The organism is Methylobacterium sp. 1030 (assembly GCF_040544715.1).
Classification (GTDB): Bacteria; Pseudomonadota; Alphaproteobacteria; order Rhizobiales; family Beijerinckiaceae; genus Methylobacterium.
In genome coordinates this window covers 111,441-225,025 of the sequence record NZ_JBEPKM010000010.1, presented here as the reverse complement: position 1 = coordinate 225,025, position 113,585 = coordinate 111,441, and the positions used below count along the sequence as shown (strand labels likewise).

Annotated in this window: 99 protein-coding genes, 1 tRNA gene and 1 other annotated feature (2 of these 101 cut by a window edge); of the genes, 46 read left to right on the top strand and 54 right to left on the bottom strand. The window is 71.8% G+C overall.

Annotation, left to right across the window (positions count from 1 at the left end; genetic code table 11):
- The 7 genes from ABIC30_RS16640 to ABIC30_RS16610 form a co-directional block, all read right to left on the bottom strand.
- Positions 1-34 carry the beginning of an EamA family transporter gene (locus tag ABIC30_RS16640; protein ID WP_354455768.1) on the bottom strand. It extends 854 nt beyond the left edge of the window, so the window shows 34 of its 888 coding nt (coding positions 1-34); it begins with the start codon at positions 32-34; its stop codon lies beyond the left edge, outside the window.
- Between the two features lie 161 nt (positions 35-195).
- Positions 196-1,509 (bottom strand): ATP-dependent protease ATPase subunit HslU, encoded by a 1,314-nt coding sequence (gene hslU, locus ABIC30_RS16635; protein ID WP_020094602.1) that lies wholly within the window; start codon positions 1,507-1,509, stop codon positions 196-198.
- A 100-nt stretch (positions 1,510-1,609) separates the two neighbouring features.
- Entirely contained in the window at positions 1,610-3,106 is a 1,497-nt protein-coding gene (locus ABIC30_RS16630) for a SulP family inorganic anion transporter (RefSeq protein WP_020094601.1), read from the bottom strand.
- A gap of 60 nt (positions 3,107-3,166) precedes the next feature.
- Positions 3,167-3,222: a sequence feature (sul1 is cis-regulatory element that is thought to sense ions involved in sulfur or methionine metabolism; They are found in Alphaproteobacteria), on the bottom strand.
- A 129-nt stretch (positions 3,223-3,351) separates the two neighbouring features.
- A complete protein-coding gene (locus ABIC30_RS16625; protein WP_020094600.1) occupies positions 3,352-5,022 on the bottom strand; it encodes a methyl-accepting chemotaxis protein in 1,671 nt (556 codons plus the stop codon).
- 148 nt (positions 5,023-5,170) lie between these two features.
- Positions 5,171-6,859, bottom strand: a complete 1,689-nt coding sequence (locus ABIC30_RS16620) for a methyl-accepting chemotaxis protein (RefSeq protein WP_020094599.1) — start codon at positions 6,857-6,859, stop codon at positions 5,171-5,173.
- 470 nt (positions 6,860-7,329) lie between these two features.
- The gene (gene hslV, locus ABIC30_RS16615) at positions 7,330-7,857 is read right to left on the bottom strand and encodes an ATP-dependent protease subunit HslV (protein WP_020094598.1); all 528 of its coding nucleotides are present in this window, start codon (positions 7,855-7,857) and stop codon (positions 7,330-7,332) included.
- A gap of 124 nt (positions 7,858-7,981) precedes the next feature.
- On the bottom strand, positions 7,982-8,791 hold the full coding sequence (locus ABIC30_RS16610) for an SGNH/GDSL hydrolase family protein (RefSeq protein WP_020094597.1): 810 nt from the start codon (positions 8,789-8,791) through the stop codon (positions 7,982-7,984).
- Positions 8,792-9,124: 333 nt separating this feature from the next.
- Between ABIC30_RS16610 and ABIC30_RS16605 the strand changes: the two genes are divergently transcribed.
- From ABIC30_RS16605 to ABIC30_RS16595, 3 genes are all read left to right on the top strand, one after another.
- Positions 9,125-10,351 (top strand): MSMEG_0565 family glycosyltransferase, encoded by a 1,227-nt coding sequence (locus tag ABIC30_RS16605; RefSeq protein WP_020094596.1) that lies wholly within the window; start codon positions 9,125-9,127, stop codon positions 10,349-10,351.
- Complete coding sequence (locus ABIC30_RS16600; RefSeq protein ID WP_026605168.1) at positions 10,344-10,622, top strand: MSMEG_0570 family nitrogen starvation response protein; 279 nt, start codon at positions 10,344-10,346, stop codon at positions 10,620-10,622. Before ABIC30_RS16605 ends, ABIC30_RS16600 begins: the two co-directional genes overlap by 8 nt.
- Before the next feature lie 98 nt (positions 10,623-10,720).
- Positions 10,721-11,026 carry a hypothetical protein gene (locus tag ABIC30_RS16595; protein WP_026605167.1) on the top strand — a complete coding sequence of 102 codons (306 nt, stop codon included), beginning with the start codon at positions 10,721-10,723 and terminating at the stop codon, positions 11,024-11,026.
- 85 nt (positions 11,027-11,111) lie between these two features.
- Here the strand turns inward: ABIC30_RS16595 and selB are convergent, their stop codons facing one another.
- Positions 11,112-13,049, bottom strand: coding sequence for a selenocysteine-specific translation elongation factor (gene selB, locus ABIC30_RS16590; RefSeq protein WP_234082317.1), 1,938 nt, complete (start codon positions 13,047-13,049; stop codon positions 11,112-11,114).
- Between the two features lie 375 nt (positions 13,050-13,424).
- On the opposite strand from selB, the gene ABIC30_RS16585 reads away from it, so the two are divergent.
- The 10 genes from ABIC30_RS16585 to ABIC30_RS16540 all read left to right on the top strand — a co-directional run bounded on the left by ABIC30_RS16585 (position 13,425) and on the right by ABIC30_RS16540 (position 23,706).
- A complete protein-coding gene (locus tag ABIC30_RS16585; RefSeq protein WP_020094592.1) occupies positions 13,425-14,942 on the top strand; it encodes a CYTH and CHAD domain-containing protein in 1,518 nt (505 codons plus the stop codon).
- A 90-nt stretch (positions 14,943-15,032) separates the two neighbouring features.
- On the top strand, positions 15,033-16,199 hold the full coding sequence (locus ABIC30_RS16580) for a carboxylate-amine ligase (protein WP_020094591.1): 1,167 nt from the start codon (positions 15,033-15,035) through the stop codon (positions 16,197-16,199).
- 230 nt (positions 16,200-16,429) lie between these two features.
- Positions 16,430-16,891 carry a tellurite resistance TerB family protein gene (locus ABIC30_RS16575; protein ID WP_020094590.1) on the top strand — a complete coding sequence of 154 codons (462 nt, stop codon included), beginning with the start codon at positions 16,430-16,432 and terminating at the stop codon, positions 16,889-16,891.
- A 117-nt stretch (positions 16,892-17,008) separates the two neighbouring features.
- The gene (locus ABIC30_RS16570) at positions 17,009-18,274 is read left to right on the top strand and encodes a Zn-dependent hydrolase (protein ID WP_419511816.1); all 1,266 of its coding nucleotides are present in this window, start codon (positions 17,009-17,011) and stop codon (positions 18,272-18,274) included.
- A 99-nt stretch (positions 18,275-18,373) separates the two neighbouring features.
- Positions 18,374-19,657: a beta-ketoacyl-ACP synthase gene (locus tag ABIC30_RS16565; RefSeq protein WP_020094588.1), complete on the top strand. Its 1,284-nt coding sequence runs from the start codon at positions 18,374-18,376 to the stop codon at positions 19,655-19,657.
- Positions 19,654-20,421, top strand: coding sequence for an SDR family oxidoreductase (locus tag ABIC30_RS16560; RefSeq protein WP_020094587.1), 768 nt, complete (start codon positions 19,654-19,656; stop codon positions 20,419-20,421). The genes ABIC30_RS16565 and ABIC30_RS16560 overlap by 4 nt, the downstream gene beginning before the upstream one ends.
- Before the next feature lie 32 nt (positions 20,422-20,453).
- Positions 20,454-20,741 (top strand): SH3 domain-containing protein, encoded by a 288-nt coding sequence (locus tag ABIC30_RS16555; protein ID WP_026605165.1) that lies wholly within the window; start codon positions 20,454-20,456, stop codon positions 20,739-20,741.
- Positions 20,742-20,752: 11 nt separating this feature from the next.
- Entirely contained in the window at positions 20,753-21,775 is a 1,023-nt protein-coding gene (locus ABIC30_RS16550) for a zinc-binding dehydrogenase (RefSeq protein ID WP_020094585.1), read from the top strand.
- A gap of 139 nt (positions 21,776-21,914) precedes the next feature.
- Positions 21,915-22,931: a lipid A biosynthesis lauroyl acyltransferase gene (locus tag ABIC30_RS16545; protein ID WP_020094584.1), complete on the top strand. Its 1,017-nt coding sequence runs from the start codon at positions 21,915-21,917 to the stop codon at positions 22,929-22,931.
- A gap of 7 nt (positions 22,932-22,938) precedes the next feature.
- Positions 22,939-23,706, top strand: a complete 768-nt coding sequence (locus ABIC30_RS16540) for a DUF1223 domain-containing protein (protein ID WP_020094583.1) — start codon at positions 22,939-22,941, stop codon at positions 23,704-23,706.
- Positions 23,707-23,724: 18 nt separating this feature from the next.
- On the opposite strand, the gene ABIC30_RS16535 is transcribed toward ABIC30_RS16540, so the two are convergent.
- Positions 23,725-23,946 (bottom strand): hypothetical protein, encoded by a 222-nt coding sequence (locus ABIC30_RS16535; RefSeq protein ID WP_020094582.1) that lies wholly within the window; start codon positions 23,944-23,946, stop codon positions 23,725-23,727.
- Between the two features lie 222 nt (positions 23,947-24,168).
- Between ABIC30_RS16535 and ABIC30_RS16530 the strand changes: the two genes are divergently transcribed.
- The 5 genes from ABIC30_RS16530 to ABIC30_RS16510 all read left to right on the top strand — a co-directional run bounded on the left by ABIC30_RS16530 (position 24,169) and on the right by ABIC30_RS16510 (position 30,596).
- Positions 24,169-24,885: a DUF1194 domain-containing protein gene (locus ABIC30_RS16530; RefSeq protein WP_020094581.1), complete on the top strand. Its 717-nt coding sequence runs from the start codon at positions 24,169-24,171 to the stop codon at positions 24,883-24,885.
- 32 nt (positions 24,886-24,917) lie between these two features.
- Complete coding sequence (locus tag ABIC30_RS16525) at positions 24,918-26,417, top strand: M81 family metallopeptidase (RefSeq protein WP_020094580.1); 1,500 nt, start codon at positions 24,918-24,920, stop codon at positions 26,415-26,417.
- A 120-nt stretch (positions 26,418-26,537) separates the two neighbouring features.
- The gene (locus ABIC30_RS16520) at positions 26,538-27,608 is read left to right on the top strand and encodes a malate/lactate/ureidoglycolate dehydrogenase (RefSeq protein WP_020094579.1); all 1,071 of its coding nucleotides are present in this window, start codon (positions 26,538-26,540) and stop codon (positions 27,606-27,608) included.
- 107 nt (positions 27,609-27,715) lie between these two features.
- Positions 27,716-29,026, top strand: coding sequence for an MFS transporter (locus ABIC30_RS16515; RefSeq protein ID WP_026605164.1), 1,311 nt, complete (start codon positions 27,716-27,718; stop codon positions 29,024-29,026).
- 46 nt (positions 29,027-29,072) lie between these two features.
- Positions 29,073-30,596, top strand: a complete 1,524-nt coding sequence (locus ABIC30_RS16510) for a UxaA family hydrolase (protein ID WP_020094577.1) — start codon at positions 29,073-29,075, stop codon at positions 30,594-30,596.
- Positions 30,597-30,739: 143 nt separating this feature from the next.
- On the opposite strand, the gene ABIC30_RS16505 is transcribed toward ABIC30_RS16510, so the two are convergent.
- Complete coding sequence (locus ABIC30_RS16505) at positions 30,740-31,786, bottom strand: saccharopine dehydrogenase family protein (protein WP_354455759.1); 1,047 nt, start codon at positions 31,784-31,786, stop codon at positions 30,740-30,742.
- A 141-nt stretch (positions 31,787-31,927) separates the two neighbouring features.
- Between ABIC30_RS16505 and ABIC30_RS16500 the strand changes: the two genes are divergently transcribed.
- Complete coding sequence (locus ABIC30_RS16500) at positions 31,928-32,740, top strand: polysaccharide deacetylase family protein (RefSeq protein WP_020094575.1); 813 nt, start codon at positions 31,928-31,930, stop codon at positions 32,738-32,740.
- 102 nt (positions 32,741-32,842) lie between these two features.
- The gene (putA, locus tag ABIC30_RS16495; protein ID WP_020094574.1) at positions 32,843-36,529 is read left to right on the top strand and encodes a trifunctional transcriptional regulator/proline dehydrogenase/L-glutamate gamma-semialdehyde dehydrogenase; all 3,687 of its coding nucleotides are present in this window, start codon (positions 32,843-32,845) and stop codon (positions 36,527-36,529) included.
- 16 nt (positions 36,530-36,545) lie between these two features.
- On the opposite strand, the gene ABIC30_RS16490 is transcribed toward putA, so the two are convergent.
- From ABIC30_RS16490 to ABIC30_RS16480, 3 genes are all read right to left on the bottom strand, one after another.
- Entirely contained in the window at positions 36,546-38,138 is a 1,593-nt protein-coding gene (locus ABIC30_RS16490) for an ABC transporter substrate-binding protein (protein WP_354455756.1), read from the bottom strand.
- 149 nt (positions 38,139-38,287) lie between these two features.
- Entirely contained in the window at positions 38,288-38,581 is a 294-nt protein-coding gene (locus ABIC30_RS16485; protein WP_012320003.1) for a DUF2218 domain-containing protein, read from the bottom strand.
- A gap of 258 nt (positions 38,582-38,839) precedes the next feature.
- On the bottom strand, positions 38,840-40,285 hold the full coding sequence (locus ABIC30_RS16480) for an FAD-binding oxidoreductase (protein WP_020094572.1): 1,446 nt from the start codon (positions 40,283-40,285) through the stop codon (positions 38,840-38,842).
- A gap of 137 nt (positions 40,286-40,422) precedes the next feature.
- Here ABIC30_RS16480 and ABIC30_RS16475 point away from each other — a divergent pair, with 137 nt between their 5' ends.
- From ABIC30_RS16475 to ABIC30_RS16465, 3 genes are all read left to right on the top strand, one after another.
- Positions 40,423-41,118: a fumarylacetoacetate hydrolase family protein gene (locus ABIC30_RS16475; RefSeq protein ID WP_020094571.1), complete on the top strand. Its 696-nt coding sequence runs from the start codon at positions 40,423-40,425 to the stop codon at positions 41,116-41,118.
- A 13-nt stretch (positions 41,119-41,131) separates the two neighbouring features.
- The gene (locus ABIC30_RS16470) at positions 41,132-41,596 is read left to right on the top strand and encodes an NUDIX domain-containing protein (protein ID WP_020094570.1); all 465 of its coding nucleotides are present in this window, start codon (positions 41,132-41,134) and stop codon (positions 41,594-41,596) included.
- A 107-nt stretch (positions 41,597-41,703) separates the two neighbouring features.
- A tRNA-Gly gene (locus ABIC30_RS16465) sits at positions 41,704-41,778 on the top strand.
- Between the two features lie 142 nt (positions 41,779-41,920).
- On the opposite strand, the gene ABIC30_RS16460 is transcribed toward ABIC30_RS16465, so the two are convergent.
- The gene (locus ABIC30_RS16460; RefSeq protein ID WP_020094569.1) at positions 41,921-42,520 is read right to left on the bottom strand and encodes a TetR/AcrR family transcriptional regulator; all 600 of its coding nucleotides are present in this window, start codon (positions 42,518-42,520) and stop codon (positions 41,921-41,923) included.
- A gap of 88 nt (positions 42,521-42,608) precedes the next feature.
- Between ABIC30_RS16460 and ABIC30_RS16455 the strand changes: the two genes are divergently transcribed.
- Positions 42,609-43,868 carry an efflux RND transporter periplasmic adaptor subunit gene (locus ABIC30_RS16455; RefSeq protein ID WP_026605163.1) on the top strand — a complete coding sequence of 420 codons (1,260 nt, stop codon included), beginning with the start codon at positions 42,609-42,611 and terminating at the stop codon, positions 43,866-43,868.
- A gap of 108 nt (positions 43,869-43,976) precedes the next feature.
- Positions 43,977-47,216 (top strand): efflux RND transporter permease subunit, encoded by a 3,240-nt coding sequence (locus ABIC30_RS16450; RefSeq protein WP_020094567.1) that lies wholly within the window; start codon positions 43,977-43,979, stop codon positions 47,214-47,216.
- On the opposite strand, the gene ABIC30_RS16445 is transcribed toward ABIC30_RS16450, so the two are convergent.
- The 5 genes from ABIC30_RS16445 to ABIC30_RS16425 form a co-directional block, all read right to left on the bottom strand.
- Positions 47,190-48,182 (bottom strand): DUF808 domain-containing protein, encoded by a 993-nt coding sequence (locus ABIC30_RS16445; RefSeq protein WP_026605162.1) that lies wholly within the window; start codon positions 48,180-48,182, stop codon positions 47,190-47,192. The genes ABIC30_RS16450 and ABIC30_RS16445 overlap by 27 nt on opposite strands.
- A 121-nt stretch (positions 48,183-48,303) precedes the next feature.
- Positions 48,304-48,972 (bottom strand): response regulator, encoded by a 669-nt coding sequence (locus ABIC30_RS16440; protein WP_020094565.1) that lies wholly within the window; start codon positions 48,970-48,972, stop codon positions 48,304-48,306.
- Positions 48,973-48,982: 10 nt separating this feature from the next.
- Positions 48,983-51,061 carry an ATP-binding protein gene (locus tag ABIC30_RS16435; protein WP_051123768.1) on the bottom strand — a complete coding sequence of 693 codons (2,079 nt, stop codon included), beginning with the start codon at positions 51,059-51,061 and terminating at the stop codon, positions 48,983-48,985.
- A gap of 164 nt (positions 51,062-51,225) precedes the next feature.
- Positions 51,226-51,450 (bottom strand): ribosome modulation factor, encoded by a 225-nt coding sequence (locus tag ABIC30_RS16430; RefSeq protein ID WP_020094563.1) that lies wholly within the window; start codon positions 51,448-51,450, stop codon positions 51,226-51,228.
- A gap of 340 nt (positions 51,451-51,790) precedes the next feature.
- Positions 51,791-52,207 (bottom strand): hypothetical protein, encoded by a 417-nt coding sequence (locus tag ABIC30_RS16425; protein WP_354455751.1) that lies wholly within the window; start codon positions 52,205-52,207, stop codon positions 51,791-51,793.
- A 304-nt stretch (positions 52,208-52,511) separates the two neighbouring features.
- On the opposite strand from ABIC30_RS16425, the gene ABIC30_RS16420 reads away from it, so the two are divergent.
- Complete coding sequence (locus ABIC30_RS16420; RefSeq protein ID WP_091680694.1) at positions 52,512-52,760, top strand: hypothetical protein; 249 nt, start codon at positions 52,512-52,514, stop codon at positions 52,758-52,760.
- Here the strand turns inward: ABIC30_RS16420 and ABIC30_RS16415 are convergent.
- The 13 genes from ABIC30_RS16415 to ABIC30_RS16355 form a co-directional block, all read right to left on the bottom strand.
- Positions 52,744-54,159, bottom strand: a complete 1,416-nt coding sequence (locus ABIC30_RS16415; protein ID WP_020094560.1) for a hypothetical protein — start codon at positions 54,157-54,159, stop codon at positions 52,744-52,746. The two genes, ABIC30_RS16420 and ABIC30_RS16415, sit on opposite strands and share 17 nt — an antisense overlap.
- Positions 54,156-54,473, bottom strand: coding sequence for a hypothetical protein (locus ABIC30_RS16410; RefSeq protein ID WP_020094559.1), 318 nt, complete (start codon positions 54,471-54,473; stop codon positions 54,156-54,158). Before ABIC30_RS16410 ends, ABIC30_RS16415 begins: the two co-directional genes overlap by 4 nt.
- Positions 54,474-54,523: 50 nt before the next feature.
- A complete protein-coding gene (locus ABIC30_RS16405; protein WP_020094558.1) occupies positions 54,524-55,249 on the bottom strand; it encodes a hypothetical protein in 726 nt (241 codons plus the stop codon).
- 33 nt (positions 55,250-55,282) lie between these two features.
- Complete coding sequence (locus tag ABIC30_RS16400; protein WP_354455748.1) at positions 55,283-56,290, bottom strand: hypothetical protein; 1,008 nt, start codon at positions 56,288-56,290, stop codon at positions 55,283-55,285.
- Between the two features lie 53 nt (positions 56,291-56,343).
- On the bottom strand, positions 56,344-57,312 hold the full coding sequence (locus ABIC30_RS16395) for a hypothetical protein (RefSeq protein WP_020094556.1): 969 nt from the start codon (positions 57,310-57,312) through the stop codon (positions 56,344-56,346).
- 62 nt (positions 57,313-57,374) lie between these two features.
- Positions 57,375-58,190 carry an OmpA family protein gene (locus ABIC30_RS16390; RefSeq protein ID WP_020094555.1) on the bottom strand — a complete coding sequence of 272 codons (816 nt, stop codon included), beginning with the start codon at positions 58,188-58,190 and terminating at the stop codon, positions 57,375-57,377.
- 106 nt (positions 58,191-58,296) lie between these two features.
- A complete protein-coding gene (locus ABIC30_RS16385; RefSeq protein WP_020094554.1) occupies positions 58,297-59,277 on the bottom strand; it encodes a trypsin-like serine peptidase in 981 nt (326 codons plus the stop codon).
- A gap of 80 nt (positions 59,278-59,357) precedes the next feature.
- Complete coding sequence (locus ABIC30_RS16380; RefSeq protein ID WP_026605160.1) at positions 59,358-60,488, bottom strand: hypothetical protein; 1,131 nt, start codon at positions 60,486-60,488, stop codon at positions 59,358-59,360.
- Positions 60,489-60,546: 58 nt separating this feature from the next.
- On the bottom strand, positions 60,547-61,059 hold the full coding sequence (locus ABIC30_RS16375; protein WP_020094553.1) for a hypothetical protein: 513 nt from the start codon (positions 61,057-61,059) through the stop codon (positions 60,547-60,549).
- Positions 61,056-62,447, bottom strand: a complete 1,392-nt coding sequence (locus ABIC30_RS16370; protein ID WP_020094552.1) for a hypothetical protein — start codon at positions 62,445-62,447, stop codon at positions 61,056-61,058. Before ABIC30_RS16370 ends, ABIC30_RS16375 begins: the two co-directional genes overlap by 4 nt.
- A 161-nt stretch (positions 62,448-62,608) precedes the next feature.
- On the bottom strand, positions 62,609-63,943 hold the full coding sequence (locus ABIC30_RS16365) for a hypothetical protein (protein ID WP_354455744.1): 1,335 nt from the start codon (positions 63,941-63,943) through the stop codon (positions 62,609-62,611).
- Positions 63,940-66,033 carry a caspase family protein gene (locus tag ABIC30_RS16360; protein WP_354455742.1) on the bottom strand — a complete coding sequence of 698 codons (2,094 nt, stop codon included), beginning with the start codon at positions 66,031-66,033 and terminating at the stop codon, positions 63,940-63,942. The genes ABIC30_RS16365 and ABIC30_RS16360 overlap by 4 nt, the downstream gene beginning before the upstream one ends.
- A 279-nt stretch (positions 66,034-66,312) precedes the next feature.
- Positions 66,313-66,570, bottom strand: a complete 258-nt coding sequence (locus ABIC30_RS16355) for a hypothetical protein (protein WP_020094549.1) — start codon at positions 66,568-66,570, stop codon at positions 66,313-66,315.
- 767 nt (positions 66,571-67,337) lie between these two features.
- Here ABIC30_RS16355 and ABIC30_RS16350 point away from each other — a divergent pair.
- The 4 genes from ABIC30_RS16350 (at position 67,338) to ABIC30_RS16335 (ending at position 69,756) form a co-directional block, all read left to right on the top strand.
- Positions 67,338-68,390 (top strand): hypothetical protein, encoded by a 1,053-nt coding sequence (locus tag ABIC30_RS16350; RefSeq protein ID WP_020094548.1) that lies wholly within the window; start codon positions 67,338-67,340, stop codon positions 68,388-68,390.
- 50 nt (positions 68,391-68,440) lie between these two features.
- Positions 68,441-68,845: a lysozyme inhibitor LprI family protein gene (locus ABIC30_RS16345; protein ID WP_051123767.1), complete on the top strand. Its 405-nt coding sequence runs from the start codon at positions 68,441-68,443 to the stop codon at positions 68,843-68,845.
- Between the two features lie 42 nt (positions 68,846-68,887).
- Positions 68,888-69,208, top strand: coding sequence for a YbjQ family protein (locus tag ABIC30_RS16340; protein ID WP_020094546.1), 321 nt, complete (start codon positions 68,888-68,890; stop codon positions 69,206-69,208).
- A gap of 101 nt (positions 69,209-69,309) precedes the next feature.
- Entirely contained in the window at positions 69,310-69,756 is a 447-nt protein-coding gene (locus tag ABIC30_RS16335; protein WP_020094545.1) for a lysozyme inhibitor LprI family protein, read from the top strand.
- Between the two features lie 339 nt (positions 69,757-70,095).
- Here the strand turns inward: ABIC30_RS16335 and ABIC30_RS16330 are convergent, their stop codons facing one another.
- The 4 genes from ABIC30_RS16330 to ABIC30_RS16315 form a co-directional block, all read right to left on the bottom strand.
- Positions 70,096-72,537 (bottom strand): PAS domain S-box protein, encoded by a 2,442-nt coding sequence (locus tag ABIC30_RS16330; protein ID WP_020094544.1) that lies wholly within the window; start codon positions 72,535-72,537, stop codon positions 70,096-70,098.
- Between the two features lie 328 nt (positions 72,538-72,865).
- Positions 72,866-74,083 (bottom strand): flagellin N-terminal helical domain-containing protein, encoded by a 1,218-nt coding sequence (locus ABIC30_RS16325; protein WP_042672956.1) that lies wholly within the window; start codon positions 74,081-74,083, stop codon positions 72,866-72,868.
- Positions 74,084-74,359: 276 nt separating this feature from the next.
- A complete protein-coding gene (locus tag ABIC30_RS16320; protein ID WP_244435312.1) occupies positions 74,360-75,793 on the bottom strand; it encodes a hypothetical protein in 1,434 nt (477 codons plus the stop codon).
- Between the two features lie 146 nt (positions 75,794-75,939).
- Entirely contained in the window at positions 75,940-77,241 is a 1,302-nt protein-coding gene (locus ABIC30_RS16315) for a lipase family protein (protein ID WP_020096557.1), read from the bottom strand.
- A gap of 270 nt (positions 77,242-77,511) precedes the next feature.
- On the opposite strand from ABIC30_RS16315, the gene ABIC30_RS16310 reads away from it, so the two are divergent.
- Positions 77,512-78,429 carry an SGNH/GDSL hydrolase family protein gene (locus ABIC30_RS16310; protein WP_103985771.1) on the top strand — a complete coding sequence of 306 codons (918 nt, stop codon included), beginning with the start codon at positions 77,512-77,514 and terminating at the stop codon, positions 78,427-78,429.
- A gap of 85 nt (positions 78,430-78,514) precedes the next feature.
- Positions 78,515-78,787 carry a hypothetical protein gene (locus tag ABIC30_RS16305; protein ID WP_042672101.1) on the top strand — a complete coding sequence of 91 codons (273 nt, stop codon included), beginning with the start codon at positions 78,515-78,517 and terminating at the stop codon, positions 78,785-78,787.
- Between the two features lie 96 nt (positions 78,788-78,883).
- Here the strand turns inward: ABIC30_RS16305 and ABIC30_RS16300 are convergent, their stop codons facing one another.
- Positions 78,884-80,503 carry a methyl-accepting chemotaxis protein gene (locus tag ABIC30_RS16300; RefSeq protein WP_132366516.1) on the bottom strand — a complete coding sequence of 540 codons (1,620 nt, stop codon included), beginning with the start codon at positions 80,501-80,503 and terminating at the stop codon, positions 78,884-78,886.
- A gap of 247 nt (positions 80,504-80,750) precedes the next feature.
- On the opposite strand from ABIC30_RS16300, the gene ABIC30_RS16295 reads away from it, so the two are divergent.
- Entirely contained in the window at positions 80,751-83,084 is a 2,334-nt protein-coding gene (locus ABIC30_RS16295; protein ID WP_020093570.1) for a putative bifunctional diguanylate cyclase/phosphodiesterase, read from the top strand.
- Positions 83,085-83,091: 7 nt separating this feature from the next.
- Here the strand turns inward: ABIC30_RS16295 and ABIC30_RS16290 are convergent, their stop codons facing one another.
- Positions 83,092-84,906, bottom strand: coding sequence for an acyl-CoA thioesterase (locus ABIC30_RS16290; protein WP_026604997.1), 1,815 nt, complete (start codon positions 84,904-84,906; stop codon positions 83,092-83,094).
- A 197-nt stretch (positions 84,907-85,103) separates the two neighbouring features.
- Complete coding sequence (locus tag ABIC30_RS16285) at positions 85,104-85,988, bottom strand: LysR family transcriptional regulator (RefSeq protein ID WP_020093572.1); 885 nt, start codon at positions 85,986-85,988, stop codon at positions 85,104-85,106.
- A gap of 213 nt (positions 85,989-86,201) precedes the next feature.
- Here ABIC30_RS16285 and ABIC30_RS16280 point away from each other — a divergent pair, with 213 nt between their 5' ends.
- The 5 genes from ABIC30_RS16280 to ABIC30_RS16260 all read left to right on the top strand — a co-directional run bounded on the left by ABIC30_RS16280 (position 86,202) and on the right by ABIC30_RS16260 (position 91,815).
- On the top strand, positions 86,202-87,512 hold the full coding sequence (locus ABIC30_RS16280) for a dicarboxylate/amino acid:cation symporter (RefSeq protein WP_020093573.1): 1,311 nt from the start codon (positions 86,202-86,204) through the stop codon (positions 87,510-87,512).
- Between the two features lie 52 nt (positions 87,513-87,564).
- The gene (locus ABIC30_RS16275; protein WP_026604998.1) at positions 87,565-88,404 is read left to right on the top strand and encodes a bifunctional allantoicase/(S)-ureidoglycine aminohydrolase; all 840 of its coding nucleotides are present in this window, start codon (positions 87,565-87,567) and stop codon (positions 88,402-88,404) included.
- On the top strand, positions 88,401-88,913 hold the full coding sequence (locus ABIC30_RS16270; RefSeq protein ID WP_020093575.1) for an ureidoglycolate lyase: 513 nt from the start codon (positions 88,401-88,403) through the stop codon (positions 88,911-88,913). Before ABIC30_RS16275 ends, ABIC30_RS16270 begins: the two co-directional genes overlap by 4 nt.
- A 230-nt stretch (positions 88,914-89,143) precedes the next feature.
- Positions 89,144-90,178 carry a TRAP transporter substrate-binding protein gene (locus ABIC30_RS16265; protein ID WP_020093576.1) on the top strand — a complete coding sequence of 345 codons (1,035 nt, stop codon included), beginning with the start codon at positions 89,144-89,146 and terminating at the stop codon, positions 90,176-90,178.
- Positions 90,178-91,815: an acyl-CoA synthetase gene (locus ABIC30_RS16260; RefSeq protein WP_020093577.1), complete on the top strand. Its 1,638-nt coding sequence runs from the start codon at positions 90,178-90,180 to the stop codon at positions 91,813-91,815. The genes ABIC30_RS16265 and ABIC30_RS16260 overlap by 1 nt, the downstream gene beginning before the upstream one ends.
- A 523-nt stretch (positions 91,816-92,338) precedes the next feature.
- Here ABIC30_RS16260 and ABIC30_RS16255 read toward each other — a convergent pair.
- From ABIC30_RS16255 to ABIC30_RS16245, 3 genes are all read right to left on the bottom strand, one after another.
- On the bottom strand, positions 92,339-94,231 hold the full coding sequence (locus tag ABIC30_RS16255) for a TRAP transporter large permease (RefSeq protein ID WP_354455734.1): 1,893 nt from the start codon (positions 94,229-94,231) through the stop codon (positions 92,339-92,341).
- Positions 94,232-94,543: 312 nt separating this feature from the next.
- A complete protein-coding gene (locus tag ABIC30_RS31825; protein WP_020093580.1) occupies positions 94,544-94,759 on the bottom strand; it encodes a hypothetical protein in 216 nt (71 codons plus the stop codon).
- Between the two features lie 224 nt (positions 94,760-94,983).
- Positions 94,984-95,271: a hypothetical protein gene (locus tag ABIC30_RS16245; protein ID WP_020093581.1), complete on the bottom strand. Its 288-nt coding sequence runs from the start codon at positions 95,269-95,271 to the stop codon at positions 94,984-94,986.
- 463 nt (positions 95,272-95,734) lie between these two features.
- Here ABIC30_RS16245 and ABIC30_RS16240 point away from each other — a divergent pair, with 463 nt between their 5' ends.
- Positions 95,735-95,965: a hypothetical protein gene (locus ABIC30_RS16240; protein WP_020093582.1), complete on the top strand. Its 231-nt coding sequence runs from the start codon at positions 95,735-95,737 to the stop codon at positions 95,963-95,965.
- Between the two features lie 11 nt (positions 95,966-95,976).
- On the opposite strand, the gene ABIC30_RS16235 is transcribed toward ABIC30_RS16240, so the two are convergent.
- The 3 genes from ABIC30_RS16235 to ABIC30_RS16225 form a co-directional block, all read right to left on the bottom strand.
- Entirely contained in the window at positions 95,977-96,117 is a 141-nt protein-coding gene (locus ABIC30_RS16235) for a hypothetical protein (protein ID WP_012319948.1), read from the bottom strand.
- Entirely contained in the window at positions 96,117-96,362 is a 246-nt protein-coding gene (locus tag ABIC30_RS16230) for a membrane-bound lytic murein transglycosylase EmtA (protein WP_026604999.1), read from the bottom strand. Before ABIC30_RS16230 ends, ABIC30_RS16235 begins: the two co-directional genes overlap by 1 nt.
- 311 nt (positions 96,363-96,673) lie before the next feature.
- The gene (locus tag ABIC30_RS16225; RefSeq protein ID WP_354455731.1) at positions 96,674-97,891 is read right to left on the bottom strand and encodes a flagellin N-terminal helical domain-containing protein; all 1,218 of its coding nucleotides are present in this window, start codon (positions 97,889-97,891) and stop codon (positions 96,674-96,676) included.
- A 361-nt stretch (positions 97,892-98,252) separates the two neighbouring features.
- Here ABIC30_RS16225 and ABIC30_RS16220 point away from each other — a divergent pair, with 361 nt between their 5' ends.
- Positions 98,253-98,822, top strand: a complete 570-nt coding sequence (locus ABIC30_RS16220; protein WP_020093585.1) for a glycosyltransferase family 2 protein — start codon at positions 98,253-98,255, stop codon at positions 98,820-98,822.
- Positions 98,823-98,871: 49 nt separating this feature from the next.
- The gene (locus ABIC30_RS16215) at positions 98,872-99,669 is read left to right on the top strand and encodes a hypothetical protein (protein ID WP_020093586.1); all 798 of its coding nucleotides are present in this window, start codon (positions 98,872-98,874) and stop codon (positions 99,667-99,669) included.
- Between the two features lie 54 nt (positions 99,670-99,723).
- On the opposite strand, the gene ABIC30_RS16210 is transcribed toward ABIC30_RS16215, so the two are convergent.
- From ABIC30_RS16210 to ABIC30_RS16200, 3 genes are all read right to left on the bottom strand, one after another.
- Positions 99,724-100,935, bottom strand: coding sequence for an ATP-grasp domain-containing protein (locus ABIC30_RS16210; protein ID WP_020093587.1), 1,212 nt, complete (start codon positions 100,933-100,935; stop codon positions 99,724-99,726).
- A gap of 189 nt (positions 100,936-101,124) precedes the next feature.
- The gene (locus ABIC30_RS16205) at positions 101,125-103,437 is read right to left on the bottom strand and encodes a Tex family protein (RefSeq protein ID WP_020093588.1); all 2,313 of its coding nucleotides are present in this window, start codon (positions 103,435-103,437) and stop codon (positions 101,125-101,127) included.
- Positions 103,438-103,513: 76 nt separating this feature from the next.
- Positions 103,514-103,636: a hypothetical protein gene (locus ABIC30_RS16200; protein ID WP_280141587.1), complete on the bottom strand. Its 123-nt coding sequence runs from the start codon at positions 103,634-103,636 to the stop codon at positions 103,514-103,516.
- Between the two features lie 547 nt (positions 103,637-104,183).
- Here ABIC30_RS16200 and ABIC30_RS16195 point away from each other — a divergent pair.
- Positions 104,184-104,384 carry a hypothetical protein gene (locus ABIC30_RS16195; RefSeq protein WP_020093590.1) on the top strand — a complete coding sequence of 67 codons (201 nt, stop codon included), beginning with the start codon at positions 104,184-104,186 and terminating at the stop codon, positions 104,382-104,384.
- Between the two features lie 23 nt (positions 104,385-104,407).
- Here ABIC30_RS16195 and ABIC30_RS16190 read toward each other — a convergent pair whose 3' ends face one another.
- The 3 genes from ABIC30_RS16190 to ABIC30_RS16180 all read right to left on the bottom strand — a co-directional run bounded on the left by ABIC30_RS16190 (position 104,408) and on the right by ABIC30_RS16180 (position 108,541).
- Positions 104,408-104,575, bottom strand: coding sequence for a hypothetical protein (locus ABIC30_RS16190; protein WP_020093591.1), 168 nt, complete (start codon positions 104,573-104,575; stop codon positions 104,408-104,410).
- 185 nt (positions 104,576-104,760) lie between these two features.
- A complete protein-coding gene (gene mdoH, locus ABIC30_RS16185) occupies positions 104,761-106,920 on the bottom strand; it encodes a glucans biosynthesis glucosyltransferase MdoH (protein WP_199778769.1) in 2,160 nt (719 codons plus the stop codon).
- A 52-nt stretch (positions 106,921-106,972) separates the two neighbouring features.
- Positions 106,973-108,541 carry a glucan biosynthesis protein D gene (locus ABIC30_RS16180; protein WP_020093593.1) on the bottom strand — a complete coding sequence of 523 codons (1,569 nt, stop codon included), beginning with the start codon at positions 108,539-108,541 and terminating at the stop codon, positions 106,973-106,975.
- 167 nt (positions 108,542-108,708) lie between these two features.
- On the opposite strand from ABIC30_RS16180, the gene ABIC30_RS16175 reads away from it, so the two are divergent.
- From ABIC30_RS16175 to ABIC30_RS16165, 3 genes are all read left to right on the top strand, one after another.
- On the top strand, positions 108,709-109,302 hold the full coding sequence (locus tag ABIC30_RS16175) for a ribosome hibernation promotion factor (protein ID WP_026605000.1): 594 nt from the start codon (positions 108,709-108,711) through the stop codon (positions 109,300-109,302).
- 144 nt (positions 109,303-109,446) lie between these two features.
- On the top strand, positions 109,447-109,914 hold the full coding sequence (gene ptsN / locus ABIC30_RS16170) for a PTS IIA-like nitrogen regulatory protein PtsN (RefSeq protein ID WP_020093595.1): 468 nt from the start codon (positions 109,447-109,449) through the stop codon (positions 109,912-109,914).
- Positions 109,914-110,240 (top strand): hypothetical protein, encoded by a 327-nt coding sequence (locus ABIC30_RS16165; protein ID WP_020093596.1) that lies wholly within the window; start codon positions 109,914-109,916, stop codon positions 110,238-110,240. The genes ptsN and ABIC30_RS16165 overlap by 1 nt, the downstream gene beginning before the upstream one ends.
- A 26-nt stretch (positions 110,241-110,266) precedes the next feature.
- On the opposite strand, the gene ABIC30_RS16160 is transcribed toward ABIC30_RS16165, so the two are convergent.
- The 3 genes from ABIC30_RS16160 to ftsE all read right to left on the bottom strand — a co-directional run bounded on the left by ABIC30_RS16160 (position 110,267) and on the right by ftsE (position 112,852).
- Positions 110,267-111,043: a YdcF family protein gene (locus ABIC30_RS16160; RefSeq protein WP_020093597.1), complete on the bottom strand. Its 777-nt coding sequence runs from the start codon at positions 111,041-111,043 to the stop codon at positions 110,267-110,269.
- A 151-nt stretch (positions 111,044-111,194) separates the two neighbouring features.
- Complete coding sequence (locus ABIC30_RS16155) at positions 111,195-112,163, bottom strand: cell division protein FtsX (RefSeq protein WP_020093598.1); 969 nt, start codon at positions 112,161-112,163, stop codon at positions 111,195-111,197.
- On the bottom strand, positions 112,160-112,852 hold the full coding sequence (gene ftsE, locus ABIC30_RS16150; RefSeq protein WP_020093599.1) for a cell division ATP-binding protein FtsE: 693 nt from the start codon (positions 112,850-112,852) through the stop codon (positions 112,160-112,162). Before ftsE ends, ABIC30_RS16155 begins: the two co-directional genes overlap by 4 nt.
- 181 nt (positions 112,853-113,033) lie before the next feature.
- On the opposite strand from ftsE, the gene ABIC30_RS16145 reads away from it, so the two are divergent.
- On the top strand, positions 113,034-113,585 hold the 5' portion of the coding sequence (locus ABIC30_RS16145; protein ID WP_042670636.1) for a zinc-ribbon domain-containing protein. The gene runs 225 nt beyond the window's last position; 552 of the gene's 777 nt are visible here — the first part of the coding sequence; its start codon is at positions 113,034-113,036; the stop codon falls past the right edge of the window.

The following is a 113,585-nucleotide window of genomic DNA, read 5'->3' as shown; positions in this document are numbered from 1 at the left end:
CCGTATCGCCGAGGCCGAACCTGTTGCGTGACACGGGGGCGACATTCCTGAGGACCGGGATCCGGCGCGGGCATAGCAGATGCCGGGGCCGCCGCGGCCCACGCTCGGCCTCATGGCACACGCCATCCTCGCGCACGGCTCGCCGTCCCGGGCCAGCGGAGCGTCCGCCGGCCCGGCGTCGTCCGTGACCGGCCCTTACAGGATGAAGCGGCTCAGATCCGCGTTCGAGGCCAGATCCTGCACCCGGTCGCGCACGTAGGCCGCGTCGATCGGCACCGTCTCGCCGGACCGATCGGTGGCGGTGAAGGAGATCTCGTCGATCACCCGCTCCAGCACCGTCTGGAGCCGGCGCGCGCCGATATTCTCCACCGAGGAGTTCACCTCCACGGCGACCCGCGCGAGGGCGTCCACGGCGTCGTCGGAGAAGGTGAGGGTGACGCCCTCCGTCTCCATCAGCGCGACCGTCTGCTTGAGAAGGCTCGCCTCGGTGGCGGTCAGGATCTGCTTGAAATCGTCCACCGTCAGCGGCTGCAATTCCACCCGGATCGGCAGGCGGCCCTGCAGTTCGGGGAGGAGGTCCGCCGGCTTCGAGACGTGGAAGGCGCCAGAGGCGATGAACAGCACGTGGTCGGTCTTCACCGGCCCGTGCTTGGTCGCGACGGTCGTCCCCTCGATCAGCGGCAGCAGGTCGCGCTGCACGCCCTCGCGCGAGACGTCGCCGGACGAGCGGCCCTCGCGGGCGCAGATCTTGTCGATCTCGTCGAGGAAGACGATGCCGTTGTTCTCGACCTCGCGGATCGCCTCGCGGACGAGCACCTCGTCGTCGACGAGCTTGTCGGATTCCTCGGCCATCAGCGGCGCGTAGGCGTCCCGCACCAGCACACGGCGCGGCTTGCCACGCTGGCCGCCGAGCGCCTTGCCGAGCATGTCGCCGATGTTGATCGCGCCCATCGAGGCGCCCGGAACGCCGGGAATCTCGAACATCGGCATGCCCGCGGGGGCGCCGGAGGTCAGTTCCAGCTCCACTTCCTTGTCGTCAAGCTCGCTGTTGCGGAGCTTGCGCCGGAAGCTGTCGCGGGTGGCCTGGCTCGCCGTCGGCCCGACGAGCGCGTCGAGGATCCGGTTCTCGGCGGCCGCCTCGGCCTTGGCCTTGACGCCCTCGCGCTTCACCTGCCGCGTCAGGCCGATCGCCACCTCGACGAGGTCGCGGACGATCTGCTCGACGTCGCGGCCGACGTAGCCGACCTCGGTGAATTTGGTGGCCTCGACCTTCAGGAACGGCGCGTTGGCGAGCCGGGCGAGGCGGCGGGCGATCTCGGTCTTGCCGCAGCCGGTCGGCCCGATCATCAGGATGTTCTTGGGCGCGACCTCCTCGCGGAGCGGACCGGTCAGCTGCTGGCGGCGCCATCGGTTGCGCAGCGCGATCGCCACGGCGCGCTTGGCGTCGTGTTGCCCGACGATGAACCGATCGAGTTCGGACACGATCTCGCGGGGAGAGAACGTCGTCACCGCTTTGCCATCCCTGTTCCCGGCCCGAAAACGGCCCCGCGCCGGGAATGGGGTCGCGCGCGGCCCCGCGCAAGGGGCCACGCGTCGGCCGGTCGCCGCCTCAGTGCGCCGCCGGGACCGCCGCGGCGTCGCCCTTGTCGTGCCGGCCGAACCGCTCCACCAGGGTCGCGCTGGCCTCGTTGAGGCCGATGACCGTCACGTCGCGGCCCCGGGCGCGGGCCTTGAGCACCACCCGGTCGAGGGCCGCAATGGCCGAGATGTCCCAGAAATGCGCCGCGTGGACGTCGATCACGAGGCGCTCGACCGGCTCCAGCACGTCGATCGCCTCCGAGAAGGTGCTGGCCGAGGCGAAGAACACTTGCCCGGTGACGGTGTAGGTCCGGGTGCCGCCGTCGGCCGAGAGGGCGGACGTGATCCGGTTGAGCCGGGCGACCTTGCCGGCGAAGAACACGCCGGACAGCAGCACGCCGACCAGCACGCCGATCGCGAGATCCTTGGTGGCGACCACGACCAGGACGGTCGCCAGCATCACCGCTGAGGAGGGCAGCGGGTTGGTGCGCAGCCGCAGCAGCGAGCGCCACGAGAAGGTGTTGATCGAGACCATGATCATCACGGCCGTCAGCGCCGCCACCGGCACGACGGCCAGCAGGTCCTGCAGTGCCACGAGGAGCACCAGCAGGAATGCGCCGGCCACGAGCGTCGAGAGGCGCCCGCGGGCACCCGACGAGACGTTGATCACCGACTGGCCGATCATCGCGCAGCCGCCCATGCCGCCGAACAGGGCCGAGGCCATGTTGGCCACGCCCTGGCCCATGCACTCGCGATTCTTGTCGCTGGCCGTGTCGGTCATGTCGTCGACGATCTGCGCCGTGAGCAGGCTCTCCAGCAGGCCGACCGCGGCGAGCGTCGCCGCGTAGGGCAGGAGGATCCGCAGGGTCTCGAGGGTGAGGGGCACGTCCGGCAGGGCGAAGCTCGGCAGCGTCGAGGGCAGGGCGCCGAGATGGGCGACCGTGCGCACGTCGAGGTGGAAGATCGCGGTGATCGCCGTCAGGACGGCGATGGCCACGAGCGGCGACGGGATCGCGCGGGTGAGCCGCGGGAATCCGTAGATGATCGCCAGACCGAGGGCGATCAGCCCGTAGGTCGCCGGCGTGACCCCGGTGAGCTCGGGCAACTGCGCCAGGAAGATCAGGATCGCCAGCGCGTTGACGAAACCGGTCATCACCGATTGCGAGACGAACCGCATCAGCCGGCCCAGCCTGAGCAACCCGGCCAGGATCTGGATGACGCCCATCAGGATCGTGGCGGCGAAGAGGTACTGGACGCCGTGCTCGCGCACGAGGTCGACCATCACCACCGCGGTGGCGGCGGTGGCGGCCGAGACCATGGCCGGGCGACCGCCGGCGAAGGCGATGGTGCAGGCGATGACGACCGAGGCGTAGAGGCCGACCTTCGGGTCGACCCCAGCGATGACCGAGAAGCCGATGGCCTCTGGGATCAGCGCGAGGGCGACGACGATCCCCGACAGGGTGTCGCCGCGCAGGTTGGAGGTCCACGACCGGAGATATCCGGCGTTCCGGGCTGCGTGTGTTGACATCGATGAATCCGCACGAGCGGCGTGCCCGCGTCGCTGGCGGGTCAGAGCGCGTCTCGAATGCGTGGTCCGGCGGATCGGCGGCCGGAAGAGCCACCCGGGCTTTCACCGGGTCCTTGCGAATGCGCCGACCCTAGGGGCGCGCGCGCTGCAATGCAACAACGTGGCGGGAAACGCTCGGCGACGCCTCCGTCATCGCGGGTCCGGCTCCGCGGTTCTGAAATGACCGGCGCGTCGGTCCGGCCGCCTCAGGCCGCGCGGACCTGGGTCACGAAGCCCGCGACCTCGCCGCCGAGCCCGTTCGAGCGGCGCGCGATGTCGGCGGCGGCGTCGAGGACTTCCGCAGCGCTGGCGCCCGTCTCGCGGGCCGCGCCCAGGACCAGCGCCATCGTGTCCGTGACGGCGCGGGTGCCGCTGGCGGCCTCGGAGACGCTGCGGGCGATCTCCTGGGTCGCCAGCTGCTGCTCCTCGACGGCGGCGGCCACGCCGAGGGCGATCCCGTGGACCTGCTCGATCGTGCCGCCGATCTCCTCGATCGCCGCGACGGCGTCGTGGGTCGCGGTCCGCATCGCGGCGATCTGCCCGGCGATCTCCTCGGTGGCCTTGGCGGTCTGCGTCGCGAGATCCTTCACCTCGGTGGCGACGACCGCGAAGCCGCGCCCGGCCTCGCCGGCCCGCGCCGCCTCGATCGTGGCGTTGAGCGCCAGCAGGTTGGTCTGCCCGGCGATGGTGGAGATGAGGGAGACGACCTGCCCGATCCCGTCGGCGCTGCGGGCGAGGGCCTGGACGCTCGCCCGGGTCCGCCGCGTCGCCTCGACGGCGCTCTCGGCGGCCGTCGAGGTCTGGGTCACCTGGACGCCGATCTCGCTGGCGGTGGCGGCGAGCTCCTCGGTGGCGGCGGCGACGGCCTCGACGTTGTGGGCCGTCGTCTCGGCGGCGCGGGTGACCGCCTGCGACTGCGTGCCGGCGTGCTCAGCGTTGCCCGCCATGGTCGCGGCGGCACGCTCCAGCCCGGCGGCGGCCCCGGCGAGGTGCTCGACGAGTCCGCCGATGCTGCCCTGGAACCGCTCGGCGAGCCCGGCCATCTCGGCGCGCTTGCGCGTCGCCGTGTCGGCCTCCAGCCGCTGGTGCTCGTGCCGCAGGCCCTCGGCCTCCCGCATCGTGTCGCTGAAGACCTGCATGCTCGTCCAGATCGCGCCGATCTCGTCGCGTCCCGGCTTGACGGCGGGCAGGGTGTGGTCGCCGCGCGAGAGGCGTTGGATCGCGTCCGAGACCGCCCGCAGCGGCCGGGCGATCTGCCGCTGACCGATGAGCAGGCCGAGGGCGCAGCAGATCACGGTGCCGATCAGGGCGAGGCCGAGCAGGAGGAGGGTGCGCGTCTCGAACAGGGCCTGGGTGTCGGCCTTGATCGCCGCCATCTCGCCCCGGCCCTGCTTCACCAGGGCGTCGATGCTGGCCTGGAAGGCCTTGCGGTTTGCCCGGTTGGCGTCGTTGAACCCGAGCTCCGCGGCCGCCTTGGGGCCGGTCGTGTCGCCCGCGTCCGCGAGGGCGCTGCGGAGGGCGCGGAACGCGTCGGCGTTGCGCACCATCGTCTCGAAGAGCGGCCGCTCGGCCTCGGTCACCCGCGGTGCCCAGTCGGCCCGCAGCGCGTCCATCTCGGCGAGACCCTTGCGGATCCCGGCGGTGTACTTCGCGGCTTCCGCGCGGTCGGCGGAGGCGTAGACGCCGCGCGAGTCCATGGTGACTTCGGCGGCGAGGCGGTTGAAGTTCGCGGCGTCGAGCGCCCGGATCGACGCGCTCTCGACGCTCGTCAGCGAGCGCTCGAAGCTCTTCAGCGTCGCGACGCTGACCCCTGCTACGACCAGCGTCGTCAGGCTGCAGGCGCCGACGAAGCTCAGGAGTTTTCCGCCGATTTTCATTGCTATCCGACCGTCGAGACGCGATTGGCGTCAAAATGCCGGTTATTCGTCAAGACGTCGTAAACTGAGCTGATCCGGAATTATTTGTCACGCCTCTGAGCAGGGTCCTGATGAAAAAGGGGCGCGGCGGGCGCCGCGCCCGACCCGATCAGGCCGCCCGGACGGTGTCGAGGAAGCGGCTGACCTCCGCAGTCAGGTGCTCGGATTGCCGGGACAGCTCCGAGGCCGCGTCGAGGACCTGGCCGGCGGCGACGCCGGTCTCCTCGGCCGCGCCGGCCACGCCGGAGATGTTGCTCGTGACCTCGCCGGCGCCGACGGCCGCCTGCGCGACGTTGCGGACGATCTCCTGGGTCGCCGCACCCTGTTCCTCGACCGCGGCGGCGATCGAGGTGGCGACGCCGCTGATCTCGCGGATCCGGTCCGTGATGCCGGCGATCGACGTCACCGCCTGCCCGGTCGAGGCCTGGATCTGCGCGATCTGGCCGGAGATCTCGTGCGTCGCCTTGGCAGTCTGCTCGGCCAGGGCCTTCACCTCGGAGGCGACGACCGCGAAGCCCTTGCCGGCGGCCCCGGCGCGGGCCGCCTCGATGGTGGCGTTGAGGGCAAGCAGGTTGGTCTGGCCGGCGATGTTGGAGATCAACCCGACCACGTCGCCGATCCGCGACACGGAATTGCTCAGTTCCTGGACGAGCGCGCCGGTCTGATCGGCGTCGGAGACGGCCCGCTGCGCCAGATGCGCCGAGCCGTCCACCTGCCGGCCGATCTCCTGCACCGACGAGCCGAGTTCCTCGGCCGCGGCCGCGACGGTGTTGACGTTGGAGGCGGCCTCCTCGGCGGCCGCCGCGACCGTGTTCGACTGGCTCGAGGTCTGGGACGCCGTCGCCGACATGGTCCGGGCGGTCGCCTGCAGCTCGGTGGCCGAGGACGAGACCATGCCGACGATGCCGCCGACCGCGCGATCGAAGCTGTCGGCGAGTTCGATCATGGTCCGGCGCCGCTCGGCCGCGGCGGCCGCGTCGGCGATCCGCTTCATCTCGGCCTCCTCCGCGGCCTTCTTGGCGACCATCGCCTTGATCCCGTCCACGGCACGCCCGACCGCGCCGATCTCGTCGCCGCGGGCGGCCTCCTTGATCTCGGCCTCGATCTCGCCGCGGGCCATGCGCTGCAGCACGGCCACGAGGCGGCCGAGGGGGCGGGTCAGCATGGCGAAGACGAGGAAGGCCAGCAGCCCCGCGATGACGACGCTGGCGACGCTGCCGAGCAGGCTCGCGAGGTAGGCGGCGCCGAAGGAGCGCGCCTGCTCGTCGCTTCGGGCGGCGAGGAGGTCGCGCTCCGCTTTCTCGGCCTCGCCGATCTTGGCGCGCAGGGCGTCCATGGACGCCTTGCCGGCGCCGCTCGCCTCGATCTGCCGGGCCTTGTCGAGGTTCCCCGCCTCGACGAGGGCCATCTCCTTGGCGGCGATATCGTTCGACCATGTCTCCGCCGAGCCGCGCACGGCCTCCAGGCGCGCCTGCTGGGCGGCGTTGTCGGCGGTGAGCGACTTGGCGCTCTCCAGCGACACCTTGAAGGACTTCTGGCCGGCGCGGAGCGGCTCCAGAAATTTCGGATCGCCCGCGATCAGGTAGCCGCGCAGGCCCGTCTCCTGATTGACCATCGCCTGCGTGAGGCCGTCGAGGGCGGAGATGACCTGATAGGAGTGCTCCGTGAGATGATTGACGCGCTCGATCGAAGACAGGTGACTGTATCCGATGGCGCTGATCCCCACCGTGACCGCCGCCAGGCTGCCGAATGCGGCAGTCAGCTTCGTTACGATCCGGACATCGTTGATCGAGCGCATTTTCAGTCCCCAGGGCCCCATTCGGGAATTCGGATTTGGTTCCCTGGCGGTTGTGATAAATTATACGCTGTAAATTTTGTCTTACAGCGGGCTGTATCGCCCGGATGAACCCGGTTGAACGGCGGTTGAAAACCTGCTGTCAGCAATCGAGCGTCGGTGATCGTCCCGCGCACTGTTGTCGTCGGCGAGTACAACCTGAGATAAGAGGCGTCGGGCCGGATTTCGTTGCGGCGCTACGATTCGTGCGCGGCTTCGAGGAAGGTTTGCAGGATGCGAAGACCGGCGCCGTAGCGTATTCGCCCGCGGCGCGTTTCGCGCGGAAGCTGTGATGACCCGCGTTCAGCCGGGCAGACCCCGCGCCGATGCGCGTGCGCCCGCGACGGGATCCGGGCGACGCGGGCACACCGTGTGCGATCGAGCGCACGGCGACGGCGGCGGAGCCGGCGAACTCGGCTCCGCCCGGCCCGGTCTCAGGTATCCAGCGCCTCGATGACGAGGTTTCCGTTGGTGTAGACGCAGATCTCGGCGGCGATCGTCATGGCCCGCCGCACGATCGCCTCGGCGTCGAGGTCGCCGTCCTCCAGCGCGCGGGCGGCCGCCAAGGCGTAATTGCCGCCAGACCCGATGGCCATGACGCCGCTCTCGGGCTCCAGCACGTCGCCCGAGCCCGACAGGAGCAGGCTGACCTCGCGGTCGGCGACCAGCATCATCGCCTCGAGCCGGCGCAGGTAGCGGTCCGTCCGCCAATCCTTGGTGAGTTCCACGCAGGCCCGGGTCAGCTGACCGGGATACTGCTCCAGCTTGGCTTCGAGGCGCTCGAACAGCGTGAACGCGTCCGCGGTGGCGCCAGCGAAGCCGCCGATCACCGCGCCCTTGGCGAGGCGCCGGACCTTGCGGGCGTTCCCCTTCACGATGGTCTGGCCGAGGCTGACCTGACCGTCGCCGCCGATGACGACGCGGCCGCCCTTGCGGACCATCAGGATCGTGGTCGCGTGCATCTGGGGGACGGCGCCCCGGTCGTCGTACCTGAATGCGTCCTGGCTCAAGATTCGGCTCCGCTCTCGATCGCGCCGAGATGGGGAGCTTCGCCGGCCGAGTCCAGCCGGTGCCGGTATCGCGCGCCTACTCGGCGACTGCCTCGGGGCTGCGCACCGGGCCGGCATCCTGCAGGATCGACTGCGCGGCGGCCTCGGCCAGGAGCGCGTAGCCGCGGTCGGCCATGTGCAGGCCGTCGGCGGCGAAGAGCTGTTTGGTCGTCAGCTTACCCTCGCGCACCCAGCCGTGCATCAGGTCGGCCCGGCGGATCACCGGCACGTCGAGCTCGTCGCCGATGCTGCGCACCGCGTCGCGGAAGCGCGAGGCGCCCGGCGTGGATTCGAGCTTCGGGCACCATTGCGGCTCCATCAGCACCACGTCGATGCCGGCCTCCCGGATCCGGCGGATCGCCGACACGGTGGCCTCGCGGAAATGGTCGAGCGACACGCCGCGCAGCGGGTCGTTGCTGCCCGTCTGCCAGATAACGAGCTGGGGCTCGGCCGCGATTACGTCGCGGTCGAGGCGCGCCAGCATGTCGTCGACGTGCTCGCCGCCGATGCCGCGGTTGATGACCGCCACGTCCATCCCGTGCAGCTTCTTGCGCAGGTCGATCTGCAGGCGGGCCGGGTAGGCGTTGGCCGGGGTCGACGCGCCCACGCCCTCCGTCGAGGACGACCCGAAGGCGACGATCTTGAGCGGGGCGCCGATGGCGATCTGGCGAGCGACGTGGGGCAGGTCCGGGCTGTCGCCCAGGTCGAAGCCCAGCATGTCCAGGGATTCAGGCAGCAGGTCCGCGTAGGCGAGGACCGCCGTCGGAAGGACCAAGAGGGCGCCCAACAAGCCCAGGCGGCGCAGCATCCTGCGGGCGGGGAAGACAGTGTTCAGCGTCTTGGACACGGGACCGACGGCTCCGGCTCTCGTGAGCGGTAGATACAATCTGACACAGGGCCCTGAAAAGAGCGGTTCCGGGCAGAGTTTGAAAACGCACTGAATTCGTAACGCAAAATTAGGCATGAGTGGGGAGGCGCGCCCTTGCCCGAGGATTCCCGGCAACATCGGCGCGGCGGGTCGACCCCAGCGACGTTGGCGTCGCGGCACCCGCACGCCCGACGCCGAGTCGGCATGAACCATGCAGAACAAACCCCGACGCGTCTCCGAGAGGGCGGCGGAGCGCGCGGTCGGGGCCGCGGCGCGTCCCCCGACCGGCTGCGGGGCTCCGTGAGCCGTCCCATGGTCGACCGCTTGCGCATCGCGATCCTCACGCACTCGACCGACCCGCGCGGCGGCGTGGTCCATGCTCTGGCTCTCGGGGAGGCCCTGGGCAGGCTCGGCCACGAGGCGGTGGTCCACGCGCCCGACCCGACCGGCGGCGGCTTCTTCCGCGCGGCGCAGTGTCCGGTGATCTCGGTCGCGGCCAAGCCGGTCGCGGGACCGGCCGCCGCGCTGGTCGGCGCCCGGATCGCCGACTACCTGGCGCATTTCTCGACGCCCGCCGCCTGCGACTTCGACGTCTTCCACGCCCAGTGCCGGATCAGCGGCAACGCGCTCGCCACCCTGACCCGGCGCCGCCTGATCCCGGGCTTCGTGCGCACGGTCCACCGGATCGACACGTTCACGGATCCGCGGCTCGCGCAGTGGGAGGAGCGGGCGATCCTCGATGCCGGGCGCCTGCTCTGCGTCAGCCGGACCTGGGCGGCGACGCTGGCGGCCGAGTACGGCGCCCGGGCCGACGTGGTCGGCACGGGCGTCGACGGGGCGGCCTTCACGCCCGATCCCGGGCCGGAAGACGACGCGCTCCGCCGCCGCCTCGGCCTCGGCGGCGGCCCGGTCTTCCTCAGCGTCGGCGGCTTCGAGGCGCGCAGGAACACGCTGGCGATCATCGAGGCCTTCGCGGCCCTGCGCCAAACCTGCCCCGACGCGCAGCTGGTCGTGGCCGGCGCCGCGCCGCCTCTCGATCAGGCCGGCTACGAGGCCCGGTGCTGCGCCACGCTCGAGCGCGAGGGGCTCGAGGTCGGGCCCGGGCTGCCGGTGATCCGAACCGGCGCCGTGGCGCAGGCGGACATGCCGGGCCTCTACCGCCTCGCCGACACCCTGGTCTCTCCCTCACTCGCCGAGAGCTACGGTCTGTGCGTTCTCGAGGCGATGGCCTGCGGAACGCCGGTGATCGTGTCGGGCCGGCCGCCCTTCACCGAGTATATCGCCCCCGGCGAAGCCCTGTCGGTGAACCCGGACGACACCGACGCCATTGCGTCGGCCATGCGGGCGAGCCTGGAGCCGAGCCGGCGGGCGCGGCTGCGCAATGCCGGCCGAGAGGTCGCCCGGGCGCATGTCTGGGACGCCTGCGCGGCGCGCCACCTGCCGACCTACGCGGAACTCGCGCCCGGGGACGCGCCGTTGATGGCCGCGGCCACGGGGGCGGCGGCCTGGAACACGCTGCGGGTCCCGCGCGATGCCTGAGATGCGCTTCCATATCCGGTGGCCGGACGGGACCCGCGAGGCCTGCTACTCGCCGTCGCTGGTGATCAAGGACCACCTCGCGGTCGGGCAGGACTACCCGCTCGACGAGTTCGTCGCGCTGACCCGGCTGGCCCTGGGCATCGCCAGCGAGCGCGTCCGCGCCCGCTACGGGTTCCCGTGCGGCCGCGCGCAGGCGCAGCTCGCCCGGATCGAGGAGGGCGCCCGCCGCCAGGAGCCCGGGACCGTCCACGTCGAGGCCTTCGAGGACTGATGAGGGCCCGCGGCATCGCCGTGCGGCGAGGCGACGCGGCGCGGACCAGCGGCGCGCCGGGTTGTCCGCAGGACCCACGGCGCGCGGAGGCCTAGGCGATGATGACCCGGATTGCGGCAGTGCTGGTGCTGGTGCTGGCCGCGTCACCCGCGGCGGCGCAGACGCGGCCGTCTAGCACGGCGATGACCTGTCAGCAGACGATCCGCCTCATCCAGGCGCGCGGAGCGCTCGTCCTCGGGACCGGCGGCATGACCTACGACCGGTTCGTCCGCGACCGCTCGTTCTGCGAGCCCACCGAGATCGCGCGGCGCGCCTTTCGGCCGACCCGCGACAACCCGAGCTGCCTGATCGGGTACACCTGCTACGAGCCCGGACGCGGCGACTGGTTGGGTGTGGACGACTAGCACCGTTCCCGATCGCGCTGCCGCGTTTCTCGAGCGTGGAAGAGGGGGGTGAAGTGCGGGACGCCGGCGCAGCGAGCGCGCCGCGTCAGCCGGCGTCCGGGACCGCCCGACCGGGTTCGAGGGCGACGATCACCCGACGATCCCCGGCCCGGCGGGTGAAGCCCGTGGCGTCGAGGTGCTCCAGCAGCGGGATCGAGAACTTGCGTGAGATTCCCAGGGTCGCACCGGCCTCGCGGGCCAGGAATCCGGTCTCCGCCGTCCGCGCCGTCGGGAAGGCGTCGATCAGGCGGCTCTTGGCGGTGGCCACCGCTTCCCGGTGGAACAGCACGGCGCGGCGCTGCACCCGGTCGACGGCGCGGATCACCGTGCCGGCTCCCACGAGGTAGGTCAGCGCCTCGCGGCGGCGCACGTCCCGGCCGATGGCCTCGGCCTCGTCGGGCGGGCTGAGGCCGGCGCGGCGGAAGACCTGCTCCAGCCGGCGGGCGGCCTCGCTCTCGTTCCGCGCGGGGTCGAACTCGGCCCGCCGCCACAGGGCGCCCGCCTGGGCGACGCCGCCGGCGGCCGCGAGGTCGCGCAGGACCGCGCCGGTCACCGCCTCGGGCAGCGCCAGGGCGCGGGACAGGCGCTCCAGGGCGATGCCGTGCTCCATCGGGTAGTCGCGGTGATGGTGTGCCAGGGCGGCCAGCGTGCCGGTGCGCAGCGCCTCGAAGGCCGCGGCCCCGACGAAGCGGTCGCCGATCGCGCGGGCACCGTCTTCGGAGAGCGCCTGCCGAGCGCGGTCCGGCGCGATACCGGCGATCCGGGCGAGCTCGTTGAGCGGTGCCCCGGCCGCGCCGAGCTGCCCGAGGCGGACCGTGATCGCCTCGGCGGGACCGCCCGCCGCCAGGGCGGCGAGGTCGGCCATGACCCGGGGATCGTGGCGCCGGCGGCGGCGGCTCGCCGGGTCGAGGATCCGGCCGCCCGCCACCGTGACGGAGGGCGAATCGAGCCGCAGCACGAAGGGCTCCCGCGCCGGCACCGCCACCGGTTCGCCGAGGTGGAGCTGCGCCTGGGTACTGGCGCCCGGCTCCAGGGCGTCGCAGTCGAGCAGCCGCAGCCGCGCCTCGACCTCGGTGGTGCCGAAGAGCAGGCGGCAGGCCGTGCCGCCTGCCAGGGCGTCCGGCAGGCTCGCGGCCGCGGTGATCGCCACGTCGAGCCACGGGCTCTGCGCGAGCAGGCCCGGCAGCGACAGCGCCTGCCCACGGGCGATCTGGTCGAGGTCGATGCCGCGCAGGGCGACCGCCGTGCGGCGCCCCGGCTCGGCGCGCTCGACCGCGCGCCCGTGGATCTGCAGGCCGCGCACCGTGGCGGTGCGGCCGCCGGGGGCGATCTCGACGGTGTCGCCGACCGCGAGCGGCCCGCGTCGCAGCGTCCCGGTCACGACGGTGCCGAAGCCCGGCCGGGAGAAGACCCGGTCGACCGGAAGGTAGGGGAAGCCGTCGTCGCGGACCGGTTCCGTCTCCGCCACCAGCGCCGAGAGGGCGGCGGCGAGCTCCGGCAGGCCGTCGCCCGTCACGGTCGAGGTGGCGATGACCGGGCCGGCCTCGATCCCGGCCCGGGCGGCCGCTGCGGCGATCTCGGCGGCGCGCGCGGCCACGGTCTCGCGCGTCGCGAGGTCCGCCTTGGTCAGCGCCAGGACACCGCGGCGGACGCCGATGAGGGCGGCGATCTCGAGATGCTCCACCGTCTGCGGCTTGATGCCCTCGTGGGCGTCGACCGCCAGCAGAACGGCCCGCATGCCGGTGGCGCCGGAGATCATGGCGCGGACGAACCGTTCGTGGCCCGGCAGGTCGACGAGGTCGATCTCGCCCTGCGCGGCGGTCAGCAGCGCGAAGCCCGGCACGATGGACACGCCGCGGGCGCGCTCTTCCTTGAGCCGGTCGGTCTCGACGCCGGTGAGCGCGCGGACGAGCGCCGTCTTGCCGTGATCGACGTGCCCGATCACGCCGACGAGGAGTGTCTTCAAAGCAGCCACCGACCGCATCTTCTCCGCGGTGCCGCCGTCCACAAGGGGCGCACCGCTCGCTCGAAGGGGAATCCGCCGCGCCGGCGCGTCGCGGCGCCGTGTGCGCCTCCGGGCGGTCGGGGCCGGGGCTGCGAGGCAGATGGATTGTGGACAATTTGTCTTGCCACGCCGTGCCGTTTTGGGAAAGCGCGATTTTAACGCAGCGCAGCATCCATCCGCCGCGGGCGACCGGTCCCGTCCCAGCTTGACGACGGCGGCGCCGCCGCCTTTGCTGCCGCGGGTGCGTCGGACGGTCACGCCCCGATGCCGGCTCCGCGAGATGCGACGCAGGATGCGATGCAACCGGAGCCCATCCCTGGCTCGTTAGCCGGGGCAGGCGACGAAGAGGAGCGTATGAGCGACACCGATAGCCACGCCGCGGCGGAGCCCCGCGAGGTCGAGCTGAAGCTCGACTGCGCCGGGCCGGATCTGACGGCGCTCGCGTCCCATCCCCGGTTGAAGGACGCGTCGGCGACCGAGCCCGAATCCCTGGTGACGACCTACTACGACACGCCCGATCGCGCGCTCCGGAAGAACGGCCTGACCCTGCGCGTCCGCGCCAAGGGCGACCGCCATATCCAGACCGTGAAGGCCGGGAGCGGCGGCGTTGGCCTGTTCGACCGGGCCGAGTGGGAGAGCGAGATCGCCGGGCAGGCGCCGGAGCCCGCGGCCTGGGCCGACACGGCCGCCGGGCCGATCCTGCGCGAGGCCGACGCGCCGCTGGAGCGGCTGTTCGCCACCGTGGTGCAGCGCCGAGAGATCCCGGTCGCGCAGGGCGAGTCGCGCGTGCTCGTCACCCTCGACGAGGGCCATGTCGAGACCGACTCGGGCGTCGCGCCGCTCTGCGAGGTCGAGCTGGAACTCCAGTCCGGCGATCCGGCCGACCTGTTCGCGCTGGCGCGGGAGCTGGCCGAGACCGTGCCGCTGCGCCTCGGCGTGAAAGCCAAGAGCGCGGTCGGCTACGCGCTCCTCGACGGGATCGAGCCCGGCGTCGTGAAGGCCGAGGCGGTGGAACTGCCCGAGGGCGCGAGCGCCGGGGAGGTCTTCCGCCGGGTGGCGCGCGCCTGCCTGCGCCACATGCGCCTCAACGAGACCGCCTTCCTGGAAGGCGGCCGCCCGCCCGAGGCGCTCCACCAGATCCGCGTCTCCCTGCGCCGCCTGCGCTCGGCGCTGTCGCTGTTCGGGCCCATGCTGGAGAGCGATCCCCGGGCGGCCGGCTTCAACGACGAGATCAAGCGCGTCACCGAGCCCTTCGGCCACGCCCGCAACCTCGACGTATTCCTGAGCGACACGCTGCCGGATCTCGCGGAACAGCGCCCCGACGAGCCCGGCCTGGACGCCCTGCGCGCGCGCGCCGAGGCGGAGCGCGCCACCGCGTACGACGCGGTCTCGGAGACCCTCGAGAGCCCGCAATGGCGCGCGCTCGTCATCGACTTCGCCGGCTGGGTCGAGGCGGGCTCCTGGGCCGCCGGCCCCGACGCGGCCGTCGACGGGCGCCACTTCGCCGCGCAGGTGCTCGACAAGGCGCGCGCGCGCCTCAAGAAGCGCGGGCGCGGCCTCCGGCACCTCGATCCGCACACGCGGCACCGGGCGCGGATCGCCGCCAAGAAGCTCCGCTACGGCGCGGAGTTCTTCGCCGGTCTCTACCGGAAGAAGAAGGCGGTCCGCCGGCAGGAGAAGTTCGGCGCCGCGCTCTCCGACCTGCAGGACCATCTCGGCGCGCTCAACGATCTGGAGACGGCCCGGGCGATGACCGAGAGCCTGTCGGGACCGCCGATGCCGGGTTCCGACGATCCGGGGGCACAGAAATTGCTCGACGAGGCCGCGGACGCACGGTCCGAGCTCCTCGACGTCAAGCCCTTCTGGCGCTGAGGCTTCTCGCGCCGCCGGCCCGGTCGGAACCCGGCCGGTGCGGCGGCGTTCGCCGGACGCGGATCGGCCCGTCCGGGGCAGGGAGCGCGGATGGCCCACGCCTACAGGTTCGGCATCGAGGAGGAGTTCTTCCTGGCCGATGCGCGCACGCGCGGCACGCCGCGGGCCGGCCTCCGGGCCTTCCATGCCGCCGTGCGGGCCCGCCTCGACGACGCCGAGCGCGAGCAGCTCCAGTGCCAGGTTGAGGTGGCCTCGCCGCCGACCGCCGATCTCGCCGAGGCACGGGGGCATCTCGCGGATCTGCGCGGCAGCCTCGCGGAGATCGGCGCCGAGCGCGGGATCCTGACCTTCGCCGCGGGCACGCATCCGATCGCCCGGTGGCGTGACCAGCGCCCCACCGACAAGGCCCGATACCACGGGATCATGGCCGACCTCCGGATGCTCGGCCGGCGCAACCTCGTCTGCGGCCTTCACGTCCACGTGGAGGTCCCGGACCCCGAGGCGCGGGTCGGGCTGATCAACCGGCTGCTGCCCTACCTGCCGGTGCTGCTCGCGCTCTCCACCGGCTCGCCGTTCTGGCAGGGGCAACTGACCGGCCTCGCCGGCTACCGGATGCGCGCCTACGCCGAGCTGCCGCGCACGGGCGTGCCCGAGCTGTTCGCCGATGCCGACGACTACGCCCGCTACGTCGACGTGATGACCCGCTCGGGCGCCATCGCGGATGCCAGCTATCTCTGGTGGCACGTGCGCGCGTCGCTGAAATATCCGACCCTCGAACTGCGGGTCGCCGACAGCTGCACGCGCCTCGACGACGCGCTGTGCATCGCCGCGCTGTTCCGCTGCCTCGTGCGCCGGGTGGTCCGGGACAAGCGGCTCAATGCCGGCCTGACCGCCGCCTCCCGCGGCTTCGTCATGGAGAATCTCTGGCGGGCCGAGTGCGACGGCGTGCGCGCGACGCTCATCGACGAGGCGCAGGTCCGGACGGTGCCGGTCTCCGCGCTGGTCGAGACCCTTCTCGCCGACATCGCCGAGGATGCCGAGGCGCTGGGCTGCGCCGCCGCCTGCGGGCACGCGGCGCGGATCGTGGCGGAGGGGACCAGCGCCGACAGGCAGATGGGCGTGTTCGCGGCCGCGCGCCGGTCGGGCGCGCGGGAGCGCGCGGCTCTGTCGGCGGTGGTCGATCATCTCGCGGCGGAGACCGCCGCCGGCTCGAGGTCCGGGCCTGGGGGGCACCCGAACATCGCTCCGGCGGCGTGACGACGGGCGCGGAACCGGCTGAGGGGGGATCGTCGAGGCCGCGTTCCGTCGGCCGCGCTCGAGGACGCGGTCGGCCGTATGAGTCGCATGGCCATGTTGCCGAAGGATGTCTGGCCGCCGGTACCGCGCGCCTTTATGGCCGGTCGCGCGGCGACGGGTTCCCTCCGTGCCGTCCTCTGCTATCCCTCGCGTCCCAGCAGCCACCCCGACTCCGCGGCCGACCCTCCGGAATGAGCCTCCTGCGCGACCTCTTCGGCCATGTCGGCCGTACCGTGACGGCCTATGCCGGCGACAAGGCGTTGATGCTCGCGGCGGTCTCGGCCGCCGCCAACGTCATCGTGGCCGACGGCGAGGTCGCGGGCCCCGAATTCGACGCCGCCCTGCATGGCCTGAAGGCCGACCCGGTCCTGATGAAGGGCTACGACGCGCTCATGCTGGAGACGGAGCTCTACGAGGGCATCGCCCGGGCTCGCACCCGCCTCGGCCGGGCCGAGAACCTGCGCCACGTCGCGGCGGTCGCCGAGCGGCCCGCGGCCCAGCGCGAGAACGTCTTCCTGATCGCCGCGGACGTCGCCGACCAGGACGGGATCAGCAACATCGAGGCGGGCGCTCTCGGCGAGATCGCCGTCGCCCTCCGGGTCGACGCGATCGCGCTCCTGCGCGCCAACCCGGTGCGGCGCCCGCTGGCCTGACCGGCCCGGTTGGCACCGCGGTTGCTCTCGGGTGCGCGTGGTGGGAGCGCTGCGAAGTCGGCCGCGCCCGCCTATAACGTCAGCGTCGCACGGCGATCCGCCGTGAAAGGAACCGGCATGGCCGAGATGAGCCTCAGCAAGACCCACAACCTGCGCGCCGACGGAGCGCGCCTCTGGGCGACGATCCTGGAGACCGCGCAATTCGGCGGCACGCCGGCCGGCGGCATCAACCGCCTGACGCTCTCGGCCGAGGACGGCCAGGTCCGCGACTGGTTCCGGGAGGCCTGCGAGGCGGCCGGGCTCACCGTGTCGGTCGACGCGCTCGGCACGCAGTACGCCCTGCGGCCGGGCCGCGACATGGGCCGCAAGCCGATCGCCTTCGGCTCGCACCTCGACACCCAGCCGACCGGCGGCAAGTTCGACGGGGTCCTCGGCGTGCTGGCGGGGCTCGAGGTGATGCGCAGCCTGAACGATGCCGGCATCGAGACCGAGGCGCCGCTCCTCGTGGTCAACTGGACCAACGAGGAGGGCTCGCGCTTCGCCCCCGCCATGATGGCCTCGGCGGCCTACGCGGGCGACTTCACCACGGACGAGATCCTGGCCAAGCGCGACGCCGCCGGCACCACGGTGGCGGAGGCCCTCGACGCCATCGGCTACCGCGGGGTGGAGGCCGTCGGCACGCGGGAGATCGGCGCCTTCGTCGAACTGCACATCGAGCAGGGGCCCATCCTGGAGGCCGAGGGCAAGACCATCGGCGTGGTCGAGGGCGGCCAGGGCATCATGTGGTTCGACGGCGTGATCACCGGCTTCGAGAGCCACGCCGGGACGACGCCGATGCCGCGCCGCCGCGACGCGCTGCTCGCGCTCTCGGAATTCGCCCTGGCCGCCGAGCGGATCGCGCTGGGCCACGCGCCCACCGCGGTGGCGACGATCGGCGAGGCCGCGATCCTGGCGCCCTCCCGCAACGTCGTGCCGGGCCGGGTCGCCTTCACGGTGGACGTGCGCGATCCGCGCTCCGAGACCCTCGACGCGATGGAGGCGGCGCTCGGCGAGGCGGCCGCCGAGATCGCGGCGCGGCGCCATCTGGAGATCGCGCTGACCCGGATCTGGCGGAAGGAGCCGGTGCCGTTCGACCCCGCGATCGTGGCGGCGATCGACGCGTCCGCCGAGAGCCTGGGGCATCCGCGCCGCCGGATCATCTCGGGCGCCGGCCACGACGCCTGCAACCTCGCCGCGAAGGTCCCGGCGGCGATGATCTTCGTGCCGTGCAAGGACGGCGTCAGCCACAACGAGTCGGAATCGGCCACGCAGGCCGACTGCGCCGCCGGCGCCGACGTCCTGCTGCAGACGGTGCTCCGCCTCGCCAACGCGCCGCGCGCCTGAGGCTTCCCGCCGGGACGGCGCCCGTCGTCCCGGCGCCGGGCGCGCCGCACCGCCCGCGCGGAGGTGTACCGCGGCGGAAAATCCCGTAAGGACCGCTCCATGAGCGCGCGATCCTACCGCGACGCCAGGGGCCGGCCGCTCGTCGCGGTCACCGGCATCGGCGTCGTCTCCTCCCTCGGTCAGGGACAGGCCGACACGTGGGCGGCCATGACCGAGGGCCGGTCGGGCATCCACGCGATCGCGCGGTTCCCGACCGACACGCTGCGCACCCGCATCGCCGGGACGGTGGACTTCCTCGACACCGATCCGCTCGTCGCGCCGCTCCTGTCCGAGCGGTTCGCCGCCGTCGCCGCCGAGGAGGCGGTGGCGCAGGCCGGGATCGGCGCCAGGGGCGATTTCCCGGGCGCCCTGTTCATCGCGGTCCCGCCGGTCGAGATGGAGTGGCCGCAGCGGCAGGCCCTGGCCGAGGCCGCGGGCGGCGACGGCCCGGTCGACTACGCCGGCCTCCTGCGGGCGGCGGCGACGCGCCGCTTCGATCCCTGGCACGACCTGTTCATCTTCGGCACGGTCGCCGATCGCATCGCTGACCGCTTCGGCACGAAGGGCTCGCCGATCTCGCTCTCGACCGCCTGCTCGTCGGGGGCCACGGCGATCCAGCTCGGCGTCGAGGCGATCCGGCGCGGCGAGACCGCGGCGGCGCTCTGCATCGGCACGGACGGCTCGGTGAACCCGGAATCGCTGATCCGCTTCTCGCTGCTCTCGGCGCTCTCGACCCGCAACGACGAGCCCGCGACCGCCTCGAAGCCGTTCTCGAAGGACCGGGACGGGTTCGTCATGGGCGAGGGCGCGGCCGCCCTGGTGCTGGAGGACGCCGAGGTCGCCGTCGCGCGCGGCGCCGCGATCCTCGGCTACGTCCTCGGCTGCGGCGAGAAGGGCGACGGCTTCCACCGCACCCGGTCCAGCCCCGACGGCGCGCCGATCATCGCGGCGATCCGGGCGAGCCTGGACGATGCCGGTGTGGCGGCCGAGGCGATCGACACGGTGAACGCGCACGGCACCTCGACGCCGGAGAACGACAAGATGGAGGCCCTGGGCCTCGCGGCCGTGTTCGGCGACCGCGCGGCCGCCCTGCCGGTCACCTCCAACAAGTCGATGATCGGCCACACCCTCACGGCGGCCGGCGCCATCGAGGCGGCGGTCTCGCTGCTGACCATCCGCCACGGCCGCATCCCGCCGACCATCAACCACCGCGTGCCGGACCCGACCATCGCCCTCGACATCGTGGAGACCGCCCGCGATCTGCCGGTGCGGACCGTGCTGTCGAACTCGTTCGGCTTCGGCGGCCAGAACACCTGCCTGGTCCTCGGCGCGGAGCCCGCGTGAGCGCCGCCGACACCCCGCGCCGGGTCCTCGTGACCGGCGGCGCGTCCGGCATCGGCGCCGCGATCGTCCGCGCGCTGGCGGGATCCGGCCTCGGCGTCGACTTCACCTACCGCGCCTCGGCCGAGGCCGCGCAGGCGCTGCTGGCCGAGCTGCGGACGACCTACCCGGACCGGTCCTTCGCGGCCCATCCCGTCGACCTCGCCGACCGGGCCGCGCTGGACACCTTCTGCGAGACCGCCGAGGCCGCGGGCTATTACGGCCTCGTCCACAATGCCGGCCAGTCCTGCGACGCCCTCGCGGCGATGCTCGATCAGGAGCGGGCCGAGGCCGCCATGCAGGTCAACTTCTTCTCGCTGACGCGCCTCGCCAAGGCGCTGGTGCGGGAGATGACCCGGGCGCGCGCGGGCCGCATCGTGGCGGTCGGCTCCGTGGCCGCCCTGCGGGCCAATGCCGGCAACGCCGCCTACGCGGCGACCAAGGGCGCGCTCATCGCCTATTGCCGCACCCTGGCGATCGAGACCGCCAAGCGCGGCGTGACCGTCAACGTCATCGCCCCGGGCTTCGTCGACACCGCCATGATGGAGCGCTACGCCGCCTACCGCGACGGGATGGAGCGCCAGATTCCCGCCGGCCGCTTCGGGCGGCCCGAGGATGTCGCGGCGCTGGCGGCCTTCCTGATGGGCGAGGGGGCATCCTACATCACCGGGACCGTGCTGCCCGTCGATGGCGGCCTGACCGCCATGATGGGTGTCCACCGGACCTGACGGTGGCGCCGCCGAACCGGACGATTCTGCCGATGCGCGCCAGCCTCGCCCTCACCGCCGCCCTCTGCGGCGCGGCTCTCCTGGCCCCGGGCGACGCCCGGGCGGAGCCGCAGGTCTACCGAATTTCCGGCCTGCCGCCGGGCGAGCCGCTCAGCATCCGCGCCGAGCCGGACCCGTCCGCCGAGCAGATCGGTGAGATCCGCAGCCGCGCCCTGGTCTTCGGCTGCACCAACGACACGCCGAGCCGCACCACGTGGTGCCGGGTGAAGGCCGGACGCGCCCTCGGATGGGCGCGGCGGCGCTACCTGGCGCCGGAGTGACGAGAGACACGATGCGAGCCCTCCAACTGTTCGGCGACCGCGACCTGCGCCTCACCGAGATCGAGCCGCCGCCCGCGCCCGGCGCCGGCGAGGTCCGGATCCGCATCCGCGCGGTCGGCCTCAACTTCATCGACGTCTGGGGCTTCCGCGGCATGGCCTTCGCCAAGCGGAAGATGCCGCTGATCGTCGGCGCGGAGGCGGCCGGGATCGTCGAGTCGGTCGGGGCGGGCGTCACCGGCCTCGTCGCGGGCGACCGGGTCGTGCCGTACGGCGCCATGACCTGCGGCAAGTGCAAGGCCTGCCGCGAGGGGCGCGACAACCTCTGCGAGGACGTGTCCGGCGTGATGGGCTTCCATCTCGACGGCTTCGCCCGGGAGTTGGTGACCATGCCGGCCCGCCTCGTCGTGAAGGTGCCGGACGGCGTCAGCGACACCGACGCCGCCTGTGCGGGCATCGCCTTCGGCACGGTCCAGCACATGCTGTTCGACAACGCGCGCCTTGAGCCCGGCGAGAGCGTGTTGGTCCATGCCGGCGGCTCCGGGATCGGGACCGCGGCGATCCGCATGGCCAAGGCGATCGGCTGCACCGTCTACACGACGGTCGGCGACGACGAGAAGGGTCGCAAGGCCGCCGAGCTCGGCGCCGACCACGTCATCAACTACCGCACCGAGCGCTTCGAGGGCGAGGTCCGCCGGCTCACGAAGCGCAAGGGCGTCGACGTGGTGTTCGAGCATGTCGGCGCCGATACCTGGAACGGCTCCCTGCTCTGCCTGAAGCGCGGCGGCCGACTCGTGACCTGCGGATCGACCTCGGGCGTCTCGGCGACCATGAACCTGATGCAGCTGTTCCAGCAGCAGTACCGCATCACCGGCTCGTTCGGCTGCTCGCTCGCGAATATCGGGCAGGCCCTCGCCAAGATGGAAGCGGGCATTCGACCGGTGGTGGATACCGTGTACCCGCTGGCGGATTTCGCGCAGGGTCTGGAGCGCCTCGAATCGCGCCGGGTGTTCGGCAAGATCCTCGTCAGCCTGTAGCGCCGGCAGCGGCGCACCCGCCCGGCGCCGCACCGTCACCGGGTGCGGCGATCCGCATTTCGCGCTGCGGGAGACTTGTCGTAAACGTCGCTGTACGGGTGCGCTGGGGGGCCGCCCGTACCGTTCTCTGGAATCGACTGTGCTGCGTCTCGCCCTCCTGCTCAAACGGTCGTACCCGCGCCTCGCGGGCTTCGCGATGATCCCGGTGATCCGCGCCCTGGTGCTGCTGGCCCGGATCCTCGGGCCGGTCCGGTCCACGGCACTCGGCGCCGCGCTCCTGCGAACCCTCGGACCGCTCCTGCCGGCGCACCGCACGGCGATGGCGAACCTCCGGGCGGCCTTCCCCGACATGTCGGAGGCGGAGCGGAAGCGGATCGCCCTGGAGGCCTGGGACAATCTCGGCCGGACGGGGGCCGAGTACGCCCATCTCGACAGCCTGTTCGATTACGATCCCGCCGCCACCGGCGACTTGCGGACGGAGGTCGCCGGGATCGAGCACTTCTACGCCCTGCGCGACGATGGCCGGCCCGGTCTGATCTTCTCGGCGCATCTGGCGAACTGGGAATTGCCGGCGATCTGCGCGGCCCGTTTCGGCCTGGACGCCACCGCGGTGTTCCGGCCGCCGAACAACCCCGCCGCCGCGCGCCTCGTCCAGGAGGTCCGCCGCCGGACGATGGGCGGGCTCGCCGCCTCCACGCCGGGCGCCGTCTTCGCCATGCGCGACGTGGTCGAGACCGGCGGCCACCTGGGTCAACTGATCGACCAGCACTTCACCCGCGGCGTCGTGGTGGAGTTCCTCGGCCGGCCATGCCTCGCCAACCCCCTCTTGGCCAAGCTCGCCCGCCACTACGACTGCCCGGTGCACGGCGTGCGCGTCGTGCGCCTGCCGGAGGGCCGCTTCCGCCTCGAGCTGACGCCGCCCCTGGACCTGCCCAGGGCGGCCGACGGGACCATCGACGTCGCCGGCGCCATGCAGGCGATGACGGCCGTGGTCGAGGGCTGGGTGCGGGAGAACCCCGGCCAGTGGCTGTGGATGCATCGCCGCTGGCGGCCCGACATGCTGCCCAAGCCGAGAGTGGCGCCGGCGCCACTTCAACCGACAGTAGAGATCTCTCAAGCCAACGTGATTTCACCTTCGGCCTCGCAGACGGTCTGATGGATCGATGACGCCCCGGCACCGCGCCCCGACCCGCGACCGCCGCGCGCTGCGCGCCGCGCTGCTTGCCTGCGCGACGCTGGCCGCGATGCCGGCGCGGGCCGAGCCCGTCCGCGCCGTGGTCGAGCTCTTCACCAGCCAGGGCTGCGGCGCCTGCCGCTCCGCCGACCCGGTCCTGCGCGACCTCGCCCACAAGCCCGGCGTCATCGCCCTGACCCTGCCGGTGACCTACTGGGACTATCTCGGCTGGAAGGACACGCTCGCGCTGCGGCCGCTGACCGAGCGCCAGCGCGCCTACGCGCGGGGCCGCGGGGCCCGACAGGTGTTCACGCCCCAGGTCGTGGTCGACGGCAACGGCTTCGCCGTCGGGTCCGACCGGCCGGCCCTGGAGCGCCTGATCCGCGATGCCTGCCAGCACGGCGGGCTGCCGGTGCCGGTGCGCGGGGAGACCAACGGCGACCGGATCCTAGTGGAGGTCGGGGCGGCCCCGGAGGCCAAGACCGAGATCCGCGGCGACGTCTGGCTGGTGCCCGTGCTCCGCAGCCGCGCCATCGCGATCCAGTCCGGGGAGAACGGCGGCCGGACGGCGACCTACGTCAACGTCGTCCGAGGCATGCAGCGGCTCGGTCCCTGGACGGGCCAGCCGACCCGCTTCGAGGTGCCCGACACCCAGGCCCGCGTCGCCGACGCGGACAGCTGGGTCGTCCTGCTCCAGGGCGCGGCCGACGGCAAGCCGGGCCGCATCTTCGGGGCCGCCAAGGGACCGGGGCTCTAGGCGCGGGGTCGCGCGCTGCTACTCCAGCGAGATCGGGTCGATCTGCCGGCGGCCCTCGCGCCGGTGGCGCGCCCGGGACGCGTCGGCGAGCGACGACAGGCGAGCGTCGAGGCGCTCGGACAGGCGGCCCACCAGCCCGATCAGCCCGTCGATCATCCGGCTGACGCCTGCGACCGTCCCGGTCACGGCTCCGACGATCCCGTTCTCGATGGCACGACCGATTCGGCGAACACGCTGCATGACGACTGTCTCTGGGTGGGCGGCGCCGGCGGCGCCCCGATCCGCGGCAGGTAGGGCGGCCGCTCCGGCCCGTGATGCGGCCGAAAGCGGCGCGGGTCCGCGCCGCGGGAGCGGAACCTTCGCGCGTCGCGGCCGGAGCGCTCGAACCGGCGGGTCGGCAGGCTCGTTGCATGGGTGAGCGGCCCGCCGTCCCGCGCGGGCGCCCGAGATCGAGGGTCGGCCATGCGGCGACGCCCGTTCCTGTCCGGGATGTTCGCCGCCCTGTCGCTGGCCGGCCGCCCCGCCCGCGCCGCGGATACGGGCGTCGACCTCCTCCTCGTCCTCGCGGTGGACGTGTCGCTCAGCATCAGCGAGGCCCGGTTCGACCTCGAGCGCCGCGGCTACGCCGAGGCCTTCGGCGACCCGCGCGTGCTGCGCGCCATCGGCGACGGCTTGACCGGGCGCATCGGCGTCGCCCTGTTCGACTGGGCCGGACCCGGCGAGCAGCAGGTCGCGGTCGACTGGATGGTGATCGCCTCGGCGCAGGACGCGGCCGCCTTCGCGGCGCGCCTCCGCGCGGTGCCGCGGCCGTTCTACGGACGCACCGCCATCGGGTCCGCGATCGGTTTCGCCGCCGACCTTCTGGCCCGCGCGCCGTTCCGCGCCGAGCGCCGGGTGATCGACATCTCCGGTGACGGCACCGGCAATGCCGGGCGGCCCATCGCCGAGGCCCGGGACGCCGCCGTGGCGGCCGGCATCACGGTGAACGGCATCGTCATCCTCACCGAACCCGAGGGGATGCCGGCCTTCCTGAAAGAGCATACCAATCCGGCGGGCGGCCTGGCCGCGTATTACCGGAGCGTCGTGATCGGCGGGGAGGGCGCCTTCGTGATGACCGCCGAGAGCTTCGCGGCCTTCGGACGCTCGCTCATCGCGAAGCTCGTGCGCGAGATCTCCTGACCGTCACCCGGATCCCAGAGGACCGACCATCGATGCGCCTTGCCGTCCTCCAGTTCACGCACGAGACCGTCACGTTCCTGCCGAACGACACGACCCGGGACGACTTCATCTATCCCGGCTCACCGGCCGCCGGGGCCGCGCTGCTCGCCACCGATCCCAAGGGCTACATGGGCGGCTTCGTGCAGGTGGCGCGGGAGTACGACGGCGTCGAGCTCGTGGGGATCACCTCGCCGCTCTGGCCGCGCACCGGCACCGCCTCGGGCTGGATCACCGCCGACGCCTACGCGCATTTCCTCGGGCAGATGGTGGCGGAGCTGCGGGCGCAGGGCCCGTTCGACGGGGTCTATCTCGCCCTGCACGGCGCGATGGCGGTGCGCGGCGTCCCCAGGCCGGAGGCCGACATCGCCCGCCAGGTGCGCGCCGCGGTGGGCGAGGGGTCGATCCTGGTCGGGACCTTCGACCTGCACGGCAACGAGGACGCCGCCTTCCTCGACCACGCCGACATGGCTTTCGCGGTGAAGTACTTCCCGCATTACGACGGCCACCTGCAGGGGCAGCGGGCCGCCCGGATGCTGGTGCGCGCCGTGCGCGGCGACTTCCGGCCGGCGCACCGGACCCTCAAGGTGCCGATCCTCTCGCCGACCGTCGTGCAGTGGACCGGCGCCGCACCGTGGTCCGACCTCGTGCAGCGGGCCCTCGTCTGGGAGGCGCGCGAGCCGGACGTGTACGTGAACGTCTTCTTCGGCTTCCCGTGGGGCGACGCCCCGGACGGCGGGATGACCGTGCAGGCGATCACCGACGACGACCCGGCCCTCGCCGAGCGGGTGGCGCGGGATGTCGCGGATTTCGCGTGGCGGCAGCGGCGCGCGCTGCTCGAGGCGACGCGGATCCACACGATCGCCGACGGCGTGCGCCTCGCCCGGGCGGCGGTGGCGGAGGGCGCCGCCCCGGTGGTCCTCGCTGACCACAGCGACCGGTCGGGCCGGGCGACCTGGCTGCTGCGCGAGATCCTCCGGCAGTGCCTCGCCCGCACCCTGGTCGCCACGGTGGCGTCCCCCGACATCGCGGCGGGGTCCCTCGCGGCCGGCGACCCGTTCGACGCGCCGGTCGGCGGTGGCGGCGACCCGTCCGCGGGCGACCCGGTGCGCATCACCGGGACCGTGCTGCGCGTCGTCGCCGCGCCGGAGCCCGGCGTCGCCGGCAGCGGCGGCGGAGGCACCTGGATCTGCGTCGCGTTCGGGGCCGGCAACGTCCTCGTGCTGAGCCCGCAGCTCGCGCAGATCGTCGAGCCCGACGAGCTGTGGCGGCTCGGCCTGGACCCGGCGGATTTCGACGTCGTGGCGATCAAGTCGCGGGTGCATTTCCGGCGCGGCTTCGACGACAGCGGCTACGCCCGCACGATCCTGCTGGTGGAGCCGCCGGAGCCGTTCCTCGGCACGGTGCGCCTCGATCACCTCGCCTACGCGCAGATGCGGGCCGCCGACTTCTTCCCCTACGGCGACCCGCCCGGGCCCGTCCCGTCCGACCCGTGACCGGTCCGGCGGGGACGACAGGTGGCGGCCGCCGTCACCCGCCGGTGCTCGCCCCGCACGTGCGAGGGCGCTAGGTTCATCCCGTACGCGCTCGGTGAGGCGCGGCGAGGGAGAGACGGGATGCGGATTCCGGCCGACAGGCTGACCGCCTACGTGCGGGACATCTTCGTGCGCGAGGGCTGCGCCGAGCCGGAGGCCGAGCGCATCGGCCGCTTCCTCGTGGCGGCGAACCTCACCGGCCACGACAGCCACGGCGTCGTCCGCGTCACCCGCTACATCGAGTGGCTGCGCGCCGGCGAGGTCGAGGCCGGCCGCACGCCCGAGATCGTGACCGACGCGCCGAACTTCGCACTCGTCGACGCCCATTACGGGTTCGGGCAGACGGCCGGCCCCGTCGCCGTCGATCTCGGGATCGCCAAGGCGCGGGCGAACGGCGTCGCGATCATCGCCCTGCGGCATGCCGGGCATATCGGCCGGATCGGCGAGTGGGCCGAGCGGGCGGCGGCGGCGGGGCTCGTCTCGGTCCATTTCGTCAACGTGGCGGGGAGCCTCCTCGTGGCGCCGTTCGGCTCCGTGGAGCGCCGCTTCTCGACGGCGCCCTTCGCGGCCGGCTTCCCGGTTCCAGGAGGCGACCCGATCATCCTCGACTTCGCCACGTCGCTGGTCGCCGAGGGCAAGGTGCTCGTCGCCTCGAGGGGCGGCAAGCCGCTGCCCGAGGGCGCGCTGATCGAGCCCGACGGCCGCCTCAGCGCCGACCCGGCGACCCTGTTCGGCCCGCTGGAGGGCGTCGAGCGCGACAACCAGCGCGGGGCGGGTGCGATCCGGGCCTTCGGCGAGCACAAGGGCTCCGGCCTCGCGCTGATGTGCGAGCTATTGGCCGGCGCGCTCACCGGCTCGGGCACGGCCGGTCCCGGGCAGCGGCGGATCTGCAACGGCATGCTGTCGATCTACGTCACGCCGTCGGCCCTCGGCACCGAGGACGCCCTCGCCGCCGAGACGCGGGCCTATCTCGAGTTCTTCAAGAGCGCCAAGCCGATGCCGGGTGCCGAGGTCCTGCTGCCCGGCGAGCCGGAGCGGCGGATGCGCGCCGAGCGCCTCGCCGAGGGCGTGCCGCTGCCCGAACCCGTCTGGGAGACCCTTCTCGCCGCCGGCCGGCCGCACGGCCTCGACGGCAACGCCTATCGCACCTGAGCCGGGAACGACCCGGCACGACACCACGCTCGGCGGCGACCCCCGGCCTCAACGGGGGCGCCGCACGGACCGGGGACGCCATACCCGGAAGACGGGAGGAGCCCACGATGCCTCGCTTGCGCTGGCTCATGATCGGCCTCTGCATGGCCGCCAACGCCATCAACTACATCGACCGCGCCAACCTCGCGGTCGCCGCGCCATCCATGACCAAGGAACTCGGGCTCGACGCCACCGACATGGGCCTGATCCTGTCGGGCTTCTTCTGGACCTACGCGATCATGCAGCTGCCCTTCGGCTACGTGGCCGACCGGGTCGGCGCGCGGCTCTCCCTCGTCGTCGCGGTGGTCTGGTGGTCGGCCTGCACGGCGCTGACCGCGGTCGGACGGGGGTTCCTGTCCCTGCTCGGCCTGCGCATGCTGCTCGGTATCGGTGAGGCCGGGGCCTACCCGTCCTTCGCCAAGGTCGCGGCCTCGTGGTTCCCGCGCAGCGAGCGCAGCTTCGCCAGCAGCATCTTCGACAGCGGCTCCCGGGTGGGCTCCGCCCTGGCGATCCCGCTGGTCTCCTGGGTCATCGCGACGCTGGGCTGGCGGGAATCCTTCGTCGTCACCGGCGTGCTGGGCTTCGTCTGGGCGGTGTTCTGGATGTGGCTCTACCGCGAGCCCGAGAACCACCCGAAGGTGTCGCCGGAGGAGCTCGCCCGGCTCCGGGCCGCGCAGGAGCGGCCGAAGACCATCGACGCGGCGGACGCCCAGAACCAGGTGCCGTGGCTGTCGCTGTTCCGCTACCGCACGGTCTGGGGGATGATGGCCGGCTTCTTCTGCCTCAACTTCGTGATCTACTTCTTCATCACGTGGTTCCCGACCTATCTGGTCAAGGCGCGGGGCTTCTCCCTGGCGGAGCTCGGCACGCTCGGCAGCCTGCCCGCCCTGGCGTCGATCCCCGCGGGCTGGCTCGGCGGCTTCGCGTCGGACGCGCTCTACCGCCGTGGCTGGAGCCTCACCGCCGCCCGCAAGACCTGCCTCGTCGGCGGCATGCTAATGTCGTCGGTGATCACCCTGTCGATCATCGCGCCCAACATCTACGTGGCGCTGCTGTGCTTCGCGGTCGCCTACGGCAGCCTCGCCTTCACGGCGGCCTCGATTTGGGCGCTACCCGGCGACGTGGCGCCGACCCCGGCCCACGTGGCCTCGATCGGCGGCATCCAGAACTTCGCGTCGAACGTCGCCGGGATCGTGACGACGACCTTCACCGGCGTCATGCTGACGGTCACCCAGGGCTCGTTCGTGATCCCCCTGATCGTGGCCGGCGGGTTCTGCCTGCTGGGCGCCTTCATCTACCTGTTCGTGGTCGGCGAGATCGCGCCGCTGCCGGTCCGCGACGCTCGCGCCCCGGCCCTGCGCCCCGAAGCGGCGCGGTGACGGCGCGGTGACGGCGACCGGCGCGACGGCATCCGAGGAGAGACCGATGTCCACGTATCCCGTGATCACCCTCCGCCCCGCCGACGGCGTGGCCGTGGCCCGCGGCGCCATCGAGCCGGGAACGCCGGTCGCCGACGGCGTCGCGGCGGCGGAGCGGATCCCGGCCGGCCACAAGGTCGCGGTCCGGGCCCACCGGAGCGGCGAGCCGGTGACCAAGTACGGGCAGATCATCGGCTTCGCCAAGGCGGACATCGCGGCCGGCCGCCACGTCCACGTCCACAATCTCGGGATGGGCGAGTTCGCCCGGGACTACGCGTTCGGGGTCGATGCGAGGCCGACCCAGCTGGTGACGCCGCCCGCGACCTTCCAGGGCATCCGCCGCCCCGACGGGCGCGTGGCGACGCGCAACTACGTCGGCATCCTCACCTCGGTGAATTGCAGCGCGCACGTCGCCGACCTGATCGCCGACGCGTTCCGGCGGCACCCGATCCTCGGCCTCGAGCCGCTCGCCCCCTATCCCAACGTCGACGGTGTCGTGGCGCTGACCCACAAGACCGGCTGCGGCATGGCGATGGGCGAGCCGCTCCGGCTCCTGCGGCGGACGCTCGCGGGCTACGCGCGGCACGTCAACTTCTCCCACATCGTCATGATCGGGCTCGGCTGCGAGGTGAACCAGATCGGCGCCTTCCTGGAGGAGCAGGGGCTCGGCGGCCGGATCCGCAGCATGAACATCCAGAGCCTCGGCGGCACCCGGAAGACCGTCGAGGCCGGGATCGAGTTCGTGACCGGCATCCTGGCCGAAGCGAACGTGGTCCACCGCGAGCCGGTGCCGGCGAGCGAGCTGATCGTCGCCCTGCAGTGCGGCGGCTCGGACGGGTATTCCGGCGTGTCGGCCAACCCGGCGCTGGGGATCGCCAGCGACCTCGTGGTGCGGAACGGCGGCACGGTGATCCTGTCGGAGACCACCGAGACCTACGGCGCCGAGCACCTGTTCACCCGCCGCGCTATCAGCCCGGAGGTCGGCCAGAAGCTCGTCGACCTGATGCACTGGTGGGAGGAGTACACCCGCAAGGAGGGCTCGGAGATCGACGCGAACCCGTCGCCGGGCAACAAGGCCGGCGGCCTGACCACGATCCTGGAGAAGTCCCTCGGCGCCATGGCGAAGGCCGGCAGCACCAACTTGGTCGACGTGCTGCGCTACGCCGATCCCGTCACCGCCAAGGGCTTCGTCTTCATGGACACGCCCGGCTACGACCCGGTCTCGGCGACCGGGCAGGTCGCGGGCGGCGCGAACCTCGTCTGCTTCACCACCGGCCGCGGTAGCGTGTTCGGCTGCAAGCCGTCGCCTTCGATCAAGATCGCCACCAACTCGGCCATGTACCGTCGACTCGAGGAGGATATGGACGTCAATTGCGGCACGATCCTCGACGGCGCGGAGAGCGTGGAGCAGGCCGGCCACCGGATTTTCGACCTCATCCTGCGGGTCGCCGGCGGCGAGCGGACGAAGAGCGAGCAGTTCGATTTCGGCGCGTCGGAATTCGCCCCCTGGCAGATCGGCGCGACCGTGTGAGGGAGCGGGGCGCGCGCTCCGCCGTCATCGCGAGCGCAGCGCGGCGATCCGGGGAGGCGAAACTTCGGTGAGTGTGGCGCAGCCCTGGATTGCTTCGCTGCGCACGCAGAGACGGCCATTCCGACCGCCGTGCAGGCCTGGTCTCAGAGGTCGGTCCGGACCACGTGCGGGAAGCTCAGGATGAAGTCGGGGCCGAAGGCCGTGACCGGCGTGTGGAAGCCGGGCGCGACGGTGCCGGCAGCGACGCGGCGGGCCGCCTCCAAGGCGGTCCAGACGGTGAGCGTGTAGCCCTCGGGCGTCTCCATCCGGCTCGCCGCGCGGCGGCCGGCGCCGTCCCAGGCCTCCGCCAGGAAGGTGCTGCGGGCCTTCTCGCGCGCGGCGGCCGAAGGGCCCTCCGGCAGCCGGTCGATGCCGCGATTGATCAGGCGCTGCGCGGTGCCGCTCGCGATGATGCGGCGGATGCCGGCGGGCAGGCCGGCCGCCGCCGCCATGGCGGGGAAGGCCTCGAAGTAAACGTCTATGTTCGGGACGCCGGTCGAGTACCACGCGCTCGACACGTCGCCCCAGCCGAGCCCGACGGTCCGGCGCGGTCCCGTTCCGAAATCCGCGGTGGCGCGCGGCGGGCTCGGCAACTCTACGATGCGCCCGTCCCGGCGCACCCGCGTGCCCCAGGCGATGCCCTCCACCATGGTGCGGGCCGTGCCGCGGCTGAAGCCGCCGAACCCGCCGATGGAGATGCGCAGATGCGTCGCGCCGGGAACGCGGCCGGCCACGTGCGCGGCGAGGCAGTCGCTCGGCACCACGTCGAAGCCCGCCGCCGGCAGGAGGACGATGCCGACCGCCTTCGCGGCCGCATCCTTGGCCGCGAGGGCCTCCAGCACCGCGATCTCGCCGGTGATGTCGACGTAGTGCGCGCCGGCGGCGAGGCAGGCCTCGGCCATCGGCCGCGCCGTCCGCGAGAACGGGCCGGCCGCGTGGATCACCGCCGCCACGCCCGCGAGGGCGGATTGCAGGCCCGCGGCATCGTCGAGCCGCGCGGCCCGCATCTCGAGGTTCAGCCGGGCCGCCAGCGGCCGCAGCTTCTCGGGATCGCGCCCTGCCAGGATCGGGCGCAATCCCTGCCCGACGGCGTGCGCGGCCAGGAGCTGCCCGGTATAGCCGGTGGCGCCATAGATCAGGATCGCGGTCATCCCGGGGTTCTGACACCGCTTCCGCCGGTGTCAAAGCGCGCGCCGCGTCGCCGCCCCGGATGCTAGGGCTGCGCCGATCCGATCGTCCCGCGGCGGGGATCTGAAACCCTCCGTCCCCGCCCGAACAGGAGCCGAGGCACGATGTACGAGCGTAACCTCCCGCCGCGCGCGCGCCGCGCCAGCCGCAGGATCGCCTGCCTTGGCGCTGTCCTCCTGGGTCTGGCCGCGCCCGCCCGGGCCGGTGACGGGTCGGTGGTCCTGAAGGCGCCGTCCGACGCGAGCCCCGGCATCGCCGCCATGCCGCAGATCGCCGCGCCGGCCGACGAGGCCGAGCGTCGGATCAACGCGGCGCTGAAGCGCCTCGACGCGCGGGCCCTGCAGGCCGAGCAGGCGTGCAAGGATCAGGGCGGGAAGAACAGCTCCTGGGAGCGCACCGTCCAGGCCCCGATGCGCGGCCCGCGCTTCCTGAGCTTCGTCATCTTCGACAGCGGGTTCTGCGGCGGCGCGCACCCGAACAGCGGCACGATGTCGATCGTCTACGATCTCACCACCGGCGCCCCGGTCGATTGGACGACCCTGCTGCCCAACTCCCTGACCGGCAAGCTCGCCCTGGCGGAGGGCCCGGGCGGGACCAAGATGGTGACGCTCGCGTCGAAGAGGCTGCACGCCCTCTACCTCGCGGGCTATCGCCCGAAGACGGGCGATCCGAAGGCGGACGACGCCGACAAGGAGTGCCGCGAGGCCGTCGCCGAGACCTATGACGGGCAGCCGCCGGCCATGATGGCGTGGCTCGACGCCAAGGCCGGTGGCCTCGCGGTGCAATTCGACCTCGCGCACGTCGTCCAGGCCTGTGCCGACCCGGTGGTGATTCCCGTGGCGACGCTGCGCCGGGAGGGCGCGCAGCCGCTCCTGGCCGTCGCGCTGGAATCCGCGCACGCGCAGGCCTCGAAGTGACGCGATCGGCCACAGCGTGTTCGGCCTCGACGCGGGCCCCCGACGGTGTAGCGTGAGTCCGCGACGGCGCGATGCCAGCGCGCCGTGTCCGAGGGGCGGCCCATGTCTGGATCCGGCGTTGTCGACGAGGCGGCCGTCGCGGCGAGCGGGCCTTTCGGCGCGTTCGCCGGCGGCCTGCCGGACCTGTCGCCCCTGCGGCGGGCGGTGATCGCGGCCTGCCGGCGGCCCGAGCGGGACTGCGTGCTCCCGCTCCTCGAAGAAGCGCGCCTGCCGCCCGAAGCGGCTCGGCGCGTCGCCGAGGACGCGCGTCGCCTCGTCGAGACCCTGCGGCGCCAGGGCACCCGCGGCGGCGTCGAGGGGCTGATCCAAGAGTACGCGCTGTCCAGCCAGGAAGGCGTGGCGCTGATGTGCCTCGCCGAGGCGCTGCTGCGCATCCCCGACGCGGCGACGCGGGACGCGCTGATCCGCGACAAGATCGCCGGCGGCGACTGGGCCGCCCATCTCGGGCACAGCCCGTCGCCCTTCGTCAACGCGGCGACCTGGGGCCTGCTCGTGACCGGCAAGCTGGCGGCGACCCGGGACGAGGCCGGCCTGTCGGCCGCGCTCACCCGGCTGATCGCCCGCGGCGGCGAGCCCGTGATCCGGACCGGCGTCGATCTCGCCATGCGGATGATGGGCGAGCAGTTCGTGGCGGGGCGAACCATCGCCGAGGCCCTGCGGCACGCGGCGCGGCTCGAGGCGAAGGGCTTCACCTACTCGTACGACATGCTCGGCGAGGCCGCCGTGACCGCCGAGGACGCCGAGCGCTACCGGCGCGCCTACGCGGACGCGATCGCGGCGATCGGCGCGGCCTCTGCCGGGCGCGGCGTGCTCCGCGGCCCTGGAATCTCGATCAAGCTGTCGGCGCTCCATCCCCGCTACGCCCGCGCGCAGCGCGACCGGGTCCTGGCCGAACTCTATCCCCGCGTGCGGGACCTCGCCCGCCTCGCCGAGGGGCACGGCATCGGTCTCAACATCGACGCCGAGGAGGCCGACCGCCTCGACCTGTCGCTCGACATCCTGGAGCGTCTCGCCGCCGAGCCCGATCTCGCCGGCTGGGACGGGCTCGGCTTCGTGGTCCAGGCCTACGGCAAGCGCTGCCCGTTCGTTATCGACGTGCTGATCGACCTCGCGCGGCGGTGCCGCCGGCGGCTGATGGTGCGCCTCGTGAAGGGCGCCTACTGGGACAGCGAGATCAAGCGGGCGCAGGTCGACGGTCTGGCGGATTTCCCGGTCTTCACCCGGAAGGTCCACACCGACGTCTCGTACCTCGCCTGCGCGCGCCGGCTGCTCGCGGCGCCCGACGCGGTCTTCCCGCAATTCGCCACCCACAACGCCCAGACCCTCGCGAGCATCGTCGAGATGGCCGGCCCGGATTTCCGGCTCGGCCAGTACGAGTTCCAGTGCCTGCACGGCATGGGCGAGCCGCTCTACGAGGCGGTCGTCGCCGGCGAGATCCTGCAGCGGCCCTGCCGCATCTACGCGCCCGTGGGCACCCACGAGACCCTGCTCGCCTACCTGGTGCGGCGCCTCCTGGAGAACGGGGCCAACACGTCCTTCGTCAACCGGGTCGCCGACAAGGCCGTGCCGGTGGCGGATCTGATCGCCGACCCCGTCGTCGCCGTCGAGGCCGCGCCGGATCCCGGCGCGCCGCATCCGCGGATCGCGGCCCCCCGGGCGCTCTACGGCCCGGCCCGCGCCAACGCGGCCGGGCTCGACCTCGCCGACGAGGCGGCCCTCGCCCAGCTGTCGGACGGGTTGGCGGCGAGCGGCCGCACCGCGTGGCGGGCGGCACCCTCGGGCGCGGACGACGCGGCGGCCGACGAACCCGTCCACAATCCCGCCGACCGCCGGGACATCGTCGGCTTATACCGGGCGGCGACGGCCGAGACCGTGGCGGTCGCCGTGGCGCGCGCGCAGGCGGGCGCGGCCGGCTGGGCGGCGACGCCGGCGACCGCGCGCGCCGCCTGCCTGCGGCGGGCCGCCGACGCCCTCGAGGCGCAGATGCCGCCGCTGATCGGGCTCGTCGTGCGGGAGGCGGGCAAGACCTGCGCGAGCGCCGTCGCGGAGATCCGCGAGGCGGTCGACTTCCTCCGCTACGCCGCCGCCGAGGCCGAGCGGACCCTCGGGGACGCGCACGCGCCGCTCGGTCCGGTCACCTGCATCGCGCCGTGGAATTTTCCGCTGGCGATCTTCGTCGGTCAGGTCGCGGCCGCCCTGGCGGCGGGCAACACGGTCCTGGCGAAACCCGCCGAGGAGACCCCGCTGATCGCGGCCGCTGCCGTCCGCGCGCTGCACGCGGCCGGGATTCCCGTCGAGGCGCTGCACCTCCTGCCGGGCGACGGCCGTGTCGGCGCCGCCCTGGTCGAGGATCCGCGCGTGCAGGGCGTGATGTTCACCGGATCGACGGCGGTGGCCAAGGGCATCCAGCGGGCTCTGGCGGAGCGGCTGAACCGTTTCGGCGAGCCGGTGCCGTTCGTGGCCGAGACCGGCGGCCAGAACGCCCTCGTGGTCGATTCCTCCGCGCTCGCCGAGCAGGTGGTGGCGGATGTCATCGCCTCGGCCTTCGATTCCGCCGGGCAGCGCTGCTCGGCGCTCCGCATCCTGTGCCTGCAGGAGGAGATCGCCGACCGGTTGCTGCACATGCTGAAGGGCGCCCTGCGCGAGCTGCGGGTGGGCGACCCGCGGGCCCTGCCCGTCGATGTCGGGCCGGTCATCACCGCCGAGGCCGCCGACCGGGTCGTCGGACACGTGGCGCGGATGCGCGCGCGGGGCTTCCCGGTGGAGCAGTTTCCCCTGCCGCCCGAGGCCGGCGCCGGGACCTTCGTGCCGCCGACCCTGATCGAGATCGGGGCCGTCGCCGATGTCGAGCAGGAGGTGTTCGGGCCGGTGCTGCACGTGCTGCGCTACCGCCGCGACGGCCTCGACGCGCTCCTCGCGGCGATCGACGCGACCGGCTACGGGCTCACCTTCGGGCTGCACAGCCGCATCGACGAGACCATCGACCGCGTCCTCGACCGCGTGCGGGCCGGCAACCGCTACGTCAATCGCAACATCATCGGCGCGGTTGTCGGCGTGCAGCCCTTCGGCGGCTCCGGGCTGTCGGGGACGGGCCCGAAGGCCGGCGGCCCGCTGGCCCTCGGCCGCCTGCTGCGACGCGCACCCGCCGCCGCCCGCGACGGGCTGGCCGCCGACGATTCGGCACTGCGTCCCTACACGGCGTGGCTGCGCTCGCGGCACCGGCACGACCTCGCGGACAGGCTCGAATCCGTCCGCTATCCCAGCCGCGCCGCGATCGCGCTGGCCGGTCCCGTCGGAGAGCGCAACCTCTACGCGCTGCGTCCCCGCGGGCGCGTCGCGGCTGTGGCGGCGACCGAGACGGCGCTCCTGCTCCAGCTCGGCGCGATCCTCGGCACGGGCAACGCGGCCGTCGTCATCGGGCCGGACGGGCGCGATCCGGTCCTGGACGGTCTGCCGGAAGCGTGCGCGGCGCGGGTTGCCCGGGCGCCGGACCTCGACCGCGCGGGCGCGATCGCCGGGGTCCTGTTCGCGGGCGACGCCGACGACCTGCTGGCCCTGAACAGGGCCGTCGCGGCCCGCGAGGGCGCGATCCTGCCGATCCAGGCCCGCTGCCCGGAGGCGCTGGCGGCCGGCGACCTCTACGATCCGGCCGGCCTGGTGGAGGAGGTCACCACCACGATCAACACCGCGGCGGCCGGCGGCAATGCCAGCCTGATGAGCGTCGGGTGAGCCCGGAACTGCCCGGTCAGGCCGACCGGCGCAGGTTCCAGAACAGCGGCAGCCCGGTCAGCATGCCCTCCAAGTCCCGCCGGTAGGCGGTCGGCTGGAAATACTGGCCGCAGGGCAGGTAGGCGCCGACCTCCAGTGCCCGCGCCTGGATCCGCGCCGCCAGCGCCTTCTGGGCGTCGAGGTCCGGCGCGTCGAACCACGCGCCGCGCAGCTCCTCCAGGGGCGCGTCGGTCAGCCAGCTCGGCACGCCGGCCCGGCCGTTCCCGCGGGCGGCCAGATGGTAGGCCGGCGAGAGGTGGTCGAGCCCGCCGGAGAAGATGCCGAACATCGACCAGCCACCCTGGTCCAGGGGCTTGGCGTTCAGGATCCGCTGGTTGACCGTCCCCCAGTCGGTGGCGACGACGTCGAGGTTCATCCCGATCTTGCGGCAGGCATCGGCCATCACCTCGCAGATCGCGTTGATCCGCGGCACGTCGGTCCCGGAGAGCAGCACGACGCGCTCGCCCTTGTAGCCCGTCGCCGCCAGCGCCCGCTTCGCGGCGGCGAGGTCGCGGGGGGCGGTCAGCGCTTCCATGCCGGCCGAGGACGCCATCGGCCCGCCGGCCGTGAAGATGCCGACGGGCCCGCGCCGGATCGCCGGGTCGCTGCCGGCGACGGCGTCCATCATCTCGGTCTGGTCGACGGCCGCGAGCAGCGCCCGGCTGATCGCGGGATTGTCGAAGGGCGGCAGGGTGTGGTTGAGGCGGATCTGGCCGATCAGCCCGGCGGTCTCCACCAGATCCACCCGCACGGCGGGCTGGCGGTTCAGGTCCGGCACGAGATCGACGAGGGGCTGCTCCCACCAGTCGATCTCGCCCGAGCGCAGGGCGCCGGCCGCGGTCGCGCCGTCGGGGATCGTGCGCCACTCGACGCGGTCGAAATGCGCGATCCGCGGCCCCGCCGTGAAGCTCGGCGTGACGTCGGGGCGCGGTCGATAGGCCTCGAACCGGCGGTAGACGTTGAGCGAGCCCGGGACCCGCTCCTCGGGGACGAAGCGGAACGGGCCGCTGCCGACGATCTCCGGCACCGGCTGCGTCGCGGGCGTCGCGCTCAGGCGCTCCGGCATGATCACCGGGACGTAGGACGTCGGCTTGGCCAGGGCGTCCGGCAGGAGCGGGAAGGGCCGCTTCAGGCGGAACTGCACCATTGTGTCGGAGGGCGCCGAGAGTTCGTCCACCGTCGCGAACAGGGCCCCGCCGTAGGCATCGCGCTGCGCCCAGCGCTTCAGGCTCGCCACCACGTCGCGGCCGAGGACGGGCGTCCCGTCGTGGAAGCGCAGGCCGTCCCGCAGGGTCAGGCGCCACGTGAGGCCGTCGGACGCGACCTCGTGGCCCGCCACCATCTGCGGCTGAGCGCGGTAGGCGGTGTCGAGGCTGTAGAGCGTGTCGAACACCATCAGCGCGTGGGTGCGCGTGACGTAATTGGTGGTGATGATCGGGTCGAGGAGCGCGAGGTCCGCGTAGGGGACGAACCGCAGGGTCGTCGCGGAGGCCGCCCGGACCAGGGCCGGCCGGGCGAGAGCCCCGGCCATCAGGGCTCCGGCGCCGGTCAGCAGGGTGCGTCGCTTCATGAATCGATCCCGGTCACGGCGGCGTTCGATCTGGCCGCAAGCCGGGTTCGCGTGCAAGTGGTGCGCCACTGCCGCGCTTCGATCGGGATCTCAGAACCCGCCCGGGCCGGTAGCCGGACGGGTCGCCCGTGATCGCGCTGCGCGGGCCCTCAGGCGGCGCGCGACCAGCGGATGTCGCCGAGGCTCTCGCGGAAGGCGAAGCGGGCGAGATGGTCGGCCACGACGTTCTCCAGCCGGGTCAGGTTGACCGGGTCGGAGCTGTCGATGCGCATGACCAGGGCGTCGGGCTCGGCATCGAAGGTGCAGACGCGGTCCTCGCCGAAGGGCACGGTGCCGTGAACGGGGGTCGCCTCGACCTTGAACTTGTGGCTCCAGTGCCGGCAGAGCTGCTGCAGGTAGCGGCTCGCCTCGGTGGTCTGCACGCGGGCCTGGGAGGTGGGCATTCCGTCGGTCTCCAGATGGATGTGAAAACAGCCTGTCGGTGACGGTTCGTCGTTCGATCTCGCACGTGCGAGATAGGGAGGCCTCAGAGCAATTGCCATGCCTGGCGCCGACGGATCCGTCTCCGCCGTCTGTGTTGAGCGTGTGTCCGAAGCGTTAGCAGCGGCTTAACGCGACGGGCCGCACCGGCGGTTCGCGGCGCGGCGTGGCTGTCCTGCACCCGTCTCCGCGCCGAATTATGGCGCGATGCACAAATTCGCTCAGGCCGGCGGCGCACCGCGATCGGTCGGGACGAGCACCTTGCCGGGGTTGAGCAGGTCGTCCGGATCGAGCGCGGCCTTCAGGCGCCGCATGAGGTCGAGCCCGACCGGGTCGCCGTAGCGCGCGAGTTCCTCGCGCTTGATGAGGCCGACGCCGTGCTCGGCCGCGATGGAGCCGCCCAGGGCGTGCACGAGGTCGTGAACGATCCGGTTGAACCGGCCCCAGGCGGACAGGAACGCCGCGGGCTCCATGCCGGGCGGCTGTGACAGGTTGAAATGGATGTTGCCGTCGCCGAAATGGCCGAAGCCGCAGGGCCTCAGGCCCGGCATCTCGGCGAGGCAGGCCGCCCCCGCTCGCTCCAGGAACTCGGGCAGGCGGGAGAGCGGCACCGACACGTCGTGCTTGATCGAGGCGCCCTCGCGGGTCTGCGCTTCGGGAACGCCCTCGCGCAGGCGCCAGAGCGCGGCGTTCTGGGCCCCGCTGGTCGCGATGGTGGCGTCGGCGATCAGCCCGTCCTCCAGGGCCTGCCCGAGGGCCGATTCCAGTTCGGCCCCCGTGTCGGCGTCCGGGCGCGCGGACGCGACCTCGATCAGCGCGTAGGCGCCGTGCGCGCCGTCCAGCGGCCGCACCGTCCCCGGGACGTGGCGCAGCACGATCTCCAGGGCGAAGGGCGGCAGGTACTCGAACGCCGTGAGGTCGCGGTCCATCCGCGTCCGCAGGAAGACGAACAGGTCCAGAGCCGCCTTCGCCGAGTCGAGGCCGACGAAGGCGACGCTCGTCGAGCGCGGCCGCGGGAACAGCTTCAGCACCGCCGCCGTGACGATGCCCAGCGTGCCCTCCGAGCCGATGAAGAGCTGCTTCAGGTCGTAGCCGGCATTGTCCTTGCGCAGGGCCCTCAGCCCGTTCCAGACGCGCCCGTCGGCGAGCACGACCTCCAGCCCGAGGACGAGGTCGCGGGCGTTGCCGTAGGCGAGGACCGCGATCCCCCCGGCATTGGTGCTGACGCCGCCGCCGATCCGGGCGGAGCCGCGCGACGCGTAGGAGAGCGGGAACAGCATGCCGGCGGCCTCGGCCGCCTCCTGCACCTCCTGCAGGATCATCCCGGCCTCGACCGTGATGGTGGCGTCCACCGGGTTGACCGCGCGCAGGCGGTTCATGCGTTCCAGGGACAGGACGACGCCGCCCTGCGGCACGCCGGCGCCGGTGAGGCCGGTATTGCCCCCGAGCGGCACGACGGCGATCCCGGCCTGCGTGCAGGCGCGGACCGCGAAGGCGACCTCCTCGGTGCTACCCGGCCGAAGTACGGCCAGGGCCGACCCGGTGAACAGGCGGCGGCTCTCCGTCAGGTAGGGCGCGAGGGCGTCGGGATCCGTCAGCACGTGCCGCGCGCCGAGCCCGTCCCGGAGCGCGGTCAGCAGGGTGTCGAGGGCGGCTGTCGGCGTCATCGCGCGGATTCTGTAGGCCGGAGCAGGCCGGAGGCAAGCGCCGGTATGGCGCGCGCCGATGCGGACCTTACAACGGTGATGTAGGGCCCGGGCGTCGTCGCGCCGGTCCACCCGGACGATCCACCGCAGAGGCAGAGATGCTCTCCGTCATCCAGAACCCGCCCCGCATCGCGCTCCCCATCGTCGGCAGCAGCGACTTCTATCCCGTCCGCCGCGTCTACTGCGTCGGGCGCAACTACGCCGCCCACGCCCGCGAGATGGGCGCGGACCCGGACCGCGAGCCGCCGTTCTTCTTCATGAAGCCCGCCGACGCCCTGCAGATCGTCGGGCCGGAGCCGACGGCCCACGCCTACCCGCCGAAGACCGCCAACTACCATTTCGAGGTGGAGATGGTCGCGGCCCTCGCGAGCGGCGGCAGCGACATCCCGGCCGAGACCGCCCTGGAGCACGTCTACGGCTACGCCATCGGCCTCGACATGACCCGGCGCGACGTCCAGGACGAGGCCAAGAAGATGTCGCGGCCCTGGGACACCGCCAAGGCGGCCGACGGGTCGGGGCCGATCGGCGCGCTCCACCCGGTCTCCGCCATCGGCCACCCGGTCAAGGGCGCCATCACCCTGTCGGTCGACGGCGAGATCCGCCAGAAGGGCGACCTCGGCGACATGATCTGGTCCGTCGCCGAGCAGATCGCCTACCTGTCGGGCTACTTCGCCCTGCAGCCCGGCGACCTGATCTTCACCGGCACGCCCTCCGGCGTCGGCCCGGTCCAGCGCGGCCAGCGCATGGTCGCGGCGATCGACGGTCTCGGCGCCATCACCCTCGACGTCGTCTGAGTCGCGCGGTCGCATGCTCCTCGATCGACCGCTGCTGCGGCGCCTGTTCCACCTCGGGGCGCTCGCGTCCCGGGGCATGACCCTCGGCGTGCGCGGCGTCGCCCTCGACGGGGCCGGGTGCGTCGCCCTGGTGCGCCACACCTACGTGAGTGGCTGGCACCTCCCCGGCGGCGGCGTCGAGCGCGGCGAGACCGCGCGCGACGCGATCGTGCGGGAGTTCCGCGAGGAGGCGGAGATCGTCGCCGAGGGAGAGCCGCGCCTGCACGGCCTCTATCGGAACGTGGTCGCCGCGCCCCGCGACCACGTGGCCCTGTTCGTCCTGCCGGCCTTCACGGTCCTGCGCCCGAAGGCGCCGGACCGGGAGGTCGCCGAGTGCGCCTTCTTCCCGATGGACGCGCTCCCCAAGGGGACCACGCGCGGGACCCGCGCCCGGCTCCGGGAGATCCGCGACGGCCTCCCGCCGGAGCCGAACTGGTAAATCGTGACGGTTCGCGAAAAGGGCGCTTGCGTCGCCCGGCGGAATGGTGTTTAGAGAGCCGCGCCGGGGGCCGCCGGCACGAAAGTCCGGGCGGCGCGGCACAGTGAGCGGGTGTAGCTCAGGGGTAGAGCACAACCTTGCCAAGGTTGGGGTCGAGGGTTCGAATCCCTTCGCCCGCTCCAGTTTTCCCAACCATACGAACGACGTACAAGGCCGCAGCTCTGCGGCCTTTGTCGTTTCTGGACCTCGGCGAACCGCCGGTCGCGGAGAAGCGAACGGCGTCCGGGTGGACCGAGGCGCGGGATCGCGCCCGGTCAGCCCGGCTCAGGCGTCGTGTTCCCTCGCGAAGGCCCGCAGCGAGACCCGGGCGACCTCCCGCAGCGCCTCCCGGTCGGCGCCCGAGGAGGCCAGCACGCCCATGCCGGAGGCGACGGTGGACAGGAATCGCGCCAGCGCGACCGGGTCGGAATCCGCCGGCAGGTCACCGTCCTGTCGGGCCTGAATGAAGCGCTCGCGGAGCTCCATCTCGCCCTGCGCCCGCCGGGACGCCAGCTCGAACGGGATGTTCTCCGAGCCCGCGCCGCAGGCGAGACCGCCCTGAACGAGGAGGCAGCCGGGCGGGTTCGCCGGATCCGTGTGGCTCTCGGCGATGCTGCTCAGGAAGCGCTCGGCCACGTCGCGCGCGGTCTCGCCCGCCAGGACGAAGCGCATGTGCTCGGAGCGCCGCTGCGCGTACCGGTCGAGGGCGGCCTTGAGCAGCCCCTCCTTGCTGCCGAAGGCCGCGTAGAGACTCGGCGGCTTGATGCCCATCGCCTTCGTGAGCATCGCGAGGCTCGCGCCGTCGTAGCCGTGGCGCCAGAACACCTCCATCGCCTCGTCGAGGGCCTTGTCCGTGTCGAAGGACCGGGGGCGCCCCATCACCATTGCCTGCGGACTCCAACTTTTATATCGAGTGGTAGATAAGTCACTTGACGCCCCGCGTCCATGCCGACATGTGTAGCGACCTATACAGATGTTGGAGTCGCTCGTGGAACCTCAGCGTCATCCCTCGCGCAATCCTCTCCGTGCCCGGCGCCTCGCGGCCGGAAGCCTCGCGGTCGCCCTTCTCGCAGGCGTCTCCTACACCTTCATACCCGGCGCCCTGGTCCGGGGAACCGTGGCCGTCGCCGCGACGCCGCCGACCGAGGTGGCGATGCCGGCCTCGGTCGCGACCGTCGAGCCGCGCGACGTCATCCTCTGGGACGAGTTCTCGGGCCGTCTGGAGGCCGTCGAGCGCATCGACGTCCGTGCCCGGGTGGGCGGCGCGATCCTGGCCACGCACTTCGCGGAAGGCGAGGTGGTCAAGGCCGGCGACCTGCTGGTGACCATCGATCCCGCGCCCTACGCGGCCGAGGTCCAGCGTTTGGAAGCCCAGGTCGCGGGCGCCGAGGCGCGGGTCGGCATGACGGCGAGCGACCTCGAGCGCGGGCAGAAGCTGTCGGACCAGCACATCGTCACGGCGCGCGACCTCGACGTCCGCGCCAACGCGTTCAAGGAGGCCAAGGCGAGCCTCGACGCGGCGAAGGCGGCCCTGGAGGCGGCGCGCCTGAACCTCGGCTACACGCAGGTCCGGGCGGCCGTCGGCGGCCGCGTCGGCCGCCGCGAGATCACGCCGGGCAACCTCGTGGCCACGGGCGCCGGGGCCGCCGTGCTGACCACGCTCGTCTCGGTCGATCCGGTCTACGCCAGCTTCGATGCCGACGAGGGCGTGGTCCTGAAGGCGCTGGCCTCGGTCGCCGAGCCGGGCGGCCGGCGCGGCAAGCTCGACCGCATCCCCGTGGAGATGGTGACCGCCGACGGCGCCCGCGCGGCCGGGCATCTCCAGTTCATCGACAACAAGGTCGACGCGCGCAGCGGCACGGTCCGGGTGCGCGCGACTTTCTCCAACGGCGACGGCCGCCTGATCCCGGGCCAGTTCGCCCGGATGCGCCTCGGCCAGGCCGCGCCGGAACGCCTCGTCCTCGTCGACGAGCGGGCCGTCGGCACCGATCAGGACAAGAAGTTCGTGCTCCTCGTGGGGTCGGACAACCGGGCCGAGTTCCGCGCCGTCACCCTCGGCCGGGCGGTCGACGGTCTGCGCGTCGTGACTTCCGGCCTGTCGGGCGGCGAGCGCATCGTGGTCAACGGCCTGCAGCGCGTCCGTCCCGGGACCCTCCTGCGCCCCGAACCGGTCGCGATGGGCGCGCGCCCGCAGGACGCCGCCTCCGGGCCGCGCAAGCTGGCGCAGCGCTGACGGCCGGCGCGCCGCGCCCGTCCGCCCGATCCAGATCCCCGACGCCTTCGAGACGGCGGCCGCACGCGGCCGCCCGGACGCCCCTGCCTCACGCCCTCGGAGGGCGGCATGAATCTCTCCAAGTTCTTCATCGACCGCCCGATCTTCGCGGGCGTGCTCTCGATGCTCATCTTCATCGGCGGTCTGCTGTCGCTCTTCGCGATGCCGATCTCCGAGTACCCTGACGTGGTGCCCCCCTCCGTCGTCGTCCGCGCGACCTTCCCGGGCGCCAACCCCAAGGTCATCGTCGAGACCGTGGCGACGCCGATCGAGGAGCAGATCAACGGCGTCGAGGGCATGCTCTACATGTCGAGCCAAGCCACGACGGACGGCATCATGACGCTGACCGTCACCTTCCGGCTGGGCACCGACCCCGACAAGGCGCAGCAGCTCGTCCAGAATCGGGTCTCGCAGGCCGAGCCGCGGCTACCGGCGGTGGTGCGCCAGCTCGGCATCGTCACGGTGAAGAGCTCCCCCGACCTGACGATGGTCGTGCATCTCGTCTCGCCCAACGGGCGCTACGACATGACCTACCTGCGCAACTACGCGGTGCTGAACATCAAGGACCGCCTGGCGCGGCTCGACGGCGTCGGCCAGGTCCAGCTCTTCGGCTCCGGCGACTACGCGATGCGGATCTGGCTCGACCCGCAGAAGGTGGCCGAGCACGGCCTGTCCGCTGGCGACGTCGTGCGGGAGATCCAGGCTCAGAACGTCGAGGCCGCGGCCGGCGTGATCGGTGCGTCGCCGGCCGTTCCGGGCCTCGACCTGCAGCTCTCGCTCAACGCCGAGGGGCGCCTGAGCAGCGAGGAGCAGTTCGGCGACATCGTGGTCAAGACCGGCGCCGACGGCGCGATCACGCGCCTGCGCGACGTCGCGCGCATCGAGCTCGGCGCTTCCGACTACGCCCTGCGCTCGCTCCTCGACAACAAGTCGGCGGTGGCGATCCCGATCTCGCAGTCGCCGGGCTCGAACGCGATCCAGATCTCCGACGAGGTCCGCCGCACCATGGCGGAGATCAAGCGGACCATGCCGGAGGGCGTCGACTACCAGATCGTCTACGACCCGACGCAGTTCGTGCGCGCCTCCATCGAGGCCGTGATCCACACGCTGCTGGAGGCGATCGCCCTCGTCGTGCTCGTGGTGATCCTGTTCCTGCAGACGTGGCGGGCCTCGATCATCCCGCTGCTCGCCGTGCCGGTCTCCATCGTCGGCACCTTCGCGGTGATGCACGTCTTCGGATTCTCGATCAACGCGCTGAGCCTGTTCGGCCTCGTGCTGGCCATCGGCATCGTCGTCGACGACGCGATCGTCGTCGTCGAGAACGTCGAGCGCAACATCGAGAGCGGCCTGTCCCCGCGGGACGCCAGCTACCAGGCCATGCGCGAGGTCTCGGGCCCGATCATCGCCATCGCCCTGGTGCTGGTCGCGGTCTTCGTGCCCCTGGCCTTCATCAGCGGCCTGACGGGCCAGTTCTACAAGCAGTTCGCCCTCACCATCGCGATCTCGACGGTGATCTCGGCGATCAACTCGCTGACCCTCTCGCCGGCCCTCTCGGCGCTGCTGCTGAAGGATCACCACGCGCCGAAGGATCGTCTCACCCGCATCCTCGACCGGCTGCTCGGCTGGTTCTTCCGCCGCTTCAACCGCGCCTTCGGGCGGGCCTCGAACGGCTACGGCCGCGGTGTCGGCTTCGCGGTGTCGCGCAAGGCCGCGATGATGACCCTCTACGTCCTGCTCGTCGGGCTGACCGTCGGCCTGTTCCGCCAGATCCCGGGCGGCTTCGTGCCGGGCCAAGACAAGCAGTACCTCGTGGGCTTCGCGCAGCTGCCCGACGGCGCGACCCTCGACCGGACGGAGGAGGTCATCCGCCGCATGAGCGAGATCGCCCTCAAGGAGCCCGGCGTCGAGAGCGCCGTCGCCTTCCCGGGCCTCTCGATCAACGGCTTCACCAACAGCTCCAACTCGGGGATCGTGTTCTCGACGCTCAAGCCGTTCGACGAGCGCAGGGACCCGTCCCTCAACGGAGCGGCGATCGCGCAGTCGCTGAACAAGAAGTACGCCGCGATCCCCGAGGCCTTCATCGCGATGTTCCCGCCGCCGCCGGTGAACGGGCTGGGGACGATCGGCGGCTTCAAGCTGCAGATCGAGGATCGCGCCGGCCTCGGCTACGAGGCGCTGAACGACGTCACGAAGGCGTTCATGTCGAAGGCCGCCCAGGCGCCGGAACTCGTCGGGCTGTTCTCGAGCTTCCAGATGAACGTGCCGCAGCTCTTCGCGGACATCGACCGGACGAAGGCCCGTCAGCTCAACATCCCGGTGACGGACGTCTTCGACACGCTGCAGATCTATCTCGGCTCGCTCTACGTCAACGACTTCAACAAGTTCGGCCGCACCTACTCGGTGCGCGTCCAGGCCGACGCCCCGTTCCGGGCGCGATCGGACGATGTCGGTCTGCTGAAGGTCCGGGCCGGTTCCGGCGAGATGGTGCCGCTCTCCGCTCTGCTGCGCGTCCGCCAGACCGCCGGACCGGAGCGGGCCATGCGCTACAACGGCTTCCTGTCGGCCGACATCAACGCCGGTGCGGCGCCCGGCTACTCGTCGGGTCAGGCCCAGGCGGCGGCGACGCGGATCGCGGCGGAGACGCTGCCGCGGGGCTTCGCCTTCGAGTGGACGGACCTGACGTACCAGGAATTCATCGCGGGCAATTCCGGGGTCTGGGTCTTTCCCCTCGCGCTGCTCCTGGTCTTCCTCGTCCTCGCCGCACAGTACGAGAGCCTCGCCCTGCCGCTGGCGATCCTGCTGATCGTGCCGATGGGGCTGCTCGCCGCGATGTTCGGCGTCTGGCTGTCGGCCGGCGACAACAACGTCTTCACGCAGATCGGCCTGATCGTGCTCGTCGGGCTCTCGGCCAAGAACGCCATCCTGATCGTCGAATTCGCCCGTGAGCTCGAATTCGCCGGTCGGACGCCGCTCCAGGCGGCGATCGAGGCGAGCCGCCTCCGGCTGCGGCCGATCCTGATGACGTCGATGGCCTTCATCATGGGCGTGCTGCCGCTGGTGACAGCGACTGGCGCCGGATCGGAGATGCGCCGCGCGATGGGCGTCGCGGTGTTCTCGGGCATGATCGGCGTGACCGCCTTCGGCCTGTTCCTGACCCCGGTCTTTTACGTGCTGCTGCGTCGCCTGAGCGGCAACAGGCCCCTGAAGCATCACGGCGCCGCCGCGCCGGTCCCGGCGCCAGCAGCTGTGCCGAGCTCCGCGCCGGCCGATCACGGGATCCCGTCAGCCGCGCCGCTGCCACAGGCCTGACAGGGCGCGCCACGCCGGCGCCAGCACGACGTTCGTCAGCGGGATCAGCGCCCCGCCGACGACCAGCCCGATGAGGCCCGACACGGTCGCGGTGACGAGCCACTCGACGAGGCCCGCGGCGAACGGCACGCGCGCCGCCGCGGCCTCCGCCATCGCGTGGGCGGCGTGCGCCGGTGCCGAGAACCCGTAGGTCTCCAGACCGTGCATGAGGATCCCGCCGCCGACCCAGATCATCGCCGCCGTCCCGATGACGGCCAGGATCTTGAGCAGGATCGGCATGCCCTTCACGACGCCGCGGCCGAGCCCGCGGATCAGGCTTCCGAGCGGTGGGCCCGCGGTGCTGCGGGCGAGGGCCAGACCGGCATCGTCGGCCTTCACGATCAGCGCGACCACGCCGTAGACGCCCGCGGTGATGCCGACCGCGACGATGGCCAGCACCGCCGCCCGCATCCAGAAGCTGCCCTCCGGCAGCGCCGCCAGCGTGATGGCCATGATCTCGGCCGACAGGATGAAGTCCGTCTTGATGGCGCTCGCCACGCGCCGGTCTTCCCGGGCCTGATCGCCGCCGGCTCCACCCTCTTGGTCCGCCTCGTCGCCGTGGCCGTGATGGGCGAACACGGCTTCGTAGACCTTCTCGGCGCCCTCGAAGCACAGGTACGCGCCGCCCAGCATGAGGAGCGGCGTGATCGCCCAGGGGGCGAAGGCGCTCAGCGCCAGGGCACCCGGCAGCAGGAAAAGGATCTTGTTGCGCAGCGATCCGAGGGCGATCCTGCCGACGATCGGCAATTCGCGCTCCGCGGCGAAGCCGACGACGTAGCGCGGCGTCACGGCCGCGTCGTCGATGACGACGCCGGCGGCCTTGGTGCCGGCGCGCGCCGCCTGGCCGGCCACGTCGTCGAGCGAGGCCGCCGCGGCCCTCACCATGAAGGCGACATCGTCCAACAGGGCGATCAATCCGACGCTCACCCGTCCCCCCTCGTCCCTGACCGGTCCGCCAGACAGACGATCCGCGGCAGGATTTGATCCCTGACCGGCGAAAAATCGGCGGATCCGGCCGTCGCCCGGGACTGGCTGCCCCTGCTCGCGCCTAGCGCAGCGCCAGGGCGTCGAGCCATCCGTGCGCGGCGGCGTAGCGGATGATCTCCGCGCGCGTGCGCAGGCCCAGCTTCTCGGCGGCCCGCGCCTTGTAGGTCTCGATGGACTTCACGCTGAGATCGAAGCGCCGCGCGATCTCCTTGTTGCTGAAGCCCTGCGCGATCAGCCGGAGCACGTCGGTCTCGCGCGGGCTCAGCGCTTCGGCCGACGGCTCGGACTCGCCGCCCTGCGCCGGGGCCCCGGGATGCGCCAAGGCGTGGCTCGCCACCGAGGGGTCGAGGTAGATCCCGCCAGCCGCGACGGCGCGGACCGCGCGGAGCAGGTCCTCCGCGGCCGAGCGCTTGAGGAGGTAGCCCCGGGCGCCTGCCTTGAGCAGCGGCTGAACGTAGGCCGCGTCCTCGTGAACCGTCAGCACCAGCACGCGCGTCCGCGGGCAAGACCCGGCGACGCGCTCGGTCAGCTCCAGGCCGTTGAGGCCCGGCATCGAGACGTCGACGACGGCGACGTCCGGGTCGGCGGCGTGGATCATCGGCAGCGCCTCGCTGCCGCTGGTGGCCTCGCCGACCAGCTCGATCTCCGGGTCGGCGTTCAGGAGCGTCCGGATCCCCGCGAGGACGATGGGATGGTCGTCGGCCAGGGCGACGCGGATGCGGTCCGTCATGCGCTTCTCCTCAGGTCTCGGGATGTTCCGGAATCGGGATGGTGACGAACAGCGTCGTACCGATGCCCGGGGACGATTCCAGCGTGAGAGTCCCGCTCAGGAGCGACAGCCGCTCGCGGATGCCCGACAGGCCGAGCCGCAGCTTGGCCGGCGCCTCGCCGCCGGCGCGCTCACGCTGCTCGTCGGCGTTGAAGCCGGTGCCGTCATCCTCGATCACGACCCGCATCTCGCCCGCGCGCTTCTCCACCGAGACGCTGACGCTCGCGGCCCGGGCGTGCTTGAGGACGTTGGTCAGGGCCTCCTGCACGATCCGGTAGACGGCCGTCTCGATCGCGGCCGGCAGCCGGGTCGCCTCGCTCAGGAATTCCAGGTCGGCGCGGATCCCGTGCCGCTGGCTCCAGTCGCGCAGCAGGGTGGCCAGGGCCTCGCGCAGGCCGAGATCGTCGAGGGCGGTCGGCCGGAGGTCGACGGCGGCCCGGTGGATGTCGCGGCCGATCTCGCTCGCGAGGGATTGCAGCCACTCCACCTGCCGGCCGGCCTCGGCCGTCGCGCCGCGTGCCAGGAGCCGCTCCATGCTCTTGAGGCCCAGCGACAGACCGGTCACCGTCTGGCCGACCTGGTCGTGGAGTTCGCGGGCGATCCGGCGCTGCTCGTTCTCCTGGGCCTCGCCGAGGCGGCGCAGCAGCGCGAAGCGCTCGGCCTCCGCGCGCTTGCGCGGCTCGATGTCCGACACCACGCCGTAGATCAGCCCGGCCGGGGTATGCTCGTGGAGCTGCGGCACGCGGCCGGCGACCCGGACCCATCGCGGCTCCCGACCCTCCTGGATCACGCGGAACTCGACGTCGAGCGGCGTGCCCTCGGCGAGGCTCCGGCGCAGGGCCTCGCTCAGGCGCCCGCGATCCTCGGGATCGACCGCCTGCAGGACCGTGTCGGCGTCCACGGCGCTGTCGCGCCCTTCGGCGGCGGCCGTCCAACCGAGGAGATCGGCCGCGCGGGGCGAGCCGGTGACCCGGTGCGCGACGGTGTCCCAGCGCAGCGTGCCAAGCTCCGCGGCCTCGGCGGCGACGGCGCCCTGTTCTTCGCTGGAGCGGAGCGCGAGGGAGAACCGGGCCTGCTCGCCCGCCCGGCGCTGCGCCATATCGCGGCCGACGAGACCGACCAGCGCCAGGGCGAGCCCGATGCTGACGAAGCTGCCGCCACCCAGGACGGCGTAGGACCGCGAGACCGGCGCGTTGAGCGTCGCGACCGGCATCCCGAAATGCACCGACCAGCCGCCGGTATGCTGCAGGGTCCGGTAGACCACCTCGACATCGGCGCCTTCCAGCGTCGGTCCGGTGTAGAAGCCGTTCGGGGCGTTCCGGATCGCCGCCTGGAGCGCCGGGTTCGCCGGGTGGCCGAGCTCCTCCACCTCGGCCCGGGTCCGGGCGATCGTGTTGCCCTCCGCGTCCACGATGGTGCCGACCCAGCCCTCGGGGGCGCCGGCGTCGCGCAGGATCGAGCTCACCGCGTTCGTGGCGAGCCGGATCGAGAGGACGTAGCGCAGCGTGCCGTCCCGGATGACCGGCACGCGCAGCGCGACGAGGCGCTTGCCCGAGATCGAGCCGGCCGGGCCGATGCCGCCGATCACCGGCTGCCGCGTGCGCACCACCGCGTCGAAGCTCGTCCGGTCCGAGGTCGGTCCGAGTTCCTCCTCGAGGGACCGGAGAAGATTCACGATCTGGGCGCCGTCCGGTCGCGCGAGTTCCACCGTCTCCCAGAGCGGGTGCGCCTGCCGGAGGCGCACGGCCTCGGCGTAGAAGGCCGCGAGGTCGGGCCTGTCGAGGGTCGCGGAGGCGGCCTCGGCCTCGAGGACCGCGATCTGGGCGGCGATGTCCGAGGCGACGCGCTCGGCCACCCGGGTCGCGCTGGCGACGGCGGCGCTCCGGGCGAGGTCGCGCTGCTGCTGCGCCATCAGCGTCGCGACCCAGCCGCTGAGCAGCAGGACCGGGATCGCGGCCGCGAGGGCGAGGGCGACGAAGGTGCGGCGGCTGCCGCGGCTCAGCTGGAGCTCGGGCCTCCGGATCCCGGTGTCGCGGGCGCGAACATTCATGCGGCCGTGCGCGGACACGCTGCGCGTCGGTCCGGATCCGGCGCCCATCGCTCGGACGGCCCGACGCCCCTGTCTCGCCGTCCCGCGCGCACCGTCGCCCGCCTCCCGTATCCCCGCATCGGCCCGTAAGCTCACAGCTCTCCTACGGGAAAGTCGGGCCGCCGTCAGGCCGGGGAGGCGGGGTCGGACGCGGCACCGGCGTCGGAAAGGGCCGATCCGGGCAGCATCCGGGCGGGGTGCGGCATCCGCGTCGCGACCGCCCACGAGGAGCCGTCGTAGCCCTCGTACCAGGCCCGGCGCTCGCGCGACTCGCCGGGATAGGGGCAGGCGTCGCGGGGCCGACCGACGGCGCGCGCGCGGGCGCCCTGTTTGACGATGTCCATGAGCATGGGCGCTGATCTCTCCGGCCGCTCGGGAGCCTGTCCCGCCGGGTCAGAAGCGCCGAGTTCGAACGGCCAAGCAAGCTGTTTCGAGCCGGGATACCGCTCACACCGACGCCTGTCGGGAATATCCCGACAGGCCGTGCGTGCGATGATCGATTGACCATTGCACGAAAGCGGCACCGGGTCTTTCGGGGATCGCCCCGATCCGTCCGAATGATGCGCGGAGAGACACGAGATCCTCGCGTCGTCGGACGCGAGGATCACGAGTGCCCCGCCGACGTGGGCGTGGCGTGGGACGCCGATCGGGAGACCGTGACGGCCCGGCCTCCCGGTCCGGATGCGCCGCCTAGTAGGCGCAGCCGTAGCCGACCGGTGCATAGCCGTACCCGTAGGGCCGCCCGTAGGCCGCGCCGTAGAGACCGGGCCGTGCAGCGGCCGCGAGGCCAAGGCCTGCGCCGGTCGCGAAGCCGACCCCGCGATAGCCGCCCCAGCCACCCGAGCGATACGCGTGGGGCCGGAAGCCGTAGCCGGCGGGGCGGAAGTGGACGCCGCGATATCCGCGGTAGCCCCGGTGCCGCCGGTAGTGCCGGTGCAGACGGTGATGGCGGTACCGGTGGAGGCCGTGGCGCCGCCCCCTCCAGACGCCGTGGCCCAGTTGGTGGGGCCCATTATGGAAGCCGCGGCCGTGGGGTCGCGCCTCGCTCGACGGGGCGAACAGGACGAGGCTCGACAGCGCCGTGAGGGCGATCGCGAGACGTTTCATGGGCTGAGCTCCAGAGACGGTGAAGGACGTCCGCACGGATCGGACCCGATGCCGGATCCGACCGCGCGGCGCGGTCTGTCGGGACGGCGATGCCGGCCGCCATCGCGGGCCACCGCGCATTCCCCGGTACGCGCGGACGGCGGGAGACCGCCCGTCGCTGTCCCGCAGGCTCATCTGTGTTGCCCGGCGCCGATCCGCAGTCGGAGAGATCGGCAATCGTGTCAGGGTCGGCCCGACATGCCCGGGCGACCGGCCTGGATTAGCTTGGCCGTGGACATTCGCGCGCGCTGCACAGGGGGACGGCATGCGGAAGGCGTTGGGACGGCCGGTGCAGAGGGCGCGATCCTGGTACCGGCGCTACGGGCGCCTCGGCGCGCCGCGGACGCCGCGACCGGTCAAGCAGGGCCCGCAGGCCGCCCCCGGACGCTCGCTGGAGGACTGGGCGCGGTTCGGCGGCGGTCTGCTCGGCCCGGAATCCGCCGATGCCCCGCGTCCTGAGATCCGCGCCGATCGAGGGGCCGCCCTCGGCATCCCGATCAGTCCGCCGGGCTGAAGACGTCGTCGCCCACGAAGATCATCTCGCGGTCGATCTCGGGGGGATCCTTCTGCGAGCCGTAGGCGAAGAACAGGCGCCGGGTCCGGCCATCCGCCGCGGTCAGCGTGAGCGTGTGGCGATCGAGGGCGTAGCGCCCGCCCTCCGGCGCGCGCCGACGGGCGATCGCCGTGCCGACGCCGGTGCTCGCCCCCGAATTCGTCGCGCCGACCGAGCCGCCGCGGCCGTAACTCCCGTCCGCGTGGAAGTCGTAGCGGCTCTCGACGGCGATCGCGACGTCGCCGCCCAGGGCTGTGTTGCCGCCGCCCGACAGCCTTCGGTACGCCCGCGCCACCCGCTCGCCAGAGCCGGCCGGGAAGGCCCGGAAGAAGCTGCCGTCGCCGAGGGCGTAGTCGTTCGCGCGGCCGCGCGCGTCGGTCAGGACGAAGCCGGCGCCCTTGGCGCTCCACCGCCCGAATCGCTTGGGCCGTGCGGCCCGCTCGGCGGCGAGGTCCACGTCTTCGAGCGCGGTGTCGGCGACCTCGTAGTAGGTTCCGTCGCGCAGGAAGATCAGCGGCTCGAAATCGATCGTCATGAGACCGCCGACGCCGAACCCGGTGGTCGAACGGAAGTACACGCCCTCGACCTGATCCCAGTTGGCGGCGTGGCGCGGGGGACCGGCCGCGTCCGGGGCGGACGGAGCCGGGGAGGGAGCCGGCCGCGCGTCCGGCACGGACGGGCTCTCCGCGACCGGTGGCGGCTTCGGGGCCGCGCGTCCGGCCCGGTCCTTCGGCACCAGCCCGTCCTCGGTCAGCGCCAGATTCCGCAGCGTGGCGACCGGGATGAACTCGTTGGACAGGCCCGCCAGGAAACGCGGCAGCACGCCGAGCCGCTTGGCCGCCTGCCAGCCGGCATGGTGGAGAACGGCGCGCAGCTTGACCTGCTCGGCGAAGGCTGCCCGCGTGACCGGCTGGGACAGGGGCGGCCGTTCCGCCATCGGCGCCACGAACCGGGTCCGGATCGCCCGCAGGGCCGCCGCGCTCGGCTCGACCGTCGCGTCGTTGGCGACCATCCATTGCAGGGCGATGAAGGCGGTGAGCACGTCGCCCGCATCGTCCGGCCGCAGCGGCGTCCCGTCGAGGAAGCCGCGGAAGATGGTGTCGTAATCGTGCTGGGCCATCTCTCGCGCCGTCTCGGCCGCGGCGATCGGGTTCGTGGCGCGCTGGTCGCGCACCGCCCGCGCGACCGTGGCGGCCCGCAGGTCGGGCGTCGAGGCGTAGGGGAGGGCCGGTCCCTCCACCTTGGTCGCCTGCGCCCGTGCCGGGGTCGCCGACACCGGGATCGCCAGGCTCGACAGCGGGACGGCTGCCACGCCGAGGCCGAGCAGTGCGGCCGCGCGCCGGAAGGTGAACCGCATCATCGCCGCAACCACGCTCGAAGGATCATCAGCAGGCCCTGCACGACGGTGAGCAGCAGTGTCAGGGCCATGAAGGGCAGGAACGGGATCAGCAGCCAGCCCGTCATCGTCAGCGTGTAGAGCAGGCCGCCGATATCGTGTCCGGCCACCGGGCAGGGGTGCGTCCCCGCCTCGTTGACGGTGCAGCCGGTCAGGTTCGTCAGCGCGAGGCCGAGCGCGAAGGGTACGACCGGCAGCCACGTGATGAGCAGCAGGATGAGGATCACGCGCAGGCGTCGCCGGGACGGGCTCGGCCGCGCCATCGTGCGGATGGCCATCGGTCACAAGCCCCGCGCGGAGCCGGGGCGGCCGCGCCGCGCCGCGCCGCTCATGGCTGGCGGCGATAGAGGCCGCGGAAGGTGACGTTGACGCCTCCGCAGCCGAGGTTGTCGTCGACGACCAGCCAGGGGCCGACCCGCCGCAGCCAGACCTTGCAATCGGACGCGTCACCGGCCTCGACTGGCAGCGCCCCGTTCTCGCCGACGGCGAAGCTCGCCGCGGCGCCCTGCGGGGCGACCGTGCCGGCGAATTCGCCGATATGGACGCCGCCGCGGCGCGCCCGCTCCGGATCCCCGGCGCCCCAGGTGGCGTCGCCCCCGAAGGTGAGCAGCCCCGGCTTGTCGGCCTGGGTGATGCGGATGCGCGCCTCCGCACGGGTCCAGGTGCCGAGCCAGTCCGCAGGCGCGACGGCACCGGGCGGCTCGACGGCGACGGCCTCGCCCGGGAGCCAGCCTGTCCGGCCCATATCGTCGCCCGCGCCCCGATAGTGGGCGCAGACATAGGCGCCGCGTCGCTCGCCGAGGATGACGGGATCGGCGCTCACCAGGTAGGCGCGCTCGCGGCAGGCGGCGCTCGGGTCCGGGCAGCCGGCGCGGGCGAGCCCGTCCTTGACGAAGGCCGTGCGCCCCGGCGCGCTGATGCGCCCGAAGGTTGGGGGCGCGCCGGACGCGAGCGAGGGGGACCGCCGGCACTCGTTCTCCTCCGCGCGCGCCGGGCCAGCGAGCAGGGCGAGGGCGGAGACCAGGAGCAGCGGGGCGAGGAGCGGCGGGCGCATCGGGAAGGCTCTCGTTGTGGGTGCAGAGGTCGGTCAGCGCATCGCCACCGAGGCGGCGACACGGTCGGCCCTGTCCAGGGCGTCGGGGCGACCGGCATCGGCGAAGCCCAGCACCCGCAGGTAGCGCTGGCCGTCGAAGACCATCGTCTGCGTCACGCCGAGGGCACGGCCGCTCTTGGTGTCGGTCCCGGTGCCGCGCAGCCGCACGACGACCGCCTCGCCGCGACTGGACCGCGCCTCGTCCGTGACGTTCACGTCGGCGAAGTCCTTCTGCGCCGCGAACAGCCGGCGGGCGACCGCGACTTCCGCGCCCGCCGGGACCGGCGCCTGGCCGAGCGAGGGCGCGACGACGATCACCGGCTGCTCGCGCTCGGGATCGACGTCCTTGGGTCCCTCGGTGAGGAGGAGGCTGTTGCCCGCGAAGACCGCGGTCGGCCGGTAGCCCGCCATGTCGCCGACCGTGTAGGGCAGCGCCGCGACCTGATCGGTCAGGCTCGCCTTCGGGCGGAACGCGATCGTGCGGAGGGCGGCCTCGACGGAAGCGGCGGGCACCTGCCGGGCCGCCTTCTCGGGCACCTGCACGGTGACGAGCCCGGTCCCGGGGGCGCCGCGCACGATGGCGACCCATTTCGCGTAGGTCAGGCCGTTGGCCGGCTGGGTGCCGCGCAGGACGAAGCCCTCACCGCCCGCGACCGGCAGGGGCTCGGCCCCGCCCTTCACCCGGAAGCCCGTGGCGGCCAGCGCCTCGGGGGTGAACCGGCCATTGATCTGGTCCCAGGCCTCCGGCGGCATCTCCACCAGGATGATCGACGCGCCGGCCGGATGTTCGAAACCGGCGAAGCGCCGGCTCACGCTCATCCCGGCCGGCGGCGTCAGGCCGAGGGCGCCGGCGCCCGGAAAGACCGGGTCGGCCCGGGCATCGCGGGCCATACCCGCGATAGCCAGGGGCGCGAAGACCAGTCCGGCCAGGATGACGCGCCGCGCCGGGCGTGGCGGGACAAGATGGGAGAGGGCGCCGCGCAGGCGCTCGCGAACCGACATGGTCAACCTTCAGGGAACGGTGGGACGACGAGGCGGGGAAGGCGAAGGTTCGGCTACCGCGTCGCCACGCGGCTGATGACGAAGGTGTTGCCCGAGAACTGGACCTGACCCGGCGCGCTCATGTGCTCCAGCATCAGGCGGAGGTTCCGGCCGAGCCGGGCGGAATCCGAGCGGGTCTCGTACCAGTACTCGGTGCTGGCCCCGCTCGCGCGCACCGGACGGTGGTGCTCGTAGCAGCGGAAGGCCGCCATGTACTCCTCGGCCGCCTGGACCTCCTGGGCCGAGAAGCCGCTCAGACGGACGACGTAGGCGCTGGGCAAGCCCCCGCAGCCCTCGCCGCCGGGCGCCGCCGCCACGGCGCCGCCGACCGGAGCGGCGTCAGGGGGCGCAGCGCCGGCATCGGCACCGCGGCGGGGCGCTATGACGCCGTCGAGCTTCGCGGTGAGGGCGGCCGCGAGGTCGGCGGCCACCGTCTTCGCCTCGGCGCCGACCCGCTCGAGCAGGCACTCGCGGTCGCACCCCTGAGGCAGGGGCGGCAGCTGGAGCCCGGCCACCTCGAACGAGCCGAGCGACTGACCGGTGCGGACGTTGAGGAGGCGTCCGGGAATACGGATCTCAGGCCGCACGATATCCGAGTAGGCGGATTTCGACGCCGACGCGTAGATCTGGAACACCGCCACCACGTCGAGCGGCGGATTCTGGACCGCGCGGGCGACCTCGATCAGCTCGGCATCCCGCCGGCGCACCCGGTTGGCCTGGGTGAACCCCATCGCGACGGCGGTCTCGTCGTAGACGTTGTAGCCGCGCAGATTCATGGTCTCGGACAGCTCGTGGATCACGCGCTGGAAGATGCGGTTGCCGCGGGGCACCGCGTCCTCGTCGGCGTCCTCGCCCATCACGACGACGTTGGGCTTGGTCTGCGCCCGTGCCGGTGCCGCGTAGGCGGACCCGAGGGCCAGGACGGCGAGGCAGGCGGCGCGGAACGCGGTGGTGCGGAACGCGGTGGTACGGACGTGGGGCATCGGGATCCTCCAGGACATCGCGGGTCTCTCCGTCTTCGGACCGTCGGTGAGGCGAGTTGGCGTCATTCGGTGCAGGGACGCGGGGTCGGCGCCGCGCGGAAATCGTCGAGGTCGAGATCCGTCCGCAGGCGCGGGTCGGCCAAGTCGGTGCAAGTGCGATCCGCGACCGGCAGGACGAAGCGCAGGGCACCGCTGCGGGCCGGCGCGATCAGGCTGACCTCCACCCTGCGGTTCACCCGTGACAGGGGTGCGTCGGGATCCTTCGGCCGCGCGGGTCCCCAGCCGTGGACGCGCAGGCGCTCCGGCGCGATGCCGTAGGTCTCGACGAGATGCGCCTTCACGGCCCGGGCCCGGGCCAGGGAGAGGCGGCGGTTGTAGGCGCGGCCGCCGGCGGCGTCGGTGTGGCCGGCGATCAGGAATCCGTGGCCCGCGAGCGGCTCGGCGCGCAGGGCCTCGCCGAGCGGTTCGAGCTGGATGCGCGCTTCGGGGGTCAGGCGCGCGCTGTCGTAGGCGAAGAACACGGTGAGATCGATCGACCGGGCGGGAACGACGCGGACCGCCGGGCCGCCGTCGTCGGGGCTGACCGCCAGCGGCCGCGCGGGCGCTCCCGGATTGCCGTCGGCGAACGGCGCGAGCGACCGGATGATCGCGGTCGCCCCTGGGTTCGCGGCCCGCGCCTCCTCGGCCTCCGCCCGCTCCGCGGCCGGGTCCCGCGGCGGAGGCGCTTCGTCCGGCTGCGCTGCCCGGGCACCCGGCACCTCGGTGAGCGGGTTCGCCCGCGCGGGCGCGGCCAGCGCGAGGGCGAGGCCGACGGCGAGCAACAGTCCGGAGCGGCCGAGGCGCGCCCGCGCGGCGCGCGGCAGATCGTGGGTCCGCATCGCTTCCCCTTCCAGTGTCCCGGGCCTTGCTTCGGCCCCTCTCACCCCACCATGGGCGGCCCAGAGCGATTTTCGTCGCCCGGCCTCGCGATCTTCGCGACGGCGCTCAGCGTCCCCGCAGGATGGCGTTCATCCCGGCCGGGTCGAGGGGTCCGTCGGTCGCCGGCCTGGGTTGGGGTGCCGGGCCGGGCCCGACCGGCCCGGTCCCCGGATCCGCGGCGGCGACCGGGCGCCCCTGGGCCGCCGCGATCCGCGCCAGGGTCGGGCTCCGGCCCAGGATCGCCGAGAGGCGGGTCGCGCTGTTGAAGCTCGTCGGATCCTTCGGATCGAGGCCGCCCTCCTTGTGGAGCGCGATGCCGGCCACGGAGGCGTCGAACATGAGCGACCCGGACGAGCCGCCGAGCGTGTCGCAGCGGTGGCGCAGGTCAGGGCCTTCGGCCTGGTCCTTCATGGCGAAGCAGCGGAAGCGGCTCATCACCTTCGGACGTCCGAGGGGATGGTGGATGACCAGCATCGATCGGTTGGCCGTCACCGGCTCGCCCGAGAGCCGCGCGGCGCCGTAGGTCGCGGTCGGATTGCCCGCCACGCGGGCGAGGGCGAAGTCGAGGCGGGCGTCGACCTCGACGGGCTTCGGGTCGATCTCGAACCGGCGGGAGCCTTTCCCGTCGAGGGTCAGGTAATCCATCAGGATCGACGCCTTGACCGGGCGCAGGTCGCCCGATTGCGGCAGGCAATGGTGGTTGGTCAGCACGTAGTCGCCGGTCAGGAGCGTCCCCGTGCAGGAGGCACCGACCTGCTGCCCGGTGCGGCCGTTCTGGAGCACGATGTCGACGCGGCCGATCGGTCGGGCGAGGGCCGCGAGGCCGTCCTTCGGGTCGAGCTCGCTCACGGGCTCGAAGGCGCCCTTGTTCTGGTCGACATAGGCGGCCGCGTCGCCGGTCGTCTGGCGCAGGGGCAGCTGCGCCCGGCCGTAATCGGCGGGATCGAAGCCGACGCTCTGCGCCCGCGCGGCGTCGCCGCGGCCGAGCACGATCAGCGCGCAGGCCGTTCCCAGAAGGAGTGGGCCTCTCCGGCGCATCGCGATCATCCTCTCCCTCCTCTCGGTCCGCGAATCCGGCCCGCGCTCGCGGGGTCGGTCGACAGCATTCGCAACACGCCGGATTCTCATCAGCGCGCCAGGGTGTGGACCAGGCGGCCGGCAACCGCGCCGGTTCCGGCCTCCGGAACGGCCTGGACCGTGTAGACGAGGTTCTGCCGCGCGCCCTCGCGCAGGAAATAGCCGAGCGCGCCGTCCGCCAGCCGGACGGCCGGGAGGGCGGCGTCGCGCAGTTCCGGCCCGACCTGCACGCGCAGGCCCGGCTCCGCTCCGATGGCGAGCCCGCACAAGTCCGGCGTGAGGCGGCTCGCGGCCAGGTGATCGCCCGACTCCGCCGGTACCGGGCGCCGCTCGGGCGGGTCGGCTCCGAAGGCGACGCGGCGGCAGGAGGAGCCCGCCGGGGCGCGCAGCTCGGAGACGTGGATCGGCGACGCGATCCGGACTTCGACGCTGGGGGGAGGGCTGGCGGGACCGGGCGGCGCGTCGGGGCGCGGCTCACTGACGGGATCGGGCCGCGTGGCCCCGAGAGCGAGCACACCGGCGAGGCCGGCCGCCGCGACGGCGCCGGCCGGCAATGCGAGACGCCACCATCGCCGCGCCGGCGGCGTCTCGGCCCTCTCCGGAGGTCGCGGCGCGGTCAATGCGGCCAAGGCTGCGGGCACGCTGTGCGACGGCAGGATCCGTACGTTCCGGCCCATGCCGCGGAAGGCGGCCTCGGCTTGCGCGCGCTCCGGCCCGTCCGGCAGGAGGACCGCCAGCGCGGCGTCCGGAGCCTCGGCGATCGTCGCGGCCGAGCGCTCGATCTTGTCGAGCAGCGCGTAGTCGCCGGGCAGCACCGCGAGGTCGAGATCGACCGCGCCGGTCGCCCAGAGGATGAGGTCGGCCTCCTCCGGTGCCGCGGCGAGCGGGTGGCCGCCCTCGGCGAGGCCGTGCGCCAGGCAGACCGGAACCTCCCAGGAGCGTCCGGCATCGAAGGAGCCCGACAGCCGCAGCTCGTGGGGCTCCGGCGTCCGGCCCGTCCACCGGGCGAGCGGGCCGGCGGCCCCGCAGAGCCGGGCGTAATCGGCCGACCACGGCAGCGGGCGATAATCGCCGTCCGCGAAGGCGGCCGGGGCCGGAAGGCCGGGGCGCGGCCTGAGCCCGCGCAGCACCAGCGGTCCGCGGGTCGTGGGCACCACGACGAGGATGGCCGGACGCGTCATGCGCGGGCCGGTCTCCCGGACGGGCCGAGACCGGCCTGCCAGCTCGTCCGACGGCTCGTCAAAGCAGGAACACCGCGCAGGCCGGGTCGCGGAGCATCCGGCCCATGAGGGCCGCGTCCGGCACGGCCGGGTCGAGGGCGAGCACCGCCGCGCCTTCGATCGCCGGACCGAGGTCGAGCCGGACCGTCTCGTCGCCGAGCCACGCCTCGATCACCCGCGGCATCTGCCCCGACTCGCCGCGCAGGACGAGGAGCGGAGGCGCGCCGTCCGCGGCCTCGAGGATCTCCAGCGCGAAGGCGCCGACCCGGCGCCGGAGAATCGCGCCGTCCGAGGCGGCCGCGGCGAGCGGCGCGTGGGCGAGCGCCAGGGCGCCGAGCATCGTCCGGTAGCGCCGGGCCGTCGCGGGGTCGCCGCGGATCGCCCGCACCGTCGCGAGGTCGACCGGGCCGTCGGGCGCACGGGTCGCGTGGGCCCAGAGCCCCGCGTGGTCCGGCCGGGCGGTCGTCGCCGCATCGCGCACGAGGGCGCGGGCCGCGTGGATCTCGGCGAGGAGCCGTGCCGCGTCGCTCACGCCGCGGCCTCCCCGGCATAGGCCGCCGCGAACGCGACCGCGAAGACGTCCCGATCCGCCGGGAACAGCGCGTCCAGTGGCCGGTGCCGGGCGAGTCCGTCGAGCGACCGCTCCAGGTCGGCCGCCGCCTCGGCGAGGCGCAGCAGCGCCGGTTCGGCGGCCGCGAACCCGGCCGTGAGCCCCTCCCGATCGTCGAATCCGGCGCGGCGGACGCGGCGCAGGTCGGCCTCGGCGGCCTCCAGCGCGCCCCGCACCGCCTCGGGCAGCGCGTCGCGATCGGCGATCCGGAGGGCCGCCGCGATGCGCAGCATCCGGTCGAGATGGGCCGCGAGCAGTCCCGCGCGCGTCCGGAGTTCGGCGTAGCTCTCGGCCTCCAGGCAGGTCGCCCGCTCGGCGATGGCGGCGCCGCCGCCGCCGCGGCGCAGGCGGTTGGCGATGCCCGACTGGACCCGGCCGAAGCTCACGGCGCGGAGCGTCGTCAGCGGGCGGGTCCGGTGGTAGGGCTCGAGGCGCAGGAAGTCGGCCAGGTCCTCGCGCTCGGCGCCGGTGAGGATCTTCGGGCCCTCCGGCCAGTCCGCCAGGACGGTCGCCAGCGCCGCGGCGGGTTCGGCGGCCGCGAGATCGCCCAGGGCCGCGTCCAGCCGCTCCTCCCAGCCCGCGTGGGCGTCGAGGGCGGCGGGGGCCGCGAGGGCGTCGAGGCCTTCGAGGAGGCGGCCGGCCGCCTCGAAGGTCACGAAATGCTCCGCGACGATGCGGAAGCCCGGTCGCTCGCCCGTCGCCATCTCGGCGCGCCAGAAATCGAGGATGTCGTCGTCCGCGACCGACCGGCGGCCGCCCAGGAAGGTCAGGAGCGCCCGGAAGCGCCGCTCCAGCGGCGCCAGCGGCAGATGGGCGTTCCGGTAGGCGGCGAGATGCCGGGCCAGCCGCTTGGCCAGGATCGCCGCGCTTTCCGCGTCGGGCGCGGCGGCGAGTTCGTCGAGCCAGCCCGCGACGGTCGCGAACTGGGCCAGGTCCTCCGCGGTGAGCACGAACTCGGCCAGCGCGAGCAGCCGGGCGAGCCCGGCCCAGCCGGTGGACCAGGCGGTGCCGAGCACGGGGCCGCGGTCGTCGACGGCCGGGCCGCCGCCGAAGCGCGCCGAGAGGGCGGCCGGTCGCGCGAGGCCCGGGTCCAGGGCGAGGGTGATGAGATCGCGCCCGTCGCGGGCCCCGGCCGCCTCGGCCAGCGCGGCGAGGGCGTGGGCGAGGTCCCACAGGGGCTTGTCGCGGTTCGGGCGCACGGCACCCGTGACCACGCGGGCGAGCCAGGCACGGTCGGCGCGGGAGAGATCGCGGCCGTCGCCGACGTTGGCGAGGTCGGCCGCGCAGCGCTCATCGTATCCGCCCGTCATGCGCCTCCCGGTCGCGGGCTGCCACGCAACCCCTTGTGATCGTTCGATTCGCCTTATGGTTACCTCGCGACCGGCCATCCGTCGACCTCCGGCGGCCATCCGGGCGCCACCCGTCTGCTCTGGGCGGCCCAGACGCGCTTCTGATCCCGTCGCGCTCCGGCTCAGCGCACCACGACGCGCGCGGCGGCCTCCGTGACCCCGGGCGTGGCCCGGATCCGGTCGAGCAGGTCCAGCACGTCCGGGGGCTGCAGGAGACGCGCCTCGCCGTCGGCGCCCGGCGCCGCCGCCAGCCACCGCGCGGCGAGCTCCGGCGGCAGGCCGCCCGGCACGCCGAAGCAGGCGAACAGGTTCTCGAAGGGCTCCCCCGCGACGATCTCGTCGAGGCCGTAGCCCCGCGGATAGCGCCGCGAGTCTCCCGGCTTGAGGGCCAGCTGCGAGGCCGGGTTGTCGCGCACCGGCAGGGCGACGAAGGCGGTCTCGTCGGCCGCGACCACCCAGCAGTACAGGTTCTGCGCGACGCGGGACTCGATGCGCATCTCCAGGCGCTGACCGGCCGCGAACGGGGTGGCGGCGGCCGCCACCGAGAGGCGGCCGGCATCCGTGCGCGCGGTGGCGGCGAGGTGATCCAGGAACGGCCGCGGGACGGGATCGCAGCCGAGCCCCTCCGTCGCGATCCGGCGTCGCCCCGTCGGGGCCAGGACGGCGCCGTCGCGCTGGAACTCGACCTCCATCCAGGATTGCCGGTCGTGGTCCGTGCGGAAGCGGCCGCGCGCGGTGACGGTGCCGGCGCAGGCGGTGCCGGGCGGCCGGCGGCGCACGTCGAGGCGCGCGCCGCGGAGCACCCGGTTGGCCGAGCGGGCCTCCGCGTCGAGGGCGATGACGAGGCGGTCCGTGAGGGCGCCGGCACAGGTGGAATGGCCGCCCTCCGCCACGAACGGGCAGACCTCGACGGCGCCGGCATTCGGTGCGGCCTGCGCGAACGCCTTCACCGCACCGTCCATGACCGCGTCGACGTCGGCGACGCCGGCGCCGACATGGATCGGCACGACCAGAGGGTCGCTCGTCGCCTTGCAGGCGGCGCTCTGCGTCACGGCCTGGAGCCGGAGGGAGGCGGTCTCGCCGGCCTGGCTGGGCTCGACCAGGAACACGGCCGCGTCCCCCGCGAAGGCGGACCGGATCTGCGCCTCGGCCTCCGCACCCGAGAGGCCCGTCGTGCCCTCGCGCAGGGCCTTGATCCGCACGACGTCGGCCGCCGCCGCCAGCCTGACCCGGCCGGTCGCCTGGAGCCGCGCCTCGACGGCGAGGCGCACTTCCTCGGACTGCTCGCGCGACAGGGCCGTCTGGCCGGGCTCGACGCCGACGACCGCGAGCGTCAGGTCCGGCCGGCCGGCACAGGCCGCCACCGCGTCGAGGAACGGTGCCAGCGTCTGCGTCGCGGGGTCGGCGCGCGCCGCCGCCGGGGCGAGCAGCAGCGCGGCGAGGAGAAGGCGCCTCATTCGGTCTCGTTCGCCCGGGCGTACTGATCGAGGGCGCGGACGAAGACCGGATTGAACCGCCCGTCCAGGGCACCGGTGTAGTAATCCGCGTCCTTGATGGCGCGCTGCACCGAGCGGATCGTCTCGGGCTTGAGCTTCTGGGCGGCGGTGTCGGTCGCCGAGACGGAGGCGGCGCCGAGTTCCCCGTGCTTCAGCGCGCGCAGGACCAAGTCGGCCGAGCGCACGCCGGGGAAATACCGCCCGAAGCCGTTGTCGATCAGCGTCGCCATCGTGGCCATGGCCACCGGGTCGCCCCGGTCCGCCGCTTGCCGGAAGAGGTCGAAGCCCTGGCGCAGGTCCTTCGGGAAGCCGTAGGCGCCCGTCGCGTAGTGCGGCACGAGCTTGCTGATCGACGCGACGTCGCCCCCGGCCACGGCGCGGCGATACAGGGCGACCGCCTGCGCCTCGTCCTTCGGGATGCCGTTGCCGTACTCCAGCATCCGGGCGGCGTTGGCCAGCGCCACCACGTTCCCGCCTTCGCCCGCCTGCCGGTAGAGGCGGAACGCCTCGGCCTGCTGGCGCTTCACGCCCTGGCCGTTCTCGTAGAGGGCGGCGAGGTTGTTCAGCGCCGAGATGCTCCCGGCCTTGGCGGCGCGGTCGTAGGCGGCGAAGGCCTCCTTGTAGCGGTCGGCCCGGTCGTAGGCGCGGCCGAGCTGGTAGGAGAGCCGGCGCAGGTCCGGATAGGCGGCCGCGGCCCCGCGGCAGGCGTCGATCGCGGCGGCGGGCTCGATCCGGCCGAGCTTCACGCCCGCGACCCCGCTCGGACGGTCGGGATCGTCCGTGCCGGCGGCGAGCTCGTCGCAGCGCTTGACGCGCGGATCGGCGCTCGGGTCCTTGCCGCCGAGATAGCCCTCGGCGAGGCTGCGATAGGCGCAGACCTCGCCGCAGGAATCGAGATAGGCCTGATATTGCCGCTGGGTCCCGAACTTGGCCCAGTTCTGCTGGTCGATCGCCGCCGCGTCCCGGCGCCGCCCGGCCAGGAGCCTGTCCATGGCCTGAGGCCGGTACAGGCAGGTCTCGCCGCAGGCGCCGATATAGGCCTCGAAGCCCTCCCGGGTGCCGAGCGCTTCGGCCCGCCGCCAGGCCGCCTCGTCCCGGATAGCCTCGACCCCCTTCGCGACGGCCGCCACCGGCAGGGAAGCCTTGAGGACGATCGGGGCCTCGTCGATCTCGGGTACCTGCTCGCGGCCCGACGCGCGGCGGGCCGCGTCCTCCACCTCGCGGCGGAGGTAGCGCTTCAGCTCCGTCCACTGCACGAGCCCGTCGCCGTCGCCCTGATGGTCGCGCGCGTCGGCGAGGCCCGACACACCCATCAGGAACCGGCTGGTCAGCAGGCCGAGCTTGTTCGCCTCGTCCCAGTTGGCCGGTGTCGCGCCCGATGTCGCCACCAGCCGGACGATGCCGCCCTCCGTCTTCGGCCGGGCGGGCGCGAAGCCGGGCGCGGACACAGCCAGCAGGCTCTCGCCCTTGCGGCCGGTCTCGCCGGTGAAGCAGGCATCGACCATCACGACGAGCTGGTGGTCGGCGCCGATCTTGCGCTTCACGAGCTCGAGGTTGCGGTACAGGGTCTCCAGCGCGTACCCGCTCTCGCCCTGGTTCGGGTTGCCGTCCTCGGGCAGCAGGAACGGCTGCTTGGTGGCGAGATCCGGGACGCCGTGGCCGGAATAGTACACGAAGACGTTCGAGCGGCCCTCGCGCACGCTGCGCCAGAGGCGGCCGGATTGCGGATTCCGCTCGGTGCCGAAGACCTGGTTGAACTCGTTGAGGGTCGCGTCCTTCAGGAGGAAGACGTTGCTCTCGCGGTAGCCCAGGCGCTCGATCAGGTAGGCGCGGATCGCCTCGGCATCGTTGTGCGCGTAGTCGACAGGCACGGTCTGCTTGTAGCTGCGGTTCCCGATCACCACCGCCACGGCATCGGCATTGTCGGCGAAGGCTGCCGGATCCGGGGCGGCCCTGGCCGGCGCGAGCGGGGCGAGGCAGGTCATCCCGATCACGATGAGCGCGGTGCGGGCGGCCCGCCGCAGCGCGGATACCGGGTTGGCTCTCGGCAAGCGCGTCCTCCTGTCCGGGTCGCGGCCCGGTTTCATCGTCCTCGGAGCGGGGCGCACCCGGTCGGCACGCGCGACAGGGTTATCCGCTGGAGGATCGGGAAACAATCTCACGGTGTGAGCGCGGCCGGTCGAGGCGGGCTCCGCGACGATGCGGATGACATCGGGGGCACAGGTGCCGGCGCGGGGAGCGGGCATCTCAGCCCCAGCCGAGATACGCGACGATCAGGCTGAGGGCGGCGAGGTGGAGCGGCGAGAGGGCGGTCAGCATGGTCTCGCTCCTCACGGCAGGTAGAGACCGCGGCCGCAGCGGCGGGCGCGCCGCGCCTCGAAGTAGCCGGTGTAGCGATTGTAGACCTCGACCGTGCGGTAGACGCAGTAACGGCCGGAGTTGCGGCCGTTGTAGTAGACGCCGCCGTTGTCGAGATCGACGCCGAGGAACTCCTGGTTCCCGTGCTGCGGCGCGGCTTCCTGGGCGAGGGCGGGACCCGCGGCGCAGAGTAGGCTGGCGGCGAGGACGAGGATCTTGGTCTTGGTCATCTCGGGTCTCCCTGGTCGGGCGGTGGATCGTCCGCCTCGACAGGGGCATGGGTCGGCCAGACGCGGTTTCGTGCGGCCGGCGCGGTGTGACGCGAAAAATTTCTTCCGACAGGCGCGGCCGAGATGGCGTCGGTCGTCCGGTAACCGCCCGACGGCGGCGGTGCCCGTCGCCATCGACGGCAGGGTCACCCCGATCAGCCTTGACCCACAGGACCGTCGGCGCGCTCCGATCGAGAGCGACGCGGGCACTGCGTTCTGTCCAGAACACGCGACGCGACGGCGTCGAATGCTCATCATCCGCCGCAAGCCATCCCGGCTTACTGAACCGGTAACACTATTTCTCACGATTGGTTGACCCGGGATCGGAGAGGGGTCAATACAGCGTCCACTGATCGTTGAGGGTCTATGCGATGGACGGCGAATACTGTTAAACGCTTCTATTCATTTGAGAGATATTCATGAAATCTCTCGTGGTGGCATTGGCTGCGCGCGTGGCGGACCGGATCGTGCTCCCGACCGCCTGAGGGTGGACAGGCTCTCGCCGCCGACCGCCCGGATCCGGTCCGCCACGCCTGCGCAACCGTGCGCGGACTGCAGAGCTGTTCTCGACGCCGGTGCGGATCGCGCGCGGTGTCGACTCGGAAACGACATCTCCCGGGGCCGACATGTGCCAGGTGTTTCAGCATCCTCCGCGCTCAGCTTGCCTGACCGTCCGTCCTGGGGACCCTCACACCCGATCGGTCTCGGCTCTCCTCGGCGTCGGGATCGTGAGCGCGGCCTTGCTCGGCCCGGCGATTCCGGCGCGGGCCGACGATGGGCCGAGCTACGGCGATGACCGACGCGGCATCTTCCTGCCCTTCCTCAACGCGCCGCGGCCCGGCGACGCCATCACGAAGTCCCCGCGCCTCGGCCTGTCGTTCGGCGGCGAGCCTCGTCCGGTGCTCGTTGATACCGGTTCGACCGGCATCGTGGTCTCAGCCGCTCGGATTCCCGACAACGAGAGCCTGCCGAGCGAGCCCGGACGGCTGACCTACTCGAGTTCCGGCCGGATCATGGTCGGACGCTGGGTGCGCGTCCCGGTTTCCATCGTCGGCCGCGATGGAGCGAGCGTGGTCACGCAGCCCATCCGGGTCCTCGCCGTCGACCGGATCGACTGCACCGCGCGCGCCCGCAGCTGCACGCCCGAGGCGGCGCCGGCCCACGTGGCGATGATGGGGATCGGTTTCGGCCGCGAGGACGACAGCCAGACGCAGAGCACGCCGGACACCAATCCGCTCCTCAACGCGGAGCCGCCGGGACCCGGTTCGGTGCGCCGCGGCTACGTGCTGACCCGACGCGGCGTGCATGTCGGCCTGACGCGCGCCAACACGCGCGGCCGCTACCGCTTCGTGAAGCTCGACCCGCACCCGCACGTGCCGGGCGACTGGCTCGGCGTTCCCGTCTGCATCACCGTCGACGGCCGTGAGCCCGCCGCCTGCGGCCGGGGGCTCCTCGATACCGGTGTCACCGGCATGTTCCTGACGCTGCCGCCGTCCCAGGTCGCCGACAGCCTCCGGGCCGATGCGGGCGATCACGCCATGCTCCGCCCGGGAACGCGTCTAGGCTTCCAGTTCGGCGACGCGGCCGGCTACGCGATCGATGTCGGCGACCGAGCCGCGCCGCTCGCTCCCGAACGCATCGTCCTCAACACGGTGCGCCCGCAGCCTTTCGTCAACACGGGGCTGCATGTCCTGAACGGCTTCGACGTCCTCTACGACGCCGACCGCGGCTATTACGGCTTCCGGGCCCGCGACGCACAGTCGGCGTCCGACGACCCGTGATCTGCGCATCGGCCGCCGTGTCGTCCGCCCTCTCCCGCACCGAGTCCGCCATGCTGCGCAACGCAATTCTCACTGCCGTGATCCTCGTCCCGACCGCCGGATACGCGGCGGAGGTCGATTGCGGCGCCTCCGCGAACCAGATGGACGCCAACGTCTGCACGGCCCAGGAATTCGACCGGGCCGATGCGGAGCTGAACCGCCGCTACGCGACCCTGCGCAGCAAGCTCGACGAGAACGGCCGACGCAATCTGGTCGCCGCCGAGCGCGCCTGGATCGCCTTCCGCGATTCCGAGTGCAACCTGCGGACCGGCTTCAACACGCTGACGCCCGACGACAACGGAAGCATCGCCCCGATGCTCCTGGGCGCGTGCAAGATCACGCTGACGCGCCAGCGGATCCAGGACCTGGCAGCCCAGATCAAGTGTCCGGGCGGCGACCTGTCGTGCTCGCCCTGACTGCCTCCCGTCTTTCCCAACCACCCGGCCGAGTGAGCTGCCATGATCATCGTCACGACCGAAAACATTCCGAATTACCACGTGCGCGAGGTCCGCGGCCCCTGCTTCGGCGCCGTGGTGCACAGCCGCGGTGCGGTGGGCAATTTCACCGCCGGACTGCGCAGCATCATGGGCGGCGAGATCAGCGAGTACAGCCAGCTGATCGAGCAGGCGCGGTCGCAGGCGATCGACCGCATGGCGCAGAACGCGGCGCAACTCGGCGCCAACGCCGTCGTCATGATGCGTTTCGATACCGCGGACACCGACCAGTCGATGATGGGCGTCGTCGCCTACGGCACCGCCGTGGTCGTCGAGGCACGCTGAGGTCGCGGCCCGGGCCGCGTTCCGCTCCGACCCGCCGTCACCCGCCGCGCGCAGGACCCCGCAGCCGGGTCGATGCGACGCGCGAACCGGATCCCAGTGCCATGAATCACAAGCGCCCTTGCCTGCTGCCGGCCTCGGCCCCCGTCCTTGCCGGGCTGCTCGCCTGCCTCGCCGTGCCGACGACCGCCGAAGCCGACCAGCCGTCCGCGAAACTGTGTCTGACCGAGACCTCGACGCCGGGCACGACGGCGTGCATGACCCGCGCCCTGCAGGAGGCCGACGCGAAGCTCAACGCGGCCTACAAGAAGGCGATGTCGGTGATCGATCACGACGACCGCACGCCGGACCCCGACGCCAGGGCGCTCTGGAAGACGCGACTCGAGCGGGCGCAGCGGGCCTGGATCGCCTTCCGGGACGCGGATTGCGGCGACCTGACCGACAGCGAGTGGGCCAACGGGAGCGGCGCGAACGCGGCGCTGCCCGCTTGCCTCTACGACAAGACCGTCCAGAGGACGGACGACCTGCTGAGCCGCTACCCGCTGCATTGAGAAGCGGCGCGGCATCGCCAGCAGCTCGTCGCGATCCGGTGAACACTTCGGTTCCGCCGGAAGCTCCTGCGGCCCCGATGCAGTCCTCGTCCGCCTGCGGACGGGCGGCCGTCCGGCGCCCGATCTCACCCCGCTTCGATGGGACCGGGAGGACGCGGCGCCGGCGGCTCGGCCGGCGGGTCCCCGTCGGGCGGTGCGGGCTCCGGCAGCGGGTCGTCGATGGGTGGCAGCGGGTCGTCCCCGGGACGCGGCGTATCCGACGACATGGTGCGGTGTCCTGTCCGAATCTTCGGGCGGTCGGGGACGTAACGCGCGTCGGTCCGGTCGGATGCGGCCTCGTCAGCCGAAGGTCAGCGCCGACCGTTCCCGGAGCGCCTTGCGCAGGGCCCGGCTGAGGTCGGCCACCGAGTAGGGCTTGTGCAGGAGCTCGAAGCCGTCGGTGCCCTCCGACGCCAGCACGTGGCTGTAGCCGGAGGTGAGGACGACGGGCAGGTAGGGACGACGGCGCCTGATCTCCCGGGCCAGATCGACGCCGTTCATGCCCGGCATCACCACGTCGGAGAAGACGATCTCGATCTCCTGGCCGTTCGCTTCGATCGTGGCGATGGCCGCCTGCGCGTCCTTCACCCAGACAGCCCTGTAGCCGAGTTCCACGAGGGCTTGCCGGGCGAAGGCGCCGACCTCCTCGTTGTCCTCCACCACGAGGACGGGCGTGCCGTGACCCTCGGCGAGCGGCTCCGGCTCGTCCGGCACGCCCTCCTGGACCTCCGCCTGCTGGGACCGCGGCAGGAACAGCGTGAAGGTGGTCCCGACGCCGACGACGCTGTCGACCGCGACGTCACCGCCCGACTGCTTGGCGAAGCCGAACACCTGGCTGAGGCCGAGGCCGGTGCCGTGGCCGACGCCCTTCGTCGTGAAGAACGGCTCGAAGATGCGTTCGAGGAGGTCCGCTTCGATGCCCGAGCCGGTATCCGAGACCGACACGGCCACGAAATCGCCGGGCACGGCCGGATGCGCCCGCAGCGCCGGGATCCGGTCCGCGCGCCGCACCTTGATCACGAGGCGGCCCTCGCCCTGCATGGCATCGCGGGCGTTCACCACGAGGTTGACGAGGGCCGTGTCGAACTGGCTGGGGTCGGCATCGACGTGGCAGCGCAGCCTGCGGCCGTCCGCGTCCGTGCCGGCATCCGTGTCGGTCGCGACGTGGATGCGCGCGCCGGTCAGCGTGCCGACCATGTCGGCGATGGCGGCCACCGACTGCACCACGTCGAAGATCGACGGTCGGAGTGCCTGCCGGCGCGCGAAGGCCAGCAACTGGCTGGTCAATCTGGCGGCGCGGTCGACCGTGTCGGCGATGGCGTCGACGTAGCGGCCCCGCCGATCCTCGCTGAGGCCCGGTCGCTTCAACAGATCGGTCGACGACTTGATGACGGTCAGCAGGTTGTTGAAGTCGTGCGCCACGCCGCCGGTGAGCTGCCCGACGGCCTCCATCTTCTGCGACTGACGCAGCTGCTCCTCGAGGGCGCGGCGCTCCGTGACGTCGCGCCCTGTCGCGTGGAACCGGTCCCCGCGCGCGATGGCGTTCCAGGCGATCCAGCGATACGCGCCGTCGGCGGTCCGGAACCGGACGTCGAGGTCCGACAGCGTGTGGCCGGTCCGCAGCGTCTCGAACGCGCTGGCCGCGGTCTCGCCGTCGTCCGGATGGATCAGGGTATCGATGCGGATGCCGACCAAGCTGCCGGCCGGCCACCCGAGCAGCTCCGTCCAGGCCGGGTTGACCGCCTGGCAGGTTCCGTCGAGGGCGCAGACCACGAGAAGGTCGCGGCTCGTCCGCCAGACCAGGTCATGCTCGATCTTCCGGTCGCGCGTCCGGGCCTCCCGCCGCTCCTCGTCCGCCTGCCGGGCCGCCGGATCCTCGAGAAGGATCGCGACGCGGTTCTGCGTCCCGCTACCGGTCCGCATCGCGCGGACGTCGAGGATGGGCCCCGTTCGCGACAGGGCTCCCTTGAACCGGGCGCTGTGCCCGGATCGCGCTACCTCACCGAGGGTGTCGAACCAGCGTCGGGCGTGGTCCGGCTCGAGCGCGCTCATCCAGCGTCCCGCCGCGGCGCCGAGGCCGGACTGATCCTCGAAGGCGGCGTTGGTCTCCACCACGCGGTAATCCGCGGCCCTGCCATCCCCGTCGAAGCGCAGCTCGACGATGCAGAAGCCCACCGCGTCGTCCGCCCGGGCATGCCGCGGCGCGATGGTCCGCTCGACGGCCTGCGCCTCGCGCTGCCGGAAGCGGGTGAGGTCGAGCTGACTGCCGAAGAAGAACAGCAACTCGCCGAGCGGTCCGAAGACGGGGCTGATGTAGAGTTCGTTGACGAAGGTGCTGCCGTCGCGCCGATAGTTCAGCAGCTCGACCACCACGTCGCGCCGCGCGGCGATGGCATCGCGGATGCGGGCGACATCGGCCGGATCCGTCGCGGGCCCCTGGAGGAAGCGACAATTGCGCCCGATCAGCTCTCCCGCCGAGTAGCCGGAGAGTTCCAGGAAGGCGCGGTTGGCGAAGACGATCGGGTTGTCGGGCAGGTTCGGATCGGTGACGATCATCGCCATCCGGGTCTTGTCGGCGGCGGTGAACAGAAGATCGGAGCGGGCGGTGCCGACTCCGGCCAGAGTGGTTGTCGGGGCGGTGACTGGGGCCTGTGACGCGCGCAGGCGCGCGTTCTCATCAACCAGCGCGCGCTCGCGCCGACGCAGCCGCTCGACCTCCCCCCGAAGATCTTCGATGCTCATGGCCCGGTCTTATCCGGAGCCGCCGCCGCGTCCAACCGCAACCGGCACGCGGATGCGAGAAGGGGGTGTGACCTCTGGTCCCGACAGTGCCGGCGTCGGACACCGGGCGTTCGGATCCTGCGATGCCGAAAGGGGGCGGGTCCGCCGGTTCCTGACCCGCGATGACCGGCGCTGCCTCCACTGGAATCCGGGGGACAGCGGCGGGCTGCGGGCGGTCGTACCGCCGGGACCGGTCTCTCGCGTTCCGGCCGGATGCGACCTCGGGACCCCGCGAACGAGAACGGCCGGAGTTCGACTCCGGCCGTTCGGTCGACGCGGTGCGTGTCGCTTACCGCAGGAGCTGGAGGACGCCCTGCTGGGCTGAGTTGGCCAGCGACAGGGCCGAGATGCCCATCGACTGGCGGGTCGACAGCGCCTGCGAGTTCGCCGCCTCCTGGTTCAGGTCGGCGTTGGTCAGGTTGGCCGAGCCCGTCTGCAGCACGTTGATCAGCTGCTTGGAGAAGTCCTGGCGGTTCTGAACCACCGATAGGTTCGAGCCCAGCGTGCTCGCCGCGGAGTTCAGGGCCGCGCCGGCCGTGGTCAGGACCGCCAGGGTCTTGTTGACGTCGGCGTTCAGCAGGAAGTTGCCGAGGCCGTTCTGGCTGGTCGAGCTGTTCGAGTTGGTGATCGACGACAGGCCCAGGCCGCTGGAGGTCGCGTCGACCGAGGCGACGTTCAGGTTCGAGCTGCCGGTGTCGTTGAACTTGATGTTCATGTCATTGCCCTTGCCGGCAATGAGGTTGACGCCGTTGTAGCTGGCGTCGCTGGCGAGCTGCGTGATCTGGTTGAGCAGGTTGTTGTACTGATTGGCCAGCGAGGCGCGCTGCGTCACGCCCGAGATCGACAGGTCGCTGGACACCACGGTGCTGGCGGCGGTGCCGTAGGTCGAGGCGGTGGTGGCCGAGGCGGTGAAGCCGAGCGCCGTCTGGCTGCCGGAGTTCTGGAATTCCACGTCCGCCTGGGCGTTCAGGACGATCTTGGTGCCGGTGCTGTCGACCGAGAAGATCGCGCCGGCGCCGAAGGCGCCGCTCGACGAGGTCGAGGCCGAGCTGACCGCGGCGTTGAGGGCGGCGACCGTGGCGTTGACGCTCGAGGAGGCGGCGACCGTGGCCGAGACCGAGCTGCCGTTGATGGTCAGGAGCACGGTCGAGGAGGCGGTGCTGGCGCTGTAGGCGTTGGCGGCGGTGCCGGTGGTGGAGAGCTGGGTCGAGAGCGCCTGGTTGGCGATCGACTTGGCCTGGTCCACGAGCTTCTGGATCGAGGTGATGCCCTGGTTGGCGGCCTGGATCGACTGGATGCCGTTGGAGATGCCGTCGAGGAGGGAGTTCAGGCTCGAGGAGCGTCCGTCGAGGGCCTGGGAGGTGAAGAAGTTGGTCGGGTTGTCGAGGGCGGAGTTGACGGTCTTGCCGGTCGCGAGCCGATTCTGGGTGGTCGCCATCAGCTGGGCGGTGTCCTGCAGCGAGAGCAGGTTCTGGCGCGTCGCGGCCGACAGGGTGATGGAGGACATGGATCGCTATCTTTCCAACCGGAGCAACCCGATTCTCGGGGATGACTAAGAATACCGGTTAGGGTTAAGTCCGGATTAAGCGCGCGAGTATTTTCGCCGCGCCGGTAGCGTTACCGGAAAATTTACGGCCCGCGCGCGCAAGCCAGTCCCGGACGGCATCGATCAGGGGCGTCCCGACCAGGAGGTCATCGGAGACTTGAAGCGGCGGGAGTCCATCCCGTCCGGCGCGGGCGGATCAGGCGATCCGGCCGGCGCCTCGCGCCGCGGGACGGATTCTCAGTCCAGCGCGTAGCCGAGCATCCCTTCGGACATGTGACCCTCACAGTCCGGGACGGTCGACACGAAATGATCGCGGCCTCCGGCGATGCAACGGTAGATCGGATGGCTCCCCGGCCTCTGCGCCTCGTAGACGTAGCCGGTCTGCCCGAGCGGTGTCTGGCCCTCGCATCTCGGGTCGCGGCTGAGGAAGTGGTCCTGTCCTGCCGCGCAGCTCATCAGCATCGCGGTCCCGGGCGCCGGGAGCGTCAACACGGTACCGAGGCTGCGCTCGATCGTGTAGCCCGGCCCGATATAGCCGGTCGTCACCCAGTGGCCGCCGGGCCCGAAGGCGCGCCGCAGGGGAAGGCGGTCGGCGCCCTTCGGCCGCCGCGCCTCGGCGACCCGCCACGTGCCGGGATAGGGGTCACCCCCTGAGAAGAAGACCGTGATGTCCGGCAGGAACGGCGTCAGGAACCCCGCCCCGTCGCGCTGGAAGCCGGGACTGTGGTTCAGGTAGAAGCCCGTGACGTCGGAGTTCAGGTAGCCCAGGGGTGTCCACGCCGCCGGCGCCCCGCTCAGCACCGCCTTCAGGGGCATCCTGAACAGCCCCATCTGGTAGGTTTCCCGGTCGGGATTGCGCCCCGGATCCTTGCAGGCCACCTGCTGGCACACGCGGCCCGGCAACCCGGTGATGACGTAGACCTCGCCGGTCTTGGGATCGTAGGCGAAATCCGAGTTCGGGTTGATGGTCGAGCCGTCGGTCGTGGCGTTGGGGACTCGCGCCGGCGCCCCGAAATGCACGCCGTCGGCCGTGTGCCGGACGTAGAGGTCCCCGAAGCCCGGCACGCCCTGCGGCCCGGTGAGATCCGTGGTGAAGACGAACAGGCCGGACCGGCCGTCCGAGAAGGTCGCCGGCTGGCCCGTGCCGTAATTGCCCTGCGCGATGACCGGGTTGATCGGCTTGATGACCGGTTCCGGGTAGTCGACCCACGTCACCTTGTCGTTCGAGAAGGCGAGGCCGGTCTGGTTGTTGTTTCCGGGCAGGTTGTCGGCGCCCGAATAGTACATCGCGTAGGCGTAGGTCTGCCCGTCCGCCGGGTTGACGAAGCGGCCCCGGATCACGCTGGGATCACAGACGTACTGCCGGTTCCAGGAGTTGGGCGTCGGCTGGAACACGATCCGCGCCGGCGAGAAGCCGGTCTGCGGCGTGTAGGAGCGATGGAAGATGACGTCCGTCTTGCCCTGACCGCACCACCAGATGTCGGTGGTCCCGTTCTCGGTGATGACGCTCGGCGCGTAGTTGTAGCCGGCTGGATTGGCCTCGTTGACGAACAGCGGTTGCGCCTCCGGCCCCTTCCAGCCGGCCTCGCCCGCGACCGGGACGGCGAGCACTGCCAGGAGCATCCCGACGAGAGCGCCCTTCCGCGCAACGAGAACCGGCAGCATCCTCATTCCCATCGCTCCCACCGGTCCGCTCCTGACTCCGAGATGCCGAGACATTCCGGCGGCGTGCTGACGACCGGAATGTGGCCGTCTGATATCCGGCGGCTCTGACCGGCGGCTCCGATCGTGTCCCGACGCGTCTCCCGCGGACGCGATCACGCGCCCTGCGCGGGCGGGACCGCGCGGCGGCAGACCGGCCGCAGGGCGCGGTCGAGCAGCGATTGCCGCCCGAGGATCATCTCGAAGAAATCGTACTCCCCCGGCCTGAAATTGGCTTTCAGGAACTGGAAGTGCATGTGGAAAGGCTTGAGGCGCAGACGCTTGTAGTCGTCCTCGGGTATCCTGTCCTTGACCCCGGCGGAACGGATGAGCGGGTTGCAGGCCAGGAAGGCGGGTCGTCCGAATCCGAGATCGAAGATCGGATTGAAGCCGTAGCAGTTGAGCCAATCCTGGGGGGCTTGGTAGTCGCACCAGACGATGCGGTCGCTGAAGACGAGGGTCGCGATGTCGTCGCGCAGCGCGCGGGCCTCGTGCTGGAGCGCCACGAAGGGCAGCCCCGAGCCGAGCGTGACGAGCGACAGGCGCGGATGCCCTCGATCGTCGGTCCCGAGGCGCGCGAGGACCTGCGCGGCAACCTCGACCGCCATGGCTGCGCCGAGGGAATGGCCGACGATCATGACCTCGTCGGGCGCGTCCGCCGGGTTCGCGCGCCAGTGGGCCAGTTCGGCCAGGACACGGTCCCGGAAGGCCGCGACCCGGTCCGCGTAATCCGGCCGCCGACCGGTCGCGTGCTGCCAGAAGAAGATCCGGATGCTCAGGATGTGCCAGAAGAACAGGCGCCCTAGCACCTTCTTGGCGCCGTACAGGAGCGCGAGCGCCGCGGCCGCGAGAAGCAGCGCCACGCCGACCGTTTCCGTCAGCGCCGACGGGCTGACGGCAGCGTAGATCGCGGTGCCGAGCGCGATCAGGAGCGCCGGGGCCACGAAGGCGACGAAGAACGGGAAGGCGGTCAGCACCGTGTAGGGCCATCCGAACCGGGACGTCTTGAAGACCAATCCCTGTGCGAGCCCCGCCGCGACGCTCCGCGCCAGCAGAGCCAGCTTGCGCGACACGGGACGCGCGAGATCCGCATGGACGATATCGCTCCAGATCAGGGTCTCGCAGCGGACCGCCGCACCGTCGCCGTCGGCGGGTGCGTCGACCGTCCAGCTCCGGGTCAGACCATCCGGATCGGTCCGGATCTCCGAGACCGCGCGCGGCATCGCCCCGAACCGGGTCGCGTGACGGTGAAGCTCCCGCTTGAAGAAGGCGGGGAAGCGGATGCCGCTGCGGGCGTCGAATCCGTGAATGAAAAAGACATGTCGCCGCGCCACCGGTGCCGGATGAAGGTCTCTCAACTTGAAGGGCGTGAACGATAAGTAGCCGCGGACCATGTGATCGATCGAGGACGAGAGCACGAGAGGGATTCGTGGCGGTCGACGGCGCCCGCAGGGGCGGCTCCATTGCACCATCGCGGAGGGCTCCACAACAGCGCACCGGCGGATCTGGTTCCGCCACCGGCCAGCATTCATGATCCGGGCGGCATTCCCGGCACTGTCGCCCGGCAACACCGGCGGCGCCGAAAATCCGTTTCGCGCTCGGGGGGGACTGGACTTGGGAAAACTGAGCCTCCTACGGTGCGGGACGCGGGGGCGGTGTTCAAGATTCGTATGGGTTTGTCAGAGGCCGTGAGGGCGCTCCGCAGCGGCGCCCTCCGCCGTCACAAGATCGGCCATATCCAGGCCGTCTTCGACGCTGCGCCGAGCGGCTGCGTCGTGCTCGCCGGCGACTCGCACGCGGCTCACATGCCGCGGCCGGTCGTTTCCCGTCCCGTGCTGAATGCCGGGCTCGCGGGCGCGACGGCCCGCTCCTACCGCCGGGCCCTCGACCTGCTGCGTGCGCCCCTGCCGGCCTTCCTGGCGGTCCTGTTCGTCGGGACCAACGACATCCGCTCGCCGTCGGCGCTCGGGCGATCGGCGACGGCCGATTTCTCCGACCACGCGGATCGCATCGTCGACCGCTTCCAGGCCTTCGCCCTCGACACGCTGGTCTCGGCGCTGCCGCCCACGCCGGGCTCGTGGGTTACCGAGCGCGATCCCGCCGCGGTCGAGGTCTATTCCGATCTCCTCCGCGCCGTCTGCGCACGCCGGGGGGTCTCGTTCTTCGACCCGTTCGCGGCGCTGCGCGGAGCGCGCTTCGGTCTCGCCGAGGACGAGGCCTTCGTCGAAGGGACGCATCTGCGGGATTACGCGGCCGTCGCCGCGCGCGTCGCCGGCCAGATCCGCGACCGGTACGGTCTCGATCATTATCTGGAGAGCCCGCTCCCGGGCTTCGATGAGGCCTATTACAGGAGCTGGTACGCCGACACGTGCCAGTATCCCCACGGTCCGGCGCGACACTACCTCGATCTCGGCTGGCGCGAGGGCCGTGACCCGAGCGGGCATTTTAGCACCGACGGGTATCTCGACGCGAACCCGGATGTTCGCGTGGCCGGGGTCAACCCGCTCGTCCACTTCCTGGAGGTCGGCTTCGCGCAGGGGCGGACCGGCTGGCAGAAGGCGCGCACGCATCCGACGCGCTATCGCGGCGTCGACCCGGACACCTGAGGGCAGCGCCGCGGGCCGGCAGCGCGCACGCCATCGTGACCGCCGCCGCCGCGAAGCTGACGCAGGACGGTGTACGCATGTGATCATGCGCCTCCTCCTCGCCGTCCCACTCCTCGTCCTCATCGCCACCGGAGCGTCGGCCGGAGAGCCGCTCCTCGACGGACCCGTCGTCGCCGGCGGCTTCGGGATGGGCGGGTCGGACTATTACGGCGACGTTCACAGCCGCATGCCGTTCACCGGCGAGGCACCGCCGCGGCCGGTCGGGATGGCCGACATCGTGCGCGTCCGGGCGGCCCGCGCGCGCGCCGCGACCGCGTCCCGGCGACAGGCGCCGCACCGACCTGCGCATCGCGGCTGAGTGTCTCCGGCCTCCGCCGATCCGAACCAGCCGGACGAGGAGAGCGCGGTCCGAACGATCGGGCCGTAGCCGTAGGAGGACGGTCGGAGCGGCGGATCAGTGCCGGTATCGTTCGGCCAGGGCCATGAGGGCCTGGGCGAGCTCGGTGAGGTTGGCGGAGGCGGCCTCGACCTGCCGCGTGCCGGCCGCGGTCTGCTGGCTGGCCTGGCGGATGTTCTGCAGCGCCCCCATCACCTGCTCGATGCCCAGCTGCTGCTGGTTGGTCGAGGCCACGATCTGCTGGAACGTCTGCACGTTCTCCTCCACCCGCGCGGTGATCTCCTCGATCGTGCGCTGCGTCGTGTCCGAGCGCGTCTTGCCCGCCGCCGCACGCTTGACCGCCTCCTCGGTCAGCATCACCGACGTGTTGATGCCCCGCTGGATCTCGCCCAGGATCCCCCGCACCTGCCCCGTGGCCGCCTTGGCCTGGTCGGCCAGGAGCTTCATCTCCGAGGCCACCACCGAGAAGCTGCGCCCGCTCTCGCCGGCCGCGGCCGCCTCGATGGCGGCGTTCAGCGCCAGCAGGTGCGTGCGCTCCGAGATGTCGTTGACCGTCTCGATGATGTCGCCGATCGTCTGGGTCTTCTCCGACAGGCTGACGATGTTGCCCGCCACCGCCTCCGCCTGCTCGCGGATCGCGTCCATGGCCTTGGCGGTGTCGGACACCGCGCGCAGCCCCTGGCGCGAGGTCTGGGCGGTCGCCTGGGCGGTGGCGATCACCTCGGTGGCGCGCTTGGAGATCTGCGCCCCCGAATGGGTGATCTCGTCGACCGTGGCGGCCGTCTCCTGCACGGCGGCGAACTGCTGCTCGACCGAGGCCGCCTGCTCCTGCGCCGAGGCGCGGATCTCGGCCGCGGCCGCGTTCAGGTCCGCCGTCGCCGCCCGGTTCGTCCGCGCCAAGTCCGACAGACCCGAGACCATCGTGTTCAGCGTCGTGCTCAGACGGCCCACTTCGCCGCCGGCGCGGACATCGAGCGTGCTCGACAGGTCGCCCTCGCCGACCCGTCCCACGAAGCCCATCACCGCCACGAGAGGCCTGACGACGAGGCGGTTGATGGCGACCCCGATGCCCAGGCAGATCAGCAGCGTGATCAGCGTTCCGCCCCAGAGGGCGAGGCCCTCGTTGCGCTCGCTCCGCGCGACGCGCTCGGCCAGCGCGGCCCGAACCGCTCCTTCGAGACCCTCGATGGCCGCGAGCTTCTCGCGGAAGGTGTCGAACAGCCGCTTGCCCTGACCGTCCGCCTCGATCTTGACCGCCTCGTCACGCTTCGCCGGATCGGCCGCGATTCGCACGACGACCTCGCCGACCTCGGTCTGCCAGCTGCGGGCCGCGGCCACCGCGTCGGCCAAGAGGCGCGTCCGCTCGGGATCGTGGCCGATCAGGGTCCTGAGCCTGTCGATCGCCTCGTCCAGTGTCTGGCGCCCCGTGCGGTAGGGCTCCAGGCTGCCGTCGCGGCCCGTGATCAGGTAGCCGCGCAGTCCGGTCTCCTGATTGAGCATGGCCGCGCGGAAGCCGTCGAGGGCGCGGATCAGCTGGTTGGACCGGCTCCGGGCATCGGTCGCGTCCCGCAGCTGATCGGCCGTGATCAGGACCGCGCCGCTGGTCAGGACCGACACCAGGGCGATGACACCGATCGCACCGCCCAGGATGCGGTTGAGGCCCAGCGTTTGCGGCATCGTCTGCTTCATCCTACGCGGCCCCGCGGACGGCTCTGGCTGAGCCGCGACCGGGGCGCGCTCGCCTCTTAGCGCCGCCGCCCGGCGGATGCGAGCCGCAGCGCCGGGTGCTGGTGCGATATTTACGAGTTGTAAACCGACGAGCGACTTGTACTTGTGCAAGCGAGCGATTGTGTATGCATCTAAATAGCGAGAGCCGCAGTTTTCGATCGTAAAGGTTTTTCAGAGGGCGTTTGCGTCGCGCGAGATGTTGATTTCTTTCCTGATCGATACCGATCGCAAAGCGGATCCACTCGACGCGAACCTTCGCGCGCGGGCCCGCGTCGAGCAGCTCGACGTCGCGCTCCGCCTGGTTCCCTTCACGATTCTTGTGAGCCTCAGCGTCGTACAGGTCATCGTTTATCTGTTCTGGCAACCGGGCAACCGGGTCTACCTCGCCGGGCTCGAGGCGCTCGTCCTGCCCCTGGCGGTGGTCTCGCTCCAGCAGTGCTGGCGCTGGCGCTCCCGTCCGAAACCCCTCGAAGTGCCGTCCTCATTCGTCCAGGGCGTGGTGCTGGCCGCCCAGGCCTACGGCCTCCTGCTGGCCTCCATCCCGGTCATGCTCTTCGCCGGAGCCGACGCGCACGGGCGGCTCCTGATCGCCTCCAGCATCGCGGGCCTGATCGCGACCGGCATGAGCGCGGCGGTGCTGCCCCGCGTCGCCATCGGCTATTCCGGCCTGATCATCCTCGGCTCATTCATCGCCCTCGCGACGACCGGGGAGCCCTTCTACATCTACGTCGCGGTCCTGCTGTTCTTCTACGCGATCTTCATCTGCTTCACGATCGTGCATCTCAGCCGGCTGTTGACGATGCGGGTCATCGCGCAGATTGAGCTGGAACGGCAGCAGGAATTCACCCACCTCCTGCTCAACGAGTTCGAGGAGAGCGCCAGCGACTGGCTCTGGGAAACGGATGCCGACCTGCGCCTCCAACACGTCTCGCCGCGCCTGATCGAGGTCGCCGGCTCCTCCGAGCGCCAGCTGATGGGCCTGCCCCTGGAGCGGCTGCTGCTGCCGCCGGTGGCGCCGCCCAGGAGCCACTCGAGCACCACCCTGTGGGGCTGCATCGCCGAGCGGCGCGCCTTCCGGAACCTGCACCTGCAGCTCGACATCGCCGGCGAGCGGCGGACGTGGTGCCTCAGCGGCAAGCCGACCTTCAACCGGGCCGGCGCATTCTCGGGCTATCGCGGCGTCGGCTCCGACGTGACCGAGAAGCGGCGCTCCGAGGAGCGGCTGTCGTATCTCGCCCTGCACGATTCCCTGACCGATCTGCCCAATCGGGTCCTGTTCCATCAGCTCCAGGAAACGGCGCGGGAACGGCTCGCGCAGGGGGACCGGTTCGCCGTGCTCGCCCTCGACCTCGACGAGTTCAAGAGCGTCAACGACACCTTCGGCCACGCGGCCGGCGACAGGCTCCTGAAATCGGTCGCCGAGCGGCTGCGGAGCTTCGAGGCGTCCGATGTTCAGCTCGCCCGTCTGGCGGGCGACGAGTTCGCGGTCCTCGCGACCGGACGGAGCGCCCGTGACCTGCACGGCATCGAGTCGCTCGCGAACGGCATCGTCGAGGCGCTCGCGTCGCCCTTCACCATCGACGGCATCCGGCTGACCGTCAGCGTCAGCATCGGGATCGCGATCGCCCCGCAGGACGGGTGCCAGGAGATCATGCGGCGGGCCGACCTCGCCCTCTACCGCATGAAGAGCGAGGGCCGGAACGGCTACCGCTTCTACGAAGCGGAGATGGATGAGCGGATCGAGGCGCGGCGCGCCCTGACGGCCGACCTGCGGGGCGCCCTCGATCGGGACGAGTTCGTCCTCTACTTCCAGCCGATCGTGGCGGCCAAGGAGTGCCGCGTGCGCGGCTTCGAGGCGCTGATCCGGTGGAAACATCCGGTGCGCGGCTTCGTCTCGCCCGGCGAGTTCATCCCGCTCGCCGAGGAGACCGGGGTGATCATACCGCTGGGCGAGTGGATCCTCCGCGAGGCCTGTCGGATCGCGGCGGGCTGGCCGGGAGATGTCCGCATCGCCGTCAACCTGTCCCCGCGGCAGTTCCGCCACTCGGACCTGACGCAACTCGTCCGCTCCGCGCTGCGCACGAGCGGGCTCGCCGCGCCGCGCCTGGAGCTGGAGGTGACCGAATCGGTGTTCCTGGAGGCCACGCCGGCGATCAACGCCACGCTCGCCAAGCTCCGCGAGATGGGCGTGCGGCTGTCCCTCGACGATTTCGGGACAGGCTACTCGAGCCTGAGCTACCTGCGCCGGATCGCCTTCGACAAGATCAAGATCGACCAGAGCTTCGTCCGCGACCTGCCGCAGGAGCGGAGCGCTGCGGCGATCGTGAACGCGATCATCGACATGGCGACGAGCCTCGACATGACGATCACCGCGGAGGGCGTCGAGACGGATGCCCAGCGCGCCTGCCTGCTGGAGCAGGGGTGCCACGAGTTCCAGGGCTACCTGTTCAGCAAGCCGCTGCCGGCCGAGCAGGCCGCCGCGCTGGCGCGTAGCGGTCAACTCCTCCCGGCGGCGGTTCAGGCGGCGTGAGGCGCGTTCAGACGCCGAGCGGCGCGACGCCGGTCGTGCCGCTCCCGCCCGCGACGGCGTGCGGGGACGTCTTCGGCCAGTAGGGCAGGAAGCCCTCGATGATCGCCCGCGGAATATCGAGCGGGCGATAGTGGACGGTGTCCACGAACATCAGCGACTGCTCGCCCCGGCCGAGGAGGCCGTTGACCTCGCTGTGGATCTCGTGCGCCAGGGTCACGAACTTCCTGTTGTGGCTCGCGATCGAGATACGGACGGTGACCGGCTCGAACTCCATCGCCTCCCGGCGGAAGTCGTGCTGGAAGGACTTCGTCAGAATGTAGAAGTCCGTCGATTTCAGGTCGAAATCCGGCATGCAGATGTTGAAGAACAGCTCGCGGGCCTTGCCCACCCAGCGCACGTAATTGGCGAAGTAGACGTTCCCGACCGAGTTGGTGTCGTCGTAGGTCGGGATGAGGCGCAGGACGAACCAGTGCCCGTCGAACCCGTGCGACGCGACGGCGTCGGTCTGGTCCAACGCCACGGGCACCGGCGCCGCCCGCGGCGCCCGCTCCGCCGCCGGGATCAGCTCCGCGACCGGCGGCGGCGCGCGCCAGCCGAGGACCTCGGCGATCATCGGGAGAGCGCCGATCAGGCCGATCAGCGGCGCGATGGCCAGCAGCGCCCAGCTCGGGGCCAGATAGCCTGTCACGAAGATCAGGCACGCCGTCGCCCCGATCATGGAGGTGAGAACCGGGTCGTAGCGGCGGGTCGCGCCGAGCGTCTCGCACACGAGACACGCCGCCGCCCCGACGAGGAGCGTGGCGAAGGGCATCATCAGGTAGAGGAGCGAGAGGTTCGCCCAGATCGCCGCCGCCGCTGTGGCGAGCGCGGCACCGAGGATCCAGACCGGCGACGCCACGAGGCCGGCCGGCACGAAGGCGAGGAGCGGGGAATTGCTGCGGGCCGTGACCGAGATCCCGAGCCAGCGCGTGGCGCTGTAGAAGCTGTCGATCGTGGTCGCGGCGGCGATCGCCGTCCAGATCACGAAGGCCACCGCGACGCCGGTCGCGGGTTCGCGCCCGATCGCCTGCGCCACGGCCGCGTAGGCTCCCGACAGGCCGTCGGACGAGACGACCGGCATGCCGAGCCCCGCCCGCGCGGCGATGAGCGCGTTGATCGTCAGGAGACCGAGGAAGAGGAGCGCGCCGGTCACGTAGGCCGCGCGCACCGACCCGCCCGAGCGCCGGATCTCGACCGCCCGCTGCCACTGCTGGATGTCCATCCAGGGGCCGAGCAGGAAGCCGACCAGCGAGGGGACGACGAGCCCGTAGAAGCGCTCGTCGAAGGCCTGCAGCGGGACGTCCCAGCCGTCCCGCTGCGCGGACAGCCCGCCGAGCAGGATCACGCTCGCGGCGAGCCCGACCGCCAGCGCCCCGCAATGGACGATGCGGATCCCGCGCAGCGGGACGGCATGGCCGAGCGAGCAGGCGACGAGGACCAATGCGATCACGCCCACGGCGGCGTCGTGGCCGAACAGGGGAAGCCACGCGTAGGCCGCGAAGCCGAAGATCGTGATCGCGACGGCGAAGAACTGGGCTCCCATGAACAGGAGCGCGTAGGGGCCCTGCACGGCGGCCACGATCGCGTCGATATTCCGACGCGGCGCGCCGAGCATCCAGCCGAACAGGCCGAGACCGGTCGCGTTCGGCAAGGCGAAGGCAAGGAACCCGAGCCAGCCGTATGTCAGCGTGACATGGATCGCGTAGAAAAACCCGAGCCCCCAGAACCACGACAAAGCAATCGTGGGTGCCCAGGCCGCGGAGCGGATGAACTGGGAAGGCATTGTGGCTTCAAGCGCTCCGGACCTTAAGCTGCAATAGCGTATCAGATTCGTTTCGGGAATATGGCGAACCCAAAAGAAGGCGGATACAAGAAATTCAGTGAGGGAAAAGCATCGGGCTGCTCCGCCACGGCCGGCGATCCGAGGGGGGCGCGTGTCCTATAGGCACCCGCCACGGCGCCGAGGCCCGGGTGATCCGCCTAGTCGGCGAGCGTCTTCCGACCGTCGCGGACCAGATCGACGAAGTTGCAGACCAGGGCGGCTTTCGCGGGCGACCACAGCGCGAAGACGTCGGCGCGGATGCGGGGTCCCTCGAGCGGCCTGTAGACCACGTCGGCATGCGCCAGCCGGGCGACGTATTCCGGGATGATGGCGATGCCCAGGCCGGATGCGACGAGGCTCGTCAATGAGGCCGCCTCGACGGCCTGATGGGTGATGGTGGGGACGAACCCGGACTCGACGCAGCAATCCCAGAGATACTTGGCGAACAGCGAATCGGACATCCGGAGGAACACGAACCGCTCGTCGCGCAGGTCGGCGAGCCGGAGGCTGCCCCGCGCGAGACGGTGCCCCCTGGGAAGGACGACCTGCACGGTCTCGCTCCACGCGCGGACCCGGACCAGATCGGCATCCTGCGGCGGGGCTCGCAGGAAGCTGACGTCGGTCTGCCCCGCCTTCAGCATCGCGATCTGGCGATCCGGCGACATCTCGTGGATTCGGAGATCCACCGCGGGATAGACCTGCGCGAAATCCCGGATCGCGTGCCCGAGCGGCCCCGCGAGCATCGAGCCCGTCAGGCCGACATTGATGATGCCGGCGGTGCCCCCGCCGATCGCCCGGGCGCGCTCGACGGCCTCGGCGGCCCGCTCCAGGAGCCCGATCGCCTGAACGTGAAAGTCATGACCTGCCCGCGTCAGCGCCACGCGCCGGGTCGTCCGCTCGAAGAGAGCCGTCCCGATCTCCGCCTCCAGATCGCGGATCTGCTGGCTGAGCGGCGGCTGCGCGACACCGAGGCTCTCCGCGGCGGCGGTGAAGCTCAGGTGCTTCGCCACAGCGACGAAGTAGCGGAGATGGCGCAGTTCCATGGGCGGATTAAAACTCTGAGCGTTTCAAACTAAATGAAATAGATATTTGACGTCTAGATCGTTCGGCACGATTTTGCCGCCGGGAAGGCCGAGCAGGCATCGCTTTGCACAATGGCGCCGCGCCGCGCGGTCGGGCTCGACCGGACCCGCCCATGAGAGGCGGGACGATCGCGGTCGGGTCGGGTCGGGTCGAGCCTTCCGAGGGAGATCGCGATGAAGCGCTTGTACGGGTCGCTGTTCGGGCAGGTTGTGGCCGCCCTGATGATCGGCATCCTCGTCGGCCGGCTCTGGCCCGACTTCGCCGTCACCCTCAAGCCGCTGGGCGACGTCTTCATCAAGCTCATCAAGATGGTGGTCGCGCCGCTGGTCTTCGGCGTCGTCGTGCACGGCATCGTCGGCGCGGGCGACCTCCGGAAGGTCGGTCGCGTCGGGCTCAAGTCCCTGATCTACTTCGAGGTGGTGACGACCATCGCGCTCGCGCTGGGGCTCGTCCTCGCCTACGTGTTCGCGCCCGGTCACGGCATGAACGTCGATGTGGCGACCCTCGATGCCAAGTCGCTCACCAGCTACACCGACCGCGTCGGGCAGGTGACGGGCACCGTCGACTTCCTGATGAAGATCGTGCCGACGACCTTCATCGACGCGTTCGCCAAGGGCGACATCCTCCAGGTCCTGCTCCTCGCGATCCTGTTCGGCGCCGGGCTCTCGCTCCTCGGCGAGCGCGGCAAGCCGCTGGCCGACAGCCTGGAGCGCATCACCGAGGTCCTGTTCCGGATCATCGGCTTCATCGTGCGGCTGGCGCCGCTCGGCGTGCTGGGCGCGGTCGCCTTCACGGTCGGGAAATACGGCGTCGGGTCCCTGAAGCAGCTCAGCATGCTGGTGATGCTCTTCTACGCCGGCGTCGCGCTCTTCGTGGTCGTGGTGCTCGGAAGCATCATGCGGCTCGCGGGATTCAGCCTCTTCAAGCTGCTCGCCTACCTGCGCGAGGAGTTGACCGTCGTCGCCGGCACCGCCTCGTCGGACTGCGTGCTGCCGCAGGTCATGCGCAAGCTGGAGCGGCTCGGCATCAAAGAATCCACCGTCGGCCTCGTGATCCCGACCGGCTACTCCTTCAACCTCGACGCCTTCTCGCTCTACCTGACCCTCGCCACCGTGTTCATCGCCCAGGCGACCAACACGGACCTGTCCTTCGGCCACCTGATGCTGATCCTCGGCATCGCGCTCCTGACCTCCAAGGGCGCCCACGGCGTGCCCGGCTCGGCGATCGTCGTCCTCGCCGCCACGTTGTCGGCGGTGCCGGAGATCCCGGTGATCGGGCTGGTCCTCGTCCTATCGGTCGACTGGTTTGTCGGCATCGCCCGCGCCCTCGGGAACCTGATCGGCAACTGCGTCGCGACCGTCGTCATCGCCGCCTGGGAGGGCGACATCGACCGAGTGCGGGCCAATCGCGTCCTGAACGGCGAGGACACCACCGACACGGCGGAGATCCTCGAGGCGCCCGTCGCCGAGCCGCGCACCGCGTGACCAGATCCCCGACAGACGTTTACAGCTTGAAGTCGAATTCTGGAGACCGACCATGAGCGCTGGAGCCTACAACCCCCCGTGCGGTGGCCTACCCGGCCAGACGCGGCTGATGACCGGCCGCGCGGTGTTCACCGAGGCCTACGCGGTGATCCCCCACGGCGTCATGAGCGACATCGTCACCAGCCTCCTTCCGGGCTGGGACAGGACCCAGGCCTGGATCGTGGCCCGGCCGCTCTCGGGCTTCGCCGAGACCTTCGCCCAGTACCTCATGGAGGTCGCCCCCGGCGGCGGCAGCCAAGCCCCCGAGCCGGAGCCGCAGGCCCAGGGCGTCCTGTTCGTGGTCGCCGGCACGGCCAGCCTCACCCTGGAGGGCGCGCGGCACGCCCTGCGGCCGGGCAGCTACGCCTACCTCGCTCCCGGGGCGGCCTGGGCGCTGCGCAACGACGGCGACGCGCCCGCGCGCTTCCATTGGATCCGCAAGGCCTACCAGCCCGCCGCCGGCCTCGACGCGCCGACGTCCTTCGTCACCCACGAATCGGCGGTCGAGCCGGCCGGCATGGTCGGCACCGACGGCGCCTGGGCGACGACCCGCTTCGTCGCCTCCGACGACCTGCGCCACGACATGCACGTCAACATCGTCAGCATGCGCCCGGGCGCCTCGATCCCGTTCGAGGAGACCCACGTCATGGAGCACGGACTGTTCGTGCTGGAGGGCAAGGCGGTCTACCGGCTCAACCGCGACTGGGTTGAGGTCGAGGCGGGCGACTTCATGTGGCTGCGCGCCTTCTGCCCCCAGGCCTGCTACGCGGGCGGGCCGGGCCCGTTCCGGTACCTGCTGTACAAGGACGTCAACCGCCACCCGGCGCTGGCGCCGCGCGGGCTCGGCCGGTGAGCGCTGGCGCCCGCACGGTCGTCGCCCGGCCGCTGACGGCCGAGGCGTTCGCGCCGTTCGGCACGGTGATCGACGTCGCCGCGGTGGCGCCGCGGCCGATGAACGGCGGGATGGCGCGGCGCTTCCACGATCTGGCGGCGGTCGAGGTCGTGGGCGAGGGGTCGCGGGTGGTGATCGGGCTGGTCGAGGCGCAGCCCTACCCGGTGCCGCTGCGGCTCGGCCTGGTCGAGCGGCACCCGCTGGGCGCGCAGGCGTTCCTGCCGCTGAGCGTGGCGCCGTTCCTGGTGGTGGTCTGCCCGGACGCGGAGGGCCGTCCCGGCCCGCCCCAGGCCTTCGTGACGGCGCCGGGGCAGGGGGTCTGCTACGCGCGCAACACGTGGCACGGGGTGCTGACGCCCTACGGCCAGCCGCAGGACTTCGTGGTGGTCGACCGCGGCGGCCCGGGCGTGAACCTCGAGGAACACACCTTCGAGGAACCCTGGACGGTGCATCTGCCCGGCCAGGACTGAGGCCGAGCGCGCCATCCGCGCCATCGTCGCGTCGCCACGGTCTCGCGCGGCCGGGGCCGCCTCCGGTCGCCCCGTATCAGCGGCGGCCGGATGCAATCATTCCCGGGGACGCGGCCGCGAAAGTCCGTTGACTGGCACCGGTCAGCGGCTATCGAGGCCGCAATCAGGAGTCCGCACCAACGCGGACCCGAGGAAACGTCGGGCCCCGCGCCCGCACCGGAAAGGCCGCCATGTCCCCGTACCGCACGCCCCTGTCCCGCCGCCGATTCCTGGCGACCGGCTCGACGGCCCTCATCGCCGGTACCGTGGCGGCACCGCACGTGGCGCGGGCGCAGAAGGCAGAATTCACGTACAAGTACGCCAACAACCTGCCCGACACGCATCCGATGAATATCCGCGCCCGCGAGATGGCGGAGGCGCTGCGCACGGAGACCGGCGGCCGGTTCGACCTCAAGATCTTCCCGACGAGCCAGCTCGGCTCCGACACCGACACGCTCAGCCAGCTGCGCTCGGGCAGCGTCGAGTTCTTCACGATGTCGCCGCTGATCCTCTCGACGCTGGTGCCGAACGCGTCGATCAACGGCATCGGCTACGCCTTCCCGAGCTACGACGCCGTCTGGCCGGCCATGGACGGCGAGCTCGGCGCCTGGGTCCGCCAGCAGATCGCCAAGGCCGGCCTCGTCGCCATGGAGAAGATCTGGGACAACGGCTACCGCCAGACCACCTCGTCGACCAAGCCGATCGCCACGCCCGACGACTTCAAGGGCTTCCGGATCCGCGTCCCGGTCTCGCCGCTCTGGACCTCGATGTTCAAGGCCTTCGACGCGGCTCCCGCGTCGATCAACCTGAACGAGACCTACTCGGCCCTGCAGACCAAGATCGTCGAGGGCCAGGAGAACCCGCTGGCGGTGATCTCCACGACGAAGTTCTACGAGGTGCAGAAGTACTGCTCGCTCACCAACCACATGTGGGACGGGTACTGGTTCCTGGCGAACCGCCGCGCCTGGGAGCGCCTGCCGGCGGACCTGCGCGAGACGGTGGCCCGCCACATCAACGCCGCCGGCATGAAGGAGCGGGCGGACGTCGCCCAGCTCAACGCAAACCTGCAGGCGGACCTGTCGAAGAACGGGATGGTCTTCAACAAGCCCGACCCGGAGCCCTTCCGCGACAAGCTGCGCAAGGCCGGTTTCTACGCCGAGTGGAAGGGCCGGTACGGCGACGAGGGCTGGTCGCTGCTCGAGAAGGCCTGCGGGAAGCTCACCTGATGAGCGCCGCGGGGGCGCCGCGCGGCGGGGTCGCGCCGTGCTCCCGGCGGGTGATGAATCTCGCCCATTTCCTGCGCCGCGCCGCGCGCCGGTTTCCGGACGCGGTGGGGCTCGCCTGGGGCGCGCGGCGCTGGACCTGGGCCGAGCTCGACGCCCGGGTCGACGCGATGGCGGCGGCGCTCGCCGCCCGTGGTGTGACCAAGGGTGATCGCGTCCTGGTCCAGGCACGCAACAGCAACCAGCTGTTCGAGTCGATGTTCGTCTGCTTCCGGCTCGGCGCCGTCTGGGTGCCGGCCAATTTCCGGCAGACGCCTGCGGAGATCGCCTATCTCGCCCGTGCCAGCGGCGCCTCGACGCTGATCTGCGGCGCGGGTTTCCCGGAGCACGCCGCCGCGGTGCGCGAGGCCTGCCCGGATCTGGACCGCGTCGTGGCGATCGGCGACGCGGCCTTCGGGGCCGGCTACGACGCGCTCGTCGCCGACCATCTCGGCGCGGCCGCGCCCGTCGCCGATGTCGAGCACGACGATCCGTGCTGGTTCTTCTTCACTTCCGGCACGACGGGCCGCCCCAAGGCGGCGGTCCTGACCCACGGCCAGATGGCCTTCGTCATCACCAATCACCTCTGCGACCTGATGCCGGGCACGACGGAGGCCGACGCGTCCCTGGTCGTGGCGCCGCTCTCGCACGGCGCCGGCATCCACCAGCTCGCGCAGGTCGCGGCCGGCACCAAGACGGTGCTGACCGCGGGCGAGCGGCTCGATCCCGAGGAGGTCTGGGCTCTCATCGAGGCGTGGCGCGTCACGAATCTCTTCACCGTGCCGACCATCGTCAAGCTGCTGACTGAGCACCCCGCGGTGTCGACGCACGACCATTCCAGCCTGCGCCACGTCATCTACGCGGGCGCGCCGATGTACCGGGCGGACCAGCAGCACGCGCTGCGAGTGCTCGGGCCGGTGCTGGTGCAATACTTCGGCCTCGGCGAGGTGACGGGCAACATCACGGTGCTGCCGCCCCGCCTGCACGCGGCCGAGGACGGGCCGGACGTCAAGGTCGGCACCTGCGGATTCGAGCGCACCGGCATGCAGGTCCAGATCCAGGACATGCAGGGGCGCGAGTGCCCGCCGGGCGTCACCGGCGAGATCTGCGTCTGCGGCCCGGCCGTGTTCGCGGGCTACTACGACAATCCGGAGGCCAACGCGGCGGCGTTCCGCGACGGCTGGTTCCGGACCGGCGATCTCGGCCATCTCGATTCCGAGGGCTTCCTGTTCATCACCGGCCGCGCCTCGGACATGTACATCTCCGGCGGCTCCAACGTGTATCCGCGCGAGATCGAGGAGAAGCTCCTCACGCATCCGGCGATCACCGAGGCCGCGATTCTCGGCGTCCCGGATCCCGGCTGGGGCGAGGTCGGCGTCGCGGTCTGCGTCGCCCGTCCCGGGGCCGCGGTGCAGGAGGGAGAGCTGATCGCGTGGCTGTCCGCGACTGTCGCTCGTTACAAGCTGCCTCGGCGCGTGTTCTTCTGGGAGGCCCTGCCGAAATCCGGCTACGGCAAGGTGACAAAGCGCGCGATCCGCGAGGGACTTGAGGCGCGGGGCGACCTGCCCCTCGCCGGGCAGGCGAGGCCGCAGGCCCGATAGGGCTGTCGCGATCCCATCCGGTTGATGCGGCATCCCGTCTTTGCGAGCGGAGCGAAGCAATCCAGTCAGCGCCACGATCTCAGTGGACGCGCCGCCCTGGATCGCTTCAATTCGCTCTCGAGGACGCCAGCGGCGGAATCGGCCTCCATATGCGGGATGCAGTTTCAGGGAGTCGCATCGACCTAAGGGGGTCCGACCGGTGGCAGGCATTCCGAGCGGAAAGTCGGGCCGGTCCACATCCCTCCGCGCACATCATGATCTCGTTGCATGACAGCTCCGAGATGCAGACCCTGACATGTCCCCGGAGCTGCGCGCATATTGCAGTGCAGCACGCCGGGCCCCCGCCCGGCCACGATCGGGATCTCGGCACGATGACCACCCTCGCGAATCTCGTCAGCCGGCTCGAGGGTGCAGTGCGGCGCGCCGCGGCCGAACGCTACGCCGAGCAGCGCGAGCGGATCGCGCGGACCGGCGGCGCCGGCATGATCTGATCGCGCGCGGCGCGTCCCCGCGGTGGAGATCGTCAGAGGAAGCCGATCGAGAACCAGGGGACGAGGATGATGGCGAGCAGCCCGATCAGCAGGGTCACGATGTAGCCGACGATCGGGCGCATCCCGGCATCGGGATGGATCCGGCTGATGGCGCAGGCGGCGTAATAGCCGACGCCGAAGGGCGGGGCGAACAGGCCGATGCCCATCGCGAGGATGACCACCATGGCGTAGTGGACCTCGTGGACCGCGACTGCCCGCGCGATCGGGAACAGCAGCGGCCCGAACAGCACGATCGCCGGGATGCCCTCCAGCACCGAGCCCAGGATGATGAAGGCGAAGGCCGAGACGAACAGGAACCCGAGCGCGCCGCCCGGGAGGCTCTTCATCACCTCGGCGAGCGTCTGCGAGAAGCCCGACTGCGTCAGCGCCCAGGCCATCCCGGTGGCCGCGCCGATGATCAGCAGGATCGCCCCCGACAGGGTCGCGGTGGTCACCAGCATCGGGTAGAGCCGCCGCCACTCGAACTGACGGTAGATCAGCAGGCCGGCCAGCGCCGCGTAGACGATGCCGATGGTCGAGACCTCGGTGGCGGTGGCGATGCCCTCGACCACGGCGAAGCGGATCACGAAGGGCAGCGCGAGTGCCGGGATCGCCACCAGGAAGGCGCGACCGATGACCCGGCCGGACGGCCTGGCGACGTGGCTCAGGTCCTCGCGGCGGTAGCGCCACCAGACCAGCGCGCACAGCGTCGCGGCGAGGACGAGGCCAGGCATCAGGCCGCCGGTGAACAGCGCGGTGATCGACACGCCGGTGACCGAGCCGATGGTGATCAGCACGATCGAGGGCGGGATCGTCTCGGTCTGCGCGCCGGTGGTGGCGAGCAGGGCGACCAGATCGCCCTCCTTGGCGCCGCGGGCCTTCATCTCGGGGAACAGCACGGGGGCGACGGCGGCCATGTCGGCGGCCTTGGAGCCGGAGATGCCCGAGACGAGGTACATGGCCCCGACCAGCACGTAGTGCAGGCCGCCGCGGACGTGACCGAGCAGCGAGGCCAGGAAGCCGACCATGGCTTTCGCCATGCCGGTCATCTCGATCAGCAGGCCGAGGAACACGAACAGCGGCACCGCGAGCAGGATGAGGTGGCTCATGCCCTCGTCCATGCGGCCGACCACCACCATGGAGGGCGCGTCGGTGGTCAGCGTGATGTAGGCGAAGGTCGACAGGCCGAACGCGAAGGCGATCGGCACGCCGGAGAAGACCAGCGCGCCGACGCCGACGACGAAGAACAGCAGCAGGTTGAGGTTCCCGAGGTTGGCGAGCCACGGCTGCAGCGCCAGGAGCGCGGCGGCAACACCGCCCCCCAGGATCAGCGCCCCCACGGTCAGTTTCCAGTCGGCGGTCTCCAGGAGTCGGATCAGCGCCACGATCAGCATGAGGCCGAGGCCGATCGGCAGGGCGGCGGCGCGCCACGCGTTGTTCAGCTCCAGCGCCGGCGTCTGCACGAAGGTCTCCTCGCTGGCGAACTCGAAGGCCGGCTCCAGCAGCAGGGCGACGAAGATCAGGCCGGCGACCAGGGCGACCGTCTCCAGGAAGGCGCGCAGGCGCGGGCCGCTCATGGCCACGAAAGCGGTCATGCGCATGTGCTCGGCGCGCCGGAAGGCGACCACGGCGCCGAGCATGGCGAGCCACAGGAACAGGATCGAGGCGAGCTCGTCCGACCAGATGATGGGATCGCGGAACACGTAGCGGCTGACGACACCGCTGAGCAGAACCGCGATCTCGGCCAGGACGAGCAGTGCCGCCGGGATCTCCACGAGGTGGCCGAGCCCGGCATCCACCCGGCGCAGCCAGCCCCGGGCGCGCAGCGGCGGTCCCGAAAATTCAATCCCCGCCGTCGACTCGACGGCCGCAACATCGATCTGCATGGCGCCCCTCCGTCGGGGCCGCTCCCGATGCCGCTGGCGGCGGGATCGACCCCACATGCGTCTTCGCGTGTGTCTTGCGGTGCGTCTCGGCGCGCCTTCGTTCTCCGATACCGTTATCCGATCCTGCGGAAAACGGTCCCGGTCAGTTTGCCCGACGCATCTTCACGATGCGACCGCGCCCCATCGCCGTACTTCGTTTTCCAGTCCTTGTGGAATCTCTGCCGTTCAGCGGCGCGCGAATCCGCGCCAGCAGGTCGGCCGGCTCGCGGATGCGGGCCGCCCGAGCGGGTCGCGGAGCGGCGTGACAGTTTCCTAACCCAGCGGCATCCGCATTAAATTTTCGCCGCGGGGTGATCCTGAGACGTTGTCGGCGTCGAACGCGTCGGTGATGAGGTGGGCATAGTCCATGCGGGCGGCGACCCGCACCCCGAAATCCGGATGGGCGCTCAGGAATCGCGCCGGCCGCAGCGCCACGAGGTCGGAGGCGCGGTTCGACTCGGCGGAGGCGCGCCCGACATGGTCGCGCAACGCCTATCCCGCAGGGGTCCGCGGGATGCCCTGACCCACCTGCTCGAACAGAACGACGCCCAGCGTCTCTTCCGTCCTGCGCGATGCCTGACTGACTGCGCTCGGGGGAGAGGTTGGACGGCGGAGAGGGGTACGGACGGCCTCATCCGGAACAGGATAGGCCGCGACCGGTGCCGCTGGGATCGGGCCCGGGCCGGCGATACGCCGGTCGCGGCGCGCCGAGATCAGGCCGACCGGTGGCCGCGGACCCGGACCGGCGCGGCGACCGGGACGATCTTGCCCTGCTGGGCAACCTCGCAGAGGACCGCCACCATCGCGTCGGCCTGCGTCTCGAGGTCGGGCGGCCCGACATCGTCGCGCGTGTTACGCCAGGCGATGAAGATGCAGGCCAGGATGGCCGACGCGCTGGCTGCCAGGGGTGCGATGATCAGCGCGGCGAGGGCGCTCACCGGCGCCAGGATCGTGGCTGTCGCGAGACCGCTGACGATGGCTGCGGCTATCAAGACGATCATCGGAGCCTCGCCCGATCTGCGTGGCCGGATCCCGTGCCCGTCCACCGTCCTAGGATCACGTCACAAAGGTTTACGCTTCGTTAACGGGAAGCTTCCATCCGCTAATTCCGTGGCAGCTGTCCCGCCGATTGCTTGACGATCGCCCGTTCAGCGCCCGCGAGGACAGGTCGGGGCGCGGATTCGTGCCCCCGGCTCCGGTCAGCCGGGTCGCGCAACACGACGAGCTGCGCCGTGGTCGGCCCGATCGCGGACGCCGGCACGCCGGTGGCGCGGACTGTGCGGAGACTGTTCACGCCTTCGTGAGGTTACGCGCTGCAATCCGCTCGCGCAGCGTGTCGACCACATGCCCAGATGTGTTCAAACTGATACGATCGGATCAGGCCTAGTACAGGGCGATCCCTTGCTGCTCAGGGTTGGGCAATGATAGCCCTTGCGCGCCCGGCGTGTAGGAATTCTGTCTCCAATGGCCATCGATGTTCGAGCTGTCGCGCGCCTGCGCGAGATCGCAGCCGTCATTGGCTGTCCGGTCGAGGCCTTCTACGGACCGGATGGCGAGGCCGTCGACCTCGGCATGACGCACGAACTCTTTCACCTCTGGCACGCGATACAGGATCCGAATGCGCGTCAGCGGGTCCTGAACAGCGCGCGGCGTGAGGCTCTCGGCGACGCGGTCCCCGGGACGGCCGCCGAATAGCCGCCGCGCCGTCAGCGCCCCTGTGCGATCCAGCCCAGGACCGTCGCGCAGCGCTCGGCCTGCTCGCGGGTCAATCCCGACGCGACGGCGGCGCCGTTGCGGTAGACCACGAAGGTCCCGTCGTCGGTCGCGCGGATCTTGACGGACGCCATCACTCGGCTCCCGACGTGAGAGCCCGAAGCTGGGAGAGGCCGGCCGCGGTGATCTGCCAGACCGCCACTGGACCACCCGGATCCTCGAGCGGGTCGATCCGCCGGAGATGGCCGGTGCTCTCGAGCGCCGTCAGTCGGCTGTGGTCGCCGGGCCAGGACGCGTCCGCCCTCTGACGGATCGTGATCTGGTAATCCCGTGCCTCCGCTGCCTTGTTGAGGAGACGGCGCTGGTGGTTCACTCGCATCGGCACTCCGGCTCAGCTCGGGTCGGTACGCAGTAACTACGGACAGGCTGGCCGATACGGTTAAGCTTGGCAACCCCGCGGTCGCAACGGGCTCTGGATCGTCCTGTTCAGAGGGCGGGCGGCGGGAGCTTCGGATCACCGGCGCGGAGCCGCCCTGCCGCGTCGATCCTGCGCGGCGCTCCCTCGAGCCGGGGCGGTTGCCGGCGCGACGTCGGTTTCGGATGCCGGGCTCCACGATCGCGGGCGCGGACATAGTGAAAGGCCGACCGGGTTGCCCAGGCCGGCCTCTGTCGCTTCGCGGTGCGTGTCGCTTACCGCAGGAGCTGGAGGACGCCCTGCTGGGCGGAGTTGGCCAGCGACAGGGCCGAGATGCCCATAGACTGGCGGGTCGACAGCGCCTGCGAGTTGGCCGCCTCCTGGTTCAGGTCGGCGTTCGTCAGGTTGGCCGAGCCCGTCTGCAGCACGTTGATCAGCTGCTTGGAGAAGTCCTGGCGGTTCTGAACCACCGACAGGTTCGAGCCCAGGGAGCTCGCCGCGGATGTCAGCGAGTTGCCGGCGCTGGTCAGGGTCGCCAGAGTCTTGTTGACGTCCGAGTTCAGCAGGAAGTTGCCGAGGCCGTTCTGGCTCGACGAGTTGTTCGAGCTGGTGATCGACGACAGGCCGAGACCGCTCGCCGTGGCGTCGACCGAGGCGACGTTGAGGGTCGAGCTGCCGGTGTCGTTGAACTTGATGTTCAAGTCATTGCCCTTGCCGGCAATGAGGTTGACGCCGTTGTAGCTGGCGTCGCCGGCGAGCTGCGTGATCTGGTTGAGCAGGTTGTTGTACTGGTTGGCCAGCGAGGCGCGCTGCGTCACGCCCGAGATCGACAGGTCGCTGGACACCACGGTGCTGGCGGCGGTGCCGTAGGTCGAGGCGGTGGTGGCCGAGGCGGTGAAGCCGAGCGCCGTCTGGCTGCCGGAGTTCTGGAATTCCACGTCCGCCTGGGCGTTCAGGACGATCTTGGTGCCGGTGCTGTCGACCGAGAAGATCGCGCCGGCGCCGAACGAGCCGCTCGACGAGGTCGAGGCCGAGCTGACCGCAGAGTTCAGGGCCGCGACGGTGGCGCTGATGCTGGAGGAGGCGGCGACCGTGGCCGAGACCGAGCTGCCGTTGATGGTCAGGAGCACCGTCTGGGAGGCGGTGCTGGCGCTGTAGGCGTTGGCGGCGGTGCCGGTGGTGGAGAGCTGGGTCGAGAGCGCCTGGTTGGCGATCGACTTGGCCTGGTCCACGAGCTTCTGGATCGAGGTGATGCCCTGGTTGGCGGCCTGGATCGACTGGATACCGTTGGAGACGCCGTCGAGGAGCGAGTTCAGGCTCGAGGAGCGTCCGTCGAGGGCCTGGGAGGTGAAGAAGTTGGTCGGGTTGTCGAGGGCGGAGTTGACGGTCTTGCCGGTCGCGAGCCGGTTCTGGGTGGTCGCCATCAGCTGGGCGGTGTCCTGCAGCGAGAGCAGGTTCTGACGCGTGGCGGCCGACAGGGTGATCGAGGACATAGGTCTTATCTTTCTGATTTGATGCACCCGTTTCTCGGGTACGCCAGTAATCGCCCTTCAAATGTTTCGCGGGGGTTAAATCAATTGCTGACTCCGAGTGTGTCCGAAGTGATCGTTAATGAATCGATCCTTGAAGCGCTAAGTATTTACGGATCGCGGAGCGTGTTCAAGATCTATTAACCATCCGCAGCCATAAGCTGTGACGCAAACCAAGTCTGTCGCGCCTGCCCGACCGGTGCCGATCCGGTTCGGTCGGCGCGGCGGGTACGGGGCGCACCTTGCAGGGAGCTCAGATGTGATCGCTCAAGCGTCTGGTGATGTTGGCGCCGCGACCCCTTCAGCGTCGCCGAAGTTGCCCCATGTGGCGATCGCGATCCCCTGCGGGACCATGGTCCACGCGGACTTCGCCGTGAGCCTCGGATCGATGATGCACTCGCTCGGCGAGATGCCGATGTCGATCGTCGTCGGGAAGTCGTCGATCGTCGCCGATGCCCGCAACCTCGGCCTCGAATACGCGCAGAAGTACGGGGCGGAGTACGTCCTGTTCATCGACAGCGACATGACCTTCCCGAAGGACGCACTCCTCAAGCTCCTCGTAAGGCAGGTCGACATCATCGGCGCGACCTATTCCCGCCGCACCGCCCCGTTCCACTTCCTGGGCGACATCCTCCCGGAGCAGCCGGCCGACGCGCCGAAGGGTCTGCTGGAGATGTCCCGGATCCCGACCGGCTTCCTGCTGATCAAGTCCACGGTCTTCGAGAAGCTGAAGAAGCCCTATTTCCGCTTCCGCGTCGACGAGGAAGCCGGCGTGAACATCGGCGAGGACTTCGACTTCAGCGACCGCGCACGCGCCGCCGGCTTCCGGATCTGGTGCGATCCGTATCTCAGCAAGGAGCTCGGCCATATCGGCGAGCAATCCTTCAAGCTCTGACAGCGTTCCGCGCCGCGGCGCGCGACCCCCGACACGGTGAGGCGTGGGAATGAGGATCGCGATCATCACGCCGTCGAGGCTCAAACCCTCGACCCTGGCCGGAAAGGCCGGCCAGTACTTTTTGGAGCACGCGATCGCGAGCGCCAACGCCCAGGAGCTCGACCGGCCGGCGACGATCCACTTCTTCGTCGGGATCGACCCCGGGATCGAGATCCCGGCGCGGCTCGCCGCGCACCCGCAGACCACCTTCGCACGCGGCCCGCAGAGGGGCCAGATCCCCGCGCTGAACGCCGCCATTGCCGCCGTCGACGACAGCTGGGACCTCGTCGGCTTCCTCGAGGACGACGATCACTGGCTGCCGGCCTATCTGGGCTTCGCGCTGAGGGCCCTCGAGAGCTTCGATTTCGTCTCCTCGACGCAGCTCGAGACCGACGAGGCCGGCGAGGTGGTGCGGATCAACGACTTCGCGACGCCGTCGGGCTGGCTGATGCGGCGGACGACCTTCGCGCAGGTCGGCGCGATCAGCCCGGCCGCGAAGTGGCACTACGACAACGAGTGGCTCGGCCGCCTCGCCGAGACCGGCCTGCGCCGCGCCCACCTCGTCGAGGCGACGGCGCCCGTCACGCTGCAGGACGCGATCCAGGTCCGTCCGTGGCTCGCCAACGTCCTGCGCAACGGCGGCCCCAACGTGCAGCTCGTGCGGCACGGCTTCGTCCTGCCGCTGGTGTGCCGCCTCGTGCATCCGGGCTCCGGGACCTCGGATGTCGGCTCGGGCGGCACCTCCAAGGCCGAGAGCAACGCCGAGTACCAGCGGCTGGTCGACCGCTTCGGTCGCATCCCCTGGTGAAGGCGCCGGGTGGAGCACCCGACGCCCGCAGCCCCCCTGCCCGAGGCGGCCGACCTAGGCGGTCCGCCCCCGAGCCCGCCCCCGCAGCGCGTCCTGGAACGCGGCGAAGACCCGGCGCATCTGCGGGGCCTTGTAGGGGTACAGCTCCGCCGAATCCATGTCGTGGACGACCATCCCGGTATCGGCCTCGAAGACCAGCAGACGGCCGTCCGCGCTCTCGGCGCAGTCGATGATCAGGTAATCGAGGCCGATCCTGCGGTGGATCTCGGCGAACGCGGCGCGGTGGCGCTCGGCGAAGTCGGTGTCGAACGTGGCCATGGCGGCGGCCTCGACCTGCCGCTTCACCGGATCCTCCAGCATGCCGGCGTTGAGGTAGTGGATCATCCAGTGATCGCGGATGGCCATGTGGCAGAGGTAGGGCACACCGTCGATCAGTACGATGCGCAATTTCCGATAGAGGCCGTCGGGACCGCGGTAATCGCAGAACTGCGTGACGTAGAACGCCTCGGCCTCCGTCTGCGCGAGGTAGAGATGCAGGTCCTCCGACCGGTCGATCTTCTGGAGGTCGTTGCCGGCGTGCGTGTCCAGAGGGCGCACGAGGAGCGGGTATGTCGGTCCCTCGGCTCTGCGGGACGCCGCGGCGCTCAGGATGGAGCGGCTCACGCGGACGACCTCCGGCGCCAGGATCTCATCCGCCCCGCGGAGCGCGTCCGCGATCCCGTGGCGGGACGTCTTGAGGACGTGGCGCGGGTGATTGACGATCGGCCGCGTCCACTGGTCCGCCGCCGCCGCGAGGGCTTCCAGGAGCGGCTCGGCGGTCCGCGCGTAGGCGATGCCCGTGACGATGACGTCGTGCGCCGGCAGGTCGTGCGGGATCGGCTCGCCGGGGCGGAGATAGAGGTAGGTGAGGCCGAAATCGCCGTCGTTCAGCAGGAAGTCGATCGGCGTGTTGGCCATGAGATCGCCGGCCGTGACCAGGACGAGGACGCGAATCCGCGCCTGATCCGGGTTCGAGCGCAGCGAGAAGACCCGCTGTCCGTCCAGCACCTCTCTCTGGAGCGCGAGCCCCTCGGTGAAGCGGTGCTTCAGCAGCAGGATCGTCGCCATGTCCAGCGCCGTCCCGGCGTCGAGGGCGGAGTCTCCGCCCTCGGCGAGGATCTCGGCGGCCAGGGCGGCCATGTCGGCGCCCTCGAAGGCCGCCCGGATCAGGCGGGCCGGGCCGATCATCGGGTTCGGGTTGTCGATCCCCGCAACGTGCGCTTGCATCAGAGCCTCCGAGCCGTGGGGTCGCCGCAGCGATCCCGGAACCGCGATCAGGTGTTTCGAATCGCGCTCCGCGGCACGACGAACGCACTCTGACCGCACGGAGGTTTACGAAGCGCTAACCATGTTCTCGGTTCACCGGCGGCAGTCCCGGCCGCGACGCGGAGGCCGTGCACGCGCGTCAGGCGTGCCTCACTCGCGCCGCGGCGCGGCGCCCGCGCGCCGGAGAGCGTCGGCCAGCGCCCCGCCGGGGGCCTCACCCGGGCTCGGTCGGCTCCGCGGCGCGTCCTGCCGCGGCTCGGCCGTCCTCCGGGTCTGCTGGCCCGGCTCGACGGGATCGTCGAGCCGCAGCGACAGCGCGATGCGCTTGCGCGGGACGTCGACGCTGAGGACCAGCACCCGGACGACCTCGCCGATCCGGACGACCTCGGTGGGCGACGCGATCCGCCGCCGGGCCATCGCGGAGATGTGGACGAGCCCGTCCTGGTGGACGCCGATATCCACGAAGGCCCCGAAGGCCGCGACGTTGGTGACGACACCCTCGAGCTGCATCCCGGGCTTCAGGTCCCCGATTGTCTCGACGCCCTCCTGGAAGCGCGCCGTCTTGAATTCCGGCCGCGGGTCCCGCCCCGGCTTCTCGAGCTCGGCGATGATGTCGCGCACGGTCGGCAGGCCGAAGCGCGCGTCGACGAAGGGCTCCGGCGCGAGGCGGCCGAGGAGGGCGGCGTTGCCGAGCAGGACGTGGATATCGCTCTTCGTCGCCTGGAGGATGCGGCGGACCACCGGATAGGCTTCCGGGTGGACGCCAGACCCGTCGAGCGGGTCGTCACCGCCCTGGATGCGGAGGAAGCCGGCGGCCAGCTCGAAGGTCTTCGGGCCGAGCCCCGGGACCTTCTTGAGCGCCGCCCGCGTGCGGAACGGGCCCTGGGCGTCGCGGTGGGCGACGATCCGCGCCGCCATCGCGCCGCCGAGGCCGGAGACCTGCGCCAGCAGGGCCGGGGAGGCGGTGTTGACGTCCACCCCGACCGCGTTGACCGCGTCCTCCACCACCGCCGAGAGCGACCGCGACAGCTTCGCCTCGCTCACGTCGTGCTGGTACTGCCCGACGCCGATCGACTTGGGGTCGATCTTGACCAGTTCCGCCAGGGGATCCTGGAGGCGCCGAGCGATCGACGCGGCGCCGCGATGGGACACGTCGAGGTCGGGCAATTCCTTGGCGGCGATCTCGGAGGCCGAGTAGACCGAGGCGCCGGCCTCGGAGACCACGACCTTCGCCAGCGGCAGGTCCGGGTTCGCCGCGATGATCTCCGCGGCGAGGCGCTCGGTCTCGCGGGACGCGGTGCCGTTGCCGACAGCGAGAAGCTCCACGCCGTGCAGCCGGCAGAGCCGGCCGAGCGTCGCGACGGCCTCCCGCCAGCGCCGCTGCGGCTCGTGCGGGTAGGTCGTCTCCACCGCGACGACCCGCCCGGTCCGATCAGCTACCGCGACCTTCACGCCGTTCCGGTAGCCCGGATCGAGCCCCATCGTCGCCCGGCCGCCCGCCGGAGCGGCGAGGAGCAGGTCCTTGAGGTTCCCGGCGAAGACCGACACGGCCTCGTCCTCGGCCCGCTCGAACAGCCGGCCGCGCAGGTCCTGCTTGATCCCGGCCCGGATCTTCGTTCGCCAGGCCGTGCGCACCGTGTCGAGGAGCCAGGCATCGCCGGGACGCCCCCGCGCCGCGATCTCGAAGCGGCGGCAGATCGCCATCTCGAAGGGCCCGGGAAGGCCCGGCGCCGACTCCTCCCCCTCCGCGGCGAAGCCGACGTCGAGCACCTCTTCCCGCTCACCGCGGAAGATCGCCAGGATCCGGTGCGAGGGCATGCGCTCCAGCCGCTCGCTCCAGTCGAAGTAGTCCAAGAACTTCGCCCCCTCGTTCGCCTTGCCCTTGCGCACCTGCGAGACGAGCTGGCCGGTCCGCCAGTAATCCGCCCGCAGGCGCCCCACGAGGTCGGCATCCTCGCCGAAGCGCTCGATCAGGATGGCGCGGGCGCCCTCCAGCGCGGCCTCGGTGTCCGGCACGCCGCGCGCGTCCGACACGTAAGCGGTCGCGACCGCTTCGGGCGCGCGGTCGGGACGGCTCAGCAGGGCCTGGGCCAGCGGTTCGAGGCCGGCTTCGCGGGCGGATTGCGCCTTCGAGCGCCGCTTAGGCCGGAAGGGCAGGTACAGGTCCTCCAGCCGCGCCTTCGTGTCGGCGGCGTCGAGGGCCGCCGCCAGGGGCGGGGACATCTTGCCCTGGGCCGTGATGCTCGCGACGATCGCGGCGCGCCGCTCGTTGAGATCGCGCAGGTAGGACAGGCGCTCCTCCAGCCTGCGCAGCTGCGTGTCGTCGAGGCCGCCCGTATTCTCCTTCCGGTAGCGCGCGATGAACGGCACGGTCGCGCCGCCGTCGAGGAGCGCCACGGTGGCTGCGACCTGCGCCTCCCCGACACCGAGTTCCTCGGCGATCAGAGCGTTCACGGATTTCATGGGTTCTCCGACTGGAGTCGCGGCGACGGACGGGCTGCCTGGGTGGAGCGCCAAGCCGTCGGAAACAAGGCACCGGTCAGGGGCGCGGCTGCGCGTCCGCCCCGGCCTCCGCCTTCACGGCCCGGGCACAATCCAGGATGCGGTGCCGGGCATCGGGATCCTTGATCGAGAACCACAGGGTCAGCAATTCTTCGGTCATCGAACGGTCGTCCTGCGGGTCCGGATCGAAGAAGACGTCGACCGAACATCCGAGAGTCTCGGCCAGATCGCCGAGAAGGCGGCGCGACCGTTCGTTCGGGACTCTGCTGTGATCTGCCATCACGTCGATCCGCCTCGCAGCGCCACCGGGTGCTGCCGCCAGAATGCCCTCGACCCCGCCCGCAACGGGTCAGAGCATCGAGATCCAGACAATCCAGTCAAGTCCACGCGTCGCAGGACCGTCGCGGCGTCGGCAGCGCGGATGCCGCGGCGACTGTCACGGGGCCAGCGCAGTTCCTGGGGATAGCTGGCCGGCTGTCCGCTCATCCTGGCACGGATTTCGCACCCGATTGTTCAGGTCAGATCTCGATGGATAGCTGGCACGATGCTGAAGCATCGATCTCATCGCGCTCCGTCCGCGAAGACACTAGTCTTCAGCGGAAGTTCGCGGCGGCCGGCGCGCCTTGACGGTCGCGAAACAACGTCATCCGGATGTCACCCGCGGATGCAAGTCTTTCGCTCCGCATGTCCCGGACAGGGAGGCGCCCGTGCAATTCGAGATACGAGAGCGTAGCCGGTCGCTGTGGTCCTGGGTTCTTGTCAACGAGACTGACGAGCCCGTTCTCGAATCGCGACGCAGCTTCCCGTCCCGCGCCCAGGCCACGGCGGCGGCCCTGGCCTTCTCTCAGCTCGTCTCCCGTGCGGGGCGCAGCCTGGGCGGCGGCCCGCGTCAGGTCGGGTTCCTCTGACGGTAGCTTGCTCCGGTTCGGTGTCAGGTCGTCCGGATCCGGTGGCGCACGAGGCTCACGAGACTCGTGGCGGCGATGACGCAGCCGACGCCCATCGCGCCGAGGCAGCTGATGGTGCGGATCGGCTCGCCGCGGGCCAGGACGATGGCCACCGCGAGCGGCAGGAGCAGGAACACGAACAGGAGGGTCATGACCGGATCCGAATGACGATGCGCGAATCTAGGACCCGAATGGTTAATCACTTCTCACGTCTCGGTCCGGCTGGCGGCCTCGGTGGACCTCGCGATCCGGCCGCACCGACACGTCTCCGCGAGCGGCGCTGAGCGATCTCGGGCGCGCGCCGCGACCCGTCACTTAGCGGGCGGACGGACCGCGATCACCGTTCGCGTCCGTCGAGGCGGACGAGACGGTCGACCAGGGCCCGGTCGTGCAGGAGCGCCATCCGCTCTTTCGGCGAGAGCCACGCCTGCGCCTCCGCCACCGTCTCGGCCTCGCAGATCTTGGCGGTGGCCAGGGTCTGGTCCGGATCGATCGCGCCCCGGGGCCGCCGCTGTCCGAGGGGCAGCATCCGCGTGTGGTCACGCGCGAGGTCGGGATCGGCGTGTAGGGCCGCAAGGGCATCCGTCTCGTCGAACCCGTGCTCCGCGTTGCGGGCCGCGAGGGACGCGGCGCGGACCGCGATCTCCGGCGGGGTAGCCTCTTCCGGCGTAGCGAGGAGCAGGCGTCGCTTGAGCGCCAGGCCGAGCCCGAGCTGGCCGCTCGCCCAGGAGATCGGGATCGCCAGTACGAGACCCAGGATCGTCGGGCTCATCCAGAGGAACAGCGAGGTGGCGATCGCGAAGGCGGCGACGCCCGCCACCAGCCCCAGCAGCGTGTGCCAGCGATGGCGGACGACGATGTCGCGCAGCGGGATCGAGCCGTCGTCCCGCCGCTGCGGGTTCCATCCCGTGTCCCGTCCGAGCAGGATGCCCATCACGGAGCCCGACTGGATCACCATCGCCACCGGCGCCACCAGGGCGGATAGCAGGATCTCGACGAGGCTCGACAGGACGAGCCGTCCGGCGCCGCCGCAGGCGCGCCGCACCGGGCCGTCCAGCAGCGCCAGGATCAGGCCGAGGAACTTGGGTGCCAGCAGCACCGCCATGGTCAGGCCGAACAGCTGGAGCGCGCGGACCGGATCGAAGCGCGGGAAGACCGGCGAGAAGCCGGCGCCGCCGAAATAGTCCGGCCGCTCCGTGGCCGTCTGAAGCACCAGCAGGATACCGACCACCAGCTGCAGCAGCCACAGCGGTGAGGCGAGGTAGCCGGCGATGCCGGTGGCGAAGTGCTGCCGCGTCGCGGGATGCAGCCCGGCGGCGCCGATCACCCGCGCGTGCTGAAGATTGCCCTGCGCCCAGCGCCGGTCGCGCACCGCCACGTCGATCAGCGAGGGCGGGCTCTCCTCGTACGAGCCTGGCAGGCGATGGAGCATGTACACCGCCCAGCCCGCCCGGCGGATCAGGGCCGCCTCGACGAAGTCGTGGGATAGGATGTGTCCGCCGAAAGGCGGTTTCCCGGGCAGGTCCGGAAGGCCGCAGGAATCCGCGAAGGCGCGGGTCCGGATGATCGCGTTGTGACCCCAGTAGTTGCCGTCCCGGCCCGACCACGCGGCGAGGCCGGCGGCGATCACCGGGCCGTAGATCCGGGCCGCGAATTGCTGGAGCCGGGCGAACAGGGTGTTGCGGTTGATGATCAGCGGCAGCGTCTGGATGATCCCGGCGTCCGGGTCCGCCTCCATGGCGGCCGCGAGCGCCACGACGGCAGATCCGCTCATCAGGCTGTCGGCGTCCAGCACGAGCATGTGGTCGTAGCGCCCGCCCCAGCGGGTGACGAAATCGCCGATGTTCCCGGCCTTGCGGTGATGGTTCTTCGGCCGGTGCCGGTAGTAGAGCCGGGCCTCGGGGCCGAGCCGGCCGCGCAGGTCGAGATAGGCCCGCTCCTCGGCGATCCAGGCATCGGGCTGGGTGGAGTCCGACAGGACGAACCAGTCGAAATGATCGCCCAGCCCGGTCGCCTCGACCGCCTCGCGCATGGCCTCGATGCCCGCGAAGGTGCGGGCTGTCGCCTCGTTGTAGACGGGCATCAGGATCGCGGTCCGCGTGCGCAGCGCGGCCGGGTTCGGCGCCGGCCGGGACCGGCGCAGCAGCGTCGCGAAGCCGAGCACCGCGCTGGTGAAGGCGAGCGCGATCCACGAGAAGGTCAGGCAGAACAGGACGACCAGCACGAGCTGGAGCGCGGTCGGGCTGCCCGAGACCGACACGGTCTCCACCATCTGCCAGCCGCCGAAGGCCGTGAGCGCCAGGGCACCGCCGAACACCAGGACCCGCTCAGGCCAGGGCGTCCGGACCCGGCGCTCCGGCCGGTGACCGAGCCCCGGATCCCAGCGCGCCAGATCCTGGACGGGCATCGACAGGGGTGCCTCGGGCGGCAGATAACGGCCGCCGTCGGTCACGGTCTCGCGCCCGGAACCGGCGTCCGTCGCTGGCGGCAACATCATGGTCTCGTCCAGTCGCACGGGGGAGGCCGTTCCTCAGCAATCGGGTCGGGGTTCAGGGTGTCCAGCGAAACAGCCAGGTTTCGCTGGCCCGGGCCTGGCCGCGCCGGAGCGCGAGACGCAGCTCGCTCGCGCGCTCGCTCCCCGGATCGAGCTCGAACAGGATCCGCAGCGTCTTACGATCGGGGTACCGAAACCGTTCCTGGCGCGTGATCGTCCCGGCCGAGGAGCCGAGGTCGACGTCGATGTCGCCGGGCTGGAACAGCGCGTCGCCCTCGAAATCGACGGCGAAGAGGCGGCGGTTCCCCGTGCTGCCGTGGCCGCAGCGGCTGTCGCGCACCCGGGCGATCTCCGGCGGCAGCGGGTCCGGCCAGCCCTTGGACCAGTGCTGCCGGCACTGGAAGCGCATCTCCGCGCCCTTCGCGAGCTTCGCCTTGGGCCGCCAGTAGGCGAACACGTTCTCGTTGAGCTCGGAATCGCTCGGGATCTCCAGCAGCGTGACCGCGCCCTCGTTCCAGTCGTCGAGGGGCTCCAGCCAGAGGGACGGTCGCTGCTCCCAGTGGCGCCGGTCGTCCTCGAAATCGTCGTAGGCGCGGGCGCGCTGCATGAGGCCGAAGCCCTTGGGCCCGCGATCCACGAAGGCCGAGACCTGCAGCGCCTCGGGATTGTGAACCGGGCGCCAGATCGGCTCGCCGTAGCCGTTGTGGATCGCCAGGCCCTCCACCGAGAAGGCCGCGGCGCGCAGGTCGTCCACGCGGTTCCGGTCGAGGGGCCCGAACAGGTAGCTGCCCTGCATGCCGCCGAGACCGATATGGTCGAGTTCGGCGCGGGCGAAGACCGTCCCGTCGATCTGCGCCGTGGAGACGTCGCGGCCCGGCGTCAGCGTGATCTTGAACGCCGCGGTCGCCGATTCCGATTCCGCGAGGGCGTGGACGATGACCGGCTGGCCCGCCCGCGGCGCCTCGACGAACAGGGCCCGGAACAGCGGGAATTCCTCGCCGCGGGAATCCGCCGGCCGCAGGGCGAGCGCCCGGGCGTTGATGCCGAAATCCTGGCCCTCGGCGACGAGGCGGAAGAACGAGGCGCCCTGGAACAGGGCGAAGTTCGACAGCCCGTCGGCACCGTCGAACCGGGCGCGCAGGCGGAAGCCCGAGAAGGCGGTGTCGGCGGTCAGGTCGGGCAGGTCGAGGCCCGGCGCCGCGATGGCGGACTTGTCGTACCCGACCGGCTGCACCACGCCGTTCTCCACGACGAATAGCGACACCGGCGTCTCGAAGATCGAGCCGCGCAGCAGCGGCTCCAGGACGTAGCCGGTATTCCGGTCGGCCCAGACCGCGCGGCCCTCCGCGGGACGGATCGCCTCGTAGGCCTCGCGGGAGAGGTTCTTGAGAACCGTCGGCACGTCGCCGGTCTTCGGGGCGGCGTAGGGGGCGGCGGCCCGGGCGCGGGCGAGGTCGGTCAGCGTGCCCGCCGCGAATGCCTCGCCGGCGCCGGGCAGGGGCGGGGCCTTCTCCGGGTCGGCCGCCCGCGCGGCTGCCGGGAGCAGGCCCGCGGCAGCGCCGAGCGCGCCCCCCAGGACGGCGCGGCGTGTCGCGGTGGCGGAGAATCCGGGATCGATCATCATGCAGGCGGTCGTCTCACGTCGCAAGGCAAGGTGCGGGAGGCCCCGTGTATACGGACAGGCCGGCTGAACCCAGCGTTAAGCAAGCGCTTGAACCGCAAGGGGCTCCGTTGACTTAACCCGAGCCGGCTCTCTAATTCGGCCGACTGCATCGGAACGGGGGAGGCAGCATGGGATCGTTGCGAGTGACTGGCCACGGCGTGGATCTCGGCGAGAGTCTGCGCGGCCGCGTCGAGGAACGGATGTCGGCGATCCAGGCGAAGTATCTCGACTCGCACATGCACGATTCCTGCAACGGCCACGTCACGCTCCGGCGCGACGGCACAGCCTTCCGGACGGATTGCGTCCTGCACCTCGTCTCCGGCCTGACGATCGAGGCCAACGGCTTCGCGCACGACGCGCGGTCGAGCTTCGAGCAGACCGCGGAGCGTCTGGAGACCCGTCTGCGGCGCTACAAGCACAAGCTGAAGCAGCACGCGACGGGCCCGGGGGACGACGCGGCAGTCGAGGCCGCCTACGCGGTGTTCGCCGCCCCGGAGGTGGAGGAGGACGACGCCGCCGAGGGCGACGCCCACCCGCCGATCGTCGCCGAGAGCACCAAGACCCTCCAGCGCCGCACCATCGGCGAAGCGGTGACGGCCCTCGACATGACGGGATCCCCAGTGGTTGTGTTCGTCCACGCTGGCACCGGCCGCGTCAACGTCGTATATCGGCGGAGCGACGGAGCGATCGGCTGGGTGGACCCGCCGAACGCCACCGAGTGACGCCGCGGGTCGGGAGGAACGGAGCCGGAACCGGCTGGTTTCCCCGCTTATTGAATCTGGTGGGGGCGCGGCCGGAACGGTCGTCGATGCCCCTGCGACGAGGCCCGCTTCCTCGCGAACGGGCGACGGGGCAACGGTCGTTCGATGCCAGTTCTGGAATTCCTCGACCCCGACTCGGTCGTGCCGGCCCTGCGCGCCCGCGCCAAGAAGCAGGTGCTGCAAGACCTCGCCGCGCAGGCTGCGCGGCGCCTGCCCGCCCTCGGTGAGCGCCCCGTCTTCGACACGCTGCTCCAGCGCGAGCGGCTCGGGTCGACCGGCATCGGCGACGGCGTGGCGATCCCGCACGGCAAGCTGCCCGGTCTCGACCGTCTCTTCGGGCTGTTCGCGCGCTTCGACCGGCCGGTGGACTTCGAGGCGCTCGACGGGCAGCCCGTGGACATCGCCTTCCTGCTGCTCGCGCCCGAGGGCGCCGGCGCCGATCACCTGAAGGCCCTCGCGCAGGTCGCCCGCATCCTGCGCGAGCCGGGCATGCTCGCGCATATCCGCGCCGCCCGGGACGCCGGCGCGCTCTACGCGCTCCTGACGCGCTCGACGGCACCGCAGGCCGCGTGATGATCCAGAGCTTCCGAACGGCCGCCGCCCTGACCCTCGCGGCCGGCATCTCCGGCGCCGCCGCCCAGGGCGAGACCACCTGCGCGCGCGACGTCCTGGTGGCGCAGTCGATGCAGCGCCAGGCCCTCGAGCAGCTCGAGCAGGCGGACGGGGACGACGCCAAGAACTGCCGCGTCTGGCGGCGCCACGTGGAGACGATGCGCCGCGTGGCGAGCGTCTACGGTCGCTGCCTGTCCGGTTCGGAGCGCGGCGAGCGCCTCGCCCAGGTCCAGGGGTCGGACCGCGAGTTCTCGGCCGCGATCAAGGCCCGCTGCAAGGGGCTGTAGGGGCGGGGGTGGCGCGCGCCGCGCCCTCAATCCACGCCGCGGAGCATGAGCGGCTCGGCCACCATCTTCACCGGCTTGCCGCGCCCGATCAGGATCGCCGCGCGGGAGCGTTCGGGATCCGCCTCGAAGCGCGTGCGGACCCAGCTGACCAGGAACTTCATGTATTCCGAGGCCAGGAGGCGCGCGGCCGGCGGGTTCTTCCACCAGCGATCGGCATCGAAGGCCTCGCTCACGACCGGATGCGGCAGGACGCGGTCGCTGTCCTGGAGGGCGTGGTCGAGTTCGACCAGCGTCCGCGGCATGTGGTAGTTCGAGGTCACGACCGCGACGGTGCTGAACCGGTGCGCGCGCATCCAGCGGCGCGTCTCGATGGCGTTCCCGATCGTGTTGCGCGCCCGGTAGTCGAGATCCACGCAGCAGGCGATCAGGGCGCGCTGGGTCGGGTTCAGCCGGGCGATCTCGTCGCGGCTGGTCCGCTCGTTGACCCCGGTGATGAGCAGGCGCCGCCCGTAGCCGCCCGCGAGCAGGTCGATCGCGTCGCCGATCCGCTGGGCACCGCCGGTCAGCGCGACGATCCCGTCGGCCCGGTCGGTCGGCGTCCGCTCCTGGCGGGCGAGCGCGCCGACGAACACGAGAAAGCCCGCGAACAGGGCCAGCATCCCGAGCCCGGCGCCGAGGCCGCAGGTCCAGAGCGCGATCCGCCGCCGGTCGCGCGGGCGCGCGGCGGCGCGGCGCGGGAGACCCCACTCGTGCCAGGCCCAGCCGACAACGTCGGTCGAGGGCGGATCCGATGCGCGCAGCATACGCGTGGTCATCCTCCGGAGAATCGGCGCCGATTGCGGCGGCTCGGAGGCCGGCGCGGTCGGCTGTTTCCACACCGCAACGATAAAGTTTCCAGATGGTAAACGCGCTCGGAAGACCCCCTATTTCCACGTCTTCGTGACGCAGCAGGGATCAGGCCAGGAAGCGCCGCACGGTCACGCGCGAGACGACGCCCGTGACGAGGGACGCGATCACGCCGATCAGGATCACGCTGGCGTAGCCGCGCAGGCCGATATGGAACGCGCCGAACAGCGCCTCGACCTCCTGACCGGCCGGTCCGGAGCGCGCGGCCCGGGCGAGGAGCCCGGCGATCACGAAGGCCACGAGGGCCAGACCGGCGCCGATCGCGCCGCCGCGCAGGCCCAGGCCGAAGAACCGCCGCTGGAACGCGCGGGCGATGTAGTCGTCGTCGGCGCCGACGAAATGCAGCACTTCCACCACCTCGCGGTTGCTCGCCATGGCGCCGCGTGTCGCGAAGGTCACCGCGAGGCCGGTGGCGATCAGGACGAGCAGCACGAGCCCGATCCCGATCCCGACGAAGGCGTTGGCGGCGGTCGAGAGCCGCTGCAGCCAGAGGGCGTGGTCGTCGAGGCTGGCGACGCCCGGCAGCGCCTCGACGAGGCGTGATCGCAGCCGCTTCAGGTCGGCCGCCTGGCTGCTGGAGAGCTTGAGGGCGATGAGCCGCGGCACCGGCAGGTCGGACAGGTCGAGCCCGGTCCCGAGCCACGGCTCGAGCAGGCGCTCCGCCTCGGCCTTGCTGAACACCCGCGTCTCCGCGATCCCGGGTTCGGCCTTGGCGATGCCGTCGGCGCGCGCGACGTCGGCGTCGACGTCGCGGCCGGGACCGGGCCGGACCTGGATCGTGACCTCCCGCGCCACGTCGCCCTGCCACTGGGCGGCGTTGGTCGCGACCATCTCGGCCGCGCCCGCGCAGAGGCCGGCGAGGAAGGTGAGGATCGCGATGACCGCCGCGAGGGAGCGCCCCGCCGCCGTGTCGGTGGGCACCAGCGGCGCGTTGCGGCGCAGGTTGGCCGGCATCGACGGGTCGGGCGGCACGGCCGATCCACCGGCCTTCGTCCGCGGCATCGCCTGAGTGCTCATTCCTCGATCCGCAGCCGGCCTTCGCCCAGGACCATCCGGCGGGCATCGACGGCGTCCATGATGCCGAAATCGTGGGTGGCGATGATGACCGAGGTCCCGAGCTTGTTCAGCTCCAGGAACAGGCGCAGCAGCCGCCGCCCGAGGCCCGGATCGACGTTGCCGGTCGGCTCGTCCGCGAGCAGCAGGTCGGGCCGCGCGATCAGCGCGCGGGCGATGGCCGCGCGCTGCTTCTCGCCGCCCGAGAGCAGCGGGGGCAGGGCGTGCATGCGCTCGCCGAGGCCAACCCAGCGCAGCAGTTCCACCACCTCGGCCCGGTAGCTGGCCTCGGCCCGGCCCTGGACGCGCAGGGGCAGGGCGACGTTCTCGTAGGTGGTCAGGTGGTCGAGGAGCCGGAAATCCTGGAACACCACGCCCATCCGGCGCCGGAGCCCGGTCAGCGCCTTCGCGGAGATGTCGCTCACCTCCTCACCGAAGATCGAGACGAGCCCGCGGGTCGGCCGCACCGACAGAAGGATCAGGCGCAGCAGCGTCGTCTTCCCGGCGCCGGACGGGCCGGTCAGGAACTGGAAGGAGCGCGGCGCGATGCGGAAGCTCACGTCGGACAGCACCTCCGGCCCGAGGCCGTAGCGCATGCCAACATTCTCGAACTGCACCACCGGCCGCTCCGCGCCGGGCAGCAGGCTCTTCATGCTCGCCTGTAGGTTCAAAGCCGTGCCGTATCTCGTCTGTCCGTCCCTCGGGAATCGCCGGAGCGGCGGGCGTTTTCAAGGCCTCGGGGATTTCACGGCCCCTTAACCCTGTTCGGGCACACTTCTTCAAGCAATTCACAGTCCGGCCCGGTCGCGGCCGATCGATGCGAGTATGGCGCGGATGCTGATCGCCTGCCCGAGCTGCGCGAGCGAATATCGCATCGACGCCAGCAAGGTCGGCATGGAGGGCCGTTCGGTCCGCTGTGCCGCCTGCCGCGAGACGTGGTTCATCTCGCCCGCCGACGTCCTCGCCGGCCACGAGGCGGAGCTCGCCGCGCAGGCCGAGACCGATCCCCTCGCGGACGCGGCCTGGGAGGAGGCGACCGCCTCGGTGCGGAATGCCACCGACGTTCCGGCGCCCGAATCCCGACGGTCCGCCAAGCGCAAGTCCGCCGGGAAGGCCGCCGGGAAGGCGCGCCGCGCGATCCCGGGTCTGACCCCGTCGCTGGCTCTCGGCCTGACACTCCTGGCGGCGATCCCGCTCGTCTGCCTCGCCCGGACCAGCGTGGTCCGGGCCGTCCCGCAGACCGCCTCCCTGTTCGCGCGCATCGGCCTGCCGGTGAACGTGCGCGGGATCGAGATCCGCGACGTCGTCGCCTTCAACAACCCGGCCGAGGACGACAGTCCCGCGGAACTCGTCGTCGAGGGCGACCTCGTCGGCGTCGCGCGCTCG

Coding starts and splice junctions, on each gene's coding strand:
- ABIC30_RS16630 (WP_020094601.1), bottom strand. CDS start 3,106: ATGTCAACACACGCAGCCCGGAACGCCGGATATCTCCGGTCGTGGACC.
- ABIC30_RS16625 (WP_020094600.1), bottom strand. CDS start 5,022: ATGAAAATCGGCGGAAAACTCCTGAGCTTCGTCGGCGCCTGCAGCCTG.
- ABIC30_RS16620 (WP_020094599.1), bottom strand. CDS start 6,859: ATGCGCTCGATCAACGATGTCCGGATCGTAACGAAGCTGACTGCCGCA.
- hslV (WP_020094598.1), bottom strand. CDS start 7,857: ATGCACGCGACCACGATCCTGATGGTCCGCAAGGGCGGCCGCGTCGTC.
- ABIC30_RS16605 (WP_020094596.1), top strand. CDS start 9,125: ATGGTCGACCGCTTGCGCATCGCGATCCTCACGCACTCGACCGACCCG.
- ABIC30_RS16600 (WP_026605168.1), top strand. CDS start 10,344: ATGCCTGAGATGCGCTTCCATATCCGGTGGCCGGACGGGACCCGCGAG.
- ABIC30_RS16595 (WP_026605167.1), top strand. CDS start 10,721: ATGATGACCCGGATTGCGGCAGTGCTGGTGCTGGTGCTGGCCGCGTCA.
- selB (WP_234082317.1), bottom strand. CDS start 13,049: ATGCGGTCGGTGGCTGCTTTGAAGACACTCCTCGTCGGCGTGATCGGG.
- ABIC30_RS16585 (WP_020094592.1), top strand. CDS start 13,425: ATGAGCGACACCGATAGCCACGCCGCGGCGGAGCCCCGCGAGGTCGAG.
- ABIC30_RS16580 (WP_020094591.1), top strand. CDS start 15,033: ATGGCCCACGCCTACAGGTTCGGCATCGAGGAGGAGTTCTTCCTGGCC.
- ABIC30_RS16575 (WP_020094590.1), top strand. CDS start 16,430: ATGAGCCTCCTGCGCGACCTCTTCGGCCATGTCGGCCGTACCGTGACG.
- ABIC30_RS16570 (WP_419511816.1), top strand. CDS start 17,009: ATGGCCGAGATGAGCCTCAGCAAGACCCACAACCTGCGCGCCGACGGA.
- ABIC30_RS16565 (WP_020094588.1), top strand. CDS start 18,374: ATGAGCGCGCGATCCTACCGCGACGCCAGGGGCCGGCCGCTCGTCGCG.
- ABIC30_RS16555 (WP_026605165.1), top strand. CDS start 20,454: ATGCGCGCCAGCCTCGCCCTCACCGCCGCCCTCTGCGGCGCGGCTCTC.
- ABIC30_RS16550 (WP_020094585.1), top strand. CDS start 20,753: ATGCGAGCCCTCCAACTGTTCGGCGACCGCGACCTGCGCCTCACCGAG.
- ABIC30_RS16540 (WP_020094583.1), top strand. CDS start 22,939: ATGACGCCCCGGCACCGCGCCCCGACCCGCGACCGCCGCGCGCTGCGC.
- ABIC30_RS16535 (WP_020094582.1), bottom strand. CDS start 23,946: ATGCAGCGTGTTCGCCGAATCGGTCGTGCCATCGAGAACGGGATCGTC.
- ABIC30_RS16530 (WP_020094581.1), top strand. CDS start 24,169: ATGCGGCGACGCCCGTTCCTGTCCGGGATGTTCGCCGCCCTGTCGCTG.
- ABIC30_RS16525 (WP_020094580.1), top strand. CDS start 24,918: ATGCGCCTTGCCGTCCTCCAGTTCACGCACGAGACCGTCACGTTCCTG.
- ABIC30_RS16520 (WP_020094579.1), top strand. CDS start 26,538: ATGCGGATTCCGGCCGACAGGCTGACCGCCTACGTGCGGGACATCTTC.
- ABIC30_RS16515 (WP_026605164.1), top strand. CDS start 27,716: ATGCCTCGCTTGCGCTGGCTCATGATCGGCCTCTGCATGGCCGCCAAC.
- ABIC30_RS16510 (WP_020094577.1), top strand. CDS start 29,073: ATGTCCACGTATCCCGTGATCACCCTCCGCCCCGCCGACGGCGTGGCC.
- ABIC30_RS16505 (WP_354455759.1), bottom strand. CDS start 31,786: ATGACCGCGATCCTGATCTATGGCGCCACCGGCTATACCGGGCAGCTC.
- ABIC30_RS16500 (WP_020094575.1), top strand. CDS start 31,928: ATGTACGAGCGTAACCTCCCGCCGCGCGCGCGCCGCGCCAGCCGCAGG.
- putA (WP_020094574.1), top strand. CDS start 32,843: ATGTCTGGATCCGGCGTTGTCGACGAGGCGGCCGTCGCGGCGAGCGGG.
- ABIC30_RS16490 (WP_354455756.1), bottom strand. CDS start 38,138: ATGAAGCGACGCACCCTGCTGACCGGCGCCGGAGCCCTGATGGCCGGG.
- ABIC30_RS16485 (WP_012320003.1), bottom strand. CDS start 38,581: ATGCCCACCTCCCAGGCCCGCGTGCAGACCACCGAGGCGAGCCGCTAC.
- ABIC30_RS16480 (WP_020094572.1), bottom strand. CDS start 40,285: ATGACGCCGACAGCCGCCCTCGACACCCTGCTGACCGCGCTCCGGGAC.
- ABIC30_RS16475 (WP_020094571.1), top strand. CDS start 40,423: ATGCTCTCCGTCATCCAGAACCCGCCCCGCATCGCGCTCCCCATCGTC.
- ABIC30_RS16470 (WP_020094570.1), top strand. CDS start 41,132: ATGCTCCTCGATCGACCGCTGCTGCGGCGCCTGTTCCACCTCGGGGCG.
- ABIC30_RS16460 (WP_020094569.1), bottom strand. CDS start 42,520: ATGGTGATGGGGCGCCCCCGGTCCTTCGACACGGACAAGGCCCTCGAC.
- ABIC30_RS16455 (WP_026605163.1), top strand. CDS start 42,609: ATGTTGGAGTCGCTCGTGGAACCTCAGCGTCATCCCTCGCGCAATCCT.
- ABIC30_RS16450 (WP_020094567.1), top strand. CDS start 43,977: ATGAATCTCTCCAAGTTCTTCATCGACCGCCCGATCTTCGCGGGCGTG.
- ABIC30_RS16440 (WP_020094565.1), bottom strand. CDS start 48,972: ATGACGGACCGCATCCGCGTCGCCCTGGCCGACGACCATCCCATCGTC.
- ABIC30_RS16435 (WP_051123768.1), bottom strand. CDS start 51,061: ATGAATGTTCGCGCCCGCGACACCGGGATCCGGAGGCCCGAGCTCCAG.
- ABIC30_RS16430 (WP_020094563.1), bottom strand. CDS start 51,450: ATGCTCATGGACATCGTCAAACAGGGCGCCCGCGCGCGCGCCGTCGGT.
- ABIC30_RS16425 (WP_354455751.1), bottom strand. CDS start 52,207: ATGAAACGTCTCGCGATCGCCCTCACGGCGCTGTCGAGCCTCGTCCTG.
- ABIC30_RS16420 (WP_091680694.1), top strand. CDS start 52,512: ATGCGGAAGGCGTTGGGACGGCCGGTGCAGAGGGCGCGATCCTGGTAC.
- ABIC30_RS16415 (WP_020094560.1), bottom strand. CDS start 54,159: ATGATGCGGTTCACCTTCCGGCGCGCGGCCGCACTGCTCGGCCTCGGC.
- ABIC30_RS16410 (WP_020094559.1), bottom strand. CDS start 54,473: ATGGCCATCCGCACGATGGCGCGGCCGAGCCCGTCCCGGCGACGCCTG.
- ABIC30_RS16405 (WP_020094558.1), bottom strand. CDS start 55,249: ATGCGCCCGCCGCTCCTCGCCCCGCTGCTCCTGGTCTCCGCCCTCGCC.
- ABIC30_RS16400 (WP_354455748.1), bottom strand. CDS start 56,290: ATGTCGGTTCGCGAGCGCCTGCGCGGCGCCCTCTCCCATCTTGTCCCG.
- ABIC30_RS16395 (WP_020094556.1), bottom strand. CDS start 57,312: ATGCCCCACGTCCGTACCACCGCGTTCCGCACCACCGCGTTCCGCGCC.
- ABIC30_RS16390 (WP_020094555.1), bottom strand. CDS start 58,190: ATGCGGACCCACGATCTGCCGCGCGCCGCGCGGGCGCGCCTCGGCCGC.
- ABIC30_RS16385 (WP_020094554.1), bottom strand. CDS start 59,277: ATGATCGCGATGCGCCGGAGAGGCCCACTCCTTCTGGGAACGGCCTGC.
- ABIC30_RS16380 (WP_026605160.1), bottom strand. CDS start 60,488: ATGACGCGTCCGGCCATCCTCGTCGTGGTGCCCACGACCCGCGGACCG.
- ABIC30_RS16370 (WP_020094552.1), bottom strand. CDS start 62,447: ATGACGGGCGGATACGATGAGCGCTGCGCGGCCGACCTCGCCAACGTC.
- ABIC30_RS16365 (WP_354455744.1), bottom strand. CDS start 63,943: ATGAGGCGCCTTCTCCTCGCCGCGCTGCTGCTCGCCCCGGCGGCGGCG.
- ABIC30_RS16355 (WP_020094549.1), bottom strand. CDS start 66,570: ATGACCAAGACCAAGATCCTCGTCCTCGCCGCCAGCCTACTCTGCGCC.
- ABIC30_RS16345 (WP_051123767.1), top strand. CDS start 68,441: ATGCTGCGCAACGCAATTCTCACTGCCGTGATCCTCGTCCCGACCGCC.
- ABIC30_RS16340 (WP_020094546.1), top strand. CDS start 68,888: ATGATCATCGTCACGACCGAAAACATTCCGAATTACCACGTGCGCGAG.
- ABIC30_RS16335 (WP_020094545.1), top strand. CDS start 69,310: ATGAATCACAAGCGCCCTTGCCTGCTGCCGGCCTCGGCCCCCGTCCTT.
- ABIC30_RS16330 (WP_020094544.1), bottom strand. CDS start 72,537: ATGAGCATCGAAGATCTTCGGGGGGAGGTCGAGCGGCTGCGTCGGCGC.
- ABIC30_RS16325 (WP_042672956.1), bottom strand. CDS start 74,083: ATGTCCTCCATCACCCTGTCGGCCGCGACGCGCCAGAACCTGCTCTCG.
- ABIC30_RS16320 (WP_244435312.1), bottom strand. CDS start 75,793: ATGAGGATGCTGCCGGTTCTCGTTGCGCGGAAGGGCGCTCTCGTCGGG.
- ABIC30_RS16305 (WP_042672101.1), top strand. CDS start 78,515: ATGCGCCTCCTCCTCGCCGTCCCACTCCTCGTCCTCATCGCCACCGGA.
- ABIC30_RS16300 (WP_132366516.1), bottom strand. CDS start 80,503: ATGCCGCAAACGCTGGGCCTCAACCGCATCCTGGGCGGTGCGATCGGT.
- ABIC30_RS16295 (WP_020093570.1), top strand. CDS start 80,751: ATGTTGATTTCTTTCCTGATCGATACCGATCGCAAAGCGGATCCACTC.
- ABIC30_RS16290 (WP_026604997.1), bottom strand. CDS start 84,906: ATGCCTTCCCAGTTCATCCGCTCCGCGGCCTGGGCACCCACGATTGCT.
- ABIC30_RS16285 (WP_020093572.1), bottom strand. CDS start 85,988: ATGGAACTGCGCCATCTCCGCTACTTCGTCGCTGTGGCGAAGCACCTG.
- ABIC30_RS16280 (WP_020093573.1), top strand. CDS start 86,202: ATGAAGCGCTTGTACGGGTCGCTGTTCGGGCAGGTTGTGGCCGCCCTG.
- ABIC30_RS16275 (WP_026604998.1), top strand. CDS start 87,565: ATGAGCGCTGGAGCCTACAACCCCCCGTGCGGTGGCCTACCCGGCCAG.
- ABIC30_RS16265 (WP_020093576.1), top strand. CDS start 89,144: ATGTCCCCGTACCGCACGCCCCTGTCCCGCCGCCGATTCCTGGCGACC.
- ABIC30_RS16260 (WP_020093577.1), top strand. CDS start 90,178: ATGAGCGCCGCGGGGGCGCCGCGCGGCGGGGTCGCGCCGTGCTCCCGG.
- ABIC30_RS16255 (WP_354455734.1), bottom strand. CDS start 94,231: ATGCAGATCGATGTTGCGGCCGTCGAGTCGACGGCGGGGATTGAATTT.
- ABIC30_RS16245 (WP_020093581.1), bottom strand. CDS start 95,271: ATGATCGTCTTGATAGCCGCAGCCATCGTCAGCGGTCTCGCGACAGCC.
- ABIC30_RS16240 (WP_020093582.1), top strand. CDS start 95,735: ATGGCCATCGATGTTCGAGCTGTCGCGCGCCTGCGCGAGATCGCAGCC.
- ABIC30_RS16235 (WP_012319948.1), bottom strand. CDS start 96,117: ATGGCGTCCGTCAAGATCCGCGCGACCGACGACGGGACCTTCGTGGTC.
- ABIC30_RS16230 (WP_026604999.1), bottom strand. CDS start 96,362: ATGCGAGTGAACCACCAGCGCCGTCTCCTCAACAAGGCAGCGGAGGCA.
- ABIC30_RS16225 (WP_354455731.1), bottom strand. CDS start 97,891: ATGTCCTCGATCACCCTGTCGGCCGCCACGCGTCAGAACCTGCTCTCG.
- ABIC30_RS16215 (WP_020093586.1), top strand. CDS start 98,872: ATGAGGATCGCGATCATCACGCCGTCGAGGCTCAAACCCTCGACCCTG.
- ABIC30_RS16210 (WP_020093587.1), bottom strand. CDS start 100,935: ATGCAAGCGCACGTTGCGGGGATCGACAACCCGAACCCGATGATCGGC.
- ABIC30_RS16205 (WP_020093588.1), bottom strand. CDS start 103,437: ATGAAATCCGTGAACGCTCTGATCGCCGAGGAACTCGGTGTCGGGGAG.
- ABIC30_RS16200 (WP_280141587.1), bottom strand. CDS start 103,636: ATGACCGAAGAATTGCTGACCCTGTGGTTCTCGATCAAGGATCCCGAT.
- ABIC30_RS16190 (WP_020093591.1), bottom strand. CDS start 104,575: ATGACCCTCCTGTTCGTGTTCCTGCTCCTGCCGCTCGCGGTGGCCATC.
- mdoH (WP_199778769.1), bottom strand. CDS start 106,920: ATGATGTTGCCGCCAGCGACGGACGCCGGTTCCGGGCGCGAGACCGTG.
- ABIC30_RS16180 (WP_020093593.1), bottom strand. CDS start 108,541: ATGATGATCGATCCCGGATTCTCCGCCACCGCGACACGCCGCGCCGTC.
- ABIC30_RS16175 (WP_026605000.1), top strand. CDS start 108,709: ATGGGATCGTTGCGAGTGACTGGCCACGGCGTGGATCTCGGCGAGAGT.
- ptsN (WP_020093595.1), top strand. CDS start 109,447: ATGCCAGTTCTGGAATTCCTCGACCCCGACTCGGTCGTGCCGGCCCTG.
- ABIC30_RS16165 (WP_020093596.1), top strand. CDS start 109,914: ATGATCCAGAGCTTCCGAACGGCCGCCGCCCTGACCCTCGCGGCCGGC.
- ABIC30_RS16160 (WP_020093597.1), bottom strand. CDS start 111,043: ATGCTGCGCGCATCGGATCCGCCCTCGACCGACGTTGTCGGCTGGGCC.
- ABIC30_RS16155 (WP_020093598.1), bottom strand. CDS start 112,163: ATGAGCACTCAGGCGATGCCGCGGACGAAGGCCGGTGGATCGGCCGTG.
- ftsE (WP_020093599.1), bottom strand. CDS start 112,852: ATGAAGAGCCTGCTGCCCGGCGCGGAGCGGCCGGTGGTGCAGTTCGAG.